The sequence below is a fragment of the Candidatus Nitronereus thalassa genome (assembly GCF_032191465.1).
Taxonomy (GTDB): domain Bacteria; phylum Nitrospirota; class Nitrospiria; order Nitrospirales; family UBA8639; genus Nitronereus; species Nitronereus thalassa.
The window spans coordinates 57,672-167,869 of the sequence record NZ_JAQOUE010000001.1; the positions used below are offsets into that span (position 1 = coordinate 57,672).

Sequence of the window (110,198 nt, forward strand, 5' to 3'; positions counted from 1 at the left end):
TTCTCAGGATGCGGGCCTTCCTGGTCACGTCGAACGTTGGTGGTCAAACAGTGGAGGGATCAAAGATTGAAAACTATATGGGCTACGAGTTCATATCAGGGCAAGAACTCGTTAAGAAATTCCAAGACCAGTTGCTTCAACACAATTACCTCGATCACCGGATTACCGAAATCACGTCCGTTCAATCATTTGAAAATCACTTTCTCGTCACAGACAAAAGAGAGGCTCAGTATGAAGCCTCGGCGGTAATTATCGCCACCGGCATGCGCCGTCGTCTCTTGAATGTGCCCGGAGAAGAACGATTGCAGCGCCAAGGGGTGTTCTATCAACACATGGAAGAAGGTGCGCTCGTTACCGGCCACGAGGTCGCGGTCGTGGGTGGCGGCAATTCAGCTTTACAGGGAGCCAGTGAACTTTCGCGGATATGTCCGAAAGTCTATGTCGTTTCAATTGGAGAGTGGACCGCCGATTTAGCCGTCCGAGAAGAAGTTGAGTCCCTCGGAAATGTTGTCGCACTGAAGGGATATGCAGTGGAAGAAATCTGGGGGGATCGACGGGTTTCTGCAGTGAAGGTGAAATGTCAGGAGACAGGAAAAGAGCGCTACTTGCAAGTGCATGGAGTGTTTATCGAGATAGGATGGAGACCCTTTGCCGATTTAGTTTCCTCGCTTGTCGATTTGAACGCACGGGGTGAAATTCAAATTCGTCCGGATTGTTCGACTTCTTGCCCTGGGATCTTTGCGGCAGGAGATGTCACCGATGCCTTTGGCAAGCGGGTCATTATCGCGACAGGTGAAGGAGCCAAAGCCGCGCTAAGCGCTCACGAATATCTCATGAGAAGGGAAAAGGAAGGCATGTAGGGTTGGCAGGTGAAGGTCGGCTTACGCCAATATAAGTGTTGAGCGTAGACCTTTGGTTGGATGGCTCTGATTTGAAAGGAGGTCTTGACGATGGGGCAGGATAAAGAAATGGATCGAGTGTGCGGAATGCGGATGGACATCAAGGATAACCACTTGACGAGTGTATACAAGGAAGAGACGTATTACTTCTGTTCAGAAGGATGCAAAGCTAAATTCGATCATGAACCGGAATACTATATGGAAAAGTTTTAAGGTCAAAAACCATAAATGATGGATGGTGAATAGTCATGGAGCTGATGAACCAACCAAGGCAACAATTTTTTTTACGCTTTCTCGATGCTGTGAAAAGGTTTCCCCAACGATATTGAAAGCGTGTAGGTCACTGGCTAGTACAAGACCACCTTTAACTTAGGGCTGACGTTGACGACTGCCGAGTTTTTGTAATTTTCATAAGTTGTTCAACCAGCCACTAATGGAGGGAATAAAGGCAAAATCATGGGTCGATCGAAAATTACGGTAGTGGGGGCGGGCTTCGTTGGGGGTACGATTGCGCAACGTTTGGTTGAGACTGACTCCTATGACGTGGTGTTACTGGATGTGGTCGAAGGGCTTCCGCAAGGGAAAGCGTTAGACCTTTCTGAAGCCAGTCCCATCTGCGGCTTTGAGCCTCGAATCGTGGGAACCAACCGATTCGACGATACGGCGGACTCTTCACTTGTCGTCGTGGTCGCCGGTGTTCCCCGCAAGCCGGGGATGAGTCGGGATCAGCTTCTCGAAACCAACACCCGCATTGTTCGAGCAGTCGTGCGAGATATTGTGGCTCGCTCGCCCTTAGCGATCATTCTGATGGTCACGAACCCCCTGGATGCGATGACCTATGTGGCTTACCAGGTCAGTCAATTTCCCAAGCAGCGAATCGTGGGAATGGCTGGAGTCCTGGATTCAATACGCTTTCGAACTTTTATTGCAAACGAACTCAACGTCTCTGTTGACAATGTCCAGGCCATAGTCCTGGGATGTCATGGGGATTCCATGGTTCCTCTTGTCCGTTACACGACAGTCGCTGGTCGGCCAATTGAGGAATGGATATCGAAGGATACACTCCAGGCATTAGTGAAACGGACAAGGAAGGGTGGAGGAGAGATCGTTAGTCTTCTCAAAACAGGGAGTGCCTATTATGCACCAGCCGCCTCCGTGGTGGAAATGGTTGAGGCGATATTGAAGGACCAAAAAAAGATTTTGCCTGCCGCTGCACTGTGCGAAGGAGAGTACGGCATTCATAACCTCTTCGCGGGAGTACCGGTAAAGTTCGGCTCCCATGGGGTAGAAGAAATTGTCGTTTTTGATCTGACCCCTGAAGAACAGGTAGCACTGGAGCATTCCGTCAATGCGGTGCGTGCGCAGTGCCAGAAGGTTGACCAGTTGTTGGGTTGTCAAGCCTAAAAAAGGCTAACTTGGAGGTGTATGATGCAAGATTTTTCCCCAGGCCTGGCCGGCGTACCGGCCACGAAGTCCAAAGTCAGTTTCGTAGATGGACAAGCCGGCGTGTTGGAGTACGGTGGAATCAGGATTGCGGATCTTGCTGAACATAGCTCCTTTCTGGAGACTACTTTCCTGTTACTCAAAAATCGACTACCCACAAATACCGAGTTTGATCAGTTCTCTGATGATGTCGCGCATCATCGACGGATCAAGTACCGGATCACTGACCTGATCAAATGTCTCCCGGAACATGGACATCCGATGGATGCCCTGCAGGCAGCCGTGGCGGCACTCGGCATGTTCTATCCGGCCCATGATGTTTTAAACCCGGAAGTACAATACTTGTCCACGGTACGATTAATTGCCAAGGTCCCCACGATTGTGGCTGCCTATCATCGGCTTCGTCGTGGGGATGAACAAATCCAGCCGAGGGATGATCTCTCACATTCCGAAAACTTCCTGTATATGCTGACGGAGAAAGCGCCGGATTCCTTCATGGCCAAGGTTCTGGATACCTGCCTTATCCTTCACGCTGAGCATACGATGAATGCCTCTACGTTCAGCGGTCTCGTCACCGCTTCCACTCTGGCAGATCCCTATTCGGTGGTGTCTTCTTCTATCGGAACCTTAAAAGGCCCGCTGCACGGTGGAGCGGCGCAGGAAGTGGTGGAGATGCTGGAATCGATTGGGGTCCGGGAACAGGTACGGCCCTACTTAAAGAAGAAGTTAGCGGCCAAGGAAAAAATTGTGGGTTTTGGACATCGGATCTACAAAGTGAAGGATCCCCGAGCCACGATCCTTCAACAGCTCGCGAAGCGGCTCTTTGCTCAACGCGGACCTTCTCCGCTGTATGAACTGGCCGAAGAGGTGGAACTGGTGGGGGAAGAATTCCTTGGACAAAAAGGAATCCATGTCAACGTGGATTTTTACTCAGGCGTCCTCTACAAGACCATGGGAATCGACACGGATTTTTTCCCCGCTATCTTTGCGATAGCCAGAGTCTCTGGCTGGTTAGCTCATTGGGTGGAACAGCTTGAAGAGAATCACCTTTTCCGGCCTGGCCAGATTTATACCGGAACGCATAGTCAATCATATATCCCATTGGCCCAGCGTGGGTGAAGGAACGAAAAACGGATGTTGTCCGTAATCTCCCACATCCATTCGAAATGACAGGGTGATGAAGACAGCTAAGGTAGGATGCGCTAGGGTCGATGGGGTTTTAAACATTATCCCGATATGCGAAGCAGTCTCATCGAACAAGAACAGATTAAAGAACCCCGTCCAAAGTGCGGGGCTTTCAAAAAACCTTAAAACAACATCAGTTGCGTCGCCTCTTATTTTTCATCCCGAAGGAAGCCAACGTAATGCCAGAGAAGGGATCAGATGGTCCCACCTCCAACAGTGTGCACAAGAGAAAGTCGAAAAGGCTGGCATATGATTAATCATGGTTGTGGAAATGTTGAATAACGACTCATGTCTTTGAGAAAGCGCGGAGGCAAAAAGGAACAATTGGAAAGATTTATTATTGAGCTTCATGAATGGGGCTGTTCACGCCAATAGCGAATAAAAGCTTTAGAGGAGCCTAGCATTATCAACGAGAGGGAATGGTCAAAAAAGTCCGTCCAGCAAGGCCGCAGCCATTTTGACGCGCGGAGCGTACTCTCAGTACGTGAGCACGGCAAAATGGGGAGAACGTCGCTGGCGGCTTTTTTCAACATTCCTTGAATGTATTTTCGAAGGCTTGGGTATTTCCCCACATATCATGCCTATGCCTGAGAAGTTATGGGGGCCACATTAAATTAAAAGGTGGAACCCATTTGTGATGGTTCCACACTTGCAGCTTTCTTAACTAAGGGTAAACATGAAATCCAATCTTCGCAATCATAAAATCCGCCATCTCCGAATTTCCCCGCCCATTTGTGTCAGCGAAGGTTCTCTGATTCGAGACGCGATTCGTCAGATGCAAACACAGCGAGTGGGATGTGTCTTGGTATGTCAGAACGATCGGCTCGTAGGAATCATGACAGAGGTCGATGTCGTGAGAAAAGCTGAATTGGGCGAAGCCGCCTGGAATGAACCAATTCAACAATGGATGACCCGTGCACCCGTTTCGATTGCTGCCAACGCCTCCATCTGGGATGCGGCCAAGGCCATGAAAGATGGTGGGTTTCGTCATTTGCCGGTGATTGATGGTGAAGGGAACCCCATGGGGTTCATTTCCATCCGAAATATCGTGACCTACTTGGCGGATCAATTTCCGGACACGGTGTATACGCTTCCACCCGACCCGGACAAAATTCCCGGAACGCCGGAAGGAGCCTGATTCCAATGTCTTCCGTCGAAACCAAACAAAAACCTCAACAGGAAGTGGCCGCTATCACCATTCGCTTTGCAGGCGATTCCGGGGATGGCATGCAACTCGCAGGTGAGCGCTTTTCCGCGGAAACAGCCCTTGCCGGTAATGACCTTCGAACCTTTCCTGATTTTCCCGCAGAGATTCGCGCTCCTGCCGGAACACTCTCAGGGGTAAGCGGATTTCAAATTAGCTTTGGATCGCAGGAAGTGTATACGCCTGGGGATGCTCCCGATGTACTTGTGGCGATGAACCCCGCTGCGTTGAAAACCAGTGTTTCCGCATTAGACCCCGGTGCTATCATTATTCTGAATGAGGATGGCTGGACGGATACGAATATCAAAAAGGCTGGCTACGACTCCGACCCGCTTTACGATGGCAGCTTAACAGGATACCGCGTATACCCCGTCCCTATCAGTCGGCTCAATGACGAAGCGCTTCGAACATCCCCGTTGAGCACTAAGCAAAAAGGTCGATGTAAGAATTTCTTCGCGTTGGGCTTGTTGTCCTGGATGTACAGCCGTCCGGTGGAGAAGACTTTCCATTGGATTCAAGAAAAATTTTCACGCAACCCGGACATCGCAAAGGCCAATACGCAGACATTTAAAGCGGGGTACCATTTCGGGGAAACGGCTGAACTCTTTACCTCGCAATTCGTCGTGTCCAAGGCCAAGATCGCGCCTGGGTTGTATCGAAAGATTAGCGGGAATGAGGCGATGGCGCTTGGATGTATTGCCGCGGCCCAACGAGCCGGCAAGTCTTTGGTGTATGCGAGCTACCCCATTACCCCGGCCTCCGATATTTTGCACAAGTTGTCCCAGCATAAGGCCTATGATGTGCGCACGTTTCAAGCCGAGGATGAAATCGCCGCGGTGTGTGCCGCGATTGGCGCATCCTTTGCGGGAGCGTTGGGCGTCACCGGGACCAGTGGACCGGGTTTGGATCTCAAGGGTGAGGCCATTGGGCTGGCTGTGATGGCCGAACTGCCATTGGTCATCATTGATGTCCAACGTGGGGGCCCCAGTACAGGGCTTCCCACCAAAACCGAACAAGGCGATTTGCTGCATGCCATGTTTGGGCGTCACGGGGAATGTCCCTTGGTCGTGCTTGCCTCCAAGACACCAGGAGATTGTTTCGACACCGTGTATGAGGCGTTTCGACTGGCTACCAAATACATGACTCCGGTCATCGTGCTCTCGGATGTCTATCTCGCGAATGGAACAGAACCATGGAAGATTCCCATCTTTGATTCTCTTCCCAAGCTCGATATCGTTCATCCCACAGCTATCAAAGACGATCATCCCTTTTATCCATATAGTCGGGATGAAGTGACGGGAGCGAGACCTTGGGTTATTCCGGGAACGCCCGGGCTTGAACATCGACTGGGTGGTTTGGAAAAAGAGCATTTGACTGGGAACGTATCGTACGATCCTTCCAATCATGAGCGCATGGTGAGGTATCGGGCCGAAAAAATTAACGGCGTCACCGCAGACATTCCACCGCTGACGGTTCATGGCCAACCCGAGGGTCAGCTTTTGGTCATCGGATGGGGGAGCACATATGGAGCGATCACCGCAGCCGTGTCGAAAGCTCAGGAGGAAGGATGCTCGGTGTCGGCTGTTCACCTCCGGCATCTCCATCCGTTCCCATCTAACCTGGGCGAGATTCTGTCTCGATTTCAATCCGTGCTCGTGCCGGAACTCAATACGGGACAACTGCGTTTTCTGCTACGAGGACATTTTCTCATTGATGTGCACGGCTTAAATAAAATCCAGGGACAACCTTTTAAGGAATTGGAGATACTGGATGCGATTCGTCAGCTCACCTGAATAAGATAGGGATACGCGAAAACCCACAATGAGTCCATCAATGTCCACAGTTCCAATGCTCTCTCGAAAAGATTTCATTCCCGATCAGGAAGTGCGCTGGTGTCCGGGGTGTGGTGATTATTCCATCCTGGCCCAGATGCAAAAGGTCCTCCCCACATTGGGTATTCCTCGGGAACAGTTCGTGATTATTTCTGGCATTGGGTGTTCCAGCCGCTTCCCGTATTACCTGAACACCTATGGGTTCCACACGATTCACGGTCGTGCACCTGCGGTGGCCACAGGGTTAAAAATTGCTCGTCCCGATCTCTCCGTGTGGGTGATCACGGGAGATGGTGACGGCCTCTCTATCGGTGGCAACCATCTCATTCACATGCTTCGACGGAATCTCGATATTAAAATTCTCCTCTTTGATAACCGGATCTATGGACTGACCAAAGGGCAATATTCCCCCACCTCGGAACTCGGGAAAAAGACAAAGTCCTCTCCCATGGGAACGATTGAATCTCCAATTCGACCGATCGAGCTGGCGTTAGGAGCGGAGGCTACCTTTGTGGCTCGTACCGTGGATACCGACATGCCACATCTGGGGGACATTTTACGACGGGCAGCTCAGCACAAGGGCTCGGCCCTCATTCACATTTTGCAAAACTGTCCGGTCTTTAATGATGGCGCGTTTGAATCCGTCCGCGACCGTATGGAGCGGATGGAACATGGCCTCTACTTAACCCATGGGAGCCCTCTCTTGTTTGGAAAAGACAATGAAAAAATGATTGTGCTTGATGGGGTGGAGCCAAGGGTTGAGACCCTGACTTCTTCGAATCATGACCAGGTGCTTATCCATGATGAACACGCCTCACAACCCTCCTTGGCTTTTCTCCTGAGCCGATTACCCTATCCCGATTTCCCGATTCCCATGGGAGTCTTCCGGGACATCACCAAACCCACTTATGATACCGCGTTGGTCGGCCAGGTTGAAGAGGCCAAACGACGAATCGGTAGCCCGGATATCCAAACGTTACTCGAAGGCCCCGAAACATGGAGAGTGGAATAAATGGGTGTTAAGATCATTTTGTGTCCTGATTGTGAAAAGGAGAATCTCCCGGGCGCGGATCTTTGCGAGTCTTGTTCGCATGATCTGACATATTTGAATCGGCAGCGTGAAACCGCGCCAATCCAGAAACGGATCATACAAGACTCCATTGCTTTACTTTCGCTTCGTGCCCCTATTGTTGTACAACCGCAAACCATTCTTTACGAGGTTCTCAAAAAGATGCGCGAAAAAACAGTTGGAGCGGTGGTGATAAAGGAAGGCCAACATATCACCGGCATTTTTACGGAACGGGATTTTTTGTATCGTATTGCCTTACACAATCTGGACCTCAAAGATATTCCCATTGGAGAAGTGATGACGCCCTCCCCAGTTTTGGTCAACCTGTCGCACTCTCTGGCCTTCGCGCTTCGCGAAATGGCAATGGGGCGATACCGCCATCTGCCTGTGATGGATGATCAAAACCAGTGTGTCGGCATTCTTTCAGCCGACGGGATCTTACGGTATCTGATTGACCACTTAGAGGAGTAAGTGCAACCTTGAGGGTGTTACTTTATTGTTGGGGCTTTCTGCTCATCTGCCTGTCAGTTGAAGAAGCCAGAAACCTAGCTTTTCATGCAAAGGCAGGTTGTGTACGGGCCTGTTGAATATTCCTGGCCCATGACGCAAATCTGCTCTAGATAAGATGACCAGTACCGGTGGTTCAAAAACGCATGCTGGGTCTTTCCGAAGGGGCCGCCTGCCTGCGCGAAGCCGCTTCGGCGGAGGGTCCAGCAAGGCCAAATTCGTCAGGGGTGATGCGTAAGGCGTGATGAGTTGGAATGGAAGGGAAAAGTCAAACAGCTCTCCCGCTTCACGTATCACGGTTCACGTCCTCAGAGAACGCCACTGGCGGCTTTTTTCACATTCCCATAGAGGGAGAAAAGTTATGAAGCCCGGCTTCATGGCCAGAATCACATGCAGGGAGGTTCTTTATGAAGAGGAATATGGTGGGGATAGTGTTGGCTGGAGTTGTAGGGCTCCTGGGACCAGTGGGTTGTGCCATTGATTCTCCACGCGAGATGCTAAATCGCAACGATCATACGGTTCTGGCGGCCTGGTACAAAAATGAAGCGGATAGTCTTCGGTCGCGGGCGGAGGAGATGCGTCAAATGGCCGAATGGTTTGCAGTCGCGAGATTACAGTCTCCTCCACCATTCCTGGAGAACGTCAATCCGGGTCAGTCTAAGCTGAGTATGGTGGTGCATTGCCGAGATCTCGCCCAGGCGTATGAAGCAGCGGCAGAGGAAAACGCCGCCTTGGCCGAAGCGCATGCGGAACAAATGGTTCGTCAGTGACTCGATTACCAAGAAAGCCGCTTTGGATTTGAGGGGACTCAATAATCATTCCGAGCCCCATTCACTGAAGGAAGGAAAAAGGGATGATTCCAAGTAACAAACAATATCCTCACAGTTCCCCATGGCTCTTTGGGTTACCCATGCAGAATGAAAATACTCTGGGCCATCCGGGCACGTCTCCTGTAGCTGCGCCATCTCATGGCGCCCCTGACGAGGGAGAAGGCAGCATAAGATGCTGCAGCTACAGGTGGGACAACTATTTTCGAAGCAGAAGCGCCAGTATTTCATGGGGTGCGCCCCTAGCAAATCAAAAGGAAATGACACTGTTGGCGAATCGGAAATGTGGCCTTTGTCATAGCACTCAAGCGCCCATTTCTTGGAGTCTCGGCCAGCGTCTTACCGGGAATTTCGTTCAAAGGTTGGGGAGGTTAACGCAATGATTGAATTCCTTCAGGAAAATGTATTTTTCATTGTCGTGGTCGTTCTAATGTTCTGGTGTCATGTATCGCATCATGGCCATGGGGGACATGGTGAAAAAAACCCTCCTGATGGGAGAAACCCAAAATGAAAACCTTAAACCTTTTTGTCGTGACGTGGTCTTTGGCGTCCTTCTGCGCCCTTTCGTTCACCATCTGTGTGATCTATGGCTTGCTGACTCCCCATAGTCTGCACATGCATGAATTTTTAGAAATGGTGCTTCCTGCTTATGAGTGGGGAAGTTTCCCACTATTTTTTGTGGGGCTTGTGGAAAGCTTTTTGTATGGGGCTTATGCCGGATTGGTGTATGTGCCGATCTATAACTTTTTTCTTAAAAAATGGGATCCTGAAAGCAACCATACTCAATATAGGGAGGAAAAGGGGTTTCGCACGACTGCAAAAACAGAAATGGACAGAGTGTGTGGAATGTGGATTGAGACCGAGGCAGCTAAGGGTACCAGTTTTTACAAGGATGAAACGTATTATTTCTGCACGGAAGAGTGTAAGGCCAAATTTGACCAAAACCCTGACTACTACATGGTAGGGGTTGAAGGGAGGAAACCTTAATTTTTTAGGTTTCGGTCACTTAATAATGATAAATTTGTCTGAAATAAAAAAAAGGGGTAGGAAATGCATAGTGATACACCGGCTGGAGGAGTTTGGGGTCTCACGGCTGTCATGGTCGTCATCGCGTCGTGGATTTTATACCGGTACGTGGCCCCACGTCGCTGGCGGGAGTGGTCCCGCGCTGGGTTAATCCAAGCATTCATCATTGCCTTATATGCGGAAATGTACGGGTTTCCGCTCACAATCTATTTGCTGAGCGGGTTTCTGGGCTTTGACATTCCCTGGCTTCATCAAAGTGGCCATTTGTGGGCCACCCTGTTCGGGTGGGGTCACACCGGGGCTATGCTGGAAATGCTAGTTGGGTATGCCATTGTCTTTTTTGGGATTTCATTATTAATTGAAGGATGGCGGGAAGTCTATCTCGCAACCCAAGGCAACCAACTCGCGACGCACGGACTCTACGGATTGGTCAGACATCCTCAGTATACGGGGATTTTCCTCGCCATCTTTGGGCAATTAATTCACTGGCCAACGATCCCGACCTTATTGTTGTTTCCGATTGTTGTTTGGGCCTATTACCGCCTCGCCAAGAAGGAGGAACAGGGCATGATGGATAAGTTTGAAACAGAGTATCGGAATTATCAAAACGCTGTTCCAATGTTTTTCCCTCGCATGGCCAACTGGAAGCGCTTCCTTGGTTTCCAGCCGGTGGCGGAGTAGGACCAACTTCGGTTAATCAACGCGGCAGAGATACTGGGAAACACTCGTTGCAGGAAAACCATTAATAAGATCGAGAGCACTCTCACTCAAAGGTGAAAGGTTACGAAAGGGAGGTCTTGGTGAAACAACGGATTTGGTTAGTTTTGTTGGGCTCACTATTCCTTATGATTTTGACAAGTTGCGTATCGACTTCTCCACAGGAATTGCTGAAGCAAGAAGATCATAAAACCTTAGCCGCCTGGTACCAGCAAGAAGCGGCAAGCCTCCGTACGCGTGCAAAGGAAATGCTTCAGTTGGCTAAGAGGTATGAGTATTACTATCGGGACGGGGACTATTTTACTCGGATGCGAATATTGAAGCACTGCCGTTTCTTGGTTGAAGAATACACAACAGCGGCAACGGAAGCTGATGCGCTTGCGAAGGCCCATGCAGAAGCCAATAGACCTGAGTGAGGTGATTTACAGGTTTTGTCTCAAGAAAAAAAGAACTGGAGCCACTATTGAAGATTTCAATTTTCCAGACTGTACACGGGTTTTCAAATCCTTGTTTCTAAAAAATTATTTGAAAGGAGGTTTGTGAAGTGAACCATCAAAGTAATAGAGAAAAGGGATTGGACGTGAAAAACATATTTCATCCCTCAGATTTTACTGAGGAAAGCGAGGTGGCATTTGCGCATGCACTGAAAATTGCGTTACCTGCCAAAGCCAACCTGAGTATGTTTCATGTTCACGAAAAGCGGGATGACGAAGAGTGGACAGAATTTCCTGGCGTTCGGAACCTTTTGGTTCGCTGGAAGCTCATTCCAGAAGGAAGTTCACGTGATGAGGTGAGAAAGCTCGGGTTGGGTATTCAAAAGATTCAGGGCATGCGGGAAGATCCCGTTGCCTCAATTTTAGGTTACCTGGAAAGCACTCCGAATGATCTGATTGTTCTGACAACCCACCAACAAAAAGGGATCGATCGTTTGTTGCACAAAGCGATAGCAGAACCTGTTGCCCGAGAATCAAAACAATTGACCCTCTTCATCCCACAGGAACAAAAGGGATTTGTGTCACTCAAGGATGGAAAGGTGAGTCTGCAACGAATTCTTATACCTGTTGACCAAAACCCGCTTCCCCAAGCGGCTATTGATGCAGCCTCTGGTCTGGTCCATTTGCTCAATGGCAATAGAACGGAATTTACGATCGTTCATGTCGGTTCTCATAAAACGCTCCCGCCTTTTCACTTATCGAATGGTCATGACTCGAAATGGAAAACTATTGTCTCCACTGGCAATGTGGTTGAACAAATTCTCAAAATTGCAGAAGACCGTGCGCCGGACCTCATCGTCATGGCGACCCAGGGTCATCAAGGATTTTTGGATGCTCTTCGTGGCAGTACGACTGAGCGAGTGTTGAGGGCAGCGTCATGTCCAATTCTTGCGGTTCCAGTTGAGTAAAAATGGGAATTTGAAGCGTAAAGCAAAGATTGAATGATCAGGAAAAGGAAGCACGCAATATGAATATGGTTAAGGACCTAGTTTGCGGCATGATGGTGGACGAAGAAAAAAGTCTTACGATGCTTTTTCATGAAGAGGCATTACATTTCTGTTCAGAACTTTGCCGGAATACCTTCTTAGAAGATCCGGAAAGTTTTGTGGGTCGGCTGGGGGCTTCCATCTCGGATTTTGGAAAAATCTCTCGACGAATTGCCTATTTTTCGATGGAGGTGGGCATGGAGTCCGACATGCCCATTTATAGTGGAGGTTTAGGGATCCTGGCTGGTGATACCTTAAAGTCTTGTGCAGACCTTAAAGTTCCGACGGTAGGTGTCAGCTTACTTTATACTCACGGGTATTTCGACCAGAAACTGGATGAATGGGGCAATCAGCAGGAATTGCCCATGACATGGGACCCCTCTCGCTTTGCTCGTCTTCTTCCCGTGTCGATTCAAGTGCCTATCGAGGGTCGAATGGTTGTCGTTCGTGCTTGGCAATATGACATTGTAGGTTCCAGCGGCTTTACAGTTCCCCTCATTCTTCTTGATACCAACGTGAATGGAAATTCAGTGTCTGATAGGGAGTTAACAGGATGGCTCTACGGTGGGGACGATCGGTATCGGATAGCCCAGGAAATCGTGTTGGGCGTTGGAGGAGTACGCATGCTTCGAGCGTTAGGATACACGGAACTCGAACGCTTTCATATGAATGAAGGACACGCAGCCTTTTTGATTTTAACGCTTTTGGAGGAACATGGGAGTCGGGGATCATTGGACTGGGACTTTTCGGGCATTCGCAATCAATGCATTTTTACCACCCACACACCGGTTCCTGCTGGCCACGACCGCTTTTCCTACGATCTGGTGAAGGAAGTATTAAGAGAACCCCTGCCTTTGGAACTCATTCAAATGCTTGGGGGAAACGACCAGCTGAACATGACGTCTCTTGCGTTGAACATGAGCGACTATGTCAATGGTGTTGCCAAGAGGCATGGGGAAGTGTCCCAAGAAATGTTCCCAGGTTACGCCATCGATTCTATTACCAATGGCGTGCATTCAACTACTTGGACCTGTGAGAGCTTCAAGGCTTTGTATGATCGGTACATCCCTGGGTGGATAAAGGACCCGCTTTCCCTTCGGCATGCGATCAGCCTTCCGAAACAAGAAGTATGGGATGCCCATGTGGAAGCTAAGGCGCGGCTTATTGAGGAAATCAACCGTCGAACTCAATTGTCTTTCAATACCGATGTGCTGACCCTGGGCTTCGCACGACGAGCGACGCCGTACAAACGAGCCGATCTGATCTTTTTCGATCCTGACCAGTTGGCGGACATTGCAAAGACAGTAGGACCGATTCAACTCATCTTCGGGGGCAAAGCGCATCCACGAGATGGTGGGGGCAAGGATATGATTCGACGGGTGGTCCAATTTACGCGGCAACTCAAGAACGACGTGTCAATCACCTATCTTGAGAATTACGACATCGCGTTAGCCAAACTCCTCACATCCGGGGTTGATCTCTGGCTGAACACCCCTCATCGACCCTTGGAAGCATCGGGAACCTCGGGAATGAAAGCCGTCCATAACGGGATACCCAATTTCAGTGTGTTAGACGGATGGTGGATTGAAGGCCACATCGAGGGTGTGACGGGTTGGTCCATCGGACCGACAACAGAACCTCTGGCCCAATCGAAAACAGAGGATCAAGAAGATGCTCAAGAACTGTATCAGAAATTGCGCACCGTAATCGTGCCCATGTTTTACCAGGAGCGGGACCAATGGATTGATGTAATGCGCCAATCCATAGCCTTCAACGCGTCCTTTTTTAACACGCATCGAATGGTGCAACAGTATGCAGCCAATGCTTATGTATGAATAAGATATCCCAACCATGCGCATAATAAGCTACCAACTTGCCTTAGCCCTCAAGTTGGTCGTGAATTTACAATGGGAAGGGCCATCATCTATTGAGGAGGTGCAGGATGAAGAACAGATCAAGCTGGAAAATGTTAGTGGGAGCGGTATTGGTTACCATACTGGTCGGCTGTGCGACCGTTTCTGGTCCCCCCAGCCAGCTGGTGCAACAAAACGATCATGCAGGGCTGGCCGCTTGGTACGAACAAGAAGCGGGTAATCTCCGTGCACGGGCTGAAGAAATGAGACAAATGGCCAAAAGCTACGAGCAGCGAATGAGCAAGCCAAAACAACATTCCGTGTTGGTTCAACACTGCCGCAATTTGTCGGAGAAATATTCCAAGGCGGCTGAAGAGGCTGAAGCTCTGGCGAAATTGCATACTGAACAGCAAAAGGGGCAATGAAGACTTTTTATTGCATTTAAGATCGCTGCCAATCCACTTCGACAGTCAGGTACAACAGAAGTCTGTTTAGTTTGGGCAAGCTCCTGGGGAACAAGGGGACATAGAGAGAATAAATCTTCTGAAATACAATCGATGACGGAAGCTTCATCAACCTAAACATCGAGGAACCCCCATGACAAGTTCCGGAGAAAGAGTTGAAAATTGTATGCAGCGGGATCTTGTCACGGTCAAGGATGGGACCAACCTCGTCGTAGTAGCCAAAACTATGACTGAGCAGAAAATTGGATGCGTCCTGATTCACAGAGAAGGAGGCTCTTCCCAAAATTTCAAAATGATTGGGCTGCTTTCGGAAGCTGATCTTGTTCGGAAAGGCCTGGCCCAAGGTCTATCTCTTTCGGACACCATGGTAACCCAGATCATGGCACCCACCCTGCTGACCATTCCTATTCAGTCTACTATGCTGGAGGCCAGCCATGTCATGGAGCAGTCAAGGGTTCGTCATCTTTGCGTGGCCGATGTGGCCGATGAGGACGAAATCGTTGGACTGATTTCCATTCGTGATTTGGTGAAACATTTTGTGCATGCAACGTCAGGGCCCATTCGGGATTTGGATGATGTCTATCGCCCCTTAAGTGTCCTCATGCAGACGGCGATGGAAAAAATAGACCGAGAGGAAACCTTATCAATGGCCTCCACATTGATGGCTAACAAACACATCGGCTCGTTGTTGGTGATGCAAGGGGGGAAAGTCGTGGGGATTGTGACGGAACGTGACCTGGTTCAAAAAGGAATAGCTCTCGATCACGATCCCAACCACGTCACAGTGGGTACGGTAATGAGATCCCCCCTCATTGACATCGATATCAATCGAACGGTGCATGATGCCAGTGATCTCATGGCGGAACAGGGCATTCGTCACTTACCGGTGACCGAAAACCACGCCATTGTAGGAATCCTGTCTGTCCGGGATCTCATTCGGATGATCTCGGTTCGCGACCGTCCACGGTTCTTGCGTGACAAACGAGAGCACGATTAGGGATGAATCAGGAGAGCCCCAATCAAGACACCAAATCCCTGTCGTCCAAATTATGTGAAACCAGGCCTCTCTGTTACGGGACTCTAAGGATTAGGAATGCCAAATAAAGGTCATCTGTTGCACCCTGAGCAGGCTGCTGGTCTCCTTATGATTGGGGCTATGGCGTTAGCACTGGCAGCAGCCAATTCGCCTCTTCAACCAATGTATCAAGCAATCCATCATACCCCAGTTCACGTTCGATTTGGCGCTTTAATTATTGATAAACCGCTGGCTGTATGGATCAACGAAGGGCTCATGGTCATTTTTTTTCTTTTGGTTGGACTCGAAATCAAACGTGAACTGCTCGAAGGACAACTCAGGGCTCCGGCTCTCTTTGCCCTTCCAGGCTTAGCCGCTCTGGGTGGTATGGCACTCCCTGCCGCCATTTACTCAACCATAAATTGGACTGATCCAAAGTTACTTCATGGATGGGCAATTCCTACTGCCACCGATATCGTGCTCGCCCTCGGTATCTTGTCTTTTTTCAATGCCCGAATACCTCATAGTCTCAAGGTCTTCCTCATGGCCGTTGCGGTCTTTGATGATATTGGCGCCGTCTTCATCATTGGACTTTTCTATGGTCAAGAACTGGCTTTTTTTCCTTTAACCATGGTGGCAATTGGAGGAGCAGTATTAGCGGGCCTCAACATCTTTCACATTGTTAGACCCGCCGCTTATGTATTCGTGGCATTATTTCTCTGGGTCTCGACTTTGAAAGCAGGAATTGAACCCGCTTTGGTTGGCGTGCTTATCGGACTTGCTGTCCCCTTACACGTCCCAGATCGAGCGAACTATTCTCCACTTGGTGAAACGGAAAGACAGTTACGACCTTGGGGGCTTTTTTGTGTCGTTCCCTTATTTGCCTTCTTCAACGCTGGCGTCTCTTTTTCTGGTGTCCAGCTTGAGACTCTCTTCAACAAGGCATCGGTTGGGATCATGGCAGGGTTGTTTCTTGGCAAACAACTCGGAATATTTGGGACGGCATGGATAGCGGTGAAACTGAGGCTTGCGCAACTACCTGATGACATCAAGTGGTCGCAACTCTATGGAGTAGCGTTGTTGGGGGGAATAGGCTTCACCATGAGCCTGTTTGTTTCTTCGCTGGCCTTCACCGATTCTGGCCTGATTCAATCTTCGAGATTCGCTATCCTGATAGGTTCGTCCTTATCAGCCGTAACCGGAATGGTGATCCTTTACCATTCGACCATGAAAGAAAATTATGAAAAAGGTTGATTCTTAACCAAATAAATCGATTAGAAAGGTAGTTCATCATGCTCTCGAAAGTATCTATCGGAAAACATTGCTGTGCCGCCTCCACCAATCTTGAAAACTACCGGCCCCTTGTCGGAGACGAAATTATTGATGAAATTCAAACCCTAGCCAATCAGCTTAAGGGAGTCCGGATTTGTCATTTGAATTCCACAGCCAATGGGGGAGGAGTGGCAGAACTCCTTTCTCGCTATCTCCCGCTAGTTCAGGCTCTCGGCGTCTCAGCCGAATGGCGTCTCATTCACGGGCAACCTGAATTTTTCACGGTGACGAAGGCTTTTCATAATGGGTTGCAGGGGGGCCATTATGATTTGCGAGACCCGGAGCACGATTTGTATTTAGATGCCAATGAACAAAGCGCTAAGCTTATGTCCACGGAATATGATGTCTTTATTGTCCATGATCCACAACCCGTGGCCATTCGACATTTTAGTGGACCGCGAAATGCAAAATGGATTTGGCGCTGTCACATTGATAGCTCTGCTCCCGACCCTAGTGTCAGTGCTTTTTTGACCCCATTCATTCAAGAATACGATGCGTTCATCTTTACAATGCCAGGATTTTTGCTGCCGAGTCTTCCAAAAAACAAAGCCCATTTTATCGCTCCAGCCATTGAGCCTATGGCCACGAAAAATATGGACCTTCCATTGGATGTCTGCAAACGGGCCGTTGCAGACTCCGGCATGGCTCTCACTCGTCCCATTTTGCTCCAAGTTTCCAGGTTTGACCCCTGGAAAGATCCCCTTGGAGTCATTCAAGCCTACCGATTGGTCAAAGAAGAAATTCCAGGAGTTCAACTCGCCTTAATTGGGGCTATGGCCGGAGATGACCCAGAAGGCTGGGCGCTTCTAGAAAAAGTTGAAGAGGAAGCTGCCAATGATTCGGACATTTTCATTTTCACGAATTTAGGAGGGGTCGGAAGCATGGAAGTGAACGTGTTCCAGCGAGCCTGCGATGTGGTCATTCAAAAATCCTTACGTGAAGGCTTCGGCCTCGTGGTCTCAGAAGCACTATGGAAGGAAAAACCCATAATCGCAGGAAAAACTGGTGGTATTCCCATGCAGGTTCCCAAAGGTTTTGAACATAACTTGGTGGATACCATTGAGGGTTGTGCTGAAAGAATCCTTCATCTTCTGAAGCACTCTGGAGAACGAGGCGATTATGGACGTGCAGGTCGAGAACATGTGCGGCGGAACTTTTTGTTACCTCGTTTGGTGCGAGATGAATTACAGCTCATTAATTCCTTGATTTGAAAACTTCTAAAGATTCAGAATGTAAATATTCCAACACTAAATCAATAATGGTTAGAAAAAAAATAGGTTACTCCTAAATTTTAAAAAACCAAAAGCATTAAAGGGGACTCTCCTCTCTGGTTGACTGCCATGAATCTGAATGAAGAAGGAAACCGACACAATTCATTGATCCCTTTGAATCATGCTGATGAAGGAGCTACCAAAGATCCAGTGTGTGGGATGACGGTAGATCCACGAACTTCCAAGTTGACTCAAGCCTGGAGTGGCACGGTTTTTTATTTCTGCAGCTCGCACTGTCTGGAAAATTTTCGAAGCAATCCTAACTCTTTTTTAGCTAGAGAAAATAAATCCCCGCATCCCACCTCGCCGAACCACACCCGTAATTTATTCACATGCCCCATGTGTCCTGAGGTACAGCAAGACAAGCCCGGGCCTTGCCCTTCCTGTGGCATGGCTTTAGAGCCTGCTCCTGCAACACTACAAACTTCCCACACAAAATATATGTGTCCCATGCATCCAGAGATAGTTCAGGATACCCCTGGATCCTGTCCTATTTGTGGGATGGCCTTAGAGCCTCAAACGGCTGCGATTGAAGAAGAAGTCAATCCAGAGCTGGTCGATATGCAAAAGCGCTTTTGGGTAGGCCTCGTTTTGGCAACCCCCGTTTTATTTTTTGCAATGTCCGAAATGATTCCGGGACTCAAATTAGAGAGCTTTATAAACGGAAAATTGCTTGGCTGGATTCAACTCGTATTTTCTACTCCTGTGGTGTTGTGGGCAGGGTGGCCTTTCTTCCAACGAGGGTGGGCTTCCATGGTCAATCGAAGCCTCAACATGTTTACCCTTATCGCAATCGGAACTGGCACTGCCTATGTGTATAGCGTGGTGGCAACCCTTTTGCCGGAGCTCTTTCCTGCATCATTTCGCGGCCCAAGTGGAGAAGTCGCGGTGTACTTCGAAGCGGCCGCCATCATAATTGTATTGGTCTTATTAGGCCAAGTTATGGAACTGAAAGCTCGGAGCCAGACTAGTAGCGCAATCAAAGCTCTCCTGGGCCTCGCACCAAAAACGGCACGTATAGTTTTTGAAGATGGGCGGGAAGAAGATATTCCAATCGATCAAGTACAGCTTGGAAATCATTTGAGAATCCGGCCTGGTGAAAAAATTCCAGTCGATGGCGTGGTTTTGGAAGGACAAAGCTCAGTGGATGAATCAATGATTACTGGAGAACCAATCCCTGTAGAAAAAATAAAAGGAAACAAAGTGACGGGCGGAACCGTAAATGGGACAGGTTCATTAGTCATGATGGCAGAACGAGTCGGCAGTGAAACGATGCTTGCTCAAATTGTACGAATGGTCAGCGAAGCTCAAAGAAGCCGAGCTCCCATCCAACGATTGGCAGATGTGGTCTCCAGTTATTTCGTTCCCGTGGTCCTATTAATAGCAATCCTTACCTTCATCATATGGGCTGTGTTTGGCCCAGAGCCTCGGATGACCTTTGCCCTCGTAAACGCGGTCGCTGTATTAATCATCGCGTGCCCTTGTGCATTGGGATTAGCCACGCCAATGTCCATTATGGTGGGAACGGGACGGGGTGCAACCGCAGGTGTCTTGATAAAGAACGCGGAAGCCTTGGAAATAATGGAAAAGGTTACCACTTTAGTTGTAGATAAAACAGGAACGCTGACAGAGGGAAAACCTCGCGTGACATCTCTTCTTCCCCTTAATGGATGGGATGAGAAATACCTTCTTCAACTAGGAGCCAGTTTGGAGCGAAACAGCGAGCATCCCCTAGCAGCAGCCATCCTAGCTGGTGCAAAAGAAAAGAAACTTGAATTATCCGAGGTAAGGAACTTCCGCTCTGTTACTGGAAAAGGTGTTATGGGAAAAGTGAAGAATAAGGACGTGGCTCTTGGGACTAGGCTATTCCTCGAAGGAGAAATTGGCATAGCATCAGACAAACTCAAAAAAATTAATGCCCAAGTTGATGGTCTCCGCGAGGAAGGTCAAACGGTGATGTTTGTCGCTGCTAATGATGAATTGGCAGGCTTAATTGGAGTCTCTGACCCTATAAAAGCTTCTACCCCAGAAGCTGTTCAAATGCTACATGACAACAAGGTTCGTGTGGTCATGCTGACTGGTGATAATAAAAAAACTGCACAAGTTGTGGCACGCAAACTGGGTATCGATGAAGTTATTGCTGAAGTTCTTCCAGAAAACAAAGGGCAAGAAGTCAAAAAACTGCAAAACCAAGGTCAGGTAGTAGCAATGGCGGGCGACGGAATTAATGATGCACCTGCCTTGGCCCAGGCCAACGTAGGAATAGCCATGGGCACAGGAACAGATGTAGCCATGGAAAGCGCGGGGGTTACATTAATCAAAGGAGACCTGAGAGGAATTGCACGCGCACGACGTTTAAGCCAGGCCACCATGCGGAATATCCGTCAAAACATGTTCTTCGCCTTCATATACAATAGCCTTGGAGTTCCGGTAGCTGCTGGAATCTTGTACCCAGTATTTGGAATCCTCCTTAGTCCCATCATCGCAGCAGCAGCGATGACGTTCAGTTCGGTCTCAGTAATAACCAACGCACTAAGATTGCGAACCGCTAAACTCTAATGCATCCATTCGGGGATGTTTGGGTACTACGCGTATTCCTGCGAAATTGTGCGCTAAGAAGTGGGGCTACCTTTTGGGTTGGAGCGTAGTTCGCTTTTGTTCCCTTTTACGATGATGGTTCCCCGCATAATCGGATGGAGACGGCAGAAATACGGATACGTACCGGGTTTGATATGAGAAAGGGTAAAACTTTCTCCTGGGGCTACCGCACCGGAGTCAAACATACACCCTTTTTGGTTCAGACAATCATCGTGCGTAATGGTGTGGACGGTGGCCGTTTTGTTATCCCACTGAACTGGTGATCCAGAAGGAACGTTTGCCAACACAGGAGAATAATACGGGGCAGGTTGTTCCATGGTAATGTGATAGGATCTCGGACCTTCTGCTAACACAGTCGTCCTGAAAAGGATAATCCCGCACAAAGCCACGATCGTTGAAGTCCATCGCATGCCTTCCCTCCTCAGAAGAAGGCCTCGGATTTCTCACTTTCCTATTCTCAGGTTGGTGACTGCTGAATGGGTGGGCACGGGACATCCCCATACGAACAGAACACACAACAATCACCGGCCTTCGGTCGAAGGATCGTTTGGCAACTTTGGCAGTCATAGACCACCCGGCAGGAATCAGTGGGCATCGTTTCCGTATTTTTAAATCCGCACTCCGGGCACGTAATAGTTGACTCAAGGTTAAAGTCGGACGTCTTCGTCGTCATCAGACTGATCCTCCCTATTTAAGGTCGAGGGAAATCCTGCATTGGTAGTGGCTGTAATTAAGGTTTCCACATCTACGCTTTCGTCGTCGAAGCTCACCACAGCCTTCTCTGTTTCCAGAGACACATGGGCTTCATGAACCCCCCCGACAGCCTTTAATGCCCTTCTCACCGTCAATGGACATAACGTACAAGTCATGTTTTCCACGGGAAGAGTGATGGTTTTGTCTTCTGCCAATGCGGTCCCGCTTGACGTTAACAAAACACATATTGTGAGAATGACAAAAAATCTTTTCATGAAAACGTTCCTTACAATAAAATAGCTCCAATCCATTCCACACCTAGAGCGGTTACAATGAGGAGCGTTGCTGTCCACAAAGCGACTTTGACAGCTTTATCTGACCGAGATGGGCCGCAAGTAGCACTCTCTGCACAGGTCGCTGTGGCCTTTCCGTACACCTTCCAAAATCCTGCTCCTAAGAACCCAAGGCTAATAAGAAGGAAAAAGGGTTGATACGGAGCCAAAGCGGTCAGGTAACTAATCCACGCACCACTAACACCTAAAAGCAGGAAGACAAAGGGTGCAATGCAGCATGTAGAGGCTAACACCGCTCCAATGAGGCCTCCGGTGGCGTAAATTCCTTTTCCTTTCATGATCATTTCCTCCATGTCTGCAATCATGATAAAACCTGTAGTGACTACAGGTGCAAGAGATTTTTGAGGAGGAAAATTATGTTGATTGGAACCCTTTCGCAAAAGACCGGATGCCATATTGAAACGATCCGGTACTATGAGCGGATAGGTCTTCTTCCAAAACCCTTGCGGACGGAAGGGGGACGGCGAGTTTATAACAACGAGCAAATAAAACGGTTAGGGTTTATCTGTCGGAGCCGGGAATTGGGGTTTTCATTGGATGAAATTCGGACCCTTCTCCGATTGGTTGATGGGAAAAAATATACGTGTCAAGAGGTCAAAATCATAACGGAGAACCATTTGAAAGATGTGAACAAGAAAATCACTGATCTGCGGCGGCTTCAAAAAACGCTTGCGGATATTTCTTCCCAGTGCAAAGGGGGGCAGGTTCCAGTGTGCCCTATTATTGATGTGTTATTTGAGGAATAATAAATAACACCCCCTTGGGGAAATGAGAACGATTTTCAAAGTGGGAATGATGCAAAAAGGTTCCATTCTGCAACCAATTCCTATGCTCAATGAAAACAACGGCTTCCATGTTGCACAAACCAGTTGCAAAAATATCTGATGAAAATTTAGGTCAGGTTGCCATCTCAAGACAGGTCGCTAAGCGTACATTTTCGCAGGAATACGCGTAGTACCCAATGTTGGCTCTTACCCTTTTTGAGGTGAAGCGGTCAGAAAACATTTAGAATTCAAAAAATTCCCTTTTATTCTAAATTTAATTATTTGAAGTAGCTAAGATTTGATCGTACAGCTATCCTTCCTCACACAATTAAAATGAATAAATCACGACCGAGGCATCATATTTTCCCGCTCGTAGCGAGCATCGCTTAAGATCGTAAGACCTCCTCTCAAAACGACCAGGATAATTAGAGTGCCGATCAACAAGTCAGGCATTCGAGAATCAAGAACGTATACCAAGATGCCCCCAAGAATAACGCCGGTATTCGCAATCACATCGTTCCTCGAGAAAATCCAGCTGGCACGCATATGGATTTCACCATCCCGGTGTTTTGAAATTAGGGCTAGGCATAATATATTTGCGATCAAAGCGAGGATGCTGACACTGATCATGTAGAGTGGTTCCGGCTCGCTTCCCCAGATCAAGCGGCGTATGATCTCTATGGCAACACCCAATGCCAATACGATCTGAAAAATTTCGCTCAATAATGCTGCACGTATCTTTATGCCAGTCACTTTGCCCACCGCATAAAGGCCGAGAGCGTATACGGCTGCATCCGACAGCATATCCAGAGAATCCGCAATTAGTCCAGTTGATTCTGCGATGATTCCCGTAATGATCTCTGCAACGAACATTGAAGCGTTAATTGCCAAAAGAGTCCAGAGGACACGGCTCTGCTCCCTAGATTCGAGTTTTACCGAACAATCGCAATCTGACATAGGCTACAGCATCGTTTTAGCGTGCATCGCAAGCTCACTATGCAATGAGAAAATTTTTTCACCTATTAACTAGTGGTAAAATCCTTAAACAGGGTTCCCAATCACATCTCTGCCAACTCACCTGCACGAATTTTTTTCACTAATGTGTTCCAGGCCTCTTTGTTTAGCTTCGTCAAATTCCCTTCTTCTCCAATTAAAACTTCTTCTGAACGTTGGTTGAGAACAACTTCAGGACATGCTCCACATGCTGGACATAATGAAACTCGCTTTGAGTCGCTCATCTCATGACCCTCCTTTGTTTAGGTTTACGTTGTATTTTGGGGCAAATAGCTGATCCGCTTGGTTTGAAATCCGGTGGACACTTCTGACGCATGGCACCCACGAGCTTCTTTTCGATTTCTTTCAAGTCGGCAATCTTCCGACGAAGTCCTTGAAGGCTTTGCTTGAGTGTGTGTTGCACATGGCCGCATGGACAATGTCCCCGGTCAGCCAGGTCTAAGAAGGTTTTAATATCCTTTAGCGTGAGCCCAAGGGTTTGGGCTTTCTTTATAAACATCAGACGGTCAATTATGGGGAACGCATAAGTCCGATATCCTGCTGAAGTGCGTACTGGTTGGGGAAGCAATCTTACCTCCTCATAGTATCGGATGGTTTTTATGGGTACCCCCGCCTGTTTAGCGATAGTTCCAATGAATAAAGTCTTCATATTTTTGTAGTATAAACCCTCCAGCTAAGTGGAGAGTCAAGGGCGATTTGGAAAATAATTTTCCCGAGGGTTTCGACATAGATTGAATTGGACTCCTTCATTTTTCCTTGCGGAAGCAGCGTTGCGGGAATATAATGAAAAACAATATGAGAAACTCACGAAGAATTTTAATAGTGTTTCTTGTTGGTCTCTTTCTTTCCCTCAGCTTCAATGCCTATGCTTGCCTTGTTCCGATTTATGGCGGCATGAAAGTGAGCCACGGGAGTGATTGCACCACCCCGGGGGAAGAACCAGCTTCGCAATTTTGTCAGGGGTTTAAATCCCTCGCGGTCCAATCCGGACCGGATATTTCCTCTCCAGACATTCCAAATTTGGTACTTGCTGAGAAAGTTCCTTTTTTCTTTCCCGGTTTTGTTACGAGTAGTCAATTCTTCCCCATAGCTACAAGAGGGCAAGTTGTGCCCCCGAAGGATACTCTTGTCCTCAATTCAGTTTTTCGTATTTGATACCCTCCTCGTTTTCCCTTCACACCCCTAATTGTTTGAGTTAACAGATTACAAGCCAATCTTTCTGTTGTATCAGGAAAGATTTTCGAGGCTAGGTTTCTCTTTTCCCCAGTTTTTCAAGGTGGAGAAGAGCTGGGTCGGATTGGAGCATCATATGAAACTAGTACAAAGAATTTGCTGGAAGTGTTTGTTGCTCAGCACCTTTTTTCTTGGACTGTCTTGGCCCATCTCGGCAGGGGCTCAGATTTCAAGCAACGAGATCATACAACTTGGTCCACTCATTCAAGAGGCGCTTCAAAACAATCCGGAATTGGTAGCGGAACAAGCCCTGGTTGAAGCGATGATTGAGCGGGTTCCGCAAAGCAAATCTTTGGAGGATCCCGAATTAACTCTTCGCCTATGGAATACACCAAACTCATTGGATGTGACACGGTCGGACAGAACCATCATTGGACTCGGCCAACAATTTCCTTATCCCGGTACCTTATCTCAGCAGGAACACATTGCTGAGAAAGTGGTGGAACAAGCTGAACAACGCTTGGCGGGGAAGAAACGCGAAATTATTGCGGCAGTGAAGGTAGCTTACTATGAATTGTTTTATGCCCACCAAGCCATTGAGATTCATCATCAGGAGGCCAAGCGTCTCAAGCAATTTTTTGATGCGGCGACAGCCAAATTCCGTGTTGGCAAAGGGACCCAAGTGGATGTATTAAAAGCTCAAGTCGAACAGTCGAAGTGGTTTCAGCACCTTCCAATTCTTGAACAGCAAAAGCAGACAGCTCGGGCGCACCTCAACACGATGTTAAATCGTGATGCTGAGGCTTCGTTGGGGGTCCCCCTCGAACCGATGAGTGAGCCAAAGCCCCTTTCATGGGAGCATCTTCAAAACCAAGCTGTTCAGCAGCGGCCGGAAATCCTCGAAGCTGGGTTGGCAGTGCAGCAATTCGATTCCACGATCAAACTGGCAGAACTCCAAACCTATCCCCACCTTCGCGTGGAGGCGCAGCGCTGGCTGAACCGCAATGAAGAAGATGGATTCGGCGGCATTGTGTCCATCAACCTTCCGTTTGCCTTTTGGACGAAGCCCAAAATTGAAGTGGAGTTATTAAAAGTTCAAAAAGAAATGACGAGCGCTCACAATGCTGTTTTTGTAGCGAGGGCGTCCTTAAACTCCCTCACAGGAAAGCCTTTGGAAACACAATTTAAGATTCAAGGAAGCTTTAAATCATGGTCCGAAGATATGAATCTCAATACCCTGATCACACAAGCCCTTCACCAACATCCCACCCGAGAGAAATTTCAGAAACTCCTCGCGCAAGCCCAACAACGTCTTAGGGAAGAAAAACTCACACGGGTTCCCAATGTCACTCTCAGCGGCTCCTATGAACGCGATGCGGGACGTGAGTCCTTCTTAGGAGGGCTGACCGTGCCTCTTCCCCTTTGGTATCAGCGTGAGGGAGAAATTGCTAATGCGTTAGGCACACAACATGAAATCGAAGCAGATCTTTTAAAATGGAAAAACGACACCATGAAAGAAGTGACTCAGAACTTCCATCAGTCACAGGCTAATGCGGCGCAAATCAATACCTATAAAAAAGGCCTTCTCAAACAAGCAGAAGAAGCCGTACGAATTGCCCGAGTCAGTTTTCAATATGGCCAAGCGAGTCTTCTGGAAATGCTAGATGCGCAACGTGTTCTATGGCACACCATCCTGGAGTACACAAAAGCTCAATACGACCTTTCAATTGCCCTTACGGAACTTGAGCGGTCAATAGGTGGGGAAATCTTGTGATCTTTATATAATTAGGGTACTACGCGTATTCTGGAGAAATTGTACGCTTAGAAACGGATCTAGAGATGGAGCCCAGACCCAATTTTTATCGGATCTTTCTGCAACTGGGTTGTGCAACAACGAACCTGTTGTTTTCATTGAAGAGTAAAGTCAGTTGCAATAAGGATCAGTTTTGCAACATCTCTTTATTTTCCAGGGGTAGCTCGACCCCTTTGTTAGAAGGAAGCTTACAGTTTGACTCCAAAGTGATCGAGCACGGTGACCATTAGCCAATAGCAGAGAACCGTTAAACTGATACTCATTGCCATGCTCAGATAAAAATTTACTCCAGCTTTGAGCAATAACGGTAACACAAGAAATAGTGGCAAGGAGGCTAATACGAGCCAAAAGATACTGTTGGAGAGTGCGGTGATTTTTAAAGCGTCTCGTGTATCGATATACAGCCACATCATCGCAAGGACCGAAACAAGTGGTGCAGAGGCCAAAATCGCACCAATGAATGAACTGCGTTTCGATATTTCGGATATGAGAACAATCAGGAGCGTGGTGATGATGAGCTTTATAATGTAATAGGACAAGGTAAAATTCCTTTAAAAAATAGAGTCTACCAAAAACAGGAAACCCTTACCGTACATTTTCACACCAAAACGCGTAGCACCCTAACCACCAAAGTTTGGATTCCTGAATTCTCCATTGGCCTCTCAATTATTGCTTTTACGAAAACCAAAAATTGGAAAACCTACAAAATCAATAGGTTACACAGAAAAAGGCCCATTGGATTTTTGGTTTTCAGAGAATAAAGGCAAAAGCAAAAATAGAAAACCAAGCTGGGACAAACTGCATGTCCGCTTTGTGGTGAGTTCAACCGGTCGCTGCAACACAGGCATGGAATTTCTCTGCTGGTGTTTCGTAGTCTAAAGTTTTTCTCGGGCGTTCGTTCAATTGCCGAGCCACTGTATTCAGCTGGGCTTGCGTGTGTCTGGATAAGTCGGTTCCCTTGGGAAGGTACTGCCTGAGCAGTCGGTTCGTATTCTCATTGGATCCCCGTTGCCACGGACTCTTCGGATCACAAAAGTATACGGCAATATCCGTGGCAAGGGTGAAATGCTGATGCTTCGCCATCTCGGTGCCTCGGTCCCAGGTCAACGATTGATACAGTTCGGTGGGGAGGCGCTGGGCATGCTTAATGAGGGCCGCCGCCACGGTTTCCGCATCCTTCTTTTCTATTTTGGCCAACATGACATACCGCGAATGGCGCTCAACTAACGTCGCAATATAACTGTTGTGGGTTCCGCCAATGAGGTCGCCTTCCCAATGCCCAGGGACCGCACGATCTTCGACCGAGGCGGGCCGGTCCTTAATCGAGACGGCATTGGTGATTTTCCCCAATCCTTGGCGCTTCAGACTCGCATGCTTCGATCGGCGAATGGCTCGTTGGGTTCGGAGACAGGCCTGCAGTTCCTTTTTCAAGACGCCTCTCGCCTGAATATACAGACTGCGATAGATGGTTTCGTGGGACACGCGTTCGTGTTCTCGATCAGGATGTTGTCTCTTCAACCACCCAGCGATTTGCTGGGGGGACCACTGCTGTTGCAGTTTGGCCGCAACCACTTTTGCTAAAGAGCGACGGCGAGCAAGCTTGCAGCGTTTGGGTCGGTGAGCGCGATCCCAGGCGGCTTGATCTGCTGCCGAAGCTCGATAGCTATCATACCCCCCATTGCGAGTGAGTTCACGACTAATCGTTGAGGGCGATCGTTTGATCTGAAGAGCAATGCCGCGAATAGATTGCTTCCTGGCGACCCCACGGGAAATCTCTTCGCGTTCCGACAAGCTCAGGGCGAATCGTGACCGCTTTCTCGTGGGAGGGCGAATTCCCCCGCTCGACGCAAGAATAGGATAAATCGAGGAGGACTCTCTCTCAAAGAGGCGGCCAATTGAACTCATGGATTCGCCATGCTGCCATCGATCCCAAATGTCCGCTCGCTGTTCAGCACTAAAGTAAATGCGGGTTCGGTGTTTCATCGTCACACTCCATCTCTAGAAGATAAGATAAAGTGTTGCGTTGATCAATTGAACTCACCGTCGGTAGCGGTCGGAGAACGAAAACTCTGCGATGACGTCAAACGAATTGTTATATTACTAGACCGCCTCCAAATGACTAGTCTTTCCTCGATGCTGTCTTAAATCACGCTATGTAACAGAATATCGTAGTCGATTACATTAAGATCAAAGGAGAAAGGAGTCCAGCCCAATTCCCAGAAATAGATCTAAAACAGGTTTTTTCCCGAACAGGGTCTTGGCGAGAACCACCCAAGTCGTTGAGAAAGGTTGTGGGTCGTAGAGGGATCGAAGCCGTGGCCTGCGCTGATTAAGTGTTAGTCGAAGGATTAAATAGTTGAGTAAAGGACTCGATCCACCGTATGGAAGTGCCCCATTGCGCAATTCAATAGTCTGTGTTATACATTAAGTATAATTAAATAAGTAGCTTGTGCTGATGGACCAATCTCTAGTCCTGGACGAACCAGGAACTGCCATCAGCCAGTGAGGGCGTGATGCCCGGAGGAGCTCATACCAATCGATTGATCGAATCAATCGGGCGGTAGGGACAAGCTTGTCCGGCGTCGCGTCTTTTTTTGTCTTTTCAGGCGAGGCTCCCCGGTTCCAAAAGGAGTTTCGCCATGCACTACGTTCAGTTCACTCTTCTTCATCCTCATCCCCTCGACACGTGCGTTTCTTCGCTGTCGTTCCTGCTCCTCGTGTCGATCTCTCTTTGCTCATTCTCCTTCTTGGGACCGCCTTCAGTTCTTCATTTATTCATTATTCATTCCGGCTGCCCATCCATGCAGGTCAATAAGACCCTCATGTGGATGGGGCTCAGCCACAAGCAGGAGAAAGGAAATTATCATGAAACACTGTCTGCGTGACATACACATCAATCATCAGCTTATTGAGGCCCTCCATCCCTATTCTCGCAATCCACGAACGCATAGCAAGAAACAAATCCAGAAACTTGTTGATAGCATCCGGACCTTTGGATTCACGAATCCTATTCTTATTGATGCAACTAAGCGAGTCATCGCTGGCCATGGGCGACTCGCAGCCGCGAAACTTCTTGGATTGGAAACCGTTCCGACGATCTGTCTGGAGTATCTGACCGAGGAGCAGGTTCGAGCCTATGTAATCGCCGACAATCGTTTGGCCGAATTGGCTGGTTGGGATAGGGAGCTCTTAGCCCTTGAACTTCAATATTTAGACGAGTTGGAAATCGACTTCGATCTCACCATTACCGGATTCGACACGTCAGAAATTGACGTGATGATCGAGGGTCTTGATCCCGTGGGCAACGATGACGAGGCGAATGAGATTCCCGCTATGGATACCGCCTTGCCGCCGGTTAGTCGAGAAGGTGATCTGTTTCTGTTAGGCCCTCATCGCTTGTTGTGTGGTGATGCGAGACACAAAGAATCCTATCAGCAGTTGATGGGATCACATCCGGCACACATGGTCTTTGTTGATCCGCCCTACAACGTGCCCATGGCCGGGCATGCCGTGGGTCTTGGCTCTATCCAGCATCACGACTTCGCTATGGCTGCTGGCGAAATGTCTGAAGGCGAGTTCACGGCATTTCTTCAAGCGCTGTTTAGTCATCTGACGGCCTTCAGTCAGGATGGTGCCATCCACTTTATCTGTATGGATTGGCGGCATCTGTATGAATTGCTCACCGCAGCTCGGTCCGCGTACCACGAAATCAAGAATCTGGTTGTGTGGAACAAAAGTAATGGAGGCATGGGTTCGTTCTATCGGTCCAAACATGAACTGATTCTTGTCGCAAAGAATGGGCCACAACCACATATCAACAACTTTGAATTGGGCCAGCAGGGTCGCTACCGCACAAACGTCTGGGACTATGCCGGAGTCAATGCCTTTCGCGAAGGGCGGCTCGAGGAACTTTCCATGCACCCCACAGTGAAGCCCGTGGCCCTAGTCGCTGATGCTATCAAAGATTGTTCGCATCGAAATGGGATCATCCTGGATTGTTGTGCGGGGAGTGGCACGACCCTGATGGCCGCGGAACAAACCGGTCGCAAGGCGTATGTCATGGAGCTAGATCCAAGGTACGTCGATACCGCCATCCTGCGCTGGCAGTCCTACACCGGATACGAGGCGTTTCATGCCAAGACTGGGCAGACCTTCGAGGAACGACGAAAGGAGGTGGGCCATGAATGAGAATCCTGAACACAGCATTCCTGATTATAGAGATAGTGATCACGATGCCTCGATAGAAGATCCGTCAATAGTAGACTATGAGGTGGGATACAAAAAGCCACCGAAGTCTACGCAATTTCAGAGAGGGCAATCCGGCAACCCGCAAGGCCGTCCCAAGGGCACTAAAAATTTTAAAACAGATCTTCAGGAGGAACTCCTCGAACAGATTCGCGTGACGGAAGGCGGAAGGACCGTGGTGTTGTCGAAACAGCGCGCGATGCTCAAGCGTACGGTCGAGTTGTCCTTGAAAGGCGATATCCGAGCGACCTCCCTGTTAATCCGCTTAATCTCGGTTCATTTGGTGCTGGACGAACAGGAGGAGAACCCTACCCCGTTGAGTCAGGAAGATCGTGCGATTTTAGAGCGATTCTTTGCGGGACGCGGGGCAAGGGAACAGGAGACGTCAACACAACAGGGAGGTCGCCATGATGTCGGATGATGAGAAGAGAGTATTTCATGCGCTTCTGCGTGCGGATTTGGAAGCCTTCATTGCCAAGGCTTTTCAGATTGTCTCACCGGGGGACGTCTTTTTATCGAATTGGCATATTACCGTCATTGCTGATTTTTTGATGCGAGTCTATCGCGGTGAGATCACGCGGTTACTAATTACCATGCCGCCGCGCAGTCTGAAGTCCATCTGTGTGTCGATCGCGTTTGTGGCGTGGCTCTTAGGCAAAGATCCCACGAAACGCATCATCAATGTAAGCTATGGGTACGAACTGGCCTCTAAGCTGGCGCGGGATACCCGCGCAGTCATGGAGAGTGAGTTTTACCGCCAGGTGTTTCCATGGACGCAGCTGATGCGTAATGCCGAGCTGGATCTGGAAACCACGCAAAAGGGGATTCGGTATGCCACGTCGGTGGGAGGCTCGCTCACGGGACGTGGTGGCAACCTACTCATTATTGATGACCCGGCGAAACCGCAGGACATGTTATCCAAAGTGAAACGAGATACGCTGAAGCAATGGTATGACGGGACCCTCTACTCCCGACTGGATAACAAAGTCGAAGGAGCCATCATTCATGTGATGCAACGATTACATGTCGATGATTTGGTCGCTCATGTGTTAGGGAAAGAACGCTGGGTGCATCTCAACTTACCCGCCATTGCTGAATTCCCTCAATCCTTTACGTTGTCAGATGGACGCATTTGGAAACGAAAACCAGGTTCCCTTCTGCACCCGGAACGTGAATCGATGGAGGTGCTTGAGGCGATCCAATCCATGATCGGGAGTTATAACTTTTCCGCTCAATATCAGCAGCAACCCGTGCCTGAAGACGGCAACCTCATCAAGTGGAAGTGGTTTCAACGATACGATACGCCACCGGCCTTTGAGCGGGGGGATAAAATTGTCCAGTCGTGGGACACGGCGTCGAAAGCGGCGGAGCTTGCGGATTACTCCGTGTGTACGACCTGGCATCAGAAGGGTGATGATTACTATCTTCTGGAGGTCTTGCGACTGCGCTTGGATTATCCAGATCTTCGAAAAATGGTGATTTCTCATGCCCAGAAGTTTTTTACGCACACGCTTTTGATTGAAGATACGGCGTCTGGGATGGCTCTCATTCAAGACATTCGAGATATGCGGATTGATAACTTCCCACGGCCCATTGGCATTAAGCCGCAAGGAGAAAAAGTAATGCGGCTCTCGAATCATTCGGCCACGATTGAAGCGGGTCATGTGCATCTGCCTCAGAAAGCGTCCTGGCTTGAAGAATTTAAAGCCGAGTTTTTAGCCTTTCCGCAAGCTCACTACGATGACCAAGTGGATAGTGTGTCGCAATTTCTCACGTGGCAGGTGGAACGGCGTCGTCACTATATTGCTCAGGGGGACTTTTAGAGGGTAATGAGAGAAATTCGCCCTAACGAGCCAGGAAAGGGGAATTCTGGAGGAAAAGGACTTGACTTCAGCTGCCTCAGCAAGCGTCCATGGGAGAGACTATCGGAGCTAGCTTGTTGTGCCATCTTCTCATCTTTCCATCGATTCGCTGTATCATAAGTCCACACCTGAACTGCTGCAGATCTGGACCAATGTGGTTGGCCCACCCCCGAGATGTACTAGTGCTCGAGAATTCCTGTTGCTGGGATTAGCCTGGCAACTGCAAGCTCAGCAATGTGGAGGACTGGTTCCTTCCGTGCAACGACGCTTGAAAACACTCCAGAAAAAAGTTCGTGCGAACGATTCAACCCACGTTCAGAACACGCCTTCCCGCTTTCAACCTGGAACTGTTTTAGTCAAGGAATGGCAAGGCCGACGCTATACCGTCATGGTGCAGGACCGCGGCTTTGCCTATAACGGCACAACGTATCAGAGTTTATCCGCCATCGCCCGATTGATTACGGGCACCCGCTGGAATGGTCCGGTCTTTTTCGGCTTACGGCAACCATCACAAAAGAAGACACAATAACTCTTCGCTGCCATGACCACACGCAACGCCAAACGGACGACTTCACAGAAGAGCGCCAAAGACCAAACCCATCGGAAACCGCCTCGTCTTTGGTGTGCGGTCTATACCCGAAAATCGTCGGAAGAAGGATTGGATCAAGCCTTCAACTCCCTTGATGCCCAACGGGAGGCGGGCGAAGCGTATGTGAAAAGTCAGGCCCCGGAAGGCTGGTGTCTTTGTACGACACGGTATGATGACGGGGGATATTCTGGCGGAACGCTTGAGCGACCGGGAGTCCAACACTTGCTCACGGATATCCAAGCCAAACGCATTCAGATTGTCGTGGTCTATAAAGTAGATCGCTTGACCCGGTCGTTACGGGACTTTGCCAAACTCGTGGATCTCTTTGATACCCATGGCGTCTCTTTTGCCTCGGTCACGCAGCCCGTGAATACCACCACCTCCACGGGTCGACTCATGCTGAACGTGCTCTTATCATTTGCACAGTTTGAGCGGGAAGTCACGGGAGAACGCATTCGTGACAAGGTCTTGGCCTCAAAGCAAAAAGGATTGTGGATGGGCGGGTTTCCGGCTTTGGGCTATGACATTCAGGAGCGAACGCTTGTGGTAAATGAAGCAGAAGCTGAGGTAGTTCGACATATTTATGAGAAGTATGTGGCCTTAGGGTCTGTGGGGGTATTGAGAAAAGAACTCGAGGCCAAAGGATATCGTTCGAAACGCTATCAATGTCGTGGAGGACAAATCGTCGGGGGAGGAACATTTTCTCGTGGGCATCTGTATCGGATACTTCAGAATCGTTTGTATCGGGGAGAAATCGAACACAAAGGACAGATCTATCCAGGTGCACATCACGCCATCATAGATGAGCGCTTGTGGGAGAAGACCCAGGCCTTGCTGGAAAGCCATCGTCAGGAGTTTCTCACTGATGCGCGGGTGGCTTCCCCATCATTGTTGAAGGGCTTGCTCTATGACGATGTCGGCAATCGGATGAGTCCGAGTCACGGACGCAAAGGGTCACGCCGCTATCATTATTATATAAGCCAGGCCGTACTGCAGTATCGAGAACATGAGGCGGGGAGTGTGGCTCGCTTGCCATCCCACGAGCTTGAGCAACTGGTAAACAATCAGGTGATCGGAACATTGACCAAGGAGGACGGTTCGCAAGAACTGGCGAAGCGACTTGTTCGCATGTCGGATCAGGAACAGTGCCAGGTGTTACGTCGGATTATTCAAAAAGTGGTGGTGAGTCGGAACAAGGTTCGTATCACGCTGAACCTCACCGGTGGACTGTCTCTGCTTGATCTGACACAGGACATTAACAATGAAGAGGATGCGCATCCTCTGCAATTAGAAGTGCCCTTTACACTCGTGCCGCGTGGAGGGAAGCACCACATTCTCGTCAACGGCTCAGGTGATGGTGTCAATGCCAAGCCGAATGCTGTCCTCGTCCGAGCAGTGGTTCGTGGCTATCACTGGCGGGAACAATTGCTCACGGGTTCGAACATTTCTCTCAAACAGTTCGCCAAAGAACAAGCGGTGAAGGCTCGGTACATGATGCGATTGCTCCGGGTCAGTTTTCTTGCGCCGGATATCATTGAGGCGATTCTCAATGGGACGCAACCCGTCACTATGACCTTGGAACGATTTCGCCGGCCCATTCCTCTCGATTGGGCCACACAACGCCAACTCTTTGGATTCCCTCCACGCTAATTCATCAAAATTCTCTCCTAGATGTTACTCAGGAATTCTCCGGTCCCTATTCTGAATAGGACGAAAGGCCGCAATCCATGCGCTTTTTCTCTCTGATGATCAGAAGCGAGGCTTGGAAGGACCGGGGAAATGGCCAGTAGAGATTTGGTGAATAAAGTGCTGGAATGAAGGACAGATTTGACGATGAGAGAGAAGGAAAATGTGTACGTGTCCCGACTAACGTTTGAAAATCTTAGGGAATTTTTGAAAGACCAGAGAACCCAGCAGTTTGCTGGTGACTAGCTGGCGGAGGGGGTGGGATTCGAACCCACGGTGGCTTGCACCACGCCGGTTTTCAAGACCGGTCTATTCGTCCACTCTAGCACCCCTCCGAGAAGATTCTATTGTGCTTGTTCTTCGATGAGAAACCAGCCTTTGCGTTTCATGCATACGTCAAATCCTGCTTGTCCTCCAAGTCCGGTAATGCCTTGGTCTACTTCGCATTCGGCTTGATCCCGTTCGAATTCCCCGGGTTGTGCGCCAGGCTTTGACCAAGAGGTTTGGATGGTCGGAAGGTTGCAAGCTGTCATTGTCAGGTAGCCTGTCACAATAATAATGAAGCCAATTGAGTGTTTCATGTTTTCACCCTGCTGCTTGTGTGAAAGAATTGCCAAAGGTTTCTAGTCGATTGGAAGTTTGGTAAGCCGCCCTTATTGAGTTTTGGGTCGTGTGATGAATTCAACTCCATACATATAAGGTTGAAGCGCTTTGGGAATTTTTACAGAACCATCTTCCTGTTGAAAGTTTTCTAAAATCGCCACTACGGTTCGTCCAAGCGCTACGCCAGAGCCATTTAAAGTATGAACGGGTTCAGGCTTTCCCCCCTTAGGCCGATAGCGAATATTTGCGCGTCGTGCTTGAAAGGCTTCGAAATTGCTGCATGAGGAAATTTCCCGATATTTCTCCTGTGAGGGTAACCACACTTCAAGGTCATAGGTTTTTGCGGCAGAGAATCCCATGTCTCCGCTACACAAGGTCACCACTCGATAGGGTAACTCCAGGGATTGCAGGATGGATTCCGCCGAATTGGTGATGCGTTCGAGTTCGGTATACGAATGATCGGGATGGCTGAACGCGACAAGCTCCACTTTATTAAACTGGTGCATCCGAATGAGACCACGTGTGTCTTGGCCATAAGAACCGGCTTCGCGACGAAAGCAGGGTGTATGAGCGACATGCCGGATAGGTAGAGCCGTGTCTTCCAAGATTTCGTCCCGATACATATTCGTCACGGGGACTTCAGCCGTGGGAATGAGAAAAAAATCATCGTCTTTAAGTTGAAAAAGGTCCGTTTCAAATTTTGGAAGTTGCCCGGTTCCCGTCATGGAGGCCCGATTCACAAGGTAGGGAGGCAAGACTTCCGAATAGCCATGAGCTTGGATGTGGACATCCAGCATAAAGGTGGCCAACGCTCGTTCGAGTTGGGCACCCAGACCCATGGCAATGGAAAAACGTGCGCCGGCGATTTTCGTGGCTCGTTCAAAGTCTAAAATGCCAAGGGATTCCCCGAGTTCCCAATGCGGTTTGGGTTGAAAGGAAAAGGTTGGTATCTCGCCCCACCGCCGAGTTTCAACGTTCTCGCTGGCCTGGGTGCCTTGAGGCACCGTAAAATGCGGGATATTGGGAATTCGAAGCGCGATATCTTCGAGTTGCTCCTCGAGGGTGCGGAGCTGTTCTTCCTGTTTTTTAATGCTGTCTCCAACCGCTCGCATGGAGGCCATGGCATCTTCTGCAGGTTGTTTGGCTCGTTTGAGCTTGGCTACTTCTTCAGAGCCCTTTTTCAGTTGGTGTCGGAGGGCTTCAACCTGGGAAATCATTTCGCCTCGGTTGTAGAGTAATTTCTCCAGTTCCGGCCAGGGCACATCCTGTCCCCGGGGGGCGAGTTGTTCTTGAATGGAATCGAATTGGTCTCTGAGGGTGCGAAGATCGTACATAGGGCTCGTACTCAAGTCATTGAAATTGCGGTTGAAATTTAACACTTGTCACTAGGCCAGTCAATGGAACGCGAGCGAGAATTGACTTGCGAGTCCAAGAGTATTTCACATAGGCTCTGAGCATGCCATATGTGTTTCCCTATGAAAACGTATTTATGGGAGGGATAGCGATCTTGATCGTGGCGTTACTGATTTTTCGTGTGAAGTTGGCACGACAGCAGCGACGTCGAACGGATGGGGAACGCTCGGTGAGTCCTTCCACTGAAATGGACAAAGACTCCTTCCCGCTGGTTTGATCTTTGTTTCTTTCAGCCACTATAATCGGCCTCTTTTTGAGCAGGGAGTGAACTACATGAATGGGGCTGAAAAATTACAACGGACAGATGGGCGACGACGAGATGAAATTCGACCGGTAAACGTGGTGCGACCATTCATCAAATATGCAGATGGATCGGTCCTCATGGAAATGGGTGATACCAAAGTCATTTGTACGGCTTCCATTGAAGAGAAGGTGCCTCCATTTTTACGGGATAAAGGAAAAGGCTGGGTGACGGCTGAATATGCGATGTTGCCCCGTGCCACGCATGAGCGAACCCAACGCGAAGCCTCTCGTGGGAAACAGGGTGGCCGCACTTTAGAAATTCAGCGGCTGGTGGGGCGAGCGCTTCGCGCCGTGACGGATATGAGCGCCATGGGAGAACGCACGATTTGGATTGACTGTGATGTGATTCAAGCGGACGGAGGGACGCGGACCGCCTCGATTACTGGAGCCTTTATCGCGTTGGCTGATGCGTTTGCCAAACTGATCGATCAACAAAAGTTAAAGAAAATCCCATTGACTGATTACCTGGCCGCTGTAAGTGTTGGAAAAGTTGGTGGGGAGTCCATGGTGGACCTCTGTTACGAAGAAGATTCAATGGCTGAGGTAGACATGAATCTTGTCATGACCGGGCAAGGCCGGTTGGTCGAAGTGCAAGGAACGGCCGAACGGGGTACATTTGGTAAGCATGAGCTTGATGATTTTATGGCCTTGGGGTGGGATGGGATTCAACGATTGGTCAAAATGCAAAAAGAACTGGTGACGGTGTAGGCTCGACCGGTGTTGGAATTAGTACTCGCCACAGGAAATCGCGATAAGCAAAAAGAAATGGTGGCGTTGTTAAGTGATTTACCGATTACCATTCGTACCCTTAATGAGTTTGAGCCTGTGCCACCAATTATTGAAGATGGAGAAACCTGCGAAGCCAATGCCATGAAAAAGGCGACGATAATTGCCAACCATACAGGCTGCTTGGCATTAGCCGATGACACCGGGCTGGAAGTCGAGGCCCTTGGGGGTCGGCCAGGTGTCTATGCCGCACGATATGCCGGTGAGGATGCGACGTACGAAGATAATTGTCGTAAATTGTTAAAAGAAATGGCTGGAGTGCCGGTAGAAAAACGGAGTGCGCGGTTTGTCACCGTGGTTGCGATCGCAGACCCGTCGTCTTCCGTACAAGTGGTGGAAGGGGAACTGAACGGCATGATTGCCGAAGCCCGTTCTGGCAATGACGGGTTTGGGTATGATCCAGTATTTCTGGTTCCCGAGTTTGGAAAAACCTTGGCCCAGATGACACTTGAAGAAAAGAATCAAATCAGTCATCGTGGACGAGCATTGGTTAAAGCCAAGGCGGTGCTTCACCAGAAAATCCAACAATAAATAGAGTCGGGGCGTAGCGCAGCCCGGTAGCGCGCCTGCTTTGGGAGCAGGATGTCGGAGGTTCAAATCCTCTCGCCCCGACCAATCTTTTCAACCACTTACGTCTCCCCACTCACGGCCTCTTTTCCCTTTGTCCCGGTTTTAGTCAAGGTTGGGATCCAATCCCTGACCTTCTGACTCTCCTCAGTTGCCGCATTATCCGGTTCCGTCTTGTGTTTCCCAAAACGGCCCACCCCTTCCACGGTCTCTGCTGACTTTTGTCAGCTTCACGCGAATAAAAGGATTTCGGTCCAGTTTCCCATCGCGAACTGCGAGGTTCAGCACATGCCGCATGAATTTCATGTCGTGGACAATGGTTTGAGCCGAATACCGTTTCCGTTTTCCATCCCCATTCGTTTGCCCATACTCATGGGTAACCAACCTCTGTTTGGCCTCATCCAGCAGGGCAGGGGTGATATGGTGCAACTGTTTACCTTTCAATCGGATTTTCCGCCATTTTCCATACAGCTGTTCATCCCGAATGGTTTTTATGGTCTTGCCCGAGGATGGGAGGGGCGCCAGATACTGGTCGATGGTGTTTTCCATCGTTTCCCCTTGGCCCGTCTGATACCGTTCAGGGAAAAACCGTCCGCCCATTTGTTCTTGTTTCGCCTCTCATAGAAATCCCGGGCCTGGGTTTTTGTTTTAAACGACCAGAAATTGCGTTCTTTTCCTTCGTGGTACAGGCGGACACCCCAACCAAATATTTTCCCCTCCTTGTTTTTAATAGGTTTCAGACCCCGATCAAGTCTTCCTTTACGAGCCGCTGTGATGACCCCCTTTGGTGGGCAGTTCTTTTGAAAGCCCGCGTTCTAACAAGGTCCGAATGTAGCCGCTGGCGGTATACCCTTGTGTTTGCAAACCATCCAATTTCGGTTTCAATGATTTAGGCAATCAAATCATCAGTTATTCCACACAGATCACCCCTTTTCGACCTAAAATCACTTAGATATCAAAACGGTCATCTGATAGTACACTAATTAAGCATATTCTTGATGCTATGAGATGATAGTGCTAGGCTATCTTGCCTGGCACGAGAATCAGCAGAAAGTACAGGCGCCTGGAACTTTCGGGATATTCCGAGAGGGTTGATGGCCAAAGTTAAGATGGCGGCCGCTTATGAGCGAAAGACGGTCAAACGATTTTTGATGGATTTAGCAAGGGAGCGCATTCGGGAATTGGAGAAGCGGGGGATTGTGCCGAAGGGGAAATGAGTCCCCTCAGAAAGGATATGGAATATTGCCCACAAACTGCTTTCGGACTACTTTTTTTGTGCTTCTAGGTTGTACTTATGAGGGATAGTTATGGAAGCGCTAGGATAACAGCAGCTAACTCTTAACTAGCGGATCACAGGTTCAATCCCTTTACGACCCACCATCTTTTTCATTCTGTCCCTTCCTTAAATTCGTCCCCATTGAAACACTTGCATTTTTAGATACCGCAAAGTTGGATAACTTTGTTGACCATAAGGCCACCACCCATTCTAACGACACCCACCATCACAGGCAATTGTACGACAACGCCCCGAAGGATGAATTTTCAGAAGGGACTAAGTGATTGATAGGGGATAAAGCACACGGTCCGCATAGTGACTCCCACCCCGTATTTTTGCACGCGGGTTTCGAGGAATAGGAATTTTAAACGGCCTTTTTGACTGGACGGCAAAGTACCAAATAACTCGGTGAAGGGTCATTCCGTAGGAATAAAGTTAACTGCCAGAAGCTGAAGTTGCTTCGAATCCGGGCCTGCTACGATGACTCGGAGAGTACCTCTTCGAGATCGTCGATCGGGATGTCCGTTAATGCCCCCTTGAACGAATGGTGCTCCGATTTCTCGACCTGTTCGATGAAACTCCGCATCGCCTGCAGCACGGGGACTTCCTCTCGATTATAAACTTCGCCCTGAAGCAGCTGGAGTACCTGCAGGCGGTGTCTCTTCGAGCTGATGAAGTATGTGAACAACGGTAGAAGCTTGTAGTAGAGACGAATAAACTCGTACCACACTTCGGTTCCGGTTCGGAGTTTGGTTTCGTAAGGCTTGAGAAACGCCTGGCTGAAGTCGTCTTCCTTGAAGGCCGCGCGCAACTGCTCTGAAGCGAACTTCGCACTGGACAAAGCCACACTGACGCCGGACGAAAAAATCGGATCGACGAATCGCGCCGCATCGCCAATCAACAACCAACCATTACCGACGAAATCCGTCATGCTGTAGCTGTAATCGCCCTCGGATTTGTATTCGTTTACGCGCCTCGCGTTGCGCATCGCGTGCGCGAGATTGCCGTTAGTTTGTACATGCGTTTCGAAGTATTTATCGATGTCCATCCGGGATTCCCGAAACACTTCGCGCTCGGTGACGACGCCCACCGAGGTAATCCTGTCGTCGATGGGAATCTGCCACACCCAGCCCCGCTCCACGGGAAGAAAATAGATGTGGATGTGTTCTTTATCCTCCGCAGTGCCTCGGTCCAGTCCCTCGTACCATGCGTGAACGGCGTATTGATTAAAAATAGGGTCCTTCTTCATCAGCTTCAACTGGTGGCCTATGAGCGTCTTCCGACCTGTCGCATCCACGACGAACTTGCAAGGTAGATCGACTTCCTTACCGTCGATATTCACTTTCACTCCGCAGGCTTTGCCATTCTCCATAAGGACTTCCCTGGCATGTACGCCCTGGATGACCTTACTACCGAGGCCCTCCGCATGCTTCAACATGAGCATGTCGAATTTCGCGCGGTCGACGTGATACGTATAATCCTGGTCGACGCCCTCCTGCGGAAATTCGCTGAACAGAATCGAGAACGTGTTCTTCGCCGCAGGCGCGTGCCAGCTTGCCCCGTACTTTTTTACGAAGCCTTCGCGCTCCATCGTCTCAAGAAAACCAATTTCTTTGAAGATTCGCGTCGTCGACGTAACCAGAGATTCGCCCACATGAGGCCGAGGATGAAACGCGCCTTCAATGATCGTGTTGCTGATCCCTGCCATCGAGAGATAAGATCCCATCGTCGAGCCCGCAGGGCCACCGCCAATAATAATTACGTCGCTCATTTGACTCTCCCACCGGAAGGACTAGATTCGACACTTTCCAAGCGAATAATCCGACCGTACCTTATCACCAACATAAGTAAACTGCATTATCACCAACATAAGTATACTGCATTGTCACCAACATAAGTATACTGCATCTTGCGTAGAAAGCTACTTAGTCAATGTCATACAAGAATTGAATAACATTGACTAAGTTAGGGTTCCTAATGGGGGAAGTGGAAGGCGGGGGCGGCCAGGGTACCGCCCCCCCAAGTAGTTCATGAGGCTACCCGTTACCTTACTACGTGTTAGACTCTGCGTAGTTCAGTTCCGGTTTTTGGCACGGTTGGAATTTAAAAACCACGATTTTTGTCACGGTCACGCAATGCTATAACAGTTAACGCAGATTCACAAGGAACAACGAAACGCCTTGCTGGATGCGGATTTTGTATGGTATCGTGTGGCACCGTGTTGACTGGTGTTGCAAAAAGCAATGAACTTTGGGAGCAGGATGTCGGAGGTTCAAATCCTCTCGCCCCGACCATTTTCAATGTTCCTATCTCCATGTCGGGCTTAATCATGAATGCTCGAATCATACCTATTACCATTTCCTTCTTCTTCATGAGCGCCCGTAGCTCAGTCGGATAGAGCATCAGCCTTCTAAGCTGAGGGTCGTAGGTTCGATTCCTACCGGGCGCGCCAATAGGTCAGGTGTTAAACAACGAAAAAATGGTTTGAAAGTAAAAGATAGCCTGGTTTTTGTTGTGCTGTCTAAGAGTTGTGGGAGGGGCAACTCCTTGATTTTTTGTAATAAACTGGACCGAACTCATCTCCTATCCCAAAGTTTTTATCCTGCCAAATGGAGCTTTCGTTCCTCAGTTTTTAGGCCTTTTCGCTCTGATAGAAGGTGGGCCTTTCGATTGATTGCGGGAAGGAAAAAATCTCCCTAGAATGCCGGGTTGCGCGTTTGGAATGGTCTGATTTTTGACCCAGGCGGATTCCTTACATCTCGGCTTTGATCCTTTCCAAAGAAGAGAGGTTGTCAAAGTTTTATAGCCGGGAAGCGGAATATAGGGTTGGGGATATACGGATTATGATGAGTTTTTTAAAAAAAGTTATTCACTAGGTTTCGTTAATATTTATTGAAGGGGGAATCGTTATGTCCGCAGAACCGGATATCATTTACACCAAAGTTGATGAAGCGCCTGAGTTGGCGAGTGGATCGTTTCTACCAATCATTCAATCCTTTGCCAAAACAGCCGGGGTAAACGTCGGTACCAAGGATATTTCCCTCGCTGGCCGGATCATTGCCCAATTCCCAGAACGATTGAAGCCGGAACAACGGCAGCCTGATGACCTGGCGCTATTGGGGGAAATCGTGATGACGCCGGAATCTAATGTCATTAAACTTCCAAATATCAGTGCCTCAATCCCGCAAATCAAGGGTGCGGTGGCTGAGTTGCAATCACAGGGGTATGACATCCCAGATTATCCCGAGGACCCCAAGACGGAGGAAGAAAAAGCTATTAAAGCGAAATTCGACAAAGTAAAGGGAAGTGCGGTGAACCCGGTCTTACGACAAGGCAATTCGGATCGACGGGCATCCGTGTCAGTCAAAAATTATGCCCAAAAGAATCCCCACCGGATGGGTAAGTGGACCAAGGATTCAAAAACGCATGTTGCCTCTATGGCCAACGGGGATTTTTTTGGAAACGAAAAATCCGCCACGATTACGGATCAAACTGCGGGCGCAGGCAAAATTGAATTCGTCGGTGCAGACGGCAAGGCCACCTTATTGAAAGATAAGTTGAAAATGGAGAAGGGTGATGTTGTCGATGCGACGAAAATGAGTGCGAACGCCCTACGCCAATTTTTTAAGGACCAAGTCGAGGATGCCAAGAAACATCAGGATGTGTTGTTCTCTTTGCATATGAAGGCCACCATGATGAAGGTGTCCGATCCCATTATCTTTGGGCATTGCGTGGAAGTATTTTTTGAAGATGTGTTTAAGAAGCATGCCAAGACGTTTGCCGAACTTGGCATAAATGCTAGAAATGGACTGGGTGATGTCTATGCCAAGATCGGCAAGCTACCCGAAGCGCAGCAAAGTGAGATCAAAGCTGATATTGACGCGGCGATTAAAAATGGTCCGACCCTCGCCATGGTGGATTCCGACAAAGGCATTACCAATCTTCATGTGCCGAGTGATGTGATTATCGATGCGTCCATGGCTGCAGCACTTCGTACCTCTGGGAAAATGTGGGGGCCGGATGGCAAGGAACATGATATGAAGGCCATCATTCCCGATCGGAGCTACGCCGGGATTTACCAAGCCGTGGTGGACTTCTGCCGGGAAAATGGCGAATTCAATCCTTCGACCATGGGCAGTGTGCCCAATGTAGGTTTGATGGCGCAGGCAGCTGAAGAATACGGCTCCCATGATAAAACCTTCGAAGCTCCTAGCAATGGCACTATTCGCCTTGTTGATGGTAAGGGCAATGTTCTTATTGAGCATCCGGTTGAGGCTGGTGATATCTGGCGAAGTGCCCGTACCACAGATATTGCCATTAAAGACTGGGTCAAGCTTGCGGTCAATCGAGCAAGGTTGTCCAACACCCCAGTGGTATTCTGGCTGAATAAGAATCGGGCCCATGATGCGCAACTTATCGAAAAAGTGAATACCTATTTAAAGGATCATGATACCAAGGGGTTGGATATTCAAATTATGGCACCGGTGGATGCCATGAAGCACTCGCTGAAGCGGGCCAAAGACGGCAAAGATACGATTTCCGCGACGGGTAATGTGCTGCGGGATTACCTCACTGACCTCTTCCCGATTTTGGAATTGGGAACAAGCGCAAAAATGCTCTCCATTGTGCCGCTCATCAATGGTGGAGGATTGTTTGAAACCGGAGCCGGTGGTTCGGCACCAAAACATGTACAGCAGTTCGTCAAAGAAGGGCATTTACGGTGGGATTCTTTAGGGGAATTTTTAGCCCTGTCGGAATCCTTTGCTCATCTCGGGCGATTTAAGAAGAATAAGAAAGCGCAAATGCTAGCAGAGACCCTGGATCGGGCGACGGGTAAGCTGATGGAAAATAATAATTCACCAGGGCGGGTGCTCGGGGAATTAGACAACGCCGGAAGCCATGTCTATGAAGCCATGTATTGGGCGAAAGAACTCGCCGCCCAAACGGAGGATGCTGAGCTCAAAAAGAAGTTTGAGCCCGTGGCCAAAGAGCTGGAAGGCAACCTCGACAAAATTCTCGAAGAACTGAAATCGGCGAAAGGTAAGCCAGTGGATATCGGGGGCTACTACCATCCTGATCCGGAAAAAGTCAAAGCCGGCATGCGCCCGAGCGCCACTTTGAACAAAATTTTGGCGACGTTGGGCTAAGCTAGAGTTTTAAATTTAGAATTGTACAAACGAGCCCTGGCAACCTGTGTTGTCAGGGCTCGTTTGCTTGGAATTGAGTTCTCTCGCATTTTCTCTGATAGAGTGCATTCTTCCACTGAGAGGCCATACTGTTTTTGTAGTTAAACGCCAGAAGCCATTGGATCGCTGTTTTATTCTTCTTGGTGGCAATCTGTAATGCTGTCCATTTTTTCAGGGTAAAAGCTCAAGTAATTTTTGATGAGTGCGACTGAATCAATTGGAGCTTCATAGGTCCAGACAGCATCCTTTGCGGTGCTTCCCTTCACATTCACAGAATAATAGGATGCGTCTCCCTTGAACGGGCAATGGGTGGAATGGGTCGTTCGTTCAAGGTGGGACATTTGTACGTCTTCTCGGGGAATATAGATGGCCGGGGGCAAGGGGCCTTCCTTGAGAATGAACGCCCGTGTAGTATCGGCGATCACTGTTCCGTTAAACGTGACGGTTATGCGATGATGTGTTTTCTCAATGGAAATGGCATGGGCGTGACCGGGTGCACTCATGAGACTGGTCCTTTCATGAAATGTCTAAAACCTATCATAGGAAAATTTGTAATCGTTTATGGGGTTATTGGTCAAACCTTGGTTTTAAAATTTATTCGAGAACCTCCCCTCTGGATTTTGTGAGTAAGGCATGAACCTTGGATTCTCCATTGTAGCGGATCTTCTTGTCCTTCTCCATTTTTCCTTTGTTTTCTTTGTGATGTTTGGAGGGCTTTTCGTCTTACAGTGGAGGTGGATGATGTGGATTCATCTGCCTGCCGTTTTGTGGGGTGCATTGATCGAGTTTGCTGGTTGGGTCTGTCCACTGACGCCTCTCGAAAACTGGTTTCGAGAGAATGCAGGAAGCACAGGGTATTCATCAGGTTTCATTGAGCATTATGTAATGCCGGTGCTGTATCCTTCCGGGTTGACTCGTGAAATCCAGATTGCTCTAGGAGTGTTTGTTATTGTTGTCAATGCCGGATTCTATGGGTGGGTCCTCCGTCGTCACAAGCGATGATGAGGAAGAGAAAAAAAGGTGCCAACAAAGAGGGAGGCCAAGTCGTTGGAGTGACAAACCTGGCTGAAATAACTTCAGAATAAAGGTGGAGAAGATGGCTGTTGTGATAATGAAATGGCCCTGCCTCCGCGTCGTTGGTCGGCAGCCCCGTATTGTGTCCCACTCGATTCGTCGATGACCACAGCTTGCACGGCTCCAATTTTCTGCTGGGCTTTTTTGTCAATGTTGTGTCCTAAGGCCTGTAATTGATTCGCGAAAACAGGATTAAATTGTCCTTCCAAAATAAGAGATCCATTCGCACTGGTTTGAGAAAGTCGGGGAGCATCGATGGCCTCTTGGATGGACATGTGATGATCTATTAAGTTGATGGTGACATTCACCACGGAATTAATAATGGTTGGACCGCCTGGTGAGCCGTATGCGGTGATCGGTGTGTTTTCTTGAAAAACAATAGTCGGAGCCATGCTGCTTCGTGGTCGTTTACCTGGTGCAACATCGTTGGCGCCGGGATTGAAATCCTGTTGGTCGGTATTCAGTGTTGGAACAAGGTTAAAGTCGGTAAGCTCGTTGTTGAGCAAAAATCCGTACCCGGGCACCATGAGTCCCGTTCCCCAGAGAGATTCAATGGTATTCGTATAGGTCACGATGTTGCCAACATGGTCGATGATGGTGAAGTGGGTGGTGTGCAGTCCTTCATGCACTGGCGGTGGACTTTCCTGAATTTTCAGAATGTGGTTTCCCTGAGAAGTGGCAAACGTAAGAGGATTTCCCGCAGTGATTGTCGGTTGTCGCTTTTCTGGATTAATCCTTCCTGACCGTGAAGTGATGTATTTCGGATGCAATAATCCCTCGATGGGAACGGGAACGACATCTCCATCCCCCATCCAAACCGCACGATCCGCAAACCCTAGGCGCATGGCCTCTAGTAGCACATGAAATGTGCGAGCAGATTCATTGCCAAACCCTTGGGTCTTGTCCCCCAAAGGAAATCGTTCGAGGAGCTTGAGTATGTAGAGAAGCGTCAGGCCTCCGGAAGAGGGCGGAGGGGCGGAGGCGATTCGGTATTTCCGATACATGCCTTCAACGGGTTTCCGAATGACTGGCCGATAGTTTCGCAGATCTTGTGTGGTCATACGGCCCTGTAGCTTTTTCTGATTTGCTGGATTGGAAGTAGTCCGAGCGTGGCGTTGTGTGGCGACAATGGCCTTTGCCATCTCGTCGGTATAAAAGGTGTCGACTCCGTGCTGGGCGATGAAGCGAAAGGTGTTGGCTAAATCCGATTGCACGAGCATATCATTTTGTTTCAAGGGAATTCCTTTTGGGGCAAACACCTTTCGAGCTTCTTCGAACGCCGCGTTGCCTGGTTCGTGTGCCAGGCGACCATTTTTCAGGCCCATGTGAATATCCTCAGCGAGGTGGTGGCTGATGCGAAAGCCTTCCGACGCCAACTGTATGGCAGGTGCCAGGGCTTGGGCTAACGACATGGTGCCCCATTTTTCAAGGGCCAAGGCAATTCCTCGAACCATTCCAGGAACGCCAACCGAGATGCCACTGGTGGATGCCACTGCAAAAGAAAATGGATGGCCCTTGATATCTAAAAACATATTTGGGTCGGCTAAGGCTGGCGCGGTCTCGCGGGAATCAATCACCAGGGTTTCTTTGGTTTTGGCCAGATACACCATCATAAACCCACCACCGCCGATTCCCGAGTTCTGTGGCTCCACAACATTAAGGGCAAAGGCCACGGCCGCGGCCGCATCAATCGCATTGCCTCCTTGGCGAAGAATGGTGGCTCCCACTTTGGTGGCTTCCTCTTCACTCGTGGACACGACTCCTCCATGGACGCCTGGAACCCCAATGGAATGATCGTGGACTCTGGCCTCAACGCTACTGCTGCCTAAGACCGAAATCGTTATTAGAAGATAAAAGACGGACAGCCGTGGTGCCCTGGACTTTTTTACTCGAAATGAAAACCGCGTTGTGGTCATGGTGGGGTCCTCTAGAACATCTAAGTCATTCCTGCTATAGTGTTTTACCTACGCATGAAGCAGTAGTCAAAAATTCTCATAGTCCTCGCAGAAAGAATCTGGCAGGACCATTTTACATCATGAAAAAGAAGTCCCGTGTGGTTCGAGCCATCGGAAAATCTTTTTCCACGGAAGGAGGGAGATTCTATGGAAACGCGTGCTTATCTGAAGGTCTTGGTGTTAGGGCTACTTTGTATGAGCGTCTTTGTGACTGGTTGTTCACGGCAGCTGTATACCGCCATGGTCAGTAGTGACAAGGGGTTAAATGGAAAATTAGCTAGCCTCTCATCTCCAGGCTTGGCCAATCAAGGCCTTGATGGTGCCCAATCTCACGGGGTCGGCAGCGATGTATTAGGAGCCGCTGCAAATTCCCGTCAATCACCGGTCTCAGCAAGGAAGAAGGGAGAGATTCCTTTGTCTCAAGAATTAGGCAAGACTCAAGGGGAACTTGCCAATAGCAACTCGGAGAAAGGCCACCCCAGAAACGATCTTCATGCCAGGAATTCTGATGGCTTGACTTCCAATGATTTGACAAATGCAGGAAGCGCACCAACATCAGGTTTTGGAGAGCGCGGTGCTGATTCCCGTATCGAAAGTAGTCAGGAATTTTCTGCTCCTTTGGAGGACATAACGCCTTTGCAGGACAAGAAATTTTTGACTGAAATGGCGGCAGCTTCAGCAACTGGAGAGTTTCCCTTAGATACTCATGGTGGGACTTCTTCTCACGGAAAGGGGAGTGAGTTCATGCCTTTGGGGGATGAACTCTTTGTACAGGGGACATTGGGAGATGTCTTTTTCGATTATGATGCGGCTTCGATCAGATCAGATGCTGCACCGGTTCTCCAAACGAATGCTCAGCTGCTAAAATCACGGTTTGAAAATCGTCAAATCATCATCGAAGGTCATGCGGATGAGCGAGGGACGGTGGAATATAATTTGGTACTCGGTGAGCGTCGCGCACAATCGTCTAAACAATATCTCGTAGATTTGGGTGTTTCGCCATCAGATATTCAAACCATCAGTTATGGAAAGGAAAAACCCTTTTGCCATACTTCCAATCCTGACTGCTGGAAACTCAATCGCCGTGGGCATTTTGTGCTGCAATAATTTTGATGTTGTCGCGGTCGCAACAACCAGTTTCTTTAAAAGAAGCATAAAAATTTCCGGAGATTAATCGTGTTCGTGGAGTCCATCAAGGGTGGCGGTGCTCCCACCCTTGATGCATCCATAAGGGACAATTTGAATTCTCTTGCAACGCTTGCATTTAATTTCAATGCCACTGTCCAATCGTTTCAATAGCAATTGACCACATGGACAACGTGTTTCCGGAATGAAGGGTTCTGTCTTGAGCGGCGCCATGTTCAAGGGCTCCAATCCTGAAGGTGAATGGTGTTTACCCGAAACTGGCCTGAAGTCTTCTGGTGTTTTCACCGACGCTGGAAAAAATCATGCGTCCTGCGCTGGTCTGAATCACACTCGTGACCACAACCTCGACATATTTTCCAATCCATCGTTTCGCGTGATCGACAACAACCATTGTCCCATCATCCAAATGGGCCACCCCTTGGCCAGCTTCTTTACCTTCCCGTAATAAAAAGACTCGTAATGATTCACCTGGGATTACGACAGGTCGAATTGCCTTTGAGACATCATTGGCATTCAGGACTTGTATCCCTTGCAGCGAGGCGACTTTGTTGAGATTCATATCCGTGGTGATAAGTTTGGCCTCGAGTTGCTTCGCTAGGGCCACCAATTTCGAATCGACATCCGGGATTTGAGGAAAATCATCATGAACAATATTGACATCAATGGACTCCGTGTTTTGTATGGTGTGCAGAATATCCAGCCCTCGTTTGCCGCGAAGACGTTTATGGGTATCTGCGGAATCTGAGATGCGGTGAAGTTCAAAAAGAATGAATTGGGGCACGATTAATGGTCCTTCCAGAAATCCTGTCTGGCATAAATCGGCAATTCGCCCATCGATTATGGCGCTCGTATCTAAAATTTTTGGTTTTGGAATTTGGGTTGGTGGGACTGTTGGTTTTTGCCCTTGTTTCAGGAAGGGCATTTGACTTATCCGGAAGCCAAAAGTGGTTCCCAGGTAACAAAATCCAAAAAGCGACACAAAGGTCAATATTTGTGTCACATCTGGGGAGTGAATGAAAATGTGTTGACTGACCAAGCTGGTGAGGCCACACAGGATCAGGCCGAATGAAAAACCAACCAAACTTCCTACCGTTTCGACCGGTTTGATGGGAAAGACTTTGTATTCAAGCCAAATTAGGACGAGGCTTGCGCAGAACATCAATCCTGCTCCGAAAAGGCCGTCAAGAAACGATCCTGTTCCGAATTTTAATCCGAGTGCCACCCCAGCAAATATGCTTCCGATGATAAAGAGACTGTGAAAAACCATCTGGTGTTTCCTTTCTTTTCTATGTCAATAGGCCATGACAGATTTACTGAACAGAGATTGGGTTACCTCAAGAATATTCCTGAGGTGAGGATCAGCACAGGATTTGTAGGGGATCTCTGGGGTGGCGGTATTCTTGTGAAGGATCAGAAAAATTATATGGGTTTTCATTGAGGAACGATGATGTCCTTTCCCAGACCAAAATTTTTGAGGTATATCCTGGAAGGAAAAAGATGGCTCCCATTGGGAATAGTTATCGATAAGGACCTGAACTAGCATGGGGTCAAAACGAGTTCCTGCCAATGTCCGGAGTATGCGAACCAATGTGTCAATTTGCTCAGTTATGGGTTGGTCGTGTTGAGTGAGTAATTGGTCTACGGTATCGGCTATGGAGAGAATTCTTGCTCCCAGAGGAATCATGGAACCTCGCATTCCCAATGGAAGGCCGTGGCCATCCCAACGTTCATGATGCAGGGCAACAAGTTTGGAAATCTCCTTTAGTCCAGGCCATGCGGATAGGATATCGGCGCCTGCTTGTGGACTACATTCTGTCATGAGGTAATCTCCAATCATTGAATACCCATGTTGGTAAACAATCTCATTTGGGAGAGAAAGTTTTCCGAGATCATGGAGCAAGGCTGCATAACATATATCTGAAAGGTCATCGCTTGGTAGATTCAAAGCTTGGCCTAGGAGTAGGGAATAAAGGGCCGTCCGCTTTCCATGTTCAACGAGCGAAGGATCATGGCGTCTCATGGCTTCCACAAAATGCCTAATGGTGTGGCTTTTAAGACTTTGGTTGTGTTCCAAAAGGCGTAATGCTGGGATTGTATTTTTGTGAAGTTTGGACATTGTGGTTCTCCTATTATTTTAATGGGTAGTTTTTTTGTGAATAAAAATGATACTGATTATGATTATCAATTGCATTTAAATTTGTCAATAGTTTTTTAAACTTTTGATATGTGTAGGGAGATCAGGGAAATTAAATGGAATGATTCTGACCGAAAAAATAAAAGAAAGGGTTTTAGAGGTGGAAAAAATGAATTGTTTTATGATGTTGGGAAGATGTCCGTTTCCATTTTTAAGTTGATTTGCACCAACCAAATCCAAATAAATTTTTGAGAATATTTGGGGGCCGGGAGGCTATTCAGGAGTTAATAGCCTCCCGGGGAAAGAAGGGGGAGTCCCGAATGGTACACCGCGCTCCCTTCCTGAAAAAAAAGAGCCCAAGATTGACAAGCATTCTTGGGCTCTGGACTGAGGGTCTCTGGCCTTACAAGGCTGATGATGAAGTATATTTAACTCTTTGGGTCTTTATTTTGGATCACCTCGCATCATAAAGGGATGATTGAGAACCCACATTTCATACATGGGGATGGCAAACATCACCAGAAAACTTATCAGCATAAGGAAATCACCGGTCAACATAGTTATTACAAAGAGAGGCGAAACATAGGTGATTAAAAAGGGAGATATCAAATCCAAAGTGACGCCAAGGAACGAAGCCCAGGTGGTCACGATTTTTATGGTCGGGCTCGCCATCGTGAGGTACAACACATGGACCAAGATCATGAATACAACGGGCATGGTGAATAGGTGAAAATGTGCGGTTTCGGCTAGGTGGCCAAAAGTCATGGGCTCACCAAAGTTTGCATCAGAACCTCGATAATGTTGGGCAATGCCCTTTGGGGTCAACTCGGTCATGTCATGTGCCCATACGAAAGTAAATACAAACCCAACTAACATTAAAAGTAGGAACCATGTGTACACCAATCGAATTTGTTTGTCGGTGTCACGAAGCCGAAATCGAGTATTGAAATTCCGCATTCCACACTTACAGTCCTAAGATGGATTCAAAAAACCCTTTTTCACTTTTGCCAGCAGCAACGATTTCAGTGCCGAGGCCACGTGGCTTTAAATAGAATTCATTGACGAGGACTAATACGCGCTTAACTCCAGCACTTGATGACCGAACCGACATGGTGGCCCCGGTAATATTGATAATATCTCGATTGATTCGAATGGGGTCATTCACATCCTTTCCTTCATACTGAAAGTTAAAACGCTTGGTGGCGATTTCGTTGCCTCGTGCCTCTCGATATACGAGAACCTCAAAATTCATACATTCGCCCGAAGGATCAACGCCCACCATGTAGGTAATGGGGCGATGTTTGCCAATGGTGTTTTGCACCATGGCATAACCATCAATTTTTCCCTTCGTTTCTCCAATATAGACATCGAAAGAGGTTTCAGGAAATTTCCAGCCTATGGTTTGCTCAACCATAGTTTTTTGCGCAGGCGTTAAGGTTAAAACTTCTTTTCGAATCTTTTCAGACTCCGGAAACATGACCTTGGCGGCTTCTTCTTCGGTAAAATAAATTTCCAAATGACCTAGTTCTTCAGCGTTAAGCCAGCGCTTGAGCTCATGGTCCCAGATTTTTTCCTGAGGAGGTTCCTCAGCAAAGCCAGTAGACGAAGATAGCACCATGCAAAGACCGTAGATGGTAGAAATTTTGAAGAATGTGTTAATTAGCTGAGAATAGCGCATCCCTTGGCCCTCAATTGATTAGATATTCTATTAGATAGCCGTTGTTCCTCTTCTGCAATCGGTGGAATTCGCCTCCATGGATTAGATTGAGACTGGACGCCCATCGAGGAAAAGAATTCTCTATTTTGCTGCACTGCGATAAGGATTCCGTTGGATTGGGTAGAGATGTTTATAAAAAACTTAGCTCGCTCTTGATTAGAATCGCGCGCAAAGCTTTCAAAGAGAGAAAACCCTGATTTCGTCTTGGATGCTAAGCCTATCCACTCAGTTTCGATGAGACCATTTTCTTGGTCAATTCGTCTGAGTTCAAATTCATCAACACTCGCTAGGGCCACCGACCAGGTCTGATCGAACGAACATGAGGTGGTGACCTTGGGGGTGTTAAACATACCTACGCACCCCAAGGTCACCAAAAACACGCTGAGAAATAATATGTTCACGTAATCTTTTCGCATAAAGATTCTTTCTCAGCTTTTCGGCAATCCTCGTCGTTTAGAAATATGTGGCAGCCCCGAATTGCCAACCATTATTCGAAGCCGCACTTCTTGAATCAGAGATGGCTTCGTCATTAATCGTGTAGGCGAATTTGATGACGGAATCCTCAACAGGTCTGAAATTGACACCGAACGTCACGCGCTTTAAGTCGTTGGTATTGTTGCTGACATTAGCGTTGGTATCCGCTTCGCCATAACGAACAATCGCGGTAAAGGTGGAGCCCTGAGAGAAGTGAGTGGGCGCCATCTTTTGGAGAAATTCTGGCATGAAATGGTAATTGCCCTGGACATAGAATCCTTCCATCCTAGCAGGGGGAAGACCGGAGGAGGCCAACGTGTTCCCTCCCTCAATGTTCACCCATGCGGCTTCTCCCTGGATTTCGAATGGGCCACGCTGAAGGTTTCCATCCACGGCGAGGATGGTCAAATAATTGTTGTCCGCGTCATCCCACGTTCCATGGTGAATGGAGCCTGCGACTTCGACACCAAGAATGGGACTGACAGCAATGCGGGAGACAATCGCTTTGTTATCATTATTGTCCGTCTGGAGACTCCCTCTAATTGACCGTAGGCCATTGGCCGCGGTGAAAACAGATGAAGTCGCGCGGGAAACAATGCCCGTCATTGCCGCTACCGTGTCTGTTGTTGTGGTGTCGCTTCCATCGAATCCTTGCGTGATGTAAAATTCATAGTCAACTTTGGAGAGGCGAGTTGGATAAAAGGTTCCATAAAGCCCAAGCCCCGATTCGGCAAAAGTTGATGGAATAATCAAACGACTAACCATGGGTCTCAGAGGAAGGTCGTTCAATGGTGTGTCATGGATCAAGTTAAACCGACCCATCGGGACCAGAAGAATGCCTCCACGAAGGTTGATCCAGTCTTCAATCCGATAGTCCATGGTGGCGAATTCAATTTTGACATCTCCATCCCCTTGATTGCCTTGTGGCCCACCATGTTCAATCTCTAATTCCACAGCCACACTGACACGGTCAGTGACCTGTGAATAGAAAAACGGCACAAAACGTTCTTGATCGAATTCAAGGCCATCGCGACAATCTCGGGCCGCTCCCGCGCAGTCGGTGACGATGAAATCGATGTAACCACCGACGATAGTCTTGGGGGCTTTGACAAAGGGTTTCGCGTAAATGGTTCGACCACCCTGCAGGCCACTTCCACCCGTGAATGTATCCCCAAACCGTTGTACTTGTTGCTTGGTATCACCCAAGGCAGGCATTTGTTCTGAAAGATCAAGAGTTGGTGGATCAATTTGGGTCATCCCTCCGCCTCGTAGATTGTCTTGAATCATTTTTCGAATCTGTTCACGTTGAGCAGGAGTGAATTCTTCAAATTCATCCCCGTCGGCCCAAACATTTGCTTGGGGTACAATCATGAGAGCCATCATCGCCCCCGCGATCAACAATCGTTTCATTGAACGACCTCCATCAATTGTTGTTGGGGACTCTAGTTTGGTCCTCGAAGTCACTAAAGGGACTCTTGTGGTCCTCAGATTAAATTGAGTGTTCTAGCGTATTGTGAAAACCTCTTTGTTATTAATATTTGACATGAAAAAAACGGCTGTATTGTCACGGCCTCTTGCTAGGGTTCTAATTTTCGCAAGTCGATATGCTCACTTCATGATCCTTGATGCGATCATAGGGAATGGAGACAATCCGTTTACAGCGTTTGCATTTCAGTTCAAGATTATCTCCCCGAATTTTTGCGATAAGATGCCCGCATTCACATCTAGCCTCGCTACGCTTCGGTGCGGGTTTAGGTAGAACGCTTTTGCCTTCGAAGGTCATGGAAAATAACGAGATTCAGATGATTCTTGAATATCTAGTAAAAATAAGTATGATATTTGTTTTCATCAATATTGATTTTGATAACTATTATTAATATAAAATTTCACGGGGCCGTGTCAATATCACGCACAAAAAGAGTATGAGCTTCCTAAGTCTTTGATTTATTGTCATAAGTCGAGAGGGAGGGACGCTAAATAGCCATCCACTGTCATATCTGTTAGAAATATTTATATACTTTTTCCGATGACGAGGCATGGTTGAGCGACATTGAGGGTAGGAAGATCTCATGAGCATAAATGTTGTATTGACGCTGTCTAGCCTTTTTCTCGTACTTGTCATAGGCGGATGTACGAAAGTCGTAGATCCGAATTTTGCTCAAGATCAAGATGCTAATGAATTGGTGTTTGGATACATTCAGGTCGAGACTGACGGTTCCAATCCGCGTGGATATCCTACCCATGTCAGATTTATTGCAATGACTGAAACAACAACAAGGGAAAGATTCAGGGTGGATGTGCGCTCAGATTCCGATGTATTTTCCCTCAGGTTGCCGGTGGGCACGTACAGCGTTGACCGTGTGCAATTTAATGAAGGTCCATTTATGTATGAATCTCATGTCCAATTAGAATTTCATGTGCCTGAAGGGAAGGCGGTGTATTTAGGAGTCTGGCAGTTTGATGTAGAGACGCCGCGCACTATTCGGCATATGCGTATTCAGGTTGCTGAAGGCGATCAAGAGTTACCGATGCTATTTTCTGCGAATCTTGTGACAGACTCTACGCCAATTACTACAGTCTTACCGAAGCCAGAGGTGTTTGAAACTCGTGTGTTTACGGTTGCCCCTTATCCAAAAATCAAATATTTCTATCGTCAATAACCCGCAAAGGTTCCAATGAGATACTTTTCGCCGAGAGCATTAATATTTACATGGAGTTTGTGTGTTTTTGCGACATTTTTAGGGACGATCGTATGTGCGACATCTCCCCATTTGGTCAAACGTGGCCAAATGCATATGGGCACCCTTGTCTTTCTCACGGCAGTGGCACCGGAGGAAAAGGTGGCGCATGCCGCTGTCCAAGCCGGGTTTTCGGAAATTCACCGCTTAGAGGAAATCCTGAGTACTTGGATTCCTGAAAGCGAACTTTCCCAAGTCAATGCCAGTGCTGGGCGAAGCGCGGTTGCCGTTAGTCCTGAGACCATTGAGATCTTGAGCAAATCTTTGGAAATGGATCGTTTGACTGATGGTGGATTTAACATTGCCATTGGTCCTGCTGTCGAAGCCTGGAATGTGAGTCGAGAAGGTCGGATTCCGTCACAGGAAGAGTTAGAGGCCCTTCGACCTTTAATGAATCTAAAGAATCTTCAAATTGATCGAGAATCTGGAAACGTGTTTCTTCGTGTCGCGGGAATGCGCGTAGATATTGGCGGGATTGGTAAGGGGTATGCTGCGGATCTTGCCGCTCGCGTGATGAAGCAATCCGGCGCTACCGCAGGTGTGGTAGCCATTTCTGGAGATATTAAAACGTTTGGTCGGATGCCGGATGGTGAACGGTTTGTGTTTGGTATTCAACATCCTCGACAGGAAGGAAAGTTATTGGGGCAGCTGGAACTTGAAGATGAGGCCGTGTCTACAGCCGGGGATTATCAACGATATTTTATGAAGGACGGTATTCGATATCATCACATTCTTGATCCCAATACTCTGCAACCCGCCCGGTTATCGCAGAGTGTGACCGTTGTGGCTAAAGAAGGGGTTCTGGCTGATGGTTTAGATACTGGAATTTTCGTGATGGGACCGGACAAAGGACTGGCGCTCATTGAGAGCCTAAATGGAGTTGAAGGTATTATTGTGGGAATTGACGGAAATGTGTTGATTTCTTCGGGTTTGAAAGGACGATTGCGTTCAATAAACTCTAAGCCTTGATAATGTTTAAGGGGCATATAAATGAAAAAAGGGGCCAGGATCGGCCCCTTTTTTATTGCATGGGTTTCAGTTTGGAAATTAGTAATTGCCTTTGTCTTTTCCAGCTCGGGAATACCCGCTGGCGTGGGCAGGGTTTCCGCCATGAGATTTGATGCGCTCATGAATTTTTTCCATCCGCGACTGTTGTTCTTCTGACAACACGCCCTTGGCATCGCGTTTGGCTTTAATGGATGCCATGAACAGGTCCGCTTTTAAGGCATGAACATTTTTCAGGTCTCGCTCGATGTCGGACAAGTTGGCGTGATCATCCCGGAGTAATTCATGCAGGTCAATATTCGCTAGTTGGACGGTGGCTTTCATCTTGACGCGTTCTTTTTTGTAATTCGTTTTGATGTTGCGAAGTTTTTGTTCTTGTTCATCGGTGAGGCTCATCCCCTCTTTGAATTTCAAAATATGATCAATGAATTCAATAGCGCTTTGATGGGCGCCGGGATGGGTTGAGCCCTGTCCTCCATGACCCATCGTTGGATGTGCGCTGCTATGCCCCGTCATTCCTTTGCCATGGTGGAAGTCTTCCGTGCTGGGGTAACCTTTGGAATGGTGTTTATCCCCATGAATGCTCGCTTCCATATGGGTTGAGCCATGGATGGAATGATGGGCGCCGGAATAACCGGAACTGCCATGTGGAGATTTATGGATCGAGCTGTGTGGATCATTGGCCCAGGCTGGGCCTGCGAGGGCAATAACCAATAGGCTACTAAGTGAACACATGGTCAACGAGGAAGGTGTTGTGACTCCAGTGAACTTCATGATCGAGTCCTCCTTGTTATTCAAGTAAGTAAGTGAATGAGAGAGTAGTCATTGTTGTATTGAGGGTCCTTAGGGAAACGCTTATTTGTATTATAAATCTCTGAGCGCGAAGAAGCGAATGCTTTACTTTTTCCATTATAGCCTCAATCGTGGTAATTCCAAGCCGAAATGGAGATTTTTTAGGAATCCTGAGCCCGATCGAAAAGGACGATATGAGGAACCACAATTTTGAGGGCGACCTGAGTGCCAACCGCATGAATTTGAGTCGAAGATTCGCTTGAGTGAATGAGGCGTCCCGACTTGAGGCGTATCCCGTATAGATTCTCGGATCCCCGAAATTGGCGTGTTTCAATCCGGGCTCCGGTACTCTCGGCTCCACAAATTTTAATGTCATCCGGTCGGATCATCACGTCGACGTGCTCGGAACCCTGATAATGGTTGGGAAGAGGCAGGTGGCCAAGTTCCGTAACCACATAATGTTCATGAATTTCCCCGGGAATGAAATCCGCCTGGCCAACAAATTCTGCCACAAAGCGGGAGTTCGGCAAATGATAAATGGTTTCTGGTGAAGCAAATTGTTCAAGTCGCCCTTGGTGTAACACCGCGACCTTATCGGCCATGGTAAATGCTTCTTCATGATCATGGGTGACTAAGACAGCGGTGGTTTGAGTGTTCTTCAGGACTTGGTGGAGTTCCCCACGCATCTTGTAAGTCATATCCGGGTCAAGATTGCTGAACGGTTCATCCAATAAAAGGAGGACCGGTTGCGGGGCAAGAGCTCGAGCCAGCGCTACTCGTTGTTGTTGTCCTCCGGAGAGTTCGTGGGGATAACGTCGCCCGAAATCCGATAACCCTGTCAGAGAGAGCATCTCTTCGACGCGCCGCCGCCGATTCTCCGCGGCCAATTGGTTTAGTCCAAACCCGACATTATCGTTCACGCAAAGGTGAGGAAATAGCGCGTAATCTTGAAATACCATTCCGACCCGCCGTTGCTCGGGAGGCACGTGATGGTTGCCGTCGGCCACCATTTTCCCATCTAAGCGCACAGAGCCTTCGAGCACCGATTCAAAGCCCGCGATTGCCCTTAGTGTCGTGGTTTTCCCGCAACCGGAAGGCCCCAACAAGCAAATGATATCCCCTTTCTGCACGGCAAAAGAAATGTCCTGAACCGCTGGACGGCCTGGTTCATACGAGCAGGTGACTTTATGGAGTTCAAGAACGATTGGTGGGCTGGCTGTGGGTGTGGTCGTCATGGAGAAATCGTCATAGGGGATGCGTCACGCGTGAGAGACAACAACCAGAAATTGGCAGGAAAGTCCTTCTATTGATAACGCTTAACTCTACAGACCTCACGTCTTACAGTTGACGCATTACGTTAAACAGTGTGTTGTCCCTTTTTCATTAATAGTAAGACGACTGGAATCGTGAGGGCGACGATAAGCAGGGCCGGAGGGGCGGCCAATTGATAGAGCTCTTCACTCGCTTCCAGCCAAATGCGTATGGCGAGTGTATCGAACCCGACAGGACGCAGCAAGAGTGTGGCAGGCAGTTCTTTTAAGCATTGAATAAAGACCAAAATCCATGCACTCATGAAACCGCCACGAACCAACGGCAAGGTGACAGAAACAAATGTTCGGTAAGACCGTGCACCTAAACTCTTCGCGGCTTCTTCGAGATTCGGGGAAAGTTGTTGAAGTGTGGATTCCATTCCCTGCAGGCCGACGGGAAGAAAGTGAACGAGGTAGGCGATGAGGAGCACCACGATGGTTCCATACAGTTCAGGAATAAGTTGAGAAACGAGGACAAGGACTGCAAGAGCCGCCACAGGACCCGGCAGAACATACCCGGTGTAAGCGCCTTGAATACAGAGAAGACTGGACCATGTTTGTTTCTGGCAGGCCAGATAGGCCAAGGGTATCCCAAAGATGATGGTCAACGTGGCAGCGATTCCCGCCAGCCAAAGACTGTTTCCAAAATGATTCCAAAATCCGGTCGAGATAGTGCCTGCCGCCAAGGCGTCCATGGTCCATTGAATAAGCAGGAGAAGGGGAAGACCAAAGGCGGCGCCTACAATCAGCAAGAGGTATCCTGAAAAGGTGATAGTTTGGATCGTGGTGCATGCTTGTGGAATGTGTTTCCGAAAACGACCAGTCGTTTGATAAAACCGGCTTCGCTGTCGAAACCAACGTTCGGCCAATAAAAACAGAAACGTTCCCGAGACGAGGATCATACTTAAGCAGGCAGCTGCGGTATTATCGAAGCGTCCAGTCATTTGGTGATAGATGGCAAACGTAAACGTCTGAAATCGCAACATGGAGACAGCGCCAAAGTCGGAAGCCACGTAGAGAATGGCTAAGAAAAGCCCGGCAAACAGCGAAGGGCGAATCATGGGAAGCGACACGCGAAAAAAGGTGGTCAGTCGACTGGCTCCTGTTGCGCGAGCGGCTTCTTCATAGGAGATATTGAAATTTTTAAAGGCCGATCGCGCCAACAGATAGACAAAGGGAAAGGTATTGAGCGACATCACCAGAGTGGCACCAGAAAAACTAAAGGGCGAAAAAATTTGGGCGTCCGCCCCCGCCAGCACCTGCCACGCCTGTTCCAAAGCCCCATTTCTTTGAAGGAGGTAGGTGTAGGTGTAGGCCAACACATAAGAAGGAATGGCTAAAGGGAGAATGAGCAACCAATCCCAAAGAGTAGAACCGAAAAAACGGTAGCGAGTCAGGATCCATGCAAGAGAAACGCCAAGAAGCAGGTCAATGAAGGCGACACTGATTGCCAAGGTAAAGGTGTTAAATAGCAATTCCGGGATGCGCGTGGTCCAAAGCCGTCGCCAGACAGCCCCATCGGCGGTGAGGGCCGAGAAGATGACATAGAGGAGGGGAAGAGTGATGAGTCCGGCAAGGATAAAGGCGAGAATGATGAAGGGGGAGGGCAGGCGCACACCCCAACGGGGCAATGTGGTGAGGGAATTAGCGGAGGCCAACGTGCTCAATCACCGTCATGGTGGGGTCGCGAAGTTCTGAGAGGCGAGCCAGTGGCACTTGGGCGACTTGAAAACTTTTCAATGGACGAAGACCAGGGTCCGCATCCACACTGGTGTTGAGCGGATATTCTTTATTGCTATTGGCAAACATTTTTTGGCCCTTGGGGGAAATGAGAAATTGTACTAAGGCTTTGGCTTGTGCGAGATGTTTGCTCTGTGCCGTAATGCCTACACCCGCGGCATTTAAGACGACGCCCATGCCCTGTTTTTCTTGGTCAGGCAAGAGTTGTGCGATGGGGGCATCCGGATGTTTCGCAAGATGCCGACTGATATAATAATGATTCACCAACCCTACTGCGACTTCTCCCCGAGCGACTGCCGCCACGATTTGTCGATTTTTTCCAAAGACAGAAGTGCCAGCATTTTCTTTGAGGCCTTTGAGAAACTGTTTGGTCATGGCCTCGCCCTTTATCTCGCGAATGACCGATACCCCGGTTTGAAGATACTCGCTTCCGGCAGTGGGAATAGCGACTTTGCCTTTCCATTTGGGTTGGGCCAAATCCAAAATTGAAGAAATCTCTGAAGGTTTGACCATGGTGGTGTTATACACCATGACCCATATGCGTCCAGACAATCCGATCCAGCTATTATCGGAGGCGCGAAAGGTGGACGGAATAGCCGTCTCAATTCCAGGAATGTCTACGGCTTGAAGGAGGTGTAGCTCACGAGCGCGTTCAAGGGCTCCGGCATCATTGGTGAGCAAGATATCAGCCGTTGTGCGAGAACCTTCTAAATTGAGTCGATTGACGAGTGCCGTGCTATCAGCCGTCAGCATTTGGATAGATATTCCGGATTCGGCTTCAAAGGCATCGAGTACAGGCTTGATCAATCGTTCGGCTCGCCCGGAGTATACGATCAGTGATTCTTTGGCCATGGAAATTGAGGGGCCAACCAGGACCGAGACGATAACGAAAGCGATATAAACAAGAAATTTACCAAACGATTGAAAAGGCATTAGTGTTATCTCCGTACGTCTTGATTGCTGAGGTCTTTTCCACAATTTTTGCACTCGCCACTCGAGAGCTGGACGGGATTGCCATACAGTTCCAGTTTATGGGTGCGAATGGTAAATCCATTTTTTCGTGCGACTTCTTCTTGGAGTTCTTCAATTTGACAATTCTCAAACTCGATGATTTTGTCGCATGTGGTGCAAATGAGGTGGTCGTGATGTCCTTTGTGCGCTACATTATCAAACTGGGTTTGGGTGCCGAAGTGTTGTTCCTGGGCCAGGCCAGTTTCGCAGAGGAGTTTTAATGTCCGATAGACCGTCGCGAGGCCTATATGCGGATCTTTTTTGGCAAGCAGGCGATACATTTGCTCTGCCGTAACATGTTCCATTTTAAGAAACGTCGTGAGAATGTTTTCCCGTTGCCGCGTCAGCTTCAGATTATTCTTCGACAGATGATGTTTGAGAATGTCAAGTTCTTTGGTAGGTTTCGCCATCAGTTGATTCTCTTTCTCAATTCACTTCCCTATTAAAACCAAATTATTAGGCAGGGGTCAAGCAGGAAAACGGAGGGCCATAAATGGGATTGTTTCATTGTGGTTGAATGAATATTGCCCGTGCACAGGCGATGTTTTTAAATTCTGTTGACGAGTCTCCCTGAGCCTCGATAGGATCGCGCCCTTAAAACTTTACAGTTATGCGGTGTTCTTGACCCAGTGCAGGATGCCAATAGTTAGATAGAAAGCTATGAGAAAACCCCACGATATCACCATTGACCGCACCCTTCTTATCTATGTCCTTCACTTAGCAGAGTCGAAAGAGTTTTCGATGGTGAGTGATGTGAAGCTCCAGCATTTGGTGTTTTTGGCTGCGTTGCAAATGCTGGGGAAAGGATTGCGAGGATTTCATTATGAGTTTATGCGATACCCTTATGGGGTGTTCAGTAAAGATCTCGATAACGATTTGCTGGCGATGAGGAAAAAAGAACAGTTGCAAAACTTTGATGTGGTGGGACAATCTGAAGACTGTTTGCCCCTCTTGGAAGCGGCTATTCCCGGGGTGGAGGCTCACGAGCAAATCATGGAGATTATTCAAACCGTGGTGGATACGTATGGTGGCCAAGATTTGGGCGAAATTGCCAAATCCGTGGAAAATGTGGAAATTAGCGCGGTGGATAAACCCGATGAAAAGTTATTGATTCTGGATATACCCTTTCACACGATGATGCTGGTGCCCTCTCGCATTGAGGTGACTGGTGAACTTACCCTCCCTCCAAAGACGATTTCTCAACTCAATCGTATGCTGAGTTTGTAGGGCCTATAGTAGAGGACGGGGCCGCGTGAACAGTGCACTCGACCCCGTTAGGACCCTCCGCACAGGCAGGAACTACTTGGCTGAAGTTGATTGAGTGGCGATCCCAATCGTGAGGTGCTCTTTGACCTTCGTGAGCTTCGCTTTGCCAATACCTTTCACCTTGGTTAATTCCTCCACGCTCTTAAATGGACCCATGTCCTTTCGGTAGGAAATGATACGCTGGGCGATTTCCTTCCCAATGCCCGGGAGTTGTTCAAGTTGGGTAGCGCTGGCCGTGTTTAAATCAATTTTTCCTTCAGTCGCGAGTCCGAGACCAGGAAGACTCAAACACAACACGAAAGCCAACAGTCTAATAGTCACGTAGGAGCGCGCCAATTGTTGTAAGGAATTCATACACTGTTCCTCCTTTGAAAAAGAATGAATGATCATTTGCCAAACCTCCTGATAGTGTGAATAAAAGCAGAAACTGTGCCAGTTTCTGATGCTGTTATGCCTCCCCCTTCAAATACCTTGAATTAAAATAAGAAATTGAATCTATTATTACGTAGAACATCTGAGTTTTATGGCATAAGCAATCCTTCTCCAACTGTAGGTATCTGAATACGGTTTCGGGATTTACAAGATGGATTGCGAATGACCATGGGCCCAAAGACCTTGGGGGCGTATTCATTCTGAAATAGACCTTAGCATGGGTCATTTCCTGCACCTGGTGTTCCTCTATCGAGATTTATTCCAATGGTTGTCGTACTTGCACACCAATTGGAAGCATCGTTGTTTTCTAGCGCATCAAAATTGTTCGGGTTCAGACTCAGTGATGCACCGTTGGGGATGGAAAACGAGGGCGTTTCATATTTCACCCGATCGATTTCCTCTCCATTGACGTCAAGAATTTTGATGGTGTCTCCGCCATTATTGAGGGTAATGGATGTGTATTTGTAGGCGACTGTAATTCCACCATTGCTTGCAGAATCGTCATTGTTTCCGAGCACCAAAAAGCCGCCTTCCGGAATTACAATGGGATTGGTGTCTGGAATGACATGTGTGTTTCCACTTTCCTCTTCGATGGTCCAACCTCGCATGTCGATGGCTTCCTGACGTGTATTGAAGAGTTCGAACCATTCTCCGTTTCCATCAGTCACGGCCGAGGGGTTAATCATGAGTTCCGTAATGATGACATCTCCTGGATTCGCATCATTTAGAGCAATAGGAGGTGACGGTTCCGTTGATGGCGGTGGTGCTCCACATAGAATATTCCCAATGGCATCGAAACCTGTGAGAAACTCCCCGGTCGGACATTGTTGACCAACCATGATGAGGGCTGGTGTGACGCCTTGCATGCCTTGAGGCCCTGGTGGACCAGGTAGCCCCCGAGGTCCTGGTGGACCTTCAATTCCCGGTTCTGCCGACAGCACTACTTCAATTTCCATAGGGTGGCTGGTGTCGTGATTTTCTTTACTATCGATTTTGATCTTAAGGGGGTGGGAATGATCTGATACCAAAGCGATTCCAAAATTTGTAGCAGGGTGCTCGATCCATCCTTGAACAATGGTAGTCACATCAAGAGTGATGAATTGATGTGTGTCAGATTTTTTGATGCTGAGACTGTCAAAAACAGGCGAAGTGGGTGGCGTTTGATCGCCACGAATCGTGCGTTCATCCCAGTCAGCCAAGATTTCGTGAAGGTGAAGTGTCCCTGACCTGTCTACCTGATTGAGCCACAACCGTAAGGTCGCGCGTTCGATGCTTTGATCGGAAGAGAGAGGCGAAAGATCAAACTTCACGAACCCTTGAGTTTCTTTTTTATGACCGAACCGTTGAATGGTGATGGTGCTGTGGTTGCCTCGATGAGCAAAATAATTTCTTTGATGTGATCTCCAAGGGAAATGCTTATTTGGGGGGGAATGATGATCAATCTGTAGACTTCGATCATCGGTCACATGCAAGGTAATGCCATATGCGGAGGGAATTCCAAGACAGATTACTGAGGTCAGGATGATTCCAAGACGGACTGGGCAGTGCATAGGTAGGCTCCTGTGAGTTCGTTGCAAATTTTCACGAGAATCACCCTGCCGTCCTGGCTTCCATGATTAACCATTCTTTGGTTTAGGTCACAACGATGTATCTCCTGATTGTGTTTGTTCTTCCCTCATCGATCTGACGAAAGAGTGGATTGCGAAATATTCAAAAATCGTAAGCAGATTATGTGCCAATGAATGTACTCCCTGTTTCTAATGCGGAAAGGTTTTGTATTAGCTGGGATATTTTGGAATCCCTTAGGAAAGAACGTTGAGGGGGAAATTATTATAGTTTTCCAAATAATTTGAGAATCCGGTAGTGAGTGGGAATGGATGGGAAGATGCGGAAAAACAAGAGGTTAGAGGCTTTTGAATTTCCATCTTGTTTGAAATAATTTGAGAAAGGGCGGTGGATAATGGGAATTTTGTGCATATAATTTGAGAAAGGTGGCAGCTCTATGCCGCGTTCATAAGTGTTGTTTAATTCAGTAGAAAATGGCCATTTAGTATGCCTTGACGACCTTTAAATTGGGCCAAAAGGCCAAATCCTAGTGCGGATCCCAGTGCGGCCTCTAAATACAACCCATCAAAAATCAATATTGTTCAATATTCATGGCCGCACTAGGCGATTTGAGAACGGCTTAAATGAAGAAATTTTTTTAAATCCTAGTGCGGTGTTGTAACCCTTAGGTAGTGAAAAAATTTTGATGTTTTTTGAGCGATTTTCCACTTAACAGTAAAAAGCGGAAAGGTGGTTTTAGAGTTGACGATGGCTCTGTGCCGGGGCTTTGTTTGGGATTTCCTACTATGGTAGGGATTATTCAGTTTTGATTGGTGTACACCACCAGGTGGGAGAGGGAGAATGTCTGACGTCGGCGGCCAGGTGGTTGGCCAGCAATACCTCTCCGATATCCACCCCATCGGCAATGATTCGGGCATCGATGCGGAAAAAATCATCGCGGGTGGCGTCACGGAGATGGATCACGCGAGCCTTGCTCAAGAGGTCGCGCACAAAGTTGCGGGCCTCAATGGCCAGGGTTTTTTCGCGCTCGCATTTGCCGCGAATTTCCGGGGCTTGCACGGGCTGGAGACGAATGGGCACTCGCTTGCCGAGCAGAGGATGAACACCAGGAATGGTCATGGTGCAAGTGTCGCCGTCATAACAGGTATGATAGATGACGTTGTCGAAATCAAAGCCGGCCAACGCGGAGGAGGGCAAGAGAAAGATAAAAGCCAACAAAAATGAGTGAGGTTTCATGGGCCAAGAATTTCTACCACGCGAATGGTCCAATTGGAAGGGGAATGTACCTTTAAATAAAACTCTCCTCCCACAAATTGCATAAGAAAGCCTCGCTTTCCCTCCTCTTGACTGAATCCAACCATTGGCAAATCTCCAATGCTGGAATGAACAAGCACTTGAAAAATCGGGCCATCGGCCTCCCAGTGAATTCCCCATCCAGACGGGACATGAAAGGTTTCCGTTTGTGTACTGCCTTGCCCTGTGAATTGAATCACCTCACGTTCCGAGGCAAGCCCTGGCCTCGGAAACAATGCGAGCAAGGTCAAGAGGCCAAAAAGTGCAACGAATTTACAGGTCAGCCGTTTCATGATTTCCTCTGTCATTGCAATTGAATGACTTTCACTTTCCAATTTTTGTACCCCTGCATTTCGAGATAAAACTTTCCACCCTTCGGATGGTAGGATGAGCCGGTTTTGGAACCTCCCGCGATATTGGCCAACTTCCCATCCGCACCCATAATATTGATTGAGAGATTATCATCAGCTTCCCATTGGATTTCCCAATTATCCTCAATGGTGAACGGTCTGAGGGTCTGAATCCCTGAGCCAGTATACTCGGTTTGCAGTGTTTCTACGCAGGCCCAGGCGGTGGTTGAGATGATCACCATGGCCAATGCCACAAGTATCATTGATGAGATTTGCTTCATTTTTTCCTCCTCTTTTTGGGCGGACTTTTCGAGCCTTTTACTATATCATATTCATGCCGCTTGAGGGTGGCACTCACTACAGCCTGGATCATATCTGGATCCTCCTCTAGCCGGATCGCCTCAATGCAGTTTTGCGCCAAACTCCGTTTGGTGCCATCGAGATTTTTCCACTCATTCAATAGTTTTTCAAATCCTTCCATGGCGTGGGTTCCATAGGCCGCCCTCGCCTCCGCCACCGCTTGATCCAAAAACTTCGGACCCTCTCCGGTTTTTAGCCATTCGATGCGGCACTGACTCTCGTAGGCCACTTTATACAACCACGCCTCAGGGATCTGTGCCCGTTTCAAGGTGGTCGAGATATTCGACGGCGTGGTGCCGAGAGTGGCCGCCAGATCTCGCTGGCTGGTCACTTTCAGCACCTCCATGATTCGTTTCAAAACCGCCGTATGTTTCATAAAAAAAGTTCGCAAAAATGTATTGACAAACTTCGCAAATGCGAATATATTCCGCTTCACCGATGTTGAGAACTAAAAACCAGCACAGCCTCAGAATCCGCTCGGAACTCACTCGCCGCGGGTGGACTATGGCCGATGTCGCCAGGCGCGTAGGGTGTCATCGTAGCTTGGTGACACGGACCGTTTCTGGTGAAACCTACTCGCCAAGGGTGGTGCGCCTGCTGGCCAAAATCATCGGCGTGCCCAAGAAAGAATTGTTTCCTGGTCAGGTGCCGCCACGCTCAACATAGGTGAATAAATTATAGGTTTCTCTTTGGCTTGACAATGTCGAATTTTGAAAAAAAATTTCGTGATGACGTATCCAGGAAAGGGGAGTCCCAGGATGGTTCTTTTGAGGGGGCCTTTTCTTTGATCTCTCGCGATCTGCGTCAGGCGTTGGTGGGCGCCATTCGGCACTCCAATTTCAGCCGCTATGAAGTGGCGGGCCGGTTGAGTGAATTGTTGGGCCGCGAGGTCTCAAAATACGTCTTGGACCGTTGGCTTGCGGAATCGGCCGAGGAGTCCCGTATCCCTGCCGAGGCCGTGGCGCCTCTGTGCCAGATTCTTTCTACGATCGAACCCCTGACGATTCTCGCGCGGTCGCTTCAATGTGTGGTGTTGGAACCAGCGCAAGCCAGGGAAATGCAGATTTTAAAACTGCGGATTCAGCGACAGGAAATCGATCGGCAATTGCAGGCCTTGGAGGGCGAGGTGAAATGAACGGCCCTCACTATCTCACGGTGCAGGAGGCCATGGATTTGTTGGGGATCCAAAAGCGTACGCTGTATGAGCGCATTGAGAGTGGGTTGTATCAAGTGAAATTTGAAGACGAGAAAGCCGCCAACGGCAAACGGCCCATGAAAATTGTGTTGAGTTCGTTGGGGCCGGCGGACCAGGCGCGGTGGTGGATGCAGCGCGCACGCGCAGCCGGGGAGGGCGCGAACCATGCCGACGATCCAGCCGTCGAACCTGGCACGGCACAAGAACCGGACGAGACCAGCCCTCTCAATCTCGCGGAGGTGTCCGACGGTGCGCGTGATGAAGCCTTGCGGCGATTGCCCATCGTGCAAGCCGCCATCGAAATTTTGGAAACGCAGTCACGCGCGGCCTCCCGCATCAAGGCGCTGGCCACACGCCACGGCCTCGGCCCTGCCACTCTCTATCGCTGGATCAAAGCCTTTCGGGAGGGCGGATATCCGGCGCTCATTCCGGGATGGGGTAAAAAAAAAGGCACGTTCACTGCCCTCTCAACGGAGCTTCAACTGGTGATCGCGGAGGAATATCTGCAGCCGAGTCGCCCCTCGCCCACGACCATCTATCGCCGCGTGCTCGACGTCTGCGCGCATCTCGGGCAGCCCGCGCCCTCGTCCAACACCATCAATCGGTTTCTCATGCACATTCCCCGGTCGGTGCAAACCATGGCCCGGCACGGACACAAAACCTGGCGCGATAAAATGGAACCCAAAACCTTTCGCGATCTCAACGCTCTGGCCCCCAACGAATTCTGGTGCGGCGACCACCGCAAGATGGACGTCTTTGTCCGGATCTCCCACGCCCCGGACGCCAAAATTTTCCGCCCCTGGCTCACGGCCTGGATGGATCTCGGCACGCGCACCTGTGTGGGGTGGCAGGTGGCGCTCGTGCCCAACTCCGACACCATCGCCATGGCCCTGCGCAAAGGCATGCTGCGATTCGGCGCGCCGCAATCCTTGTATGTGGACAACGGCAAAGACTATCGCAGCGAATATTTGAACGGCAAAGCCGTGGTCTCCGCCAACGTCGGGCTGGATGGACAGACACAAGAAATCTTTTCCCCCGGCGTGCTCTCGCCGCTGGGCGTCACCGTGCGCCATGCGAATCCGTATCAAGGATGGTCCAAACCCATCGAGCCCTGGTTCGGGCACACCTTTCCCGAGTGGGAAAAAACCTTGCCCGGTTGGTGCGGGTCCGACAACAAACAACGTCCCGAAAAACTCGAACGCGAAATCCGCAACGGGTCGCTGCTCACGCTCCCCGAATTCACCGCGCGCCTGGCCGAACGTATCGACGACTATCATCAGACCGAGCATTCCGTGTTGCAGGCCACGCCCATTTCGCAATGGGCCGGCGTGAAAATCGAAGTCCCATCGGCGCGCGCGCTGGATCTGCTGCTCATGCGCCACAAACCCGTCAAGGTCTACACGCAAGGGATCAAACTGTTCGGGGCCGCCGGACGACCGCGATTCTACTGGCACGACGATCTCGCTCTCAAAGTCGGACACACCGTCGACGTGCGATACGACCCCAACGACATCGGCCGGCTGTATGTGTTCGACCGAGGAAAATTTCTCTGCGAGGCCGAGAATCAAGAGGCGTTGAAGATGGGCGCCTCCCAGGAGGATCTCAAGCACCTGCACCGTCGCAAACAACAGGCCAAAAAAGCCGTGCAAGGCTATCGCGACGCGCACCGCGACCTCATGAACCAGGAGCACGTGCTGGAAACCCTCGTGGAGGCACGCCAGCAACAACAAGTCGTCAACCTCGACGTGCGCCCCTCGGCGCCGGGTCCAGACCCGCATGCTGGCCCGCAACCCGGCACCGTGCACAAACCCGCTCGCACGCCATTTGATTTCACCGCCCGCCGCTTGCAGATCTCTCGCGCGACCACTCGCTCGATCTCGCCACCACCGGGATCGATGGCCACCCGGCCAGGCCGCGCGGGGAGCCCATCGACCTCTGGCTCGACCGAGTCCTGCGGATCCGGGAGTGACGCCCCGGTGCAGCCACTCACCAGCCGACCCAGCCCGACCGGCCCTGGCCTTTCCCCCAGGCGCCCGTCGGCCTCGATGGACCAGAGCGACGATGTGCTGTCCGAATTGTTGGCCGATGACCGCGAGGCGCCGTCCGATCCGCTGCGCCCTGACGCCCTGCCGCCCGAGGACGCCGACCTCACGCTGGAGGATTTGCTCGATGAGTGACTTGTGGCTGCCCACTGGTGCCGTGCGCGTCATCTGCGACGAGCCAGATTGCGACGGCGGGTTTCATGAATGCCATGACTGTGGCGGTGACGGCTGGGTGTTGGGTGACTGTTTCGAAGATTGTTGTTGTTGCGCGGACCCGGAATCCGAGCACGATTTTCTGAAGTGCGACATCTGTGACGGCGCCGGCGGCTGGCCCTGTCCGGCAGTCCCGGCAGAGCACGACGTCTTGGAAGGAGAATGCCCATGAACAAGGTCCAAGAGTTCCATCCGGTGGTGTGCGAGTTGGATGACGCGCAATGCAACGGGCGGTTTCATGACTGTTGGAATTGTGGCGGGGATGGCTGGGTGGCCAGCGAGGACGGGAATTTTTGGGGAGAGGAATACACCTGCCACCATTGCCACGGCAAGGGCGGCTGGCCCTGCCCGGCAGCCGAGCTGAATGAAAGGACGTGCGCATGAGCCTGCCCCCATATGTCTATGAACTCGGCACGGCCTGGTCCGAGGAGACCTGCCGCCGGCTGGATCAAACATTCGGTCGCGACGGCTGGACATGGTATTCGCCGTTCAAGGCCGAGCATCGCCTGGGCACGCTCAATGGCGGGCGCTGTTGGTGCTGCGCGGCCATTGCCGCCGCGCGCATTGCAGTCAACGTCCGCGGCCACGTCGCGGAATACGATATGTGCTGTGTTCATGCCGCGCAATACGACAATAAAACCTGCGACGCGCCAGAGCGTCGTCCTCAAGAGAAAACGGTGAACGCATGACGCACAATGAATTTCTCGATCGGTTGATCCTGCTGGACTGCCTCTACAGTTTCAGCGTGACCTCCTACAAACGGAGCGCCTCACGCAACGCCGCGGTGGGCGGGCATCCACAGTCCCGGCATCGCATGTGGCTGGGGTGTGACGTGGTGTTGGATGATCCCGGCCAGCTCATGAATTTTCAGACCGAGGCCAAACGCCAGCACTTGCGAGTCCTCGATGAAGGCGACCATCTGCATGTGCAACCGGAGGATCACGCATGAGCGGTCAAACAGCCAAAGATGCGAAGGCGGCGCGAGAATTGCTCTCGGGCAATGGCCGTGAGTGTCGGGTTCCAATTGTGAGGCATCATGGTGTCACCTGTTCTCGATGTGGAATGTTGGCCATCCTTCACGATGAATGGGAGGACGAAGAATGGACGGACGAATCATGAGCGGCCTGTACACCCCGGAAATTGAACTCGTCCTCGAGCAAGGCCGCAAGCTGCTCGACCAGCGGAGTGCGGAGGGCCGCGCGCTGTCATATGGCAAGATCGCCAAAGACCTCGGCATGTCCGCCGCATCGGTGTCGAATTTCTTCAATCGCAAACAGGTGGGGGACGTCAAAAAACTCGCCGACCTGCTCAAACATTTCATCGAGCGAGAACGCGCGCGCGACGAGGCCTCGCTGCTCACAGTGCCGTTCACCGACACGCGGCAGGCCAAGAAAATGATGCAGGCCTTGCAGTTCGCGCACCAATATCATCGGCTGGTCGCCGTGGTCTCGCCGCCTGGGACAGGCAAGTCCACCACCGTGCAGGAGGCACAGCGGCGAGACCCTTCCATCGTGCGCGTGCATGCCGCCAACTTTTTCGGCCCCACGGCCACGTTGCAGGAAATGTGTGAAGAGCTGCGCGAGCCGCAGACCGGGACCTCCCGCGCGTTGATGAAACGCATTCGCGCCAAACTCAAAGGCACCGGCCGGCTGCTCGTCATCGACGATGCCCACAAACTGCGGCCCAACGCCCTGGACACCGTGCAAACCGTGTACGACCAGACGGGCATCGGCATTGTGTTGTTCGGCACGCGGGAATTGAAACGCATCCTGACGGCCATCGACGAACGCTCCGAGCAAATGGCCTCGCGCGTCGCCGGCCGTATTTGGGAAATCCCCGAGGTGGATCGCAACGACCTCGCGTTGATCCTGGGTGCCGTCATGCCCGAGGACCACGTGGAGGAGGCGCTGCATCTGTTGGAGGACGACCCGTCCACGCTCACGTCGCCGCGCCGGCTGGGCAACGTCATCGAAATCGCCGGACGCCTCGCGCAAAAACACAAAGGCGCGCTGGGCCTCACCCATATTCGTCAAGCCATGAAACTCTCGGCATGAGGAAACCATGAAGACTCCCGACACTGACGCCGGACGCATCACGGAAAAAATCATGGAGGCATTTCATGACGTGCACGGCATTCCCATTGTGAAGCTGTCAGGGACGCCTCAATACAATCAGGTGTGGTCGTTTGTCTATCGAGTCCTGGATTCTGAACTGTCAACGCGAAAGGCCAACGGATGACCACGCAACTCTCCATTCTGGATGAATGCCAACGCCGCACCGAGCAGGCGCTCGAGCGGGTGGACGCCAACGCGGACGAGATTTGGATGGCGCATGCCTTGAAGGTGGTCGAGCGCGTGGCGAAAGCACAATATTTGTTTTCCACGAACGATCTCTGGCCCCACCTGGACCAGCCGCGCGAGCCGCGCGCCCTGGGCGCGGTCATGAGCAAAGCGCAGGCCATGAAATGGATTTGGGCCACCGCCGGATTCACGGAATCCAATCGCCCCACGCAGCACCGGCAACCCATCCGCCTGTGGCGGTCGTTGATCTTCGTCGAGGAACAATCATGAGAGAAACGCAGCCTTCCATTTCAAAGTGGGCGCTCGAAACGTTTGGGGAGGCCGGCAGCAATCTGCGCGTCGCTGTTCGGGCCAATGAAGAAATGGCAGAGCTGCTGCGTTGTTTGAGTGTCGATGACGAGCATGAACAAGCCGGTGAAGAATTGGCGGATGTGATCATTGTCTTGAATCGTTTGGCCACTCGGCTGGGTGTCGACGTGGAGGATGTGGTCGACAGAAAAATGGCCATCAATCGAACGAGACGATGGCGAAAGGATGGGTCTGGTCACGGATATCATGTGCGGGGTGGTGGAACGGTTCCATGCCGGTCTCATACGCCGGAGGTTGCGGGTTCGAGACCCGCCCCCGCAACCACGCAGGAGGACTCATGATGACACGTTCGCTGTTTGTGGTCTGCGATGCGTCGGATGAACCCATGCTCGATGGCTTTGCCGACTCGGCGGAGGACGCCGTGAAAAAATTCTGCGTCGCCAATCACCTCACCAAGATCGGTTTTGAAGAATATGCCTTTCACGTGCGCCACGCGACCGTCATGCTCGGGGAGGTGTGCCAGCCATGAGACTCGAGGCCGACGTGCATGTGTGCCATGCCAAAGGCTGCGGCACGCCCATTCCCTCGCGGCTGCTCATGTGCCGCCCGCATTGGGCGCTGGTGCCGCCGCCGCTCAAGCGCCGGGTGCTGGAGGCCTTCACGCCGGGGCAAGAGCGTGGGCAGGTCCGGCCCAGCCAGGAGTGGACGCAGGCGGCCATGGCCGCCATCAAAGCCGTGGCATTGACCGAGCGGCATCAGGCGGAGCAGACGGCCGTGCCGGTGTCTGACGAGATGCCCGTGGAGGTGTGGTGGCCATGACCAGCAAGCAATTGGATGCGGCATTGACGCGCACGTTTGAAGCCGCCCGCTGGGCCGACTCGCACGGCCAGCCCACCTGTCCCAAATGTTTCGACGCCGAGGATGTGCGCGTGGTCACGCAGCCCTCGCGGCCCCAGGTCTGCCGAGGCGCGGTGCCGTCGTATCACTGCACCTGCTGCCTTCGGTATTTCGCATCCACGTATGACACGCCCTTGCAGCAAACCAAAATCCCGCTGGCCTGTTGGGCCTGTGTGGTGCTGGCCGGCCGGCCAGGCTCGCTGTACGAGGCGTCCCAGGCCTGGGGCATCACGCGCAAGGCGCTGTATGCCATGCTCCGCAAACTTGAACCGGATCATCCGTTCATCGGGCGTTGGCGACAAGCGTTGAAGCGTGCCGGGATCACGGCCGAGCAATGCCACCGCCATGCCGTCAAGGAGGGTGCCTGATGTTGAGACGACGACTCCAACCCTTGAATGAATGTTGTGCCGAGGGCGTCTGGGTGGTGTGGACCGCGTTGGGACCGCGCCGCGCCTGTGAGCGATGCCGCTGCCGACGCGGGCCGCATCTCCGCCGGACGAGCGTCCACCGCCGCCGGCAATGGCCATCCCTGAAGACCTTGAAGGAGATCGCATGAAACCCTTGAAGCCCTTGACCTCGTGGCTGGAGGTGGACGAGGCCATCAAGCAGCTCGGCCGCATTCAGATCGAACGCGACGCCAAAGAGGGCGCGATGAACAAGTCCATCACCAAACTCAAAGAATCGTATGGGATGAAAATCGATCGGCTCGATGACATGGCCGAGGCGGTCGAGGCGGCCTTGGAAAAATGGTGCGAGGCGCACCGCGACGACATGGCCGTGGTCAAAAAATCCGGCGGCCTCACGTGGCGCGGCGCGTTCGGCAAAGTGGCGTTTCGGAAATGTCCGCCGTCGGTGTCGTTCACCAAAAAAAATATGGCGGCGATTTTGGCGGCGTTGAAATCCCGCAAGCTGTTCAACTGCATCCGCACGGTCGAGGAGCCCAACAAAGATGCGATGGTGCTGTTGGACAAACAGACGCTCCGAGAGGTCGGCGCCAAAGTGGGCGCCGAGGAAAAATTCGAAATCAAACCCGACTATACCGTGATTCAATCCACCCCAACCGGGAGGCCCTCATGACCCGTTCACTGTTCATTCAATGCCAGTTCACGGCGCTGCGTGCGGCGCTCGATCAAATCTTTCAGGCCATGGCCAATGCGCTGGCCGCCATCAAGCGCCCCGTCCAATTCTTGTATCTGCTGATGGCCCTGTCCAGTCTGGCTGCGCCGGCCTGGGCCGCCGAGACGGATTTCGATTTGTCACAGCCCAATGAGTTTCGTGTACTGGGGGATCTCTCCAATGTGCAGAGCCTCACGCTGCGCTGGAGCGAGACCGCCGGCGGCCCCTATACCGAGGTGGACATTCCCGTGCCTGCCGGCACCGTGGACGAGACGTCGCATGGCATCGCCAGCAAGGGCGAGACATTCACGATCGAATGGCCCGGCCTGCTCGTCAATGGGCAGCCGTCGACCGTCAAGACCAGCGTCCACGTTGGACGCGCCTCGTTTCGCGTCTATTGGACGATCCGCGTCACCACGGCGGATCAATCGATCATCGACACCCCGGAGCAATCGCGCGATGTCTTTTAAATCCCTGGCCGCCCTGGCCGTGCTGCTCATGTGCCTGGCGCCGGTCGCCCATGCCGCACGGTTTGAAAACATGTGCCACGGCGTGGAGTGGACCGCTAGTGTGGAGTCCGAGGGCCGCCCGGTGGACGGATATGTGGTTCTGGTCAGGGCGGCGGGATCTCCAGGGTGGAGTGTGGAGCATGTGCTGCCAGGGCGGATGAATACACATGTGGACTGTACCGCCATCCCGTTTCTGCATCGGCTGGGACGTTTTGAAATTTCTGTGAGAGCCTACAACGGAGCCGGTCACAGCCCTGAGGCGCCTGTTGTTGTCAGTGAACACTATCCGCCCGTCCGCTGGGAATATGCCGCGACGCCTGTCCCCGAGCCCACGCCCGATCCGACACCCGATCCCACGCCCGCGCCGGATCCTGTCCCCACGCCAGACCCGGCCTCGGCTTTGTTGAGTCAACTGACGCTGCATGCCGACTTTGGCGAGTCTCCGCCCACCATTCAGGCCGACGGTGTGCGCGTGGGGGCCGAGGTGTATTCGGACACCAATCACACGTTCACGGCGGTGCCGGCGGAATATGTCGGCGCGCCCTATATTCAATTTCCCAACAGCGCACGATTCCATACCGGCGCGCGTGACGTCAGCGTGAGGCTGCACCGAACCGCCCGGGTGTGCATCGCCTATGATGCCTTCAAGCGCGACCTGCCGGCCTGGCTGGCGGACTATCATTGGAACACAGTGGACACGATCCAAACCTCCTATACACGCCTGGCGTTGTATTGCCAGGAGAGGCCCGCCGGGATGGTGGAATTCGGCGGCAACGCCGCCCCGGGCTTTGTCATGTACACCGTCGTGGTGGTGGAGGCCGCCTGATGGCAATAGAGGACTCAAGCAAATGCCCGAGCGAGTGATCGATATCGTCAAACCAGGGAATGCGCGGATCATTGCGGAGTATACCGTGATGGGAACGCGGGCGCAGGAGATCAAGCCCGCCGAACTGGCAGAGCCGAAAATTGCCAAGGATGCCGAGCGGCTCGTGGAGATTCAACGGTTGGATGCGCTCCGAATTGAAAGCGCCATGAAGCCTGTCAAGCGATGGAACCGCCCCGAGGATCGAAAGGGGGCGGCGCAGGAGGATGCCTGGGCAGGCGTGGTGACGATTTTTGTGCGCGGGGTTCGGTATACGCTGGATGAATCGTCCAGGACCTCCCGACGGATTCCCAATTTGAGCGTGCTGAATATTGATCTGAATCGAGAAAGTATTCCCTGGGCGTGGAAACTTCTGTACCACGCGGAAGATCTCGCCTGGCAGGGAAAGGACAAGCGCTGATGGTGGTGCTCGAACAGTCCGCGAAAAATAGCAGCCCGGACAATGTGGACTCGATTGACGTCACATTGGCCAGCACGGCGACCGCCAATCGCGTCCTCATGGCGCATGGGGTGCGTCGATCGTTTGCCTCCGGCATGACGATGTTGATCGAGGATCAAAATGGGGATGGCTTCACCGACGTCGGCGCGGACGCCGATACGTTTCGCGATGAAGGGCAATCGGGATGTTTGGTTGTCTTGCGCTATAAAGTGGCGGAGGGCGACGAGGACACCATCACCTTTGGCAATACCGGCAGCGATACCAATGAGGAGATTTGCGGATGGGTTGGAGAACATAGCGGCCTTGAAATTGCCTCCCCAATAGACGGCAGCCCGGTGGCGACCACGGCGATCAACGCGGTGGCTACAGACCTGGCGAATGGTGGGCCGACCACGACGGTGGCCGACACGATCGTGTTTGCCGCCTATGGGCATGCGCTACAGAATGGTGTGCAGACCGGACAGTCCTGGACCAATTCGTTTGTAGAGCTGGCCATTGAAGATCCCACAGCCGCTGGCAGCGATTGCTCCCTTCATCTGGCATCGAGGGTGGTCTCTGCAACCGGGACCTATGGCACCACCATGTCGTGGGATGATTCGTGCGCCGCCGGGTCGGTCATGGCGGCGTTCAAAATCGCGGCCAATGAGATCGAATTTGATGCAGCGGTGACGGTGTCCGTCACGGCGGCCGCCGAGTTGACCACCGCCATTGAGATGGAGGCGGCGCCGTCCCTCGCCATCGACACCGCCGGCGCCTTGACCACCGCCATCGAAATGTCCGGCAGCGCCTCGCTGGGCCTCACGGCCACGGCGGAATTGCAGACCGGCATCGAGATGACGGCGGCGCCCACACTCGCGATTGACGGCAGCGCCGAATTGACCACGGCCATTGAGATGTCCGGCACGGCCACGCTGGCCGTCACGCCTGCCGCCGAATTGACCACCGCCATTCCGCTGTCCGGCACGGTGAATCTGTCGCTGGCCACTGCGGGAGAATTGACCACGGCCATCGAGATGGCCGCCACCCCCACACTCGCACTTTCAGCATCCGCCGAATTGACCACGGCCATTGAGATGTCCGGCACGGCCACGCTGGCCGTCACGCCTGCCGCCGAGTTGCAGACGGTGATTGTATTGGAGGGCGCCGTGGCGTTGAGCCTGTCGGCCTCCAGCGAGCTGGTCATCGGCGTCAAGTTCGATGGCGCGGCCCTCATGACCATCACCACCACCGGCGAGCTGCTGGTCGTCGATCGATTCGACGCAGCCGTCACGGTGTCGCTGTCGACGGCTGCCGACTTGACCACAGCCATTGAATTGGCGGCGGCGGCCACGCTCGCGATTGACGGCAGCGCCGACTTGACCACGGCCATTGAGATGTCCGGCACGGCCACGCTTGCGCTGACGCCCGCCGCGGAGTTGCAGACCGTGATTGCATTGGATGCGGCTGCGGCGTTGTCATTGAACGCGGACGCCGAGTTGACCACCGCCATTGAGATGGCCGGCAGCGCGCTCCTGTCCGTCACGACCGCCGGCGACCTGTTGACCGAGATCGTGTTTGCCGGGCTCGCCCCGTTGACTGTGCAGGCCACGGGCGAGCTGTTGACCGCCATCACCATGGATGGCTCGGCGGTGCTGGAAATTTCCGGCGCGGCCGATCTGGTGCCGGATCTTTCCATTGCCGGCACGGCCACGCTCAACATCACCGCCGTCGGTGACATCGCCACAACCATTGCGCTCGACGGCAACCTGCAGCTCGTCGTCACGGCCACCGCGGACTTGCTCTTGCCGTTCACCATCGTCAACGAGGTGCATGTCACCGCCTATTTTGCACACACACTCACGCGCGAGGCGCGCTTTGGCAAAACCCTGACCCGCCTCGCGGAATTTTGAAGGAGGACCGCTCATGTTCAAAGAAAAATTGCTGGCCATGCCCATTGAAAAACAAAACGCCCTGCCGTATCCCGAACTGTGTGCGCTGCGCTCCGGGGCGTTCACCGAACACGTGGAGGCCATGGCCGTGCCGCAAGCCCTCAAGGAATGGGCGGCCCTCATGCAGGCGAGGATCGACGGCGGCGTGAAAGTGCACCACGTCGTGTACAAATCCTGGCTCGTGGCGTTGATGGTGGTGCGATATGGCGAGGCCATCGACCACTGGCCCTCCGCATTCAGCGAGGACGATGTCCGGCGCGCGAAACAATGGATGGAGGGCAAGACGCCGTATGGGGTGTCGTATCCGGGGCAAGAGGGCGTGAGCGGCATCAAGATGCTCGGCCTCCTCCTGGCCGTGGTCGGCGGCCTGTTGGCGCTGTGGCAAGATCCGGCCTGGGCCGTGCTGGCGCTGCCGGTCCTGGGCTCGGCCATGACCAACTATTTGGAAAACAAACTGGCGGACCATGTGTTCCGCACCTCGAGTTTCACCAAACCCACGGTGCTGGGCCATGCGCTGTTCACGGCCGCGCCCGGAGAAACCGGCGGAGGCACCGAGGTGTCGGGCGGCTCATACGCGCGTGTGGATCTGCCGCCGCTCAACACCAATTGGAACGCCACGCAAGGCGGCACCTCCGGCGACTCCTCCGGCACGGGCGGGTTGACCGACAATGCGGTGGACATCACCTTTCCCGCGCCCAGTGCCAATTGGGGCACCATCACGCACTTTGCGATTTTCGACGCCACCACCGCCGGCAACATGCTGATTTATGGGGCGTTGGGCACGAGCAAAACCGTCAACGATGGCGATCCCGCGCCGAAATTCCCGGCCGGCGATTTGGATATCACGTTCGCGTAAAAATTATGAGCGCCGAACTCATTTCACTCGATACCGGCAGCGTGCTGGTGGTCACGTGCAAGAACAATCAGGACGGCCAGGTGCTGTCCTTGACGGGCGCCACCGTGCGCTTGCGCTACAAAATCGACGGCGGCGCGGCGCAGACCGTGGTCATGACCATCACCGACGCGGCCAATGGCCTGGTGCAATATCAATTCGGCGACAATGAACTGGCGGTCGGCCTGGTGCTGGTGGGTGAAACGGAAATCACCGACGGCACCGGCAAGGTCGTGACGCAACTGGAGCCGTTCGTGTTGCCCCTGCGGAGTCGATTGTCATGAGCGCACGCGCCCCACGACCGTTGCGCGGCATTCACGGCAACGGCCAGGACCTGCAACGCCTGCGCGAACGATTGGGCCTGCCGCAGCATCAACCTGGCGAGATCGCATGCCTGCGGTGCGATCGTGAATTCTTCAGCCGCGACATGCGCAAAGAGCGCCTGTGCAAACCATGCAAATGGCAGATTGAAACCAGCCCAACGGAGGAATATGAATATAGCGCCGGCCCGGTGCGGCACCAGCTTGACTCACACGAGGACAGCCATGCCGCGTGAGGGCGTGACACGCACCGTCCGGCAGGGCACGCTGTTCATCGGCGATCGTCCCGTGGGGCAGGTGGTGATTTCCTTGGACCCTGCGTCGGGGCCAGACCGGATGGGCCGTGTGCGCATTCCTGTCCCTCGGATATCGTGGGGCACCGTGATCGGCCGCGTGGTCCGCGAGCACCGTCCGCCGCATCGGCCCATTGCGCGCTTGTATTCCGGCAACGCCGATCTATCAAACCTGTTGGCCTTGAGCCAGATGGCCATGGGCGTGCCCGAGGATCACGTGCGGGGCGATGTGGCCGACGGCTGGTTCAAAGTTCGTGAGACGTATGCGCGCTGGGTGCGCGAATGCGGGATCGCGATCGAGTATGACATGGTGAAGCCCTTCGCGCCCGAGGCCGACGACGAGGATCTCGCGCCGTCTCACGTCATGACACGTCATGCCATGGCCTTCTGCGGCCGCGTGGAGGATGTATGACGTCCCCTGTGACCACCAAACAGCTCAAAGCCATTCATGCCTGCAAGCGCGAGCGCGGCTTGAGCGACGACGACTATCGGGATTTTCTGCGCACGCGGTGCCGCGTCGACAGCGCCAAAGATCTCACGCGGCAACAGGCATCCGCGTTGCTGCGATATTGGAATGGCGGCCATCAGCCGGAATCCTCTCGTCCCCGGCGACGCCCGGGCCGCGACGAACGCCTGCCCCATGCGCTCGTCACCGAAGAAATGAGCGCCAAAATTCAAGAGCTGTTGCTGGGGCTTGGATATGACCACAATACTGGTACACTACAGGCCAGGCCGCTGCTCAAAAAAATCTGCGGGCAGCCCTGGCCGCAAACGCGCGCGCAGGCCAACCAATGTATCGAAGGCTTGAAGGCCATGCACGCCCGCGGCTGGCGCTGCACGATGACCATGGAGACACATGACCAGTTGTCCACCCCGAATGACCTTGAGTACAATCGCGGGCCTGTTCAACCATCAACCCGCCCATGAGGGGATGATTGTTGACCCGTGCGCCGCAGGGGTCGGCGCCAGGGCCGGCACGACGAAAGGACGTCGTCAGTCAAAGGAGCCAGCATGACGTGCGGCGAGCGGGACGCATCGGCCATGGACGAGGGGAGCGAGCACCAGAACTCGGCCATCACCGAGGAGGAGGTCTTGTTGATGTTGCGGCAGGTGAAAGCCCACGGCCATGGCAAATTGTTGGTGCACGTGCAGGATCATCTCTATATCCAGGTGGACCCCACGATGCACATTCGGAAACCAGTGAAGAAAAAGTCGCGGCTGGATAGAGTGAAATTCTAGCGCGGCCTGACGCGCCGCGCGCATCGCACAATTGAAGCGGGTGACCAGTCAACTGGAGCCCCATTGAATGATCGTTCAACGGTCAATCAATGGGGCTTTTTTTATGGTGTTTGAACGGATGGGTTGATGACGAACGGAGCAGACATGCAGGCCACGCCACAGACCGACACCTGGTGCGCACGGCATGGCGAGGACCTTTTTCTCGCGGTGGGATTGGCTGTGCTCCTGGCGCTCGCGTTGGCGCAGGCCTGTCACCCGCAGCCCGCCCCCGCGTTCCCCCATGCCATCGCCGGAGTGCGCGGATGAACGAACGAAAGGAGCCCGAGATGACCCCCATCGATCGACCATCGTTTGTGTTTGAAATCATCATCGCGGCCTGTGTGTTGGTGGCGGTGCTCGCCTTTGCCTGTTTGTCTCATGCGCAAACCATGGTCGGCTGGGAGCCGCAGGCCAACGGGATGATGGCCATCTATTGGGACCGCAACCACGACGGGTCGCAAGATTTTCTCACCTGGCACGTCATTCGCTGGCATGGGCATTCCGCGCTGCCGTTGACCGTGCTGGTCGATCAGGCCCGCCGCGATGACGTGTATCTGTTTTGGCTGGAGGAGGAGCGCGATCACTATTGTTATGAAGTGGACAAGCGCCCGCTGTTTCCTGTGGGCAACCGGGCGCAGAACAGGAGGGTGCCATGAAGGGCTGGAAAACCTGGGTCGCCACCATTGGCTTTGGGCTGTGTGAAGCCTTGAAAGCGTTTTTCCCCGAGCAGACGGCCGGCTTGAGCGCGCTGCAACATTCCGTGTTCATGCCGCTCGGCGTCGTCGGGCTCGGACACAAACTGGAGAAAGTCACGCGCGCATGACGCCATCGGACCTGGATGCCTGGATCAAATTGGGCGGGCTGGTGGCCAACATCGGCATCGGCGGCATGGTGTTTCTCATCTGGTATTTCGGCCAGCGCCGCCTCGTGACCACCGAATCGTTGATCGAACAATATCGCGGCCTCGCGCTCCAGCATTTGGAAATCTTCAAGAGCATGGAGGCTCGGCACAACGCGCAATATCAGGACATGGTCAAAAACAATCTCGAGGCGTTCCGCGCCATTGATGCGAAAAACGCCGACCTGTTTCGCGAGCAATGGAACATGCTGCGGCAGATGAACAAGGACTCCCAAGAAACCATGCTGTTGAACGTGCAGATCCAGGCTCGCCTGGTGGAAAAACTCGAACGAATGGAGCGAGGCAATGTCTAGTCCCGAGCGTCTGATGAATGTGGGCCGCCTCAAGGAGGCGGAACAAAAGGCCAAAACCCTGGCCATCAAAATTCATGGGCTGCGCGAAACCCTGCGCACCCACACCGATCGCCACCGGCCGGTCGAGTCCATCGACACGGAGGTGCTGGCCGTCACGTTGAAAGATCTGGTCGAGGCCAAAACGGAGTTTGAAGTCGTGACCGACCAAATCCGGGCCTTGAAAGAGGATTTGGGCGAGGCATGACGGCAAGCCCCCGCAAATCGCGCTCGTCCATCGAGGCGCTCGGCGTCAAGGAGCTGGTGGAAAATCTGCTGGAGGCCAATGCCACATATGCGGAGATTCAACAGACCGTGTTCGAGCAGACCGCGCAGAAGATTTCCCTCGCGGCGATCTCGCGCTTTCGCGCCAAATGGAGCGGCGCGCAGGAGCGGCTCGCGCGTGCCGGGGCCGAGGCGCAGGCGTTGGTGGCCGTGCTCACGGAACATCCCAGCGCCGACCTGGTGGATGCGGGCATGGGCCTCTTGCTCGGCAAACTGGTCAAGAAATTTTCGGACGCGGAAGAAAGTTTCGACAAGGCCGATCTGGTGGAGCTGGGCTTTTTGTTGAATCGCACCGCGCGCACCGACCATCTCGGCAAAGCGTTGAAGCTGCAAGAGGAGCGTCTCGCGCTGCTCAAGAAAAAAGTGGAGGACGTGGCGGACAAAGTCATGGACACGGTGAAAGGCAAAGGCATCGATCCCGAGACGTTGAAGAAAATCCGCGAAGAAATTTATGGGCTCGTGCCCGAGGCCGAGGAGGCTGCCGCCTGATGGCTGTCGTTGAACTCACGGAATATCAAAAGCGATCGCAGCGCCGGCGCGTGCGCTTCAAACTGAAACGCTGGTCGCGGCAGACCGGCAAGACGTTCGACGACACGTTGGAGATCGCCGACGACTGTCACGCGCGCCGGACCGAGTGGGTGATTCTCTCGCGCGGGGAGCGGCAATCCAAAAAGAACATCGAACAAACCGCCGTGCATTGCCGCGCGTATGGCGCCGCCGCCGAGGTGATCGACGGCGAGTGGGAGAGCGACGACAAAAAATACAAGGCCCTCGAAATCAATTTGCCCAACGGCTCGCGCATCACCGGGCTGCCCGCCAATCCCGACACCGCGCGCGGCCATTCCGCCAACGTGTATCTCGACGAGTTCGCCTTTCACAAAGACTCCCGAAAAATTTGGGCCGCGTTGTTTCCCGTCATCACGCGCGGATATCGCCTGCGCATCAGCTCCACGCCGCAGGGCAAACAGAACAAGTTTTATGAACTCGACACGGCCTGGTCGAAAAAAGACGACCCGCACTATTCCACCGACAAACTCGATATCTATGACGCCGTCGCCGGCGGCCTGAAACTCATGAATGAAGAGGGCCAGCCCGCCACGCCTGAAGAATTGAAAGAGGCGCTCGGCGATGACGACGCCTGGGACCAGGAATATCTGGTGCTGTATCTCGACGAGGCCACCGCGTTTTTGTCGCACGACCTCATCGCCAGTTGCGAGGACGACAGCCTCAACCCGGAGCCGCTCTGGCTGCCGGGCCTGCTGTACACCGCCAACGAGATGCACGAGTTGTTTTTGAAGACCAAAATCAATCCGCCCTCGTATGAAGTGCTCGACCCCGCCCTCATCAATGCCGAGCGGCTCTTTCTCGGGATGGACATCGGGCGCAAGCGCGACCTCTCCGTGATCTGGTTGACCGCGGAGCAAGACGGCCTGCATCGCACCGTGGCCGTGATCCGGCTGCGCCGCGTGCCGTTCTTCATTCAACGGGTCGTCCTGTTTTCGTTGCTCGCGCATCCGTCGGTCGTGCGCGGCTGCATCGATCAAACCGGCCTCGGGCTGCAACTGGCCGAGGAGGCCATGGCGCGATTCGGGGCGACGAAAGTGGAGGGCATCGATTTCACCGCGGCCCACAAAGAGCTGCTCGCCGTGACGTTGAAAAACCGGATGGACGATCGCCGCGTGCTCCTCCCCGCCGAGGTGGCCATCCGAAATTCCTTGCACTCGGTCCGGCGATACAACACCGGCACCGGCCATTTCCGATTCGACGCCGAACGCACCGAGCAAACCGGCCATGCCGATGATTTTTGGGCGCTGGCCCTGGCCACCCATGCCGACTCGAATGCCGGGCCGCCGGCGGCGGCAGCCATCTCGGACCAGACGCCGGACAATTGGAAAGAGCGGCGCACCGGACTGCTGGCGTCCCCGGGTGCACGCGAGCGCATGGGATTCGGCAACCGCCTGGCCGACGCGAGGCAGGTGCGACGATGAGAAATTTCCACGCAAGGTCCAAAAGTGGAAAAGTTTCCAAAACGTGGTTTGTGGCTCGAAAAAAAGAAAGGACGACCATATGAACGGGAATGATGGCGAACGGCAGCCAGAAGGGCAGCGGAAACTCTGTACAGAGTTAAAGTGTGAATGGTGTGGCGAGGCTCTGACTCCAAAGAATCGAAACGGAGTCCCGGCGCGATTTCATAAAGAATGCTCGGTGAAGTTTCACAACAATCAAAAAATCAAAGCCGTCGCAATGATGAACAAGCGATCTGCTCGGGCTCAACAGCGAAAATCTCGCCGCGGCCAGCCGGTCTGGAACAACCAGACCACGCAGCGGCTGTGCCTGGATCTCATCCCGGCGGAGGACCGCCCGGCGCTCCTCGCCCAGGCCGCCAAAAATTTAAACCTCACGGAGTCCCCGGTGTTGACCGTGGCGCGCCAGGTCGGTCGCATCTGCGACATGACCATCAAGCAGGGCCAGCCCTCGCCGTTTTTTTCGCCGGAGGAAATTCGCGTGAAGGCCGCACTCGCCACCGACCCCGAGGAGCAATTGAAACTCGAAGCCATGCTCGGCGTCCTCGAGGCCAGCCTGCAGGAGGTGGCCGCGTGAAGGCATTGACCGTCCATCAGCCCTGGGCACAATTGCTCGCGCTGGGCGTGAAACAATTCGAGACGCGCTCGTGGTACACGCATTTTCGTGGCCCGCTGGCCATTCATGCCAGCAAGCAACAGGCCTCTTTTGTGTCGGCGATCGTGTTGCAGCGATTGGGCAAGGTTCTTTTTCCATATGGATTTCGAGCCTTGCAGGACCTGCCGTTCGGCTGTGTGGTGGGCGTGGGGATGTTGGAGGATGTGCAGCCGGCAGAATTGATTTCTGCCCAGGCCATCGCGGGCGAAAAAGATTTCGGCGATTTCCGGCCCGGCCGATTCGCCTGGAAGTTTTCGCAGGTGCGCGTGTTGGAGAAACCCATCCCAGCCTGCGGGCATCAAGGCATCTGGAATCTGCCAGAGGAGTTGATTTTATGAACTGGTCCACCGTCAAAACGCGGATCGTCGACATGCTGTTCCATGACGTGGTGCAGGCCAAAGTCCAACAGGCCGTCGGCCCGTTGTCGTTGACGCTGGATCCGAGCAACGCCGGATTCCGCCGCCTCACGGACAAAACCTCGCCGCGCGATCTGCCCATTCCCACGCAGGAGCGCATGCAGGAGATCGCCTATTTTCTCTGGCTCACGAATCCCATGGCCAAATGGCTGTTGAACATGCAGGTGGCCTATATCGTGGGCGAGGGTGTCGAAATGCAGGCCGAGGACGAGGCGGTCAAAGCCATCATCGAGACCTGGTGGACCGACGGCGTCAATCAATGGCCGTTGAAGCTGCCCAAAAAGGTGCGTGAACTGGCCATGTTCGGCGAGCAATGTTGGCCGGCATTCGTGGCGCCGGGCACGGGCCGCGTGCGACTCGGATATTTGGATCTCTCGCAGATTGAAGAGGTGGTGCTGGACCCGGACAACGCCGAGCAGCCCGTGGGCGTCATCACCAAAGAGCAGCACGGCCATGTGCGCGTGCCGCAGCGCCGATACAGCGTGATCCTGCCGGTGGGCGAGGAGGAGTTGACGCCCATCACGCAGCAGCTCCGCCAGCAATTCACCGACGGCCCCTGTTTTTATTTTGCCATCAACAATGTGTCCAACGGCTCGCGCGGCATTTCCGATTTGTTCGACCGCGCCGACTGGCTCGACGGATACGATCAAATGCTGTTCCAACGGCTCGAGCGGTCCGACCTGGCCAATCGCATCGTGTACGATCTGACGTTGAACGGGTACACGCAAGATCAAGTCACCGAGTTCATGAAGCACTTTCAGTTGCCCAAACCCGGCGGCGTGCACGGCCACAATGAAAAAGTCACGCTCGAGGCCAAATCGCCCACCATGAATTCGGACGACGCCTGGACCGATGCGCGCATGTTCAAACATCAAAGCCTGGCGCCATTCCCCGAGCATTGGTTTGGCGGCGGCGGCGACGTCAATCGCGCGACCGCCAGCGAAATGGACGAGCCCACGTTCAAGCTGCTCGGCGAGCGGCAAAAACTGTGGAAAGCCATTCTCGAGCAGGTCGCGGGATATTCCATTCGACAGGCCAAAATGGCCGGCCATCTCGCACAGACCGCCGAGGAGACCGTCACCGCCGTCTTTCCTGAAATGGTCACGGCGGACCTGGCCGGCCTCGGGCAGACCGTGCAGTCGGTCTCGCAAGCCGTGGCCACGCTGCTCGCGCAAGAGATCATCACCAAACCCGAGGCGCGGCGCATGGTCTCCGTCATCGTCAAATCGTTCGGCGTCGAGTTGGAAGATTTGAGCGAGGAGGATCTGGAAAAAATGTTCAACGAAAACGAATTGACCGAGTCGCAACGCGACGTCGTCCGCACCGCGCGCACGCGAGGCGCGGAGCCCAGCGACGAGCCCCGAGCCCCGAGCGACAAGGAGCAAGCCTCATGAACGGCACCATCATTCTTTCCAAATGGCTGGGCGGCAAGTCGCGCATCTGCAAACAGCTCATCGAGCTGTTGCCCGAGCATCATTGTTATGTCGAGCCGTTTGGGGGCATGGCCTCGGTGTTGTTGAACAAACCGGCGTCGGCCGTCGAGGTGTACAACGATCTGAATGGCCAGATCGCGACTCTGTTCATGGTGCTCAAATTTCATCCCGACGAACTGGCGCGCGAGCTGCAGGGGCTGGTCATCAGCCGCCAGCTCTTCGAGCACTTCAAGTCCCACGCGGGCCTGACAGACATCCAACGGGCGGCGCGGCTGTTGTATGCGCTGGAATATGGGTTCGGCGGACAGGGCCAGCACTTTGGCACCTCCACGCACAAGAGCGCCATCTCGGTGCAGGCCGTGATCGGACGCGCGGATCTCGTGGCGACGCGCTTCACCCGCGTGGTGGTGGAAAATCTGGATTGGGAGGACTGCCTGGCGCGATACGATTCTCCGCAGACGGTATTCTTTTGCGATCCGCCATATTGGGGGACGGCCGGATATGCCGTGCCCTTTTCCGAACGCGATCAAATCGTGTTGGCCGATCGGTTGCGGGCCATTCAAGGAAAATTTGTGATGACCAACAGCGATGCGCGATTCGTCCGCGGCCTCTATCGCGGGCTGCCCATGCGCACCCTCAAAAGCAAGTTGACGGCCGGATCCTCCAACAGCTCCACGCTCTCCCATTTGGTGGTGACGAATTTTGACCACCGGGCAGGCAGCGTGCGGGGGGGGGGGTGATCGCCGCATGACCAGCAAGCGCCAACGAGCGACCAGCCCCGAGCCCCGAGCCACGAGCGACGAGATGCGAAATACGAAATACGAGCGACGAAATCCGAGCGACGAGGCACGAATTCATGAGTGAACGCGAGGACGTGCGGATCTTTCAAGAGCAGATTCGGCAGCAGCGCAAGCAGGTCGTTGAAGACGGCCAGCTCCGGGTGCGCCGGCTGTTGCAGCGCACGCACCGCGAGATCATCGGCACGCTCGCCGTCACGGACTGGCAGAAAGCCTTTCTGCCCCGCATGCAGCTCGCGATCGAGGACGCGCTGGCGCGCATCGAGGGGCAGGTCTCCAGCGACCTGACCGAGTTGCAACAGGCCAACTGGCTGCTGGGCGACACCATGACCACCGGCACGGTGCAGGCCATGCGCATCGGCGTGGCCCTGCCCGACCTGCCCACGTCCTTGTTGCAGGCGCTGCAGCAACGCGCGGGCGAGACCGTCAAGGGTCTCCTGCGCATCGGCAAAGTGAAAATCGATCGAGCCGTCACCGGCGCGCTGCTCGGCGGCCAGACGCGCGAGGAGGCCATCAAGGCCATCGGCCAGGCGTTGGAATTTTCCGAGCGCGGCGTCAAGCCTCAGGGCATTTTCCCCTCGGTGGACCGGCGCGCGCGCTTCATTTTTCAGCATGAGGCCGGGCAGGCGTTTTCCACCGCGCAGGCGCTGCGGCGCGATGCCGTGGTGTCATACGCGCCGGATCTCCAAAAGGTGTGGGTGCACGACGGCCATCCGCTCGTGCCGCGCGGCGACCACGTGGCCATGCACGGCACGCGCATCAAGAATGACGAGGCCTTTGTCAATCCGTTCACCGGCCACGCGCTGCGCTTTCCGCGCGACGGCCAGGCGCCCATTGAAGAGACGGCGAATTGCACCTGCGACGTCATGCTGTATCGCCCGGCATATGGCGACGTCGAATCGTTCATCGGCCTGCCCACCGGCACGCCCATCGAGGAGGCGGCGTGAAGAATACCAACGTCGCTCGTATTTCGTCGCTCGTATCTCGTCAAACAAACGAGTCCCGAGCGACGAGCGACGAGTCCCGAGCGACGAGCCCCTGGTCCCGAGCCACATTTTTCATCATAGAAGGAGGACAGCATGACTGAACAGATTCCCGAGGTCGGACGCATCGTGCGATATGTGTTGCCGGAGGGCCGGAACAAGGGCCAGCACCGGCCGGCCATCATTGTGAAGGTGTGGGATGCGCCCACAAGCATGGTCAACCTGGACGTGTTCATGGATGGCCTGAATGATGAACAGCAGCACCCTGTGCAATGGCGGCATTCCGTCCATTTTGACATGCAACGCACCCCCGGCTCCTGGCATTGGCCGGGCATCGAGGCGCCCGAGCCCGAACTCGCGGCGTGAAGAATACCAACGTCGCTCGTGGCTGGTCGCTCGTCAAAAAAAAGAGCCACGAGTCCCGAGCGACGAGTCCCGAGTCCCGAGCGACGAGCGACGAGCGACGAGCGACGAGTCCTGAGTTTCAAGCGACGAGCAACATTTTTCATTCAACCAATGGAGGACACCATGGCCAATCACACTGATGAACACAAAGCTGCCGCACAACAAGCCGAGGCCGACAAAAAAGCTGCCGAGGACAAAGCCGCCGAGGACAAAGCCGCCGCACAAAAAGCTGCGGTCACGCCGCCGGTCGGCCCGACGCCGGATGCCAAACCACCCATCCCGCTGTCGCGGGCGGTCAAGGGGTTTGAATATCAAGATCACAAGGAGGTCCCGGCGCGCGACGACCAGGGCCAGGTCATCAAGCGAGGCGACCAGACGGTGATGAAACGCATGCCCATGATGCGGCCGCTCGAGGAGGGCGACCTCATGAGCTGGAACGTGGTCGGCGACGTGTTGATCCTGTGCACGCGCGATGGCCGCAAACACCGCGTGAGCCTCAACGGCAGCCGGTGAAGAAATGCACGTCGTTCGTCGCTCGCACCTCGTCGCTCGTCAAATACACACGAGTCCCGAGTCCCGAGTCCCGGGCGACGAGCGACGAGTCCCGGGCGACGAGCCCCGAGCGACGAGCCCCGAGCCACTATTTTGAAAGGAGCCATCGATGGCCACAAGACTGAAGACCAAAACCCAGCAGGCCGAGATCCCGGACACCTTGAGCCTCGATCGGCTCCGTGAGTCGTTGCGCGAGGCGATCAAGGCCACGTTGCTCGTGCCGGACGGCGAGTTTCCCAATTTTTTCATCGAGTCGATCTTTGCCAATCGCGTGATCATTCGCGACGACAACGGCCAGCTCTGGCAATACGCATACACCGTGGCCGCCGACAGCGCCATCACGCTCGGCGACCGCACCGCCGTCGAGGTCGATTTCAAACCCGTGCAGCAGGCCTGGACCGGCCAGGGCGATGTGCGCATCACGCAGGCGCTCAATGCCGAGGGCACCGAATGGGAGGTGCACGTCCTGCGGGCGGGGCTCGGGGCGAATCGCCAGTTTTTCCCGGAGGCGACGCTGCGCCAATGCGCCGGCGTGTTCGAAGGCGCGCGCGTGTTTTGTCTGGACGACGGCCAGCATTCCAAAACCGGCGACAAGTCCGCCAAACAAATCGTCGGCTGGATTCACCAGTCGGCGTTCACGGAGGGCGTGGGCATCACCGGCCGGCTGCAGATTCTGCAGACCGCCGACTGGCTCCGCCAAAACCTGCTCGATTCGCATGCCAAAGGCAAGCCCGATTTGTACGGCCTCTCGGTGGATGCGCCCGGACACGCCACCACCCGGCAGATTCAACAAAGCGGCCAGCCCATGGCCGTGCAATATTTCACCAAAATCACCGCGCCCGCGACCGTGGATGTTGTCTGGAATCCCGGCACGCCTGGCGGGTTTCAACGCGCCTTGAACGCCCAGGGCGCGCAACCAGAGGAGGAGCTGCTCATGCTCGACAAGTTGCTGAAAATTTTACAAGCCAAACGGCCGGAGGTGTATGCCACCCTCGACCAGAACAACATCACCGAGGACCGGGTCCTGCAGCTCATCGAGCATGGCATGGACCCCGCACAGGCCCAACAGGCGACCGATGCCCCCGCGCCGACAGGCCCTGGTCATGCGCCGGGCAAGACGGCCCCGGAGTCTTCCGCGAGCCCATTGTCTGACGAGGACCGCGCCCTGATTCGGCAGGCCACCATCACCGGCTGGAACGGCCAGGTGCGCGAGGCGCTCGCCGAATCGAAATTGCCCGAGGTCATGCAGGCGCAGGTGCGCAAACGGTTCATGGATCATCCGGGCGATCTCGCCCAGGTGCAACAGGCCATCACCGAGCACAAGGAGACGCTCGATGCTTTGAGTCCCGCCGGCAAAGTCACAGGCATGGGCCACGTGCACCAGGTCACGGTGGAAAGCGAGATCGAACAAATCCAACAGGCCATGGACAAAATGATGGGCATCCGGGATGTGCCCGGCGATGTCCCCGCGTTCCGTGGGTTGAAACATGCATATCGCGTGATCACCGGCGACCAGGAGATGCAGGGCGACCGCTCCGCGTATGACGCCACCAAACTGTCGCGCATGTTGCAGGCCGCGACGTTGTACACCCGCGAGGGCGTCGATCAGGAAAAACCCGGATATGTCCGCGCGCAGCAGGCGCAGCTCGCCAGCTCCTGGCCGTTGATCCTGGGCAACACGCTCTATCGCCGGTTGATTCAGGAATATGCCGCGGTGGAATACGGCGAGAATTTCTTGATCTCCAATCGCCGGCGCGCCACGGATTTCCGCACCATTGAAGCCAACAACCTCGGCTATTTTGCCGACCTGCCCACCGTCGACACCGAACAGGCCGACTATACGGAGGCCGCCGAACTCGGTGAAGAGGGCGTGGGCTATACCGTGGGCACCCGCGGAGTGCTCGTCACGGTGACGCGCAAGACCATGTTGAACGACGACCTCGGTGCGGTCACGCAAATTCCCACACGGCTCGGCCGTGCGGCCCGGCGCACGCTGGCCCGGTTTCTCTGGAATTTCTGGATCGCCAACAGCACGTATGACGGCGACGCCACCGCCTGGTTCCATGCCAATCACAGCAATCTCGGCTCCACGGCCTTGACGGCCAATGCCGCCGGGGTGGCGGCCGTGGTGGCCGCGTTGGATCGGCTGGCGGCACAAACCGAGCCCGGCTCGGCTGAACGGCTGGCCGGTGCCTGGTGGTTGATGCAACCCGTGCTGGTGGTGCCCGGCGCCCTGGCCGGCATTGCCAAACAGTTGAATCAATCGGGCGGCATTCCGGGCGCGGCCAACAACGGCGACAATTCGGTCGCCGGGCTGTTCGGCGATGCCATGAAGCCCGAGCGCATCTTTGTCAATCCGTTGCTCACGGATGCCACCGACTGGGGCTTGCTCCGCAACCCCAGCGAGATCGGCATCCTCGAGGTGGCGTTCTTGAACGGCCAGGAGCAGCCCGAATTGTTCCTCGCCGACAGTCCGACCGTCGGGCAAATGTTCCTGGCGGACAAGCTGCAATACAAGATCCGCCACGAATATGGCGCCGAGATTGTCGATTTCCGCGGTGCCGACAAATCGGTGGTCGCAGGATAAAAAAACGTCGCTCGTATTTCGTCGCTCGTCGCTCGCAAGAGTGCCGGGCGACGGGGGACGAGCCACGAGCAACCAGCAACGAGCCACTATTTTCACACGGACAAGGAGGTCCCCATGAATATCAGATCACGATCAACAACCACGCGAGTGCTCATGGTCATGACGGCGATGGCCGTGCTGGCGGTGATGCCGATGGCGCCGACGGTCGTGCCCGACCGCGCCGACGTCGCATCGCACGACATGGATCTCGCGCCATCACCATCGGTCGCCTCCATGGCGCCGGCCTTCGACGGCGCACTGCTCCGGGCGCTCGGATTCGAGAATGCCGCATATGCGGCCACGGACAATCCCAGTACGGGCAGCGCCGGATACATTCTGCAAACGTTTCAATACCAGGGGCAGCTCTCCTCGAGCGTGGCCAACAAGTCCACCTGGAAAGCGCCCTGGCCCATGCGGCTGATCGACATCAAATGCTCGATCCGCGATCTCGACCTGACGACCACGGATGAAACGTACACGTTCACGTTGCAAGAGGGCGCGGGCACCGTGGCCACCTGCGCGCCGACGGCGGATGCCACGGAGGTCTCGGGGACCATCACCGCGGCCGACGTGGCCGACGAGGCCGTGTTGACCATCGATTATGCGGGCGGCGGCACCACGCCACTGGCCGACGACGTGACCATCATTCTCGTGTGGAAACGACAATAAAAACCCAGTTGCTCGTGGCTCGTCGCTGGTCGCTCGTCAAAAAACCGAGCCCCAGCCCACGAGCCACGAGCGACGAGATGCGAGCGACGGAAATTCTATGAGCACGATTCAAACCTTTGAACTCTTGATGAACGATCGGCTGCGCGACGCCAAGGGCCTCATCGAGCAGGACGACAAGCACAAGGCCATTCAACAGGCGTTGAAAGCCTACAACAAAGAGCGCCCGCGCGAGCTGGTGCAGGACTATTCGGGCGACGGCGCCACGTTCGATCTGACGCTGCCCGCGAGCTGGGCGGCGGAGTTTTCGCTGGTGCGGTCGATTGAATATCCCGTGGGCCAGCGCGAGCCGGTGCTGTTGGAGCGGACGGATTGGGCGGTGTATCGCACGCCGAGCGGGCAGGTCTTGCGCCTGCAGGTCACGCCGCAGACCGGCGAGACCGCGCGCGTGACGTATACGGCCCCGCATGCCGTGGATTTTTCCTCGTCCACCGTGTTCGCGCAGGACGAGGAGGCGGTGGCGGATCTGGCGGCCTCGATCGGACTGCGAGATCTCGCGACGATTTTTGCGAGCAAGCAGGATGCGACGATCGCCGCCGACAGCGTCGACCATCAATCCAAGGCGCGCGAATTTTTGAAGCTGGCCGACGTGCTAGAGACACGCTATCGCGAGCATGTAGGCATCGGCATGACCACGCCGGTGCAGGCGGCCAGCACGTTTGTGGACGTCGACCAGCAAGGTCCCGGCCAGGGCGACAAACTCACGCACCCGAATCGCTATCGATGAGGGGGCGTTGCTCGTCGCTCGTATCTCGTCGCTCGTAAAAAAAAAGAGCCAGCGACGAGTCCCGAGCGACGAGCAACGAGTCCCGAGCAACGAGCAACGAGCAACGAGCAACGAATTTTATGCCACAAGCCATCACCATCACGGTCTCCACATTGAGGATCAAGCCCGAGGCGTTGACGCGCGGAATCAAGGCGGCACTGGCCGAGAGCGGCCCGGCGGTGGAGAGCCGAGTCCGGCAACACACGCCGGAGGGAGTGGGCGGCTCGCAGAGCGGCATCCGGGGCAGCCTGTTTTCGGAGTTGCGCGAGACGGGTCCCATCTTTGCCGAGGTGATCGGGTCGAGTCTCCCCTATGCCGCGCCCGTGGAGTTTGGCACCAAAGCGCCGCGGCGCATGCCGCCGGTGTCGGCGCTGCTGCCGTGGGTGGAACGGTTTGTGGCCACCGACGACCCCGAGGGCGTGGCCTTTCTCATTGCGCGATCCATCGGGCGGCGCGGCACGAAAGGCGCGTTCATGTTTCAGCAGGGGCTCGAGGACAGCGTGCCATTGATTGAAAAAATTTTCGACGTGCACGTGGGCGAGGCGACCGTGCGCCTGATTGAGGAGGGTCGATGAGTCTGCCGCAGATTCGCAGCGCGATTCAATCGATCTTGCAAGCCGTGGACCCGGACAGCCAGATCCATGATTTCGAACGCTGGGAGGATGACGCCGACAACATCGCGGCGCTGTTTCAACGCAACAGCGGCGACCCGTTTCGCGGCTGGGTGTTCAAGCCGGTCTCGCGCGAGGAGTTCATGCTGTCTCACACCTCCACGCGCATTGCGTATGTGTTCGAGCTGCGCTTTCTGCGTTCGGTGGAGGATGCCCAGGGCTCGGAGAAACTCGTGTGGGATGTGCATTTGGAGCCCGCGATCGCGGCGTTCAAACAAAGCGTGGATCTGGATGGCGCGGCCTGGTCCACCGGCCCGGTGGGCGGCGGCAGCGAATATGCGCTCCAGGTTGACAGCGTGCTCTATACGAAAGCCGGCGGGGTGCTCTGCCATTTCGCCAAATGTCATTTGACTGTTCACGTGCAAGCCAGCCTCCCGGCCTGACGCCGGGAGCATGAAGGAGGAGTCCCATGCCCAGAACCGCCATTCCCGTGCAGGAGATTGAAGGCAATGCGAATGAAGAGATCGTCTATACCGCCGGTGATGCCGCCAACGACATGCTGTTTCAAAACAACGGACGCACGCTGCTCATCTGCAAAAACGGCAGCGTCGGCGCGATTCAACTCACGATCGTCTCGGTGCCGGATCCGGTCCTGGGCCGAACCGAGGACATCGTCCAGTCCATTCCGGCGGGGGATGATTTCATTGTGGGCTTTTTGAAGCCCTCCGGCTGGAATCAAAAGAGTGGCGCTGATGCCGGCAAAGTGTATGTGAATCTGGATGACGACACCTCGGTGTCGGTGGCGGCCCTGTCGATCAAAGGGGCGTGATGCGCGAGTCCACCTACAATTTTTGGATCAATTTCTTGCGCCTGGTGCGCGGCCTGACGCAGGTCGGCGAGCGGCTGGTGAAAGATCGCAAGACCGAGGATGACACACCGGCGCCGCCTGCCGAATCGCGCGGCGCGGAAACCATCAAACGATCATGACCACCATTTTCTTTTTTCCATGTGTCGAGCAGGTGATCAATTCCGTGGGCATGCCCGGGGCCGTTGACGTGCAACGTGCGGCCACTCCGATGCCCGTCCTGGGTTGGCAAGACGCTCCTCGATGGTTCGAGGGAGACGTTCTATGGCAACGCAAGCGATTGCGGGATTCAAGGGCCAGGTGCTGCTGTCCACCGACGGCGGCACGGCCTACAACAAAGTGGCGGAGTTGCGTGAAGTCACGCTCACGGTGGAGGCCGACACCATCGACGCCAGCAGCCATGCGGCCAATGGCTGGAAAGAAAACATCAACGGCCTCAAGCAATGGAGTGCCAGCGCCGAGGCGCTGTTCGTCAATGACGACACGTATCTGCAGTCGCTGTTCGATGCCCTGCTCAACGAGACCACGCTCAAGTTCCGATTCGTGGCCGAAGAAAGCGCGGGCCAAAAAAAATGGGAGGGCGATGGCATTGTCACCTCGTTTGAATTTTCCATGCCGCAGGACGATGCCGTGGGCGCGTCCTTTGAAATTTTGGGCAGCGGCGCCCTCACGCAAGGCACGCAATCCTGATCGGTGTGACCCTGAGACCCTCGTCTCTCGCGGGGTGCACACTGTTGACCATCGCGAGGGACGAGACCAGGAGACCACATGACCGAATCACGAGGAGTGAAGTTTGAACTGGAGCTGGATCGCCCGCGCACGTTCACGTTGACGATGGGCAACATCTACAGGACCGAGAAATTGTCCGGGCAATCCTTTTTTCGCGGCCAGATCGGGCTGACGGATCTGGTGCCGCTGTTGTTTGCCTGCCAAAACCCCGGCGGCCCACGGCTCAAGATGGAGGCCATCCCGGACCTGATTGCCCATGCCGGCATGGCCAAAGTGTTTGGGGTGGTGGCGGATGCCATCAGCGACTTTTTGGGCGAGGAGGCCGAGGTCGGCGCGGGGGAGTCTGCTGGGGCGACGGCGACGGCTCCGACCCCGGACGGCCAGGATCATTAAAACCACGCGGCTTTGATTGGCCGGAGTTGCGCAAGATCGCATACGGCCCGCTGGCGTTGAAGCCGTGGGAGTTCGAGGCGCTCACGTATGCCGAGTTTCACCAGATGATCAAAGGCTATTTATGGCGCGTTGAAGACGAGGATCTTCGGCTCGACGAGCGCGACAGTTGGCGCATCGCCCATCTGACGGCGCCCCATGTGAAACGGAAACCGAATGTCAAGAAATTGTTCGAGGAGCGACGCAAACGCCATGACCAGAAACCCGACCATTCGCCGCGCGATGCCGAGGCCAAACTGGAGGCGGCCTTGAGCAGCGCCGGATCCAAACGGATGAGCCCGGCCGACCGCGCCCGCGAGCTGGACAAAATCAAAGCCGCGCTCGCGCGCCGCCGGCAAACACCATCACCCAGCACGGCACCGAAAGACTGACATGGCCACGACGAAAGAAATTTTCATCCGCATCGGCTCGGAGTTTTCGGAGGTCTTTGGCGACCTCGACAAACTCCAGAACAAGCTGAAGCGAAACGGCGAGCAGTTGACCTCGATCGGCAAGAAAATGTCGGTGGGCATCACGCTGCCGTTGGCCGCCATGGGCGCGGGGGCGCTCGCCATGTCCACCGATTTCAATGCGGCCATGGCGAACGTGGCGACGTTGATCCCCGGCAACATCGAGCGCGTGCAGGAGTTGAAATCCACGGTGCAGGACATGGCCGTGGGCGTGGGCAAAAGCACGGACGATCTGGCGGGCGGCTTGTTTCAGGTGATCTCGGCGTTTGGGGATTCGGCGGAGACCGCCCAGGTGTTGCAGATCAATGCCGAGGCCGCGGCCGCGGGGCTCGCCACGACCACGGACGCGATCAATCTCACCAGTGCGGTCACGAAAGCCTATGGCGACACGAGTGCCGAGGCGGTGCAACGGGTGGCCGATCTCGCCTTTCAAACCAACAAACTCGGACAGACCACGTTCCCGGAGATGGCCGCCACCATGGGGCGCGTGGTGCCGCTGGCCAAAGCCTTGAACGTGACCCAGGAGGAGCTGTTCGGCTCCATGGCCACGCTCACGGGCGTCACAGGCAACACGGCGGAGGTGACGACACAGCTCCGCGCCACGTATCAGGCGATTCTCAAACCCACCAAAGATATGTCGGGGGCGATCCTGCGAATTTCGGAGGGCATGATTGAAAGCGGCGAATTGACCGGGCCGCTGGTGGATCAACTCAATGAATTGAAGCGGGAGTTTGTCGCGGTCAATACGGAGCTGGATGCGGCATTCGCGGCGGGGGACAAGGGGGCCGCCAAGGAGCTGGAAAAGCAGCTCGGGGATATCTCCAAACAAATGAATGAAGTGTCCGGCGGGATGGGGGCCGGGATTGTGCAGGCCAAAGGTTTTCAGGAGACGTTGAAGCTCATCGCGGCGGAGGCGGATGGCAACAGCAACAAGTTGGGGCAGTTGTTTGGGTCGGTGGAGGCCATCGGGGCGGTGCTCGCGTTGACCGGATCGCAGGCCGACAATCTGGCCACCAAAACCGCCGCCATGTCCGAGGTCTCGGGCGCGGCCGGCGAGGCATTCAAAGAACAATCCGAGGGCATCAACAAAACCGGGTTTGCCATGGCGCAGGCGCAGCAAAAACTCGCGGTGCTCACGCAGGGCCTGGGGGATGAATTGGCGCCGGTGATGTTGTCGGTCGTCAATGCGGTCGCACCGTTGATCCAGGGCCTGCGCAATGTCCTGACGTGGTTTGCCAGTTTGGATGAGGGCGTGAAACAGACGGTCATCATTTTCACCGGCGCGTTTGCGGCCTCCGGCCCCATCCTGGTGGCGGTGGGCACGTTGATGACGTTGCTCGCCGGCATCACCGCGCCGATTTTGGTGGGCGGCGCGATCATCGTGGGCATTGCCGCGGGCGTGGCGGCGATCGTCGCCAATTGGGACCGGATCAAACAGATTCCGGCCGTCGTGCAAAAGATGGTGGAGGACGTGAAAACGTGGATGGTCGACAAACTCCAATCCCTCATCGTGCAGCCGGTGAAAGAGAAAATCGAGGCGGTGACGGGCTTTTTCAAAACCATGTTTGACAAGGTCGTGGGCGGGTCGTTTGTGCCGGACATGGTGCGCGGCATTGGGCAATGGATGGGGCCGGGGTTGCAGCAGAACATGGTGCAGCCGGCCATGCAGGCCACCGGGCAGACGTCGTTGCTGTTTCAGCAGATGACGGTGACGACGGCCGAGGCGTTGCGAGGCTTGCAGGAATCGGCGGTGTTCACGTTCGGGGCGATCCGCACGAATTTTGTGAACACGCTCGTCGGCATGATCGCGGGCACGACGACGTTCGTGGAATTTTTAAACCAGCTCTGGCAGACGATTCTGGCGGGGGCGCTCAATGTGATTTTGTCCATCGGTCTGCAATGGGCGTTGGGGCAGTTGCTCCAGCAGCAACAGGCGGCAGAGACCCTCGGCGTGTTCACCGCCGTGGAGGCGGCGAAGACGGCGATCTTTGGGGCGGAAGAGACGGCACGGCTTGGCATCATGCTGGCCACGAATCAGGCCATGCTGGCGGCGGTGTTTGCCACCATTGGCGGCATGACGGCGGTGGGCAATGCGGCCCTGGGCATTTTGGCAGCGGCGCTGGCCGCGGTGGTGAGTTTTCTGTTGGCGGTGGCCTCGGCGGTGGCGGGCATTCCGATTGTGGGACAAGTGCTGGCTGGCATTCTCATTGTGGGCGCCGGGGTGGCGGCCTTTCAGGGCGCGGCGGCCATTGCCGTGGGCGCGGCTGGCGTGCAGGCGGCGGCGGGCACGGCCATTGTGTCGGCCTCCACGGCGTTGTCCGGCATTCCGGTGTTTGACTCGGGCGGGATCACGACCGGGCCGACGTTGGCGATGCTCTCCAAGAATCGCCGGAAAGAGGCGGTGATTCCGCTCGACCGGCTGGAATCCTTTGCGGGCGGTGGGGAGACCACCATCATCGTGGAAATGGATGGCCGGACGATCATGAAACAGATCATGAAACATTTGCCGGGCGTGGTGCGGGTGCAGGGGGTGCCGCTCTGATGGCGCTGTCCCTGTTGATCGATGCGGTGGAACGATTCGGCCTGGTGCGGCCGGGCACGTTGACCTATACGGACGAGCTGCACACGCGCAGCAATCTGCAATGCCAGCTTGCGGTGACGAAAAGCGGCGGGGTGTATTGGCGGCCGGCGGTGGGCGAGCCGGTGACGCTGCTCGATGGGGCCACGAAAATTTTCGGCGGGTCGATCGAGCGCATCCGCCTCGACCAGCCGCCGGGGGTGGACACGCGATTGTTCATCACCGTGGAATGCGTGAGCTGGGATCAGATTGCCGATCGTCGGCTGGTGTCCAAAGACTATACGCAGGAGACGGTGCGCGACATTGTGCTGGATCTCATGACCGAGCACCTGGTGGACGAGGGCGTTTCCGAGGCGTCGATCGATGTGGGGCCGGTCATCGAGCGGCTGCCGTTCAATTTTAAATCCGTGACGGAGGCGTTCAACGAGATTGCGGAGCTGGTGGGGTTTGAATGGTGGATCGATGCGGACAAGGGCTTGCATTTTGTGGCCTGCGGCACGGAGCCGGCGCCGTCGAGTTTCACGAGCCGGGCGCAGTATCAAACCTTTCAGGTGACGAGCGAGCGCGCGGACTATCGCAACCGGCAATTCGTGCGCGCGGGACAGGACAAAACGGAGGATCGCACCGAGGAGTTTGTGGGCGACAGCAAACGCCGCACGTTCAATCTGTCGTTTCCGGTGGCGGAAAAACCATCCAGTCTGAAAATCAATGCCGGGGCGGAGCAGACGCTCGGGGTGCGCGGGATCGAGGGCGAGAGCACGGCGCAATGGTTCTATCAAATTGGCGCGACGGAGTTGAATCATTCGCAAAGCGAGACGGTGTTGACGGCCAGCGACACGGTGACGGTCATCTATAAAGGGTTTTTTCCGCTGCTGATTTTGAGCGAGGACCAGATTGAGATCACGGCGCGGGCGGCGGTCGAGGGTGGCACGGGCGTGTATGAGGCCATCGAGGACAAACAGGAGATTGATTCGGCCATTTTCGCGCTCGACCTGGGCGCGGGGCTGTTGCGCCGCAAGGGCTTGATTCCGCAGACGGTCTTGCTGTCGACCCTGACGGCGGGGTTTCGTGCGGGGCAGCTCGTGACCATCACGAATGCGGATTTCGGGGTGAACGGCGATTTTTTGATTGCGCGCGTGGAGTTTGGGTTGTTGGCCTCGGAGCCGCCGATCTTTGGGTATCGGTTGGAATGTTTGAGCGGCGAGGCGGTGGGCGGCTGGGCGGAGTTTTGGATGCGCATTGCCAATGCCGGCCGCAAGTTCGTGGTGCGCGAGAACGAGGTGCTGGGGCCGTTGATTTTCAATCAGGAGCCGTTGGATGCGACGGAGGATTTCACGGTGCAGTCGCAGGCGGCGGCCTGTGGGGAGGTGGACGTGGATGAAATCGGGATGGCGGAGGTGTGTTGATGCGAAATTGTCCGCAATGTGCGCGGCGTCTGGAGGTGCCGGTGACGCGCGAGCGGCTGGTGCCCATCGGGCGGGTGTCTATGGAAATTGTGGAGGCGGCGCCGTTGCTGGCGCTGGCACGCGCGCAGGGGGTTTCTGAATGCGAGGCGTTCGATCAATTGCTGGGCGCCGGGCGGCTGCCGCTGGTCGACTCTTTGTTTTCGTACAACAAGGTGGTGGCCAAAGGGCGTCGCTATATCGGCGATTGTTTGCGCGGGGTGCCGCCGCCCACGCATGTGGCGGTGGGCACGGACAACACGGCGCCGGTGGATGGCGACACGGCCCTGGTGGCCGAGGTGTTTCGGGACGTGATCACGCAGCGCCTGGCGGTGACGGATGGCGCGCGGCTCCGGTTTTTTCTGCCCAGCACGGCGGCCAACGGCAACACGCTGCGCGAGGCCGCGGTGTTTGGTCCGCAGCCGGGCTCGACGATCCTGTCGCGCGTGACGTATTCGGACATTGTGAAGAATTCCACGATTGCCGTGAACTATACCTGGGAAATTGTGTTTTCCGAACCGTGAGGCCTGCGGCGCCGCACGGCGGCGCCGCCTGACATACAAGGAGAGTCCATGGGAACGATTGTCTGGCCGAGTGCGAATGATGTGGGCGTGGTCGCCGGCGCTGGCGTGAAACTGTGGGAGCGACGGCTCTGCGAGCAGGTGCGGACGTTGCTCGATCGCGATTTCATTGTCTCCGGGTTCACGCTGCCCAGCTCGGATGCGGATTTGACGATCGACGTGGCGGCGGGGCTGGCGCACATCGATGGGCACATTGTCGATATTGATACGGCCACGGCGGTGGTGTGTACGGCCAGTCAAACCAATCATATTTTTCTGAAGCTCACGAAAGACATGGCGGGCAATGTGTTGACGGCGGAGTTTGAGGTCAACACCACGGGCACGGCGCCGGCGGACAGTGTGAAGATCGGCACGGCCACCACCAGCGGCTCGGCGGTGACGTCCACGGTCGACTTGCGGGTGTTGAGCCCGTTCGGCCTGTCGTCCACGCCGCGCGCCACGGGTGCCGGCAGCACGCAGGCCCATGAGGGCACGGTGGTGATTTCGTCGAACACCAATCTGAGCGGAGTGCATTTTTACAACAATTTGACGGTGAATGCCGGCGTGACCATCACGGTGCCGGCGGGTGGGCTGCGCCTGGTGTTGATCGCCTCAGAATCCATCACTCTCAATGGGAAAATTAATGCAAAAGGCGCGGGTGGCGCGGGTGGTGCCCCTTCGACGACCAATGGCAACCCAGGGCAACCCGGGACAGATCAGGCTGGTGGTGGCGGTGGTGGCGGGCATCTGCAAGGACAAGCCGGGAATGGTGGAGCATCTATTTGTCATAACTTTACCAAACGGGCCGGAGGGGCCGGAGGGGGTGTTTCCACAGATGGGACGGCCGCGACTTCATTGACGGGAAGTCAGGCTCTAGTCGGGTTCGACCCATTCTTTCTCTTTGGCGGCGCGGGTGGTGGTGGTGGTGGTGCTTCTTCAGGGTCCGCTTGCGCTGGTGGCGGGAATGGCGGAGGAAGTGTTGTTTTAATTGCTCCCTCAATCATCTTTGGCGCTAGTTCCGAAATAGATAGTAGCGGAAACAATGGTCCCAATGGCGGCACTGCATCTACAAACTCTGGTGGTGGTGGAGGGGGCGGTGCGGGAAATATCTATATCATTGCCAAAGCCATTGCGGACAGTGGGATGACCTTTACTATGAATGGTGGGGCTGGCGGGGCTGAAGGGTCACCGTCTCCCGGGAATGGCGCAGCCGGCGCAAACGGATTTCGCCAAATTAACATTTCTTGAGGCCTATGACATTTAAAATTCGCAATATCAAGAGCCCGTTGTATACGCGGATGGTGGAGTCCGAGGACGGTGTGCGCTTTTTCGTGCCGCACCCCAACGCGCCAGATGTGGAGCTGGCCTATCCCAAACGTGCCTGGGAGCGTATGCCGGCCGTGGCGCTGGAGGATGTCACCGCCGACACGGTGTTCGACAAGGGCCGGTTTGTGTGGCAAGGGCGCACCATCACGGAGAAAGATTTGGTTTCGGGCGCGTTCCAGGTGGTGGCTGATGCGGGCGGCTTTAAAATTTTGCGGAAGGTATAGACGGATGGGCGGTCACCCTTTGCCGCCAGGTCTCACGTTTGGCCTGTTTCTTTTTGTCCTCATCAGCCTGTTGTATCTGTTTGGTGTGCTCGAGTGAGGGCACGGTCATGGCCAGTTAAATGGCCGTTCAACGACCCGTCAATGTCTCCATACAATGGCGTATGGGGCCGAGGCTGAAAAGTTTCGCAGGGTCGGATGGATCTTTGAAATAGCCTGACCAGCGACGTTCAGGAACCCGCCACAGGGCGATGAGGGAAAGGGCTTTGAGTTCTTGCCCTTTTGGTGCGTCTGGACGACAGATCAGCAAAAATGGCCGGTAGTCATTCTCAAATTATATGGAAAAATTTCTCAAATTATTTGGCGCGCTATAATTATGTAGGGAAATACGTTGAATTGTATCTGATTGGATACGCGCTTTTATCTAAAAAGATACTACTTTTTGCTAAAGCGGAAGGCGGAACCGTTATGTGAATTGGTAAACCTCTTGCATTTTTTCTGTGAGAGTTTGGAGGAAAGGTTCGGCGCTGAGAGTTTTCCCTGTGACCCGTTTGATCAGTTCTTCGGAAGTATATTGTCGTCCATGACGATGAATGCGATCATTCAGCCATTCTTTCAAGGCTAGAAGATTTCCCTGAGCAATGTGGGATTCGAGTTCTGGTACGTCAGTCTTGGCTTGTGTGAAGAGCATGGCCGCGTAAAGATTGCCAAGGGTGTAGGTGGGGAAATACCCAAATGCGCCGAAGGACCAATGTACGTCTTGAAGCACGCCGTCCGCATCACGTTCGGGTACGATACCTAGGTAATCTTTCATTTTGGTCCGCCAAAGATCTGGAAGGTCCTTGACGCTCACCCATTGTCCAATGACATCTTGTTCGATTTCAAATCGGACCATGACATGGAGATTGTAGGTTACCTCATCAGCTTCGACACGGATCAGGGATGGCTTCACCGTATTCATTGCCGCGTAAAAGCCTTCCACACTTGTGTATTTAAGCTGGTTAGGAAACCGGTTTTTTAATAAGGGAAAAAAGTATTCCCAAAATGTACGGGACCGTCCCACGCAGTTTTCCCATAAACGAGATTGACTTTCATGAATGCCTAAAGAGAGGGCTTCGCCCAAGGGGGTACCATGATGTTCTGGGGGCAACCCTTGTTCATACAATCCATGCCCTCCCTCATGAATACAACTCGATAAGCATGAGGGTAAATCTTTTTCAAAGACGCGGGTAGTGACGCGCACGTCTGTTGGATGAAAGGAGGTCGTAAAGGGATGGGCGGACACATCTAATCGTCCTCGCGTAAAGTCATAGCCCATTTTAGTGAGGACCAACTTGCCGAATTCGAGTTGCTGATCATGATCGTAGGACTGGTACAAGATGCGATCATCTGGGTGCGCTGGGGCATTTCGGATATTCTCAAGCAGTGAGACAAGACCTTCACGAAGCCTCAAGAACAGAGGGTTAAGTTGAGCGACGGTGGAACCTGGCTCGTATGTGTCAAGCAATGTGTTGTATGGTGAATCGATGTAGCCAATGTAGTCTACTTCTTCAAATTTTAAATCTATGATGGTTTGAAGATTGGGAGCAAATTTCGAGAAATTGTTTTCTTGGCGGGCCTCGGCCCAAACTTGTTGTGCGAGGGAGCATTCACGTCCAAGTTTGGTGACAAAATCCGAGGGGAGTTTTTTTGCCCGGCTAAAATCGCGCCAGGTTTCTCGAAGCAGGGCTTTTGATGCGTCATCGAGTCCCGAGGCTTTGTCGTTGGCCAACCCAGTGGTTGGATCAATATAAGGCGTGAGGAGATTTTCTATGTCGGCGGATACAAACTTGTCATGGGCCAAAGTTTGCAATAAAGCAATTTGCTCGGCACGCGCTGGTCCGCCGCCTGAAGGCATATAGGTTTCCTGATCCCAAGACAGTACGGCGGAAGCATCCCGTAAATGTTGAATCTCACGAAGCTTGGTGTTGAGTAATGCGAATCCGTTGGTGGTGTCCGACATAAAAGGGTCCTCTTTTGGCGCAAGTATGCATTGTGATCAAATTGTTCGATGTGGACTCTACAAAGAGATTCAGCGGATTGCAATGTTCCCAGAAAAGCCTTCACAATGGCCGCGCTGTCAATGGGGTCTCCAGCAACTGAGGTATGAAAAATTTTCAGAGGTGTAAATGAAAAATCTTATTGCGCCTGAAATCGATGCCTATGCGGAAGCGCATTCCACTCAGGAGTCCGATGTCTGCCGGCGATTACGCGAAGAAACCTATCGATCGGTTGAACTTCCTCAAATGGTGGTTGGGCCATTAGAGGGCGCGTTTCTCAAAATGATGACGCAAGTAGTTAGCGCAAAGCGAGTCTTAGAAATTGGGACGTTTACCGGATACAGTGCCTTATGTTTTGCCGAGGCGCTACCAGCTGAAGGGCAAGTCATCACATGCGATATTGATCCGGAGACGTCGGAATTTGCGCAAAAATTTTGGGATCAAAGCACGATGGGAAGAAAAATTCACGCGCATGTCGCTCCAGCGCTAGAGACAATGAAGCAACTCTCAGGCCATTTCGATGTCATATTTATTGACGCGGATAAGATCAATTATGTGAATTACTACCAGCGTGGTTTGGAACTGTTGGCTGCCACAGGCATCATGCTTATCGATAATGTGTTGTGGAATGGGGATGTCATCCTGCATCCGCCCCTTGACAATTCTACCGGGGCCATTCAGGAACTGAATCGGGTCGTAGCTGCAGACCCACGGGTGACCTCGGTCTTAGTCACGATTCGAGATGGAGTCTTGGTTGTTCGACGGGCTGGATAAGTTGTAGGGTAGGCGGTCTTACTAACCAAACAGTACAAAAGAAATTGTATCGGTATACGCGTGATGGATGATCTCATTCTAAGTTCCCTATTTCTTGGATTTTTACTCGGCCTTTCGCATGCGTTAGATGCCGATCATGTTGTGGCGGTGGGCACGTTGGCTGCCGAAACAGAGAGTCTAAAACGGTCATCCCTACTTGGAATTTGTTGGGGCATTGGTCATACACTGACTCTCACGGTGATTGGTAGCCTCGTGTTGAGTCTCAAATGGCAAATTCCCGAGATTGTGGCGACTAGTATGGAAGTGTTGGTGGCCGGAATGATCGTTGGGCTGGGGGCGCTTTTGCTGTGGCGCGCAAGACGGCCCCTCACCCTTCATGCTCACACTCATTCACACGATGACAGTACTCATACTCATGTGCATGTTCACGTCCAGAATCAAGAAGTGCATTCGCACCATCATGTCAGAAACTCTCTGCAAAAGGCGTTTGGCGTGGGGCTGGTCCATGGCATAGCCGGAAGCGCGGCCTTAACCCTCACGGTAATGGCGACGATGCCTTCAATTGTTCTTGGACTGATGTACATCGTCGTGTTTGGCACAGGCACCATTCTGGGCATGTTTGTGATGAGTACCTTCATCAGCATGCCATTTATTTTCTTGGCCCAACGAGCTATCCATTGGCACATGCCCATAAAGGTCTGTGCTGGTGTCTTTGCCATGGGCTTTGGTAGTGTTCTCGCCTGGTCCCTGCTAACTTAAATTTGCTCAGCGAATAATCTTCTGCCCTAACGTCTTTTCAATTCGCTGTGTGATACAGAAGTATTCCTTCCTTAGTCTGCATCAAATTTACGGGGCCTCCAAGAATAATCTGAATGGAACTTCGGATGAAACACTAGCCACCACGGGTAGGCCCAGCAGTCTTTTTTCGGAGTGGGGAGTGGGAAATCTGTCAAAAAATCTGTTAGGCATTGCGGCAATGATGACTTTGTTCCTGATGGGTCATGGCTGGTTCATGCCGTCCTCGGTGTTGGCGGTAACTCCGCCCTCCTTGGCATTTGAATTCCCTACAACGCTGCAGCCAATTGCTCAACGATTGCAGCAGGTTGATCCCAAGCATTTATTGGCCATTATGGATCTTGCGGGGTTGGAACAACCAGGTCCTCCTATTCATGTCATTCTTGCCCCGAATGAGTCAGATTTAGCCAAGCGAGTCCCGGAGTGGGTGGTCGGGTACGCTGTAGGTCACACGTCGTTAGTGGTTCTGCTTCCCGATCGGGTTCCCAACTATCCCTATGATTCACTTGAAGGTGTGTTGCTCCATGAAATAGGTCATATACTGACTCATCGGGCCGCAGGGGGCCATGCTCTCCCGAGATGGTTTGATGAAGGGCTGGCCATGATCGCCGATCGTACTTGGAATATCGAAGATCGCGCGAGGTTAGTATGGGCTATGGTTTCTGGTCACCAAATGTCGCTCGAAGATTTGACGCAGGCATTTGTGGTCGATAGCTCTTCAGCGCGGAGAGCCTATATCATTGCCCATGCGCTGACCTTGGATTTAATCGAGCGGACTTCACCAGATTTTCCCAAACGGTTGCTCGCCAAGGTAAGATTTGGAATCCCATTTCAAGAGGCTTTTGCACAAACAAGCCTAATGACACTCGACCAAGCCGAAGCCAAATTTTGGAATCAGCAAACCTTGTGGAATCGATGGATCCCTGTGGCCACGAGTTCAGGGATGATATGGCTAATGATTACGGCCTTGGTGTTTTATGCTGCCAGAAAGCAGCGAAAGCGAGCCGCTGCCATCAAAAAACGCTGGGAGGATGAAGACTTAGATTTCTAACTTAGAATAAACTTCTACGCCTGTTTTAATCATCCTAGAGTTGGTCGAAAATGGACAGGAACGAAGTTCGGAGGCATCGGTTTTGGTAAAGATACCGCCTTGCCGGAGCCTCAAAAAAAACTTCATATCTGCCCTCTACGTATCCTCACTCAAGGGTCTTTCCCACCATGGATTTTGTGGTGTAAATAATGTGGCCACAATGCCTAAAAAATGTGCAAGTAGGTAAAAACAGCCTCCCATCTTGATCATTTTTAGTTGTGAGAACCTTATTCACAAGTTTGTCCCCATTTTCAGTGGACGACAAAAATGTTTGTTTTAAAAGTACAATAATTCAATTAGTTACACGAATTTTTATAAGTAGAATGCAATACGTATCTGTGCATAAATGGTGGACGACTACTTTTTGTGACTGACATGAGGGAGGATGAGTTGCGACGGATATTGGTGACTGCGATATATGCTCAAAGTGGGGGGAGGCCCAGGTAAAATCAGAAAATGATCCTTGTCTACCCCGGCGATGGCCAAGCGAATTCGGTTCCCTTTTTTGAACAGATATGAGGTGGGGAGGAGGTTAAAAGAGAGGGTGGCGACTTCTCCAGGAATCATTGGCGCACCATCAGCACGTCGGTAGCTTCGGTAGGGAATTGGATCGCGGTAAGGAGCTCTCGCCCCGTTGAATTGTCGGTGAAGTCCTCGGAGCATGCCTTCTGTCACGTATGAGACTTTTCCTTCGTCGCTCACATCTTCAAGATAAACAAAGATTGTGGCGTCCGTACTTGAAGTGCTGAGATGCAAAGTTGTGGAGGGGTGACCGGTAATTTCTATATCTTCTATTAAAGGGGTGGAGGTGTAAACCAGCAATTTTTCATCTTGTTCAGAGCGGTCTGGATAGGGGTTATTAATGGGTAATCCAACGAGTGTATGCCAGCGAGACTCAGGACCTGTCCCGGCAGTGGTATCCACTGAATAGATATCTTTTGCCTGTTCCTCCGTCGCGGATTCTTTTTGTAATTCATACTGTGGCGCAAGGTGCAATGTCAGCGGGGTCGTCATTGGTGGCCACATGTTGGTGGCTTTCCATTGTTCCTCCCCCATGGTGAAGTAATGGATCGGTGCTTCTTGGTCAATTCCCGTGTGGAGTGATTTTAGATGGTAATCAAAGAACTTCAGCAGTTCACCAACATGATCGAACTGTGCTGGCCCAAGGCTATACGGGCTGATTTGTCGGCGTCCTCCATGGTCCCATGGGCCAATAATTAATTTGTTTTGGGGATTGGTGAGTGTTAAATGGCGGCGGATTGCGGCATGTTGATACCCGCCATCAAACCATCCCGTAAAGCTGTAGACGGCGGCTCCTGAACGGTCGA

Annotated in this window: 130 protein-coding genes, 4 tRNA genes and 1 pseudogene (2 of these 135 cut by a window edge); 97 read left to right on the top strand and 38 right to left on the bottom strand. The window is 52.7% G+C overall.

The window, feature by feature from the left end; translation table 11 throughout:
* From PPG34_RS00255 to PPG34_RS00345, 19 genes are all read left to right on the top strand, one after another.
* On the top strand, positions 1-860 hold the 3' portion of the coding sequence (locus PPG34_RS00255; RefSeq protein ID WP_313831118.1) for an NAD(P)/FAD-dependent oxidoreductase. The gene continues 115 nt to the left of window position 1, outside the view; the window shows 860 of its 975 coding nt (coding positions 116-975); the start codon falls outside the window, past its left edge; the stop codon is at positions 858-860.
* Positions 861-950: 90 nt separating this feature from the next.
* On the top strand, positions 951-1,112 hold the full coding sequence (locus PPG34_RS00260; RefSeq protein ID WP_313831119.1) for a YHS domain-containing protein: 162 nt from the start codon (positions 951-953) through the stop codon (positions 1,110-1,112).
* A 243-nt stretch (positions 1,113-1,355) separates the two neighbouring features.
* Positions 1,356-2,303, top strand: coding sequence for a malate dehydrogenase (gene mdh, locus PPG34_RS00265; RefSeq protein ID WP_313831120.1), 948 nt, complete (start codon positions 1,356-1,358; stop codon positions 2,301-2,303).
* Positions 2,304-2,324: 21 nt separating this feature from the next.
* The gene (locus tag PPG34_RS00270; RefSeq protein WP_313831121.1) at positions 2,325-3,461 is read left to right on the top strand and encodes a citrate synthase; all 1,137 of its coding nucleotides are present in this window, start codon (positions 2,325-2,327) and stop codon (positions 3,459-3,461) included.
* Between the two features lie 742 nt (positions 3,462-4,203).
* A complete protein-coding gene (locus PPG34_RS00275; protein ID WP_313831122.1) occupies positions 4,204-4,665 on the top strand; it encodes a CBS domain-containing protein in 462 nt (153 codons plus the stop codon).
* A 5-nt stretch (positions 4,666-4,670) separates the two neighbouring features.
* A complete protein-coding gene (locus PPG34_RS00280; protein WP_313831123.1) occupies positions 4,671-6,524 on the top strand; it encodes a 2-oxoacid:acceptor oxidoreductase subunit alpha in 1,854 nt (617 codons plus the stop codon).
* Positions 6,525-6,564: 40 nt separating this feature from the next.
* A complete protein-coding gene (locus tag PPG34_RS00285) occupies positions 6,565-7,575 on the top strand; it encodes a 2-oxoacid:ferredoxin oxidoreductase subunit beta (RefSeq protein WP_313831124.1) in 1,011 nt (336 codons plus the stop codon).
* Positions 7,576-8,103 (top strand): CBS domain-containing protein, encoded by a 528-nt coding sequence (locus PPG34_RS00290; RefSeq protein ID WP_313831125.1) that lies wholly within the window; start codon positions 7,576-7,578, stop codon positions 8,101-8,103.
* A 443-nt stretch (positions 8,104-8,546) separates the two neighbouring features.
* Complete coding sequence (locus PPG34_RS00295; RefSeq protein WP_313831126.1) at positions 8,547-8,909, top strand: hypothetical protein; 363 nt, start codon at positions 8,547-8,549, stop codon at positions 8,907-8,909.
* A 564-nt stretch (positions 8,910-9,473) separates the two neighbouring features.
* Positions 9,474-9,953, top strand: a complete 480-nt coding sequence (locus PPG34_RS00300; RefSeq protein WP_313831127.1) for a DUF5676 family membrane protein — start codon at positions 9,474-9,476, stop codon at positions 9,951-9,953.
* A 63-nt stretch (positions 9,954-10,016) separates the two neighbouring features.
* Positions 10,017-10,673 carry a methyltransferase family protein gene (locus tag PPG34_RS00305; RefSeq protein ID WP_313831128.1) on the top strand — a complete coding sequence of 219 codons (657 nt, stop codon included), beginning with the start codon at positions 10,017-10,019 and terminating at the stop codon, positions 10,671-10,673.
* 119 nt (positions 10,674-10,792) lie between these two features.
* Entirely contained in the window at positions 10,793-11,125 is a 333-nt protein-coding gene (locus PPG34_RS00310; protein ID WP_313831129.1) for a hypothetical protein, read from the top strand.
* Between the two features lie 164 nt (positions 11,126-11,289).
* Positions 11,290-12,111: a universal stress protein gene (locus PPG34_RS00315; RefSeq protein ID WP_313831130.1), complete on the top strand. Its 822-nt coding sequence runs from the start codon at positions 11,290-11,292 to the stop codon at positions 12,109-12,111.
* Between the two features lie 59 nt (positions 12,112-12,170).
* Entirely contained in the window at positions 12,171-14,024 is a 1,854-nt protein-coding gene (gene glgP / locus PPG34_RS00320) for an alpha-glucan family phosphorylase (RefSeq protein ID WP_313831131.1), read from the top strand.
* Between the two features lie 107 nt (positions 14,025-14,131).
* Positions 14,132-14,467, top strand: a complete 336-nt coding sequence (locus PPG34_RS00325) for a hypothetical protein (RefSeq protein WP_313831132.1) — start codon at positions 14,132-14,134, stop codon at positions 14,465-14,467.
* A gap of 172 nt (positions 14,468-14,639) precedes the next feature.
* Positions 14,640-15,503 (top strand): CBS domain-containing protein, encoded by an 864-nt coding sequence (locus PPG34_RS00330; protein ID WP_313831133.1) that lies wholly within the window; start codon positions 14,640-14,642, stop codon positions 15,501-15,503.
* Between the two features lie 96 nt (positions 15,504-15,599).
* Positions 15,600-16,775, top strand: coding sequence for a Na+/H+ antiporter NhaA (gene nhaA / locus PPG34_RS00335; protein WP_313831134.1), 1,176 nt, complete (start codon positions 15,600-15,602; stop codon positions 16,773-16,775).
* A gap of 38 nt (positions 16,776-16,813) precedes the next feature.
* The gene (locus tag PPG34_RS00340) at positions 16,814-18,064 is read left to right on the top strand and encodes a glycosyltransferase (RefSeq protein WP_313831135.1); all 1,251 of its coding nucleotides are present in this window, start codon (positions 16,814-16,816) and stop codon (positions 18,062-18,064) included.
* A gap of 129 nt (positions 18,065-18,193) precedes the next feature.
* Entirely contained in the window at positions 18,194-20,683 is a 2,490-nt protein-coding gene (locus tag PPG34_RS00345; RefSeq protein WP_313831136.1) for a heavy metal translocating P-type ATPase, read from the top strand.
* A gap of 53 nt (positions 20,684-20,736) precedes the next feature.
* Here PPG34_RS00345 and PPG34_RS00350 read toward each other — a convergent pair whose 3' ends face one another.
* The 4 genes from PPG34_RS00350 to PPG34_RS00365 are packed head-to-tail and all read right to left on the bottom strand — an operon-like array spanning position 20,737 to position 22,046.
* The gene (locus PPG34_RS00350; RefSeq protein WP_313831137.1) at positions 20,737-21,132 is read right to left on the bottom strand and encodes a cupredoxin domain-containing protein; all 396 of its coding nucleotides are present in this window, start codon (positions 21,130-21,132) and stop codon (positions 20,737-20,739) included.
* Between the two features lie 47 nt (positions 21,133-21,179).
* Positions 21,180-21,395, bottom strand: a complete 216-nt coding sequence (locus tag PPG34_RS00355; RefSeq protein ID WP_313831138.1) for a GDCCVxC domain-containing (seleno)protein — start codon at positions 21,393-21,395, stop codon at positions 21,180-21,182.
* Positions 21,370-21,690 carry a cation transporter gene (locus PPG34_RS00360; protein WP_313831139.1) on the bottom strand — a complete coding sequence of 107 codons (321 nt, stop codon included), beginning with the start codon at positions 21,688-21,690 and terminating at the stop codon, positions 21,370-21,372. Before PPG34_RS00360 ends, PPG34_RS00355 begins: the two co-directional genes overlap by 26 nt.
* A gap of 11 nt (positions 21,691-21,701) precedes the next feature.
* Complete coding sequence (locus tag PPG34_RS00365; protein ID WP_313831140.1) at positions 21,702-22,046, bottom strand: mercuric transporter MerT family protein; 345 nt, start codon at positions 22,044-22,046, stop codon at positions 21,702-21,704.
* Between the two features lie 78 nt (positions 22,047-22,124).
* Here PPG34_RS00365 and PPG34_RS00370 point away from each other — a divergent pair, with 78 nt between their 5' ends.
* Positions 22,125-22,514: a MerR family transcriptional regulator gene (locus PPG34_RS00370; protein ID WP_313831141.1), complete on the top strand. Its 390-nt coding sequence runs from the start codon at positions 22,125-22,127 to the stop codon at positions 22,512-22,514.
* Positions 22,515-22,874: 360 nt separating this feature from the next.
* Here PPG34_RS00370 and PPG34_RS00375 read toward each other — a convergent pair whose 3' ends face one another.
* The 3 genes from PPG34_RS00375 to PPG34_RS00385 all read right to left on the bottom strand — a co-directional run bounded on the left by PPG34_RS00375 (position 22,875) and on the right by PPG34_RS00385 (position 24,195).
* Positions 22,875-23,489 (bottom strand): cation efflux transmembrane domain-containing protein, encoded by a 615-nt coding sequence (locus PPG34_RS00375; protein WP_313831142.1) that lies wholly within the window; start codon positions 23,487-23,489, stop codon positions 22,875-22,877.
* Between the two features lie 101 nt (positions 23,490-23,590).
* On the bottom strand, positions 23,591-23,770 hold the full coding sequence (locus PPG34_RS00380; RefSeq protein ID WP_313831143.1) for a hypothetical protein: 180 nt from the start codon (positions 23,768-23,770) through the stop codon (positions 23,591-23,593).
* Positions 23,767-24,195, bottom strand: coding sequence for a heavy metal-responsive transcriptional regulator (locus PPG34_RS00385; protein WP_313831144.1), 429 nt, complete (start codon positions 24,193-24,195; stop codon positions 23,767-23,769). Before PPG34_RS00385 ends, PPG34_RS00380 begins: the two co-directional genes overlap by 4 nt.
* Positions 24,196-24,341: 146 nt before the next feature.
* Between PPG34_RS00385 and PPG34_RS00390 the strand changes: the two genes are divergently transcribed.
* Positions 24,342-24,701 (top strand): hypothetical protein, encoded by a 360-nt coding sequence (locus tag PPG34_RS00390; protein ID WP_313831145.1) that lies wholly within the window; start codon positions 24,342-24,344, stop codon positions 24,699-24,701.
* A 154-nt stretch (positions 24,702-24,855) separates the two neighbouring features.
* Positions 24,856-26,493: a TolC family protein gene (locus tag PPG34_RS00395; RefSeq protein WP_313831146.1), complete on the top strand. Its 1,638-nt coding sequence runs from the start codon at positions 24,856-24,858 to the stop codon at positions 26,491-26,493.
* A gap of 227 nt (positions 26,494-26,720) precedes the next feature.
* Here the strand turns inward: PPG34_RS00395 and PPG34_RS00400 are convergent, their stop codons facing one another.
* Both PPG34_RS00400 and PPG34_RS00405 read right to left on the bottom strand, forming a co-directional pair.
* Positions 26,721-27,071: a DUF3147 family protein gene (locus PPG34_RS00400; RefSeq protein WP_313831147.1), complete on the bottom strand. Its 351-nt coding sequence runs from the start codon at positions 27,069-27,071 to the stop codon at positions 26,721-26,723.
* 283 nt (positions 27,072-27,354) lie between these two features.
* On the bottom strand, positions 27,355-28,515 hold the full coding sequence (locus PPG34_RS00405; RefSeq protein ID WP_313831148.1) for an IS30 family transposase: 1,161 nt from the start codon (positions 28,513-28,515) through the stop codon (positions 27,355-27,357).
* An 882-nt stretch (positions 28,516-29,397) separates the two neighbouring features.
* Between PPG34_RS00405 and PPG34_RS00410 the strand changes: the two genes are divergently transcribed.
* From PPG34_RS00410 to PPG34_RS00430, 5 genes are all read left to right on the top strand, one after another.
* Positions 29,398-30,720, top strand: a complete 1,323-nt coding sequence (locus PPG34_RS00410; RefSeq protein ID WP_313831149.1) for a site-specific DNA-methyltransferase — start codon at positions 29,398-29,400, stop codon at positions 30,718-30,720.
* Positions 30,713-31,198, top strand: a complete 486-nt coding sequence (locus tag PPG34_RS00415) for a DUF5681 domain-containing protein (RefSeq protein ID WP_313831150.1) — start codon at positions 30,713-30,715, stop codon at positions 31,196-31,198. The genes PPG34_RS00410 and PPG34_RS00415 overlap by 8 nt, the downstream gene beginning before the upstream one ends.
* Complete coding sequence (gene terL, locus PPG34_RS00420) at positions 31,185-32,600, top strand: phage terminase large subunit (RefSeq protein WP_313831151.1); 1,416 nt, start codon at positions 31,185-31,187, stop codon at positions 32,598-32,600. Before PPG34_RS00415 ends, terL begins: the two co-directional genes overlap by 14 nt.
* A 118-nt stretch (positions 32,601-32,718) precedes the next feature.
* Complete coding sequence (locus tag PPG34_RS00425; protein WP_313831152.1) at positions 32,719-33,168, top strand: DUF2924 domain-containing protein; 450 nt, start codon at positions 32,719-32,721, stop codon at positions 33,166-33,168.
* A 12-nt stretch (positions 33,169-33,180) separates the two neighbouring features.
* Positions 33,181-34,878, top strand: a complete 1,698-nt coding sequence (locus PPG34_RS00430; RefSeq protein ID WP_313831153.1) for a recombinase family protein — start codon at positions 33,181-33,183, stop codon at positions 34,876-34,878.
* 283 nt (positions 34,879-35,161) lie between these two features.
* On the opposite strand, the gene PPG34_RS00435 is transcribed toward PPG34_RS00430, so the two are convergent.
* From PPG34_RS00435 to serS, 3 genes are all read right to left on the bottom strand, one after another.
* Positions 35,162-35,249 (bottom strand) — tRNA-Ser (locus PPG34_RS00435).
* A gap of 9 nt (positions 35,250-35,258) precedes the next feature.
* Positions 35,259-35,495 carry a hypothetical protein gene (locus PPG34_RS00440; RefSeq protein ID WP_313831154.1) on the bottom strand — a complete coding sequence of 79 codons (237 nt, stop codon included), beginning with the start codon at positions 35,493-35,495 and terminating at the stop codon, positions 35,259-35,261.
* Positions 35,496-35,567: 72 nt separating this feature from the next.
* Complete coding sequence (gene serS / locus PPG34_RS00445) at positions 35,568-36,851, bottom strand: serine--tRNA ligase (protein WP_313831155.1); 1,284 nt, start codon at positions 36,849-36,851, stop codon at positions 35,568-35,570.
* Between the two features lie 122 nt (positions 36,852-36,973).
* Here serS and PPG34_RS00450 point away from each other — a divergent pair, with 122 nt between their 5' ends.
* From PPG34_RS00450 to PPG34_RS00465, 4 genes are all read left to right on the top strand, one after another.
* The gene (locus PPG34_RS00450) at positions 36,974-37,147 is read left to right on the top strand and encodes a hypothetical protein (protein ID WP_313831156.1); all 174 of its coding nucleotides are present in this window, start codon (positions 36,974-36,976) and stop codon (positions 37,145-37,147) included.
* A 56-nt stretch (positions 37,148-37,203) separates the two neighbouring features.
* Complete coding sequence (gene rph, locus PPG34_RS00455; RefSeq protein ID WP_313831157.1) at positions 37,204-37,941, top strand: ribonuclease PH; 738 nt, start codon at positions 37,204-37,206, stop codon at positions 37,939-37,941.
* A 9-nt stretch (positions 37,942-37,950) separates the two neighbouring features.
* Positions 37,951-38,550: an XTP/dITP diphosphatase gene (locus PPG34_RS00460; RefSeq protein WP_313831158.1), complete on the top strand. Its 600-nt coding sequence runs from the start codon at positions 37,951-37,953 to the stop codon at positions 38,548-38,550.
* A gap of 7 nt (positions 38,551-38,557) precedes the next feature.
* A tRNA-Pro gene (locus PPG34_RS00465) sits at positions 38,558-38,634 on the top strand.
* Positions 38,635-38,745: 111 nt separating this feature from the next.
* Here PPG34_RS00465 and PPG34_RS00470 read toward each other — a convergent pair.
* Complete coding sequence (locus PPG34_RS00470) at positions 38,746-39,186, bottom strand: phage integrase SAM-like domain-containing protein (protein WP_313831159.1); 441 nt, start codon at positions 39,184-39,186, stop codon at positions 38,746-38,748.
* A gap of 494 nt (positions 39,187-39,680) precedes the next feature.
* Here PPG34_RS00470 and PPG34_RS00475 point away from each other — a divergent pair, with 494 nt between their 5' ends.
* Positions 39,681-39,803: a hypothetical protein gene (locus tag PPG34_RS00475; protein WP_313831160.1), complete on the top strand. Its 123-nt coding sequence runs from the start codon at positions 39,681-39,683 to the stop codon at positions 39,801-39,803.
* A 534-nt stretch (positions 39,804-40,337) separates the two neighbouring features.
* Here the strand turns inward: PPG34_RS00475 and PPG34_RS00480 are convergent.
* Positions 40,338-41,633 carry an NAD(P)/FAD-dependent oxidoreductase gene (locus tag PPG34_RS00480; protein WP_313831161.1) on the bottom strand — a complete coding sequence of 432 codons (1,296 nt, stop codon included), beginning with the start codon at positions 41,631-41,633 and terminating at the stop codon, positions 40,338-40,340.
* 332 nt (positions 41,634-41,965) lie between these two features.
* Complete coding sequence (locus tag PPG34_RS00485; protein ID WP_313831162.1) at positions 41,966-42,235, bottom strand: hypothetical protein; 270 nt, start codon at positions 42,233-42,235, stop codon at positions 41,966-41,968.
* Positions 42,236-42,237: 2 nt separating this feature from the next.
* Between PPG34_RS00485 and PPG34_RS00490 the strand changes: the two genes are divergently transcribed.
* Both PPG34_RS00490 and PPG34_RS00495 read left to right on the top strand, forming a co-directional pair.
* A tRNA-Arg gene (locus PPG34_RS00490) sits at positions 42,238-42,314 on the top strand.
* A 457-nt stretch (positions 42,315-42,771) separates the two neighbouring features.
* Entirely contained in the window at positions 42,772-45,009 is a 2,238-nt protein-coding gene (locus tag PPG34_RS00495; protein WP_313831163.1) for an NADP-dependent isocitrate dehydrogenase, read from the top strand.
* Positions 45,010-45,179: 170 nt separating this feature from the next.
* Here the strand turns inward: PPG34_RS00495 and PPG34_RS00500 are convergent, their stop codons facing one another.
* Positions 45,180-45,551: a DUF427 domain-containing protein gene (locus PPG34_RS00500; protein ID WP_313831164.1), complete on the bottom strand. Its 372-nt coding sequence runs from the start codon at positions 45,549-45,551 to the stop codon at positions 45,180-45,182.
* 130 nt (positions 45,552-45,681) lie between these two features.
* Between PPG34_RS00500 and PPG34_RS00505 the strand changes: the two genes are divergently transcribed.
* Positions 45,682-46,050, top strand: a complete 369-nt coding sequence (locus PPG34_RS00505) for a DUF2784 domain-containing protein (protein WP_313831165.1) — start codon at positions 45,682-45,684, stop codon at positions 46,048-46,050.
* 74 nt (positions 46,051-46,124) lie between these two features.
* Here PPG34_RS00505 and ggt read toward each other — a convergent pair whose 3' ends face one another.
* Positions 46,125-48,038: a gamma-glutamyltransferase gene (gene ggt, locus PPG34_RS00510; protein ID WP_313831166.1), complete on the bottom strand. Its 1,914-nt coding sequence runs from the start codon at positions 48,036-48,038 to the stop codon at positions 46,125-46,127.
* Between the two features lie 186 nt (positions 48,039-48,224).
* On the opposite strand from ggt, the gene PPG34_RS00515 reads away from it, so the two are divergent.
* Positions 48,225-49,184, top strand: a complete 960-nt coding sequence (locus PPG34_RS00515) for an OmpA family protein (RefSeq protein WP_313831167.1) — start codon at positions 48,225-48,227, stop codon at positions 49,182-49,184.
* Between the two features lie 286 nt (positions 49,185-49,470).
* Here the strand turns inward: PPG34_RS00515 and PPG34_RS00520 are convergent, their stop codons facing one another.
* The 6 genes from PPG34_RS00520 to PPG34_RS00545 all read right to left on the bottom strand — a co-directional run bounded on the left by PPG34_RS00520 (position 49,471) and on the right by PPG34_RS00545 (position 54,958).
* Positions 49,471-50,490 (bottom strand): PIN/TRAM domain-containing protein, encoded by a 1,020-nt coding sequence (locus PPG34_RS00520; RefSeq protein WP_313831168.1) that lies wholly within the window; start codon positions 50,488-50,490, stop codon positions 49,471-49,473.
* Between the two features lie 24 nt (positions 50,491-50,514).
* The gene (locus PPG34_RS00525; protein ID WP_313831169.1) at positions 50,515-51,339 is read right to left on the bottom strand and encodes an HD-GYP domain-containing protein; all 825 of its coding nucleotides are present in this window, start codon (positions 51,337-51,339) and stop codon (positions 50,515-50,517) included.
* A 462-nt stretch (positions 51,340-51,801) separates the two neighbouring features.
* Complete coding sequence (locus tag PPG34_RS00530) at positions 51,802-52,314, bottom strand: hypothetical protein (RefSeq protein WP_313831170.1); 513 nt, start codon at positions 52,312-52,314, stop codon at positions 51,802-51,804.
* A gap of 7 nt (positions 52,315-52,321) precedes the next feature.
* Complete coding sequence (locus PPG34_RS00535) at positions 52,322-52,975, bottom strand: FMN-binding protein (protein WP_313831171.1); 654 nt, start codon at positions 52,973-52,975, stop codon at positions 52,322-52,324.
* A 41-nt stretch (positions 52,976-53,016) separates the two neighbouring features.
* Positions 53,017-53,490 carry a hypothetical protein gene (locus tag PPG34_RS00540; protein WP_313831172.1) on the bottom strand — a complete coding sequence of 158 codons (474 nt, stop codon included), beginning with the start codon at positions 53,488-53,490 and terminating at the stop codon, positions 53,017-53,019.
* Between the two features lie 37 nt (positions 53,491-53,527).
* Positions 53,528-54,958 (bottom strand): porin, encoded by a 1,431-nt coding sequence (locus PPG34_RS00545; RefSeq protein ID WP_313831173.1) that lies wholly within the window; start codon positions 54,956-54,958, stop codon positions 53,528-53,530.
* A gap of 659 nt (positions 54,959-55,617) precedes the next feature.
* Here PPG34_RS00545 and PPG34_RS00550 point away from each other — a divergent pair.
* Positions 55,618-56,208 carry a hypothetical protein gene (locus PPG34_RS00550; protein WP_313831174.1) on the top strand — a complete coding sequence of 197 codons (591 nt, stop codon included), beginning with the start codon at positions 55,618-55,620 and terminating at the stop codon, positions 56,206-56,208.
* 129 nt (positions 56,209-56,337) lie between these two features.
* Complete coding sequence (locus tag PPG34_RS00555) at positions 56,338-57,255, top strand: FAD:protein FMN transferase (protein ID WP_313831175.1); 918 nt, start codon at positions 56,338-56,340, stop codon at positions 57,253-57,255.
* 78 nt (positions 57,256-57,333) lie between these two features.
* Here PPG34_RS00555 and PPG34_RS00560 read toward each other — a convergent pair whose 3' ends face one another.
* The 5 genes from PPG34_RS00560 to PPG34_RS00580 all read right to left on the bottom strand — a co-directional run bounded on the left by PPG34_RS00560 (position 57,334) and on the right by PPG34_RS00580 (position 62,554).
* Positions 57,334-58,065: a Spy/CpxP family protein refolding chaperone gene (locus tag PPG34_RS00560; RefSeq protein ID WP_313831176.1), complete on the bottom strand. Its 732-nt coding sequence runs from the start codon at positions 58,063-58,065 to the stop codon at positions 57,334-57,336.
* A gap of 179 nt (positions 58,066-58,244) precedes the next feature.
* Positions 58,245-59,318 carry an ABC transporter ATP-binding protein gene (locus PPG34_RS00565; protein ID WP_313831177.1) on the bottom strand — a complete coding sequence of 358 codons (1,074 nt, stop codon included), beginning with the start codon at positions 59,316-59,318 and terminating at the stop codon, positions 58,245-58,247.
* A 122-nt stretch (positions 59,319-59,440) separates the two neighbouring features.
* Positions 59,441-61,051 carry an ABC transporter permease gene (locus PPG34_RS00570; protein WP_313831178.1) on the bottom strand — a complete coding sequence of 537 codons (1,611 nt, stop codon included), beginning with the start codon at positions 61,049-61,051 and terminating at the stop codon, positions 59,441-59,443.
* The gene (locus tag PPG34_RS00575; RefSeq protein ID WP_313831179.1) at positions 61,038-62,066 is read right to left on the bottom strand and encodes an extracellular solute-binding protein; all 1,029 of its coding nucleotides are present in this window, start codon (positions 62,064-62,066) and stop codon (positions 61,038-61,040) included. The genes PPG34_RS00570 and PPG34_RS00575 overlap by 14 nt, the downstream gene beginning before the upstream one ends.
* A gap of 5 nt (positions 62,067-62,071) precedes the next feature.
* The gene (locus tag PPG34_RS00580) at positions 62,072-62,554 is read right to left on the bottom strand and encodes a Fur family transcriptional regulator (protein ID WP_313831180.1); all 483 of its coding nucleotides are present in this window, start codon (positions 62,552-62,554) and stop codon (positions 62,072-62,074) included.
* Between the two features lie 250 nt (positions 62,555-62,804).
* Here PPG34_RS00580 and PPG34_RS00585 point away from each other — a divergent pair, with 250 nt between their 5' ends.
* Complete coding sequence (locus tag PPG34_RS00585; RefSeq protein ID WP_313831181.1) at positions 62,805-63,371, top strand: hypothetical protein; 567 nt, start codon at positions 62,805-62,807, stop codon at positions 63,369-63,371.
* Between the two features lie 72 nt (positions 63,372-63,443).
* On the opposite strand, the gene PPG34_RS00590 is transcribed toward PPG34_RS00585, so the two are convergent.
* The 6 genes from PPG34_RS00590 to PPG34_RS00615 form a co-directional block, all read right to left on the bottom strand.
* Entirely contained in the window at positions 63,444-63,764 is a 321-nt protein-coding gene (locus PPG34_RS00590) for a ComEA family DNA-binding protein (RefSeq protein ID WP_313831182.1), read from the bottom strand.
* A 290-nt stretch (positions 63,765-64,054) separates the two neighbouring features.
* Positions 64,055-65,392 (bottom strand): DNRLRE domain-containing protein, encoded by a 1,338-nt coding sequence (locus PPG34_RS00595; RefSeq protein WP_313831183.1) that lies wholly within the window; start codon positions 65,390-65,392, stop codon positions 64,055-64,057.
* 811 nt (positions 65,393-66,203) lie between these two features.
* The gene (locus PPG34_RS00600; protein WP_313831184.1) at positions 66,204-66,644 is read right to left on the bottom strand and encodes a thermonuclease family protein; all 441 of its coding nucleotides are present in this window, start codon (positions 66,642-66,644) and stop codon (positions 66,204-66,206) included.
* On the bottom strand, positions 66,641-66,994 hold the full coding sequence (locus PPG34_RS00605; protein WP_313831185.1) for a hypothetical protein: 354 nt from the start codon (positions 66,992-66,994) through the stop codon (positions 66,641-66,643). The genes PPG34_RS00600 and PPG34_RS00605 overlap by 4 nt, the downstream gene beginning before the upstream one ends.
* A gap of 11 nt (positions 66,995-67,005) precedes the next feature.
* A complete protein-coding gene (locus tag PPG34_RS00610) occupies positions 67,006-67,332 on the bottom strand; it encodes a hypothetical protein (RefSeq protein ID WP_313831186.1) in 327 nt (108 codons plus the stop codon).
* Entirely contained in the window at positions 67,329-67,787 is a 459-nt protein-coding gene (locus PPG34_RS00615; RefSeq protein ID WP_313831187.1) for a helix-turn-helix domain-containing protein, read from the bottom strand. The genes PPG34_RS00610 and PPG34_RS00615 overlap by 4 nt, the downstream gene beginning before the upstream one ends.
* A 38-nt stretch (positions 67,788-67,825) precedes the next feature.
* On the opposite strand from PPG34_RS00615, the gene PPG34_RS00620 reads away from it, so the two are divergent.
* From PPG34_RS00620 to PPG34_RS00630, 3 genes are all read left to right on the top strand, one after another.
* Entirely contained in the window at positions 67,826-68,077 is a 252-nt protein-coding gene (locus PPG34_RS00620) for a helix-turn-helix domain-containing protein (protein ID WP_313831188.1), read from the top strand.
* A 118-nt stretch (positions 68,078-68,195) separates the two neighbouring features.
* On the top strand, positions 68,196-68,546 hold the full coding sequence (locus tag PPG34_RS00625; RefSeq protein WP_313831189.1) for a hypothetical protein: 351 nt from the start codon (positions 68,196-68,198) through the stop codon (positions 68,544-68,546).
* Entirely contained in the window at positions 68,543-70,783 is a 2,241-nt protein-coding gene (locus PPG34_RS00630; protein ID WP_313831190.1) for a Mu transposase C-terminal domain-containing protein, read from the top strand. Before PPG34_RS00625 ends, PPG34_RS00630 begins: the two co-directional genes overlap by 4 nt.
* Here PPG34_RS00630 and PPG34_RS00635 read toward each other — a convergent pair.
* Positions 70,755-71,243, bottom strand: a complete 489-nt coding sequence (locus PPG34_RS00635) for a hypothetical protein (protein ID WP_313831191.1) — start codon at positions 71,241-71,243, stop codon at positions 70,755-70,757. The two genes, PPG34_RS00630 and PPG34_RS00635, sit on opposite strands and share 29 nt — an antisense overlap.
* Here PPG34_RS00635 and PPG34_RS00640 point away from each other — a divergent pair.
* The 22 genes and pseudogenes from PPG34_RS00640 (at position 71,242) to PPG34_RS00745 (ending at position 81,973) form a co-directional block, all read left to right on the top strand.
* Entirely contained in the window at positions 71,242-71,550 is a 309-nt protein-coding gene (locus PPG34_RS00640; RefSeq protein ID WP_313831192.1) for a hypothetical protein, read from the top strand. The two genes, PPG34_RS00635 and PPG34_RS00640, sit on opposite strands and share 2 nt — an antisense overlap.
* Complete coding sequence (locus PPG34_RS00645; RefSeq protein ID WP_313831193.1) at positions 71,547-71,810, top strand: hypothetical protein; 264 nt, start codon at positions 71,547-71,549, stop codon at positions 71,808-71,810. The genes PPG34_RS00640 and PPG34_RS00645 overlap by 4 nt, the downstream gene beginning before the upstream one ends.
* Positions 71,807-71,980, top strand: coding sequence for a hypothetical protein (locus PPG34_RS00650; RefSeq protein WP_313831194.1), 174 nt, complete (start codon positions 71,807-71,809; stop codon positions 71,978-71,980). Before PPG34_RS00645 ends, PPG34_RS00650 begins: the two co-directional genes overlap by 4 nt.
* Positions 71,962-72,915: an AAA family ATPase gene (locus PPG34_RS00655; RefSeq protein ID WP_313831195.1), complete on the top strand. Its 954-nt coding sequence runs from the start codon at positions 71,962-71,964 to the stop codon at positions 72,913-72,915. The genes PPG34_RS00650 and PPG34_RS00655 overlap by 19 nt, the downstream gene beginning before the upstream one ends.
* Before the next feature lie 7 nt (positions 72,916-72,922).
* Complete coding sequence (locus tag PPG34_RS00660) at positions 72,923-73,099, top strand: hypothetical protein (protein ID WP_313831196.1); 177 nt, start codon at positions 72,923-72,925, stop codon at positions 73,097-73,099.
* On the top strand, positions 73,096-73,431 hold the full coding sequence (locus PPG34_RS00665) for a hypothetical protein (protein ID WP_313831197.1): 336 nt from the start codon (positions 73,096-73,098) through the stop codon (positions 73,429-73,431). The genes PPG34_RS00660 and PPG34_RS00665 overlap by 4 nt, the downstream gene beginning before the upstream one ends.
* A gap of 92 nt (positions 73,432-73,523) precedes the next feature.
* A pseudogene (locus tag PPG34_RS18300) lies at positions 73,524-73,619 on the top strand (hypothetical protein); the annotation flags it as partial.
* 100 nt (positions 73,620-73,719) lie between these two features.
* Positions 73,720-73,794: transfer RNA gene (locus PPG34_RS00675), tRNA-Met, on the top strand.
* A gap of 13 nt (positions 73,795-73,807) precedes the next feature.
* Positions 73,808-73,999, top strand: coding sequence for a hypothetical protein (locus PPG34_RS00680; protein WP_313831199.1), 192 nt, complete (start codon positions 73,808-73,810; stop codon positions 73,997-73,999).
* The gene (locus tag PPG34_RS00685; RefSeq protein ID WP_313831200.1) at positions 73,996-74,289 is read left to right on the top strand and encodes a hypothetical protein; all 294 of its coding nucleotides are present in this window, start codon (positions 73,996-73,998) and stop codon (positions 74,287-74,289) included. The genes PPG34_RS00680 and PPG34_RS00685 overlap by 4 nt, the downstream gene beginning before the upstream one ends.
* Positions 74,286-74,735: a hypothetical protein gene (locus PPG34_RS00690; protein WP_313831201.1), complete on the top strand. Its 450-nt coding sequence runs from the start codon at positions 74,286-74,288 to the stop codon at positions 74,733-74,735. The genes PPG34_RS00685 and PPG34_RS00690 overlap by 4 nt, the downstream gene beginning before the upstream one ends.
* A gap of 184 nt (positions 74,736-74,919) precedes the next feature.
* Positions 74,920-75,444, top strand: coding sequence for a host-nuclease inhibitor Gam family protein (locus PPG34_RS00695; RefSeq protein ID WP_313831202.1), 525 nt, complete (start codon positions 74,920-74,922; stop codon positions 75,442-75,444).
* Positions 75,441-75,953: a hypothetical protein gene (locus PPG34_RS00700; protein WP_313831203.1), complete on the top strand. Its 513-nt coding sequence runs from the start codon at positions 75,441-75,443 to the stop codon at positions 75,951-75,953. The genes PPG34_RS00695 and PPG34_RS00700 overlap by 4 nt, the downstream gene beginning before the upstream one ends.
* Positions 75,943-76,818 carry a fibronectin type III domain-containing protein gene (locus PPG34_RS00705; protein ID WP_313831204.1) on the top strand — a complete coding sequence of 292 codons (876 nt, stop codon included), beginning with the start codon at positions 75,943-75,945 and terminating at the stop codon, positions 76,816-76,818. The genes PPG34_RS00700 and PPG34_RS00705 overlap by 11 nt, the downstream gene beginning before the upstream one ends.
* A gap of 22 nt (positions 76,819-76,840) precedes the next feature.
* On the top strand, positions 76,841-77,275 hold the full coding sequence (locus tag PPG34_RS00710; RefSeq protein WP_313831205.1) for a hypothetical protein: 435 nt from the start codon (positions 76,841-76,843) through the stop codon (positions 77,273-77,275).
* A complete protein-coding gene (locus PPG34_RS00715) occupies positions 77,275-79,203 on the top strand; it encodes a hypothetical protein (RefSeq protein WP_313831206.1) in 1,929 nt (642 codons plus the stop codon). The genes PPG34_RS00710 and PPG34_RS00715 overlap by 1 nt, the downstream gene beginning before the upstream one ends.
* A 13-nt stretch (positions 79,204-79,216) precedes the next feature.
* Entirely contained in the window at positions 79,217-80,098 is an 882-nt protein-coding gene (locus tag PPG34_RS00720) for a phage tail fiber protein (RefSeq protein ID WP_313831207.1), read from the top strand.
* Positions 80,099-80,103: 5 nt separating this feature from the next.
* Entirely contained in the window at positions 80,104-80,418 is a 315-nt protein-coding gene (locus PPG34_RS00725; RefSeq protein ID WP_313831208.1) for a BppU family phage baseplate upper protein, read from the top strand.
* A complete protein-coding gene (locus tag PPG34_RS00730; protein ID WP_313831209.1) occupies positions 80,415-80,690 on the top strand; it encodes a hypothetical protein in 276 nt (91 codons plus the stop codon). The genes PPG34_RS00725 and PPG34_RS00730 overlap by 4 nt, the downstream gene beginning before the upstream one ends.
* Positions 80,680-81,159: a hypothetical protein gene (locus tag PPG34_RS00735; protein WP_313831210.1), complete on the top strand. Its 480-nt coding sequence runs from the start codon at positions 80,680-80,682 to the stop codon at positions 81,157-81,159. Before PPG34_RS00730 ends, PPG34_RS00735 begins: the two co-directional genes overlap by 11 nt.
* Before the next feature lie 8 nt (positions 81,160-81,167).
* The gene (locus PPG34_RS00740) at positions 81,168-81,674 is read left to right on the top strand and encodes a phage protein GemA/Gp16 family protein (RefSeq protein ID WP_313831211.1); all 507 of its coding nucleotides are present in this window, start codon (positions 81,168-81,170) and stop codon (positions 81,672-81,674) included.
* Positions 81,675-81,685: 11 nt separating this feature from the next.
* Complete coding sequence (locus tag PPG34_RS00745) at positions 81,686-81,973, top strand: hypothetical protein (RefSeq protein WP_313831212.1); 288 nt, start codon at positions 81,686-81,688, stop codon at positions 81,971-81,973.
* A gap of 88 nt (positions 81,974-82,061) precedes the next feature.
* On the opposite strand, the gene PPG34_RS00750 is transcribed toward PPG34_RS00745, so the two are convergent.
* Positions 82,062-82,334: a hypothetical protein gene (locus PPG34_RS00750; RefSeq protein ID WP_313831213.1), complete on the bottom strand. Its 273-nt coding sequence runs from the start codon at positions 82,332-82,334 to the stop codon at positions 82,062-82,064.
* On the opposite strand from PPG34_RS00750, the gene PPG34_RS00755 reads away from it, so the two are divergent.
* The 30 genes from PPG34_RS00755 (at position 82,313) to PPG34_RS00900 (ending at position 104,175) form a co-directional block, all read left to right on the top strand.
* On the top strand, positions 82,313-82,681 hold the full coding sequence (locus tag PPG34_RS00755; RefSeq protein WP_313831214.1) for a hypothetical protein: 369 nt from the start codon (positions 82,313-82,315) through the stop codon (positions 82,679-82,681). The genes PPG34_RS00750 and PPG34_RS00755 overlap by 22 nt on opposite strands.
* Positions 82,678-82,848 (top strand): hypothetical protein, encoded by a 171-nt coding sequence (locus PPG34_RS00760; protein ID WP_313831215.1) that lies wholly within the window; start codon positions 82,678-82,680, stop codon positions 82,846-82,848. The genes PPG34_RS00755 and PPG34_RS00760 overlap by 4 nt, the downstream gene beginning before the upstream one ends.
* On the top strand, positions 82,845-83,237 hold the full coding sequence (locus PPG34_RS00765) for a hypothetical protein (protein WP_313831216.1): 393 nt from the start codon (positions 82,845-82,847) through the stop codon (positions 83,235-83,237). Before PPG34_RS00760 ends, PPG34_RS00765 begins: the two co-directional genes overlap by 4 nt.
* Positions 83,230-83,481 carry a hypothetical protein gene (locus PPG34_RS00770; RefSeq protein ID WP_313831217.1) on the top strand — a complete coding sequence of 84 codons (252 nt, stop codon included), beginning with the start codon at positions 83,230-83,232 and terminating at the stop codon, positions 83,479-83,481. The genes PPG34_RS00765 and PPG34_RS00770 overlap by 8 nt, the downstream gene beginning before the upstream one ends.
* Positions 83,478-84,047, top strand: a complete 570-nt coding sequence (locus PPG34_RS00775) for a phage protein Gp27 family protein (protein WP_313831218.1) — start codon at positions 83,478-83,480, stop codon at positions 84,045-84,047. The genes PPG34_RS00770 and PPG34_RS00775 overlap by 4 nt, the downstream gene beginning before the upstream one ends.
* On the top strand, positions 84,047-85,546 hold the full coding sequence (locus PPG34_RS00780; protein ID WP_313831219.1) for a terminase large subunit domain-containing protein: 1,500 nt from the start codon (positions 84,047-84,049) through the stop codon (positions 85,544-85,546). Before PPG34_RS00775 ends, PPG34_RS00780 begins: the two co-directional genes overlap by 1 nt.
* A 43-nt stretch (positions 85,547-85,589) precedes the next feature.
* Positions 85,590-86,159: a hypothetical protein gene (locus tag PPG34_RS00785; RefSeq protein WP_313831220.1), complete on the top strand. Its 570-nt coding sequence runs from the start codon at positions 85,590-85,592 to the stop codon at positions 86,157-86,159.
* Positions 86,156-86,575, top strand: a complete 420-nt coding sequence (locus PPG34_RS00790) for an ASCH domain-containing protein (protein WP_313831221.1) — start codon at positions 86,156-86,158, stop codon at positions 86,573-86,575. The genes PPG34_RS00785 and PPG34_RS00790 overlap by 4 nt, the downstream gene beginning before the upstream one ends.
* Positions 86,572-88,047: a hypothetical protein gene (locus tag PPG34_RS00795; protein ID WP_313831222.1), complete on the top strand. Its 1,476-nt coding sequence runs from the start codon at positions 86,572-86,574 to the stop codon at positions 88,045-88,047. Before PPG34_RS00790 ends, PPG34_RS00795 begins: the two co-directional genes overlap by 4 nt.
* Entirely contained in the window at positions 88,044-88,826 is a 783-nt protein-coding gene (locus PPG34_RS00800) for a DNA adenine methylase (protein WP_313831223.1), read from the top strand. The genes PPG34_RS00795 and PPG34_RS00800 overlap by 4 nt, the downstream gene beginning before the upstream one ends.
* Positions 88,827-88,942: 116 nt before the next feature.
* Positions 88,943-89,830 carry a phage minor head protein gene (locus PPG34_RS00805; protein WP_313831224.1) on the top strand — a complete coding sequence of 296 codons (888 nt, stop codon included), beginning with the start codon at positions 88,943-88,945 and terminating at the stop codon, positions 89,828-89,830.
* Entirely contained in the window at positions 89,827-89,970 is a 144-nt protein-coding gene (locus tag PPG34_RS00810) for a hypothetical protein (RefSeq protein WP_313831225.1), read from the top strand. The genes PPG34_RS00805 and PPG34_RS00810 overlap by 4 nt, the downstream gene beginning before the upstream one ends.
* The gene (locus tag PPG34_RS00815) at positions 89,963-90,232 is read left to right on the top strand and encodes a hypothetical protein (protein ID WP_313831226.1); all 270 of its coding nucleotides are present in this window, start codon (positions 89,963-89,965) and stop codon (positions 90,230-90,232) included. The genes PPG34_RS00810 and PPG34_RS00815 overlap by 8 nt, the downstream gene beginning before the upstream one ends.
* On the top strand, positions 90,229-90,411 hold the full coding sequence (locus tag PPG34_RS00820) for a hypothetical protein (protein WP_313831227.1): 183 nt from the start codon (positions 90,229-90,231) through the stop codon (positions 90,409-90,411). The genes PPG34_RS00815 and PPG34_RS00820 overlap by 4 nt, the downstream gene beginning before the upstream one ends.
* Positions 90,395-90,784, top strand: a complete 390-nt coding sequence (locus PPG34_RS00825) for a hypothetical protein (protein ID WP_313831228.1) — start codon at positions 90,395-90,397, stop codon at positions 90,782-90,784. The genes PPG34_RS00820 and PPG34_RS00825 overlap by 17 nt, the downstream gene beginning before the upstream one ends.
* A 148-nt stretch (positions 90,785-90,932) precedes the next feature.
* On the top strand, positions 90,933-93,410 hold the full coding sequence (locus tag PPG34_RS00830) for a phage major capsid protein (RefSeq protein ID WP_313831229.1): 2,478 nt from the start codon (positions 90,933-90,935) through the stop codon (positions 93,408-93,410).
* Between the two features lie 114 nt (positions 93,411-93,524).
* Positions 93,525-94,118 carry a hypothetical protein gene (locus PPG34_RS00835; RefSeq protein ID WP_313831230.1) on the top strand — a complete coding sequence of 198 codons (594 nt, stop codon included), beginning with the start codon at positions 93,525-93,527 and terminating at the stop codon, positions 94,116-94,118.
* 97 nt (positions 94,119-94,215) lie between these two features.
* A complete protein-coding gene (locus PPG34_RS00840; protein ID WP_313831231.1) occupies positions 94,216-94,902 on the top strand; it encodes a hypothetical protein in 687 nt (228 codons plus the stop codon).
* 119 nt (positions 94,903-95,021) lie between these two features.
* On the top strand, positions 95,022-95,516 hold the full coding sequence (locus tag PPG34_RS00845) for a hypothetical protein (protein ID WP_313831232.1): 495 nt from the start codon (positions 95,022-95,024) through the stop codon (positions 95,514-95,516).
* A complete protein-coding gene (locus tag PPG34_RS00850) occupies positions 95,513-95,995 on the top strand; it encodes a hypothetical protein (RefSeq protein ID WP_313831233.1) in 483 nt (160 codons plus the stop codon). Before PPG34_RS00845 ends, PPG34_RS00850 begins: the two co-directional genes overlap by 4 nt.
* A 26-nt stretch (positions 95,996-96,021) precedes the next feature.
* The gene (locus PPG34_RS00855; protein ID WP_313831234.1) at positions 96,022-96,381 is read left to right on the top strand and encodes a hypothetical protein; all 360 of its coding nucleotides are present in this window, start codon (positions 96,022-96,024) and stop codon (positions 96,379-96,381) included.
* Positions 96,381-96,539 (top strand): hypothetical protein, encoded by a 159-nt coding sequence (locus PPG34_RS00860; RefSeq protein WP_313831235.1) that lies wholly within the window; start codon positions 96,381-96,383, stop codon positions 96,537-96,539. Before PPG34_RS00855 ends, PPG34_RS00860 begins: the two co-directional genes overlap by 1 nt.
* 142 nt (positions 96,540-96,681) lie before the next feature.
* Positions 96,682-97,107 (top strand): phage tail tube protein, encoded by a 426-nt coding sequence (locus PPG34_RS00865; RefSeq protein WP_313831236.1) that lies wholly within the window; start codon positions 96,682-96,684, stop codon positions 97,105-97,107.
* 78 nt (positions 97,108-97,185) lie between these two features.
* Positions 97,186-97,539, top strand: coding sequence for a hypothetical protein (locus tag PPG34_RS00870; protein WP_313831237.1), 354 nt, complete (start codon positions 97,186-97,188; stop codon positions 97,537-97,539).
* Between the two features lie 26 nt (positions 97,540-97,565).
* The gene (locus tag PPG34_RS00875; protein WP_313831238.1) at positions 97,566-97,967 is read left to right on the top strand and encodes a hypothetical protein; all 402 of its coding nucleotides are present in this window, start codon (positions 97,566-97,568) and stop codon (positions 97,965-97,967) included.
* Between the two features lies 1 nt (position 97,968).
* Complete coding sequence (locus PPG34_RS00880; RefSeq protein WP_313831239.1) at positions 97,969-100,587, top strand: phage tail tape measure protein; 2,619 nt, start codon at positions 97,969-97,971, stop codon at positions 100,585-100,587.
* Complete coding sequence (locus PPG34_RS00885) at positions 100,587-102,029, top strand: hypothetical protein (RefSeq protein ID WP_313831240.1); 1,443 nt, start codon at positions 100,587-100,589, stop codon at positions 102,027-102,029. Before PPG34_RS00880 ends, PPG34_RS00885 begins: the two co-directional genes overlap by 1 nt.
* Positions 102,029-102,589 carry a hypothetical protein gene (locus PPG34_RS00890; protein WP_313831241.1) on the top strand — a complete coding sequence of 187 codons (561 nt, stop codon included), beginning with the start codon at positions 102,029-102,031 and terminating at the stop codon, positions 102,587-102,589. The genes PPG34_RS00885 and PPG34_RS00890 overlap by 1 nt, the downstream gene beginning before the upstream one ends.
* A gap of 48 nt (positions 102,590-102,637) precedes the next feature.
* Entirely contained in the window at positions 102,638-103,873 is a 1,236-nt protein-coding gene (locus tag PPG34_RS00895) for a hypothetical protein (protein ID WP_313831242.1), read from the top strand.
* Positions 103,874-103,878: 5 nt separating this feature from the next.
* Positions 103,879-104,175, top strand: a complete 297-nt coding sequence (locus PPG34_RS00900) for a hypothetical protein (RefSeq protein WP_313831243.1) — start codon at positions 103,879-103,881, stop codon at positions 104,173-104,175.
* 463 nt (positions 104,176-104,638) lie between these two features.
* Here the strand turns inward: PPG34_RS00900 and PPG34_RS00905 are convergent, their stop codons facing one another.
* Positions 104,639-106,174 (bottom strand): carboxypeptidase M32, encoded by a 1,536-nt coding sequence (locus tag PPG34_RS00905; protein ID WP_313831244.1) that lies wholly within the window; start codon positions 106,172-106,174, stop codon positions 104,639-104,641.
* Between the two features lie 166 nt (positions 106,175-106,340).
* Between PPG34_RS00905 and PPG34_RS00910 the strand changes: the two genes are divergently transcribed.
* The 3 genes from PPG34_RS00910 to PPG34_RS00920 all read left to right on the top strand — a co-directional run bounded on the left by PPG34_RS00910 (position 106,341) and on the right by PPG34_RS00920 (position 108,831).
* Entirely contained in the window at positions 106,341-106,985 is a 645-nt protein-coding gene (locus tag PPG34_RS00910; RefSeq protein WP_313831245.1) for a class I SAM-dependent methyltransferase, read from the top strand.
* Positions 106,986-107,048: 63 nt separating this feature from the next.
* A complete protein-coding gene (locus PPG34_RS00915) occupies positions 107,049-107,744 on the top strand; it encodes a sulfite exporter TauE/SafE family protein (protein WP_313831246.1) in 696 nt (231 codons plus the stop codon).
* 178 nt (positions 107,745-107,922) lie between these two features.
* Positions 107,923-108,831: a gluzincin family metallopeptidase gene (locus PPG34_RS00920; RefSeq protein WP_313831247.1), complete on the top strand. Its 909-nt coding sequence runs from the start codon at positions 107,923-107,925 to the stop codon at positions 108,829-108,831.
* Between the two features lie 396 nt (positions 108,832-109,227).
* Here the strand turns inward: PPG34_RS00920 and PPG34_RS00925 are convergent, their stop codons facing one another.
* Positions 109,228-110,198, bottom strand: partial view of a CocE/NonD family hydrolase gene (locus PPG34_RS00925; RefSeq protein ID WP_313831248.1) — the 3' portion only. Its footprint extends 754 nt past the window's final position; only the last 971 of its 1,725 coding nucleotides appear in the window; its start codon lies beyond the right edge, outside the window; it ends in the stop codon at positions 109,228-109,230.

Bases quoted from the DNA above. Each gene is read 5' to 3' on its own strand.
- PPG34_RS00260 (WP_313831119.1), top strand. From the start codon at position 951: ATGGGGCAGGATAAAGAAATGGATCGAGTGTGCGGAATGCGGATGGAC.
- mdh (WP_313831120.1), top strand. From the start codon at position 1,356: ATGGGTCGATCGAAAATTACGGTAGTGGGGGCGGGCTTCGTTGGGGGT.
- PPG34_RS00270 (WP_313831121.1), top strand. From the start codon at position 2,325: ATGATGCAAGATTTTTCCCCAGGCCTGGCCGGCGTACCGGCCACGAAG.
- PPG34_RS00275 (WP_313831122.1), top strand. From the start codon at position 4,204: ATGAAATCCAATCTTCGCAATCATAAAATCCGCCATCTCCGAATTTCC.
- PPG34_RS00280 (WP_313831123.1), top strand. From the start codon at position 4,671: ATGTCTTCCGTCGAAACCAAACAAAAACCTCAACAGGAAGTGGCCGCT.
- PPG34_RS00285 (WP_313831124.1), top strand. From the start codon at position 6,565: ATGTCCACAGTTCCAATGCTCTCTCGAAAAGATTTCATTCCCGATCAG.
- PPG34_RS00290 (WP_313831125.1), top strand. From the start codon at position 7,576: ATGGGTGTTAAGATCATTTTGTGTCCTGATTGTGAAAAGGAGAATCTC.
- PPG34_RS00295 (WP_313831126.1), top strand. From the start codon at position 8,547: ATGAAGAGGAATATGGTGGGGATAGTGTTGGCTGGAGTTGTAGGGCTC.
- PPG34_RS00300 (WP_313831127.1), top strand. From the start codon at position 9,474: ATGAAAACCTTAAACCTTTTTGTCGTGACGTGGTCTTTGGCGTCCTTC.
- PPG34_RS00305 (WP_313831128.1), top strand. From the start codon at position 10,017: ATGCATAGTGATACACCGGCTGGAGGAGTTTGGGGTCTCACGGCTGTC.
- glgP (WP_313831131.1), top strand. From the start codon at position 12,171: ATGAATATGGTTAAGGACCTAGTTTGCGGCATGATGGTGGACGAAGAA.
- PPG34_RS00325 (WP_313831132.1), top strand. From the start codon at position 14,132: ATGAAGAACAGATCAAGCTGGAAAATGTTAGTGGGAGCGGTATTGGTT.
- PPG34_RS00330 (WP_313831133.1), top strand. From the start codon at position 14,640: ATGACAAGTTCCGGAGAAAGAGTTGAAAATTGTATGCAGCGGGATCTT.
- nhaA (WP_313831134.1), top strand. From the start codon at position 15,600: ATGCCAAATAAAGGTCATCTGTTGCACCCTGAGCAGGCTGCTGGTCTC.
- PPG34_RS00340 (WP_313831135.1), top strand. From the start codon at position 16,814: ATGCTCTCGAAAGTATCTATCGGAAAACATTGCTGTGCCGCCTCCACC.
- PPG34_RS00345 (WP_313831136.1), top strand. From the start codon at position 18,194: ATGAATCTGAATGAAGAAGGAAACCGACACAATTCATTGATCCCTTTG.
- PPG34_RS00350 (WP_313831137.1), bottom strand. From the start codon at position 21,132: ATGCGATGGACTTCAACGATCGTGGCTTTGTGCGGGATTATCCTTTTC.
- PPG34_RS00355 (WP_313831138.1), bottom strand. From the start codon at position 21,395: ATGACGACGAAGACGTCCGACTTTAACCTTGAGTCAACTATTACGTGC.
- PPG34_RS00360 (WP_313831139.1), bottom strand. From the start codon at position 21,690: ATGAAAAGATTTTTTGTCATTCTCACAATATGTGTTTTGTTAACGTCA.
- PPG34_RS00365 (WP_313831140.1), bottom strand. From the start codon at position 22,046: ATGAAAGGAAAAGGAATTTACGCCACCGGAGGCCTCATTGGAGCGGTG.
- PPG34_RS00370 (WP_313831141.1), top strand. From the start codon at position 22,125: ATGTTGATTGGAACCCTTTCGCAAAAGACCGGATGCCATATTGAAACG.
- PPG34_RS00375 (WP_313831142.1), bottom strand. From the start codon at position 23,489: ATGTCAGATTGCGATTGTTCGGTAAAACTCGAATCTAGGGAGCAGAGC.
- PPG34_RS00380 (WP_313831143.1), bottom strand. From the start codon at position 23,770: ATGAGCGACTCAAAGCGAGTTTCATTATGTCCAGCATGTGGAGCATGT.
- PPG34_RS00385 (WP_313831144.1), bottom strand. From the start codon at position 24,195: ATGAAGACTTTATTCATTGGAACTATCGCTAAACAGGCGGGGGTACCC.
- PPG34_RS00390 (WP_313831145.1), top strand. From the start codon at position 24,342: ATGAGAAACTCACGAAGAATTTTAATAGTGTTTCTTGTTGGTCTCTTT.
- PPG34_RS00395 (WP_313831146.1), top strand. From the start codon at position 24,856: ATGAAACTAGTACAAAGAATTTGCTGGAAGTGTTTGTTGCTCAGCACC.
- PPG34_RS00405 (WP_313831148.1), bottom strand. From the start codon at position 28,515: ATGAAACACCGAACCCGCATTTACTTTAGTGCTGAACAGCGAGCGGAC.
- PPG34_RS00410 (WP_313831149.1), top strand. From the start codon at position 29,398: ATGAAACACTGTCTGCGTGACATACACATCAATCATCAGCTTATTGAG.
- PPG34_RS00415 (WP_313831150.1), top strand. From the start codon at position 30,713: ATGAATGAGAATCCTGAACACAGCATTCCTGATTATAGAGATAGTGAT.
- terL (WP_313831151.1), top strand. From the start codon at position 31,185: ATGATGTCGGATGATGAGAAGAGAGTATTTCATGCGCTTCTGCGTGCG.
- PPG34_RS00430 (WP_313831153.1), top strand. From the start codon at position 33,181: ATGACCACACGCAACGCCAAACGGACGACTTCACAGAAGAGCGCCAAA.
- PPG34_RS00440 (WP_313831154.1), bottom strand. From the start codon at position 35,495: ATGAAACACTCAATTGGCTTCATTATTATTGTGACAGGCTACCTGACA.
- serS (WP_313831155.1), bottom strand. From the start codon at position 36,851: ATGTACGATCTTCGCACCCTCAGAGACCAATTCGATTCCATTCAAGAA.
- PPG34_RS00450 (WP_313831156.1), top strand. From the start codon at position 36,974: ATGCCATATGTGTTTCCCTATGAAAACGTATTTATGGGAGGGATAGCG.
- rph (WP_313831157.1), top strand. From the start codon at position 37,204: ATGAATGGGGCTGAAAAATTACAACGGACAGATGGGCGACGACGAGAT.
- PPG34_RS00470 (WP_313831159.1), bottom strand. From the start codon at position 39,186: ATGGGCGGACGGTTTTTCCCTGAACGGTATCAGACGGGCCAAGGGGAA.
- PPG34_RS00475 (WP_313831160.1), top strand. From the start codon at position 39,681: ATGGCCAAAGTTAAGATGGCGGCCGCTTATGAGCGAAAGACGGTCAAA.
- PPG34_RS00480 (WP_313831161.1), bottom strand. From the start codon at position 41,633: ATGAGCGACGTAATTATTATTGGCGGTGGCCCTGCGGGCTCGACGATG.
- PPG34_RS00485 (WP_313831162.1), bottom strand. From the start codon at position 42,235: ATGAAGAAGAAGGAAATGGTAATAGGTATGATTCGAGCATTCATGATT.
- PPG34_RS00495 (WP_313831163.1), top strand. From the start codon at position 42,772: ATGTCCGCAGAACCGGATATCATTTACACCAAAGTTGATGAAGCGCCT.
- PPG34_RS00500 (WP_313831164.1), bottom strand. From the start codon at position 45,551: ATGAGTGCACCCGGTCACGCCCATGCCATTTCCATTGAGAAAACACAT.
- PPG34_RS00505 (WP_313831165.1), top strand. From the start codon at position 45,682: ATGAACCTTGGATTCTCCATTGTAGCGGATCTTCTTGTCCTTCTCCAT.
- ggt (WP_313831166.1), bottom strand. From the start codon at position 48,038: ATGACCACAACGCGGTTTTCATTTCGAGTAAAAAAGTCCAGGGCACCA.
- PPG34_RS00515 (WP_313831167.1), top strand. From the start codon at position 48,225: ATGGAAACGCGTGCTTATCTGAAGGTCTTGGTGTTAGGGCTACTTTGT.
- PPG34_RS00520 (WP_313831168.1), bottom strand. From the start codon at position 50,490: ATGGTTTTTCACAGTCTCTTTATCATCGGAAGCATATTTGCTGGGGTG.
- PPG34_RS00525 (WP_313831169.1), bottom strand. From the start codon at position 51,339: ATGTCCAAACTTCACAAAAATACAATCCCAGCATTACGCCTTTTGGAA.
- PPG34_RS00530 (WP_313831170.1), bottom strand. From the start codon at position 52,314: ATGCGGAATTTCAATACTCGATTTCGGCTTCGTGACACCGACAAACAA.
- PPG34_RS00535 (WP_313831171.1), bottom strand. From the start codon at position 52,975: ATGGTGCTATCTTCGTCTACTGGCTTTGCTGAGGAACCTCCTCAGGAA.
- PPG34_RS00540 (WP_313831172.1), bottom strand. From the start codon at position 53,490: ATGCGAAAAGATTACGTGAACATATTATTTCTCAGCGTGTTTTTGGTG.
- PPG34_RS00545 (WP_313831173.1), bottom strand. From the start codon at position 54,958: ATGAAACGATTGTTGATCGCGGGGGCGATGATGGCTCTCATGATTGTA.
- PPG34_RS00550 (WP_313831174.1), top strand. From the start codon at position 55,618: ATGAGCATAAATGTTGTATTGACGCTGTCTAGCCTTTTTCTCGTACTT.
- PPG34_RS00555 (WP_313831175.1), top strand. From the start codon at position 56,338: ATGCATATGGGCACCCTTGTCTTTCTCACGGCAGTGGCACCGGAGGAA.
- PPG34_RS00560 (WP_313831176.1), bottom strand. From the start codon at position 58,065: ATGAAGTTCACTGGAGTCACAACACCTTCCTCGTTGACCATGTGTTCA.
- PPG34_RS00565 (WP_313831177.1), bottom strand. From the start codon at position 59,318: ATGACGACCACACCCACAGCCAGCCCACCAATCGTTCTTGAACTCCAT.
- PPG34_RS00575 (WP_313831179.1), bottom strand. From the start codon at position 62,066: ATGCCTTTTCAATCGTTTGGTAAATTTCTTGTTTATATCGCTTTCGTT.
- PPG34_RS00580 (WP_313831180.1), bottom strand. From the start codon at position 62,554: ATGGCGAAACCTACCAAAGAACTTGACATTCTCAAACATCATCTGTCG.
- PPG34_RS00585 (WP_313831181.1), top strand. From the start codon at position 62,805: ATGAGAAAACCCCACGATATCACCATTGACCGCACCCTTCTTATCTAT.
- PPG34_RS00590 (WP_313831182.1), bottom strand. From the start codon at position 63,764: ATGAATTCCTTACAACAATTGGCGCGCTCCTACGTGACTATTAGACTG.
- PPG34_RS00595 (WP_313831183.1), bottom strand. From the start codon at position 65,392: ATGCACTGCCCAGTCCGTCTTGGAATCATCCTGACCTCAGTAATCTGT.
- PPG34_RS00600 (WP_313831184.1), bottom strand. From the start codon at position 66,644: ATGAAACCTCACTCATTTTTGTTGGCTTTTATCTTTCTCTTGCCCTCC.
- PPG34_RS00605 (WP_313831185.1), bottom strand. From the start codon at position 66,994: ATGAAACGGCTGACCTGTAAATTCGTTGCACTTTTTGGCCTCTTGACC.
- PPG34_RS00610 (WP_313831186.1), bottom strand. From the start codon at position 67,332: ATGAAGCAAATCTCATCAATGATACTTGTGGCATTGGCCATGGTGATC.
- PPG34_RS00615 (WP_313831187.1), bottom strand. From the start codon at position 67,787: ATGAAACATACGGCGGTTTTGAAACGAATCATGGAGGTGCTGAAAGTG.
- PPG34_RS00620 (WP_313831188.1), top strand. From the start codon at position 67,826: ATGCGAATATATTCCGCTTCACCGATGTTGAGAACTAAAAACCAGCAC.
- PPG34_RS00630 (WP_313831190.1), top strand. From the start codon at position 68,543: ATGAACGGCCCTCACTATCTCACGGTGCAGGAGGCCATGGATTTGTTG.
- PPG34_RS00640 (WP_313831192.1), top strand. From the start codon at position 71,242: ATGAGCCTGCCCCCATATGTCTATGAACTCGGCACGGCCTGGTCCGAG.
- PPG34_RS00635 (WP_313831191.1), bottom strand. From the start codon at position 71,243: ATGCGCACGTCCTTTCATTCAGCTCGGCTGCCGGGCAGGGCCAGCCGC.
- PPG34_RS00645 (WP_313831193.1), top strand. From the start codon at position 71,547: ATGACGCACAATGAATTTCTCGATCGGTTGATCCTGCTGGACTGCCTC.
- PPG34_RS00650 (WP_313831194.1), top strand. From the start codon at position 71,807: ATGAGCGGTCAAACAGCCAAAGATGCGAAGGCGGCGCGAGAATTGCTC.
- PPG34_RS00655 (WP_313831195.1), top strand. From the start codon at position 71,962: ATGGACGGACGAATCATGAGCGGCCTGTACACCCCGGAAATTGAACTC.
- PPG34_RS00660 (WP_313831196.1), top strand. From the start codon at position 72,923: ATGAAGACTCCCGACACTGACGCCGGACGCATCACGGAAAAAATCATG.
- PPG34_RS00665 (WP_313831197.1), top strand. From the start codon at position 73,096: ATGACCACGCAACTCTCCATTCTGGATGAATGCCAACGCCGCACCGAG.
- PPG34_RS00680 (WP_313831199.1), top strand. From the start codon at position 73,808: ATGATGACACGTTCGCTGTTTGTGGTCTGCGATGCGTCGGATGAACCC.
- PPG34_RS00685 (WP_313831200.1), top strand. From the start codon at position 73,996: ATGAGACTCGAGGCCGACGTGCATGTGTGCCATGCCAAAGGCTGCGGC.
- PPG34_RS00690 (WP_313831201.1), top strand. From the start codon at position 74,286: ATGACCAGCAAGCAATTGGATGCGGCATTGACGCGCACGTTTGAAGCC.
- PPG34_RS00695 (WP_313831202.1), top strand. From the start codon at position 74,920: ATGAAACCCTTGAAGCCCTTGACCTCGTGGCTGGAGGTGGACGAGGCC.
- PPG34_RS00700 (WP_313831203.1), top strand. From the start codon at position 75,441: ATGACCCGTTCACTGTTCATTCAATGCCAGTTCACGGCGCTGCGTGCG.
- PPG34_RS00705 (WP_313831204.1), top strand. From the start codon at position 75,943: ATGTCTTTTAAATCCCTGGCCGCCCTGGCCGTGCTGCTCATGTGCCTG.
- PPG34_RS00710 (WP_313831205.1), top strand. From the start codon at position 76,841: ATGCCCGAGCGAGTGATCGATATCGTCAAACCAGGGAATGCGCGGATC.
- PPG34_RS00715 (WP_313831206.1), top strand. From the start codon at position 77,275: ATGGTGGTGCTCGAACAGTCCGCGAAAAATAGCAGCCCGGACAATGTG.
- PPG34_RS00720 (WP_313831207.1), top strand. From the start codon at position 79,217: ATGTTCAAAGAAAAATTGCTGGCCATGCCCATTGAAAAACAAAACGCC.
- PPG34_RS00725 (WP_313831208.1), top strand. From the start codon at position 80,104: ATGAGCGCCGAACTCATTTCACTCGATACCGGCAGCGTGCTGGTGGTC.
- PPG34_RS00730 (WP_313831209.1), top strand. From the start codon at position 80,415: ATGAGCGCACGCGCCCCACGACCGTTGCGCGGCATTCACGGCAACGGC.
- PPG34_RS00735 (WP_313831210.1), top strand. From the start codon at position 80,680: ATGCCGCGTGAGGGCGTGACACGCACCGTCCGGCAGGGCACGCTGTTC.
- PPG34_RS00755 (WP_313831214.1), top strand. From the start codon at position 82,313: ATGACCCCCATCGATCGACCATCGTTTGTGTTTGAAATCATCATCGCG.
- PPG34_RS00750 (WP_313831213.1), bottom strand. From the start codon at position 82,334: ATGGTCGATCGATGGGGGTCATCTCGGGCTCCTTTCGTTCGTTCATCC.
- PPG34_RS00760 (WP_313831215.1), top strand. From the start codon at position 82,678: ATGAAGGGCTGGAAAACCTGGGTCGCCACCATTGGCTTTGGGCTGTGT.
- PPG34_RS00765 (WP_313831216.1), top strand. From the start codon at position 82,845: ATGACGCCATCGGACCTGGATGCCTGGATCAAATTGGGCGGGCTGGTG.
- PPG34_RS00770 (WP_313831217.1), top strand. From the start codon at position 83,230: ATGTCTAGTCCCGAGCGTCTGATGAATGTGGGCCGCCTCAAGGAGGCG.
- PPG34_RS00775 (WP_313831218.1), top strand. From the start codon at position 83,478: ATGACGGCAAGCCCCCGCAAATCGCGCTCGTCCATCGAGGCGCTCGGC.
- PPG34_RS00780 (WP_313831219.1), top strand. From the start codon at position 84,047: ATGGCTGTCGTTGAACTCACGGAATATCAAAAGCGATCGCAGCGCCGG.
- PPG34_RS00795 (WP_313831222.1), top strand. From the start codon at position 86,572: ATGAACTGGTCCACCGTCAAAACGCGGATCGTCGACATGCTGTTCCAT.
- PPG34_RS00800 (WP_313831223.1), top strand. From the start codon at position 88,044: ATGAACGGCACCATCATTCTTTCCAAATGGCTGGGCGGCAAGTCGCGC.
- PPG34_RS00805 (WP_313831224.1), top strand. From the start codon at position 88,943: ATGAGTGAACGCGAGGACGTGCGGATCTTTCAAGAGCAGATTCGGCAG.
- PPG34_RS00815 (WP_313831226.1), top strand. From the start codon at position 89,963: ATGACTGAACAGATTCCCGAGGTCGGACGCATCGTGCGATATGTGTTG.
- PPG34_RS00825 (WP_313831228.1), top strand. From the start codon at position 90,395: ATGGCCAATCACACTGATGAACACAAAGCTGCCGCACAACAAGCCGAG.
- PPG34_RS00830 (WP_313831229.1), top strand. From the start codon at position 90,933: ATGGCCACAAGACTGAAGACCAAAACCCAGCAGGCCGAGATCCCGGAC.
- PPG34_RS00835 (WP_313831230.1), top strand. From the start codon at position 93,525: ATGAATATCAGATCACGATCAACAACCACGCGAGTGCTCATGGTCATG.
- PPG34_RS00840 (WP_313831231.1), top strand. From the start codon at position 94,216: ATGAGCACGATTCAAACCTTTGAACTCTTGATGAACGATCGGCTGCGC.
- PPG34_RS00845 (WP_313831232.1), top strand. From the start codon at position 95,022: ATGCCACAAGCCATCACCATCACGGTCTCCACATTGAGGATCAAGCCC.
- PPG34_RS00850 (WP_313831233.1), top strand. From the start codon at position 95,513: ATGAGTCTGCCGCAGATTCGCAGCGCGATTCAATCGATCTTGCAAGCC.
- PPG34_RS00855 (WP_313831234.1), top strand. From the start codon at position 96,022: ATGCCCAGAACCGCCATTCCCGTGCAGGAGATTGAAGGCAATGCGAAT.
- PPG34_RS00860 (WP_313831235.1), top strand. From the start codon at position 96,381: ATGCGCGAGTCCACCTACAATTTTTGGATCAATTTCTTGCGCCTGGTG.
- PPG34_RS00865 (WP_313831236.1), top strand. From the start codon at position 96,682: ATGGCAACGCAAGCGATTGCGGGATTCAAGGGCCAGGTGCTGCTGTCC.
- PPG34_RS00870 (WP_313831237.1), top strand. From the start codon at position 97,186: ATGACCGAATCACGAGGAGTGAAGTTTGAACTGGAGCTGGATCGCCCG.
- PPG34_RS00880 (WP_313831239.1), top strand. From the start codon at position 97,969: ATGGCCACGACGAAAGAAATTTTCATCCGCATCGGCTCGGAGTTTTCG.
- PPG34_RS00885 (WP_313831240.1), top strand. From the start codon at position 100,587: ATGGCGCTGTCCCTGTTGATCGATGCGGTGGAACGATTCGGCCTGGTG.
- PPG34_RS00890 (WP_313831241.1), top strand. From the start codon at position 102,029: ATGCGAAATTGTCCGCAATGTGCGCGGCGTCTGGAGGTGCCGGTGACG.
- PPG34_RS00895 (WP_313831242.1), top strand. From the start codon at position 102,638: ATGGGAACGATTGTCTGGCCGAGTGCGAATGATGTGGGCGTGGTCGCC.
- PPG34_RS00900 (WP_313831243.1), top strand. From the start codon at position 103,879: ATGACATTTAAAATTCGCAATATCAAGAGCCCGTTGTATACGCGGATG.
- PPG34_RS00905 (WP_313831244.1), bottom strand. From the start codon at position 106,174: ATGTCGGACACCACCAACGGATTCGCATTACTCAACACCAAGCTTCGT.
- PPG34_RS00910 (WP_313831245.1), top strand. From the start codon at position 106,341: ATGAAAAATCTTATTGCGCCTGAAATCGATGCCTATGCGGAAGCGCAT.
- PPG34_RS00915 (WP_313831246.1), top strand. From the start codon at position 107,049: ATGGATGATCTCATTCTAAGTTCCCTATTTCTTGGATTTTTACTCGGC.